This window comes from Amycolatopsis sp. NPDC051102, assembly GCF_040682815.1.
In the GTDB taxonomy this organism is placed as follows: domain Bacteria; phylum Actinomycetota; class Actinomycetes; order Mycobacteriales; family Pseudonocardiaceae; genus Amycolatopsis.
In genome coordinates this window covers 170,892-278,329 of record NZ_JBFBBT010000010.1, presented here as the reverse complement: position 1 = coordinate 278,329, position 107,438 = coordinate 170,892, and the positions used below count along the sequence as shown (strand labels likewise).

General features: G+C 72.6%; 122 protein-coding genes (2 of these 122 cut by a window edge). 52 read left to right on the top strand and 70 right to left on the bottom strand.

Going from position 1 to position 107,438, the window contains the following annotated elements:
• From AB0M93_RS27550 to AB0M93_RS27540, 3 genes are all read right to left on the bottom strand, one after another.
• Nucleotides 1-149, bottom strand: partial view of a TIGR03086 family metal-binding protein gene (locus AB0M93_RS27550; RefSeq protein WP_364277856.1) — the beginning only. Its footprint begins 433 nt before the window's first position; the window shows 149 of its 582 coding nt (coding positions 1-149); it begins with the start codon at nt 147-149; its stop codon lies off the left edge, out of view.
• Between the two features lie 160 nt (nt 150-309).
• Nucleotides 310-765: a group II truncated hemoglobin gene (locus tag AB0M93_RS27545; RefSeq protein WP_364277853.1), complete on the bottom strand. Its 456-nt coding sequence runs from the start codon at nt 763-765 to the stop codon at nt 310-312.
• 40 nt (nt 766-805) lie between these two features.
• Entirely contained in the window at nt 806-1,747 is a 942-nt protein-coding gene (locus AB0M93_RS27540; protein WP_364277850.1) for an NAD(P)/FAD-dependent oxidoreductase, read from the bottom strand.
• Between the two features lie 77 nt (nt 1,748-1,824).
• Here AB0M93_RS27540 and AB0M93_RS27535 point away from each other — a divergent pair, with 77 nt between their 5' ends.
• Entirely contained in the window at nt 1,825-2,412 is a 588-nt protein-coding gene (locus tag AB0M93_RS27535; protein ID WP_364277847.1) for an XRE family transcriptional regulator, read from the top strand.
• On the opposite strand, the gene AB0M93_RS27530 is transcribed toward AB0M93_RS27535, so the two are convergent.
• Nucleotides 2,409-2,897 carry an N-acetyltransferase family protein gene (locus AB0M93_RS27530; protein ID WP_364277844.1) on the bottom strand — a complete coding sequence of 163 codons (489 nt, stop codon included), beginning with the start codon at nt 2,895-2,897 and terminating at the stop codon, nt 2,409-2,411. The two genes, AB0M93_RS27535 and AB0M93_RS27530, sit on opposite strands and share 4 nt — an antisense overlap.
• 18 nt (nt 2,898-2,915) lie before the next feature.
• Here AB0M93_RS27530 and AB0M93_RS27525 point away from each other — a divergent pair, with 18 nt between their 5' ends.
• Nucleotides 2,916-3,482: an XRE family transcriptional regulator gene (locus AB0M93_RS27525; protein WP_364277841.1), complete on the top strand. Its 567-nt coding sequence runs from the start codon at nt 2,916-2,918 to the stop codon at nt 3,480-3,482.
• Between the two features lie 166 nt (nt 3,483-3,648).
• A complete protein-coding gene (locus AB0M93_RS27520) occupies nt 3,649-5,139 on the top strand; it encodes a glycoside hydrolase family 28 protein (protein WP_364278032.1) in 1,491 nt (496 codons plus the stop codon).
• A gap of 54 nt (nt 5,140-5,193) precedes the next feature.
• On the opposite strand, the gene AB0M93_RS27515 is transcribed toward AB0M93_RS27520, so the two are convergent.
• Nucleotides 5,194-5,409, bottom strand: coding sequence for a hypothetical protein (locus AB0M93_RS27515; protein WP_364277838.1), 216 nt, complete (start codon nt 5,407-5,409; stop codon nt 5,194-5,196).
• Between the two features lie 149 nt (nt 5,410-5,558).
• On the opposite strand from AB0M93_RS27515, the gene AB0M93_RS27510 reads away from it, so the two are divergent.
• The 4 genes from AB0M93_RS27510 (at nt 5,559) to AB0M93_RS27495 (ending at nt 9,172) form a co-directional block, all read left to right on the top strand.
• Entirely contained in the window at nt 5,559-6,701 is a 1,143-nt protein-coding gene (locus AB0M93_RS27510; protein WP_364277835.1) for an MFS transporter, read from the top strand.
• Between the two features lie 72 nt (nt 6,702-6,773).
• The gene (locus AB0M93_RS27505) at nt 6,774-7,673 is read left to right on the top strand and encodes an acetaldehyde dehydrogenase (acetylating) (protein WP_364277832.1); all 900 of its coding nucleotides are present in this window, start codon (nt 6,774-6,776) and stop codon (nt 7,671-7,673) included.
• On the top strand, nt 7,670-8,731 hold the full coding sequence (gene dmpG / locus AB0M93_RS27500) for a 4-hydroxy-2-oxovalerate aldolase (RefSeq protein WP_364277829.1): 1,062 nt from the start codon (nt 7,670-7,672) through the stop codon (nt 8,729-8,731). Before AB0M93_RS27505 ends, dmpG begins: the two co-directional genes overlap by 4 nt.
• A gap of 189 nt (nt 8,732-8,920) precedes the next feature.
• Nucleotides 8,921-9,172, top strand: a complete 252-nt coding sequence (locus tag AB0M93_RS27495) for a hypothetical protein (RefSeq protein WP_364277826.1) — start codon at nt 8,921-8,923, stop codon at nt 9,170-9,172.
• Between the two features lie 31 nt (nt 9,173-9,203).
• Here AB0M93_RS27495 and AB0M93_RS27490 read toward each other — a convergent pair whose 3' ends face one another.
• Nucleotides 9,204-10,721 (bottom strand): FAD-dependent oxidoreductase, encoded by a 1,518-nt coding sequence (locus tag AB0M93_RS27490; protein ID WP_364277823.1) that lies wholly within the window; start codon nt 10,719-10,721, stop codon nt 9,204-9,206.
• Between the two features lie 65 nt (nt 10,722-10,786).
• Between AB0M93_RS27490 and AB0M93_RS27485 the strand changes: the two genes are divergently transcribed.
• The gene (locus tag AB0M93_RS27485; RefSeq protein WP_364277820.1) at nt 10,787-11,410 is read left to right on the top strand and encodes a TetR family transcriptional regulator; all 624 of its coding nucleotides are present in this window, start codon (nt 10,787-10,789) and stop codon (nt 11,408-11,410) included.
• A 204-nt stretch (nt 11,411-11,614) separates the two neighbouring features.
• Complete coding sequence (locus tag AB0M93_RS27480; protein ID WP_364277817.1) at nt 11,615-13,369, top strand: hypothetical protein; 1,755 nt, start codon at nt 11,615-11,617, stop codon at nt 13,367-13,369.
• Nucleotides 13,370-13,433: 64 nt separating this feature from the next.
• Here the strand turns inward: AB0M93_RS27480 and AB0M93_RS27475 are convergent, their stop codons facing one another.
• The 4 genes from AB0M93_RS27475 to AB0M93_RS27460 all read right to left on the bottom strand — a co-directional run bounded on the left by AB0M93_RS27475 (nt 13,434) and on the right by AB0M93_RS27460 (nt 18,003).
• Entirely contained in the window at nt 13,434-13,814 is a 381-nt protein-coding gene (locus AB0M93_RS27475; protein WP_364277814.1) for a hypothetical protein, read from the bottom strand.
• 93 nt (nt 13,815-13,907) lie between these two features.
• A complete protein-coding gene (locus AB0M93_RS27470) occupies nt 13,908-16,004 on the bottom strand; it encodes a hypothetical protein (RefSeq protein ID WP_364277811.1) in 2,097 nt (698 codons plus the stop codon).
• 17 nt (nt 16,005-16,021) lie between these two features.
• The gene (locus AB0M93_RS27465) at nt 16,022-16,894 is read right to left on the bottom strand and encodes a hypothetical protein (protein WP_364277808.1); all 873 of its coding nucleotides are present in this window, start codon (nt 16,892-16,894) and stop codon (nt 16,022-16,024) included.
• Nucleotides 16,895-17,118: 224 nt separating this feature from the next.
• Nucleotides 17,119-18,003 (bottom strand): LysR family transcriptional regulator ArgP, encoded by an 885-nt coding sequence (locus tag AB0M93_RS27460; protein WP_364277806.1) that lies wholly within the window; start codon nt 18,001-18,003, stop codon nt 17,119-17,121.
• A gap of 67 nt (nt 18,004-18,070) precedes the next feature.
• Between AB0M93_RS27460 and AB0M93_RS27455 the strand changes: the two genes are divergently transcribed.
• On the top strand, nt 18,071-18,673 hold the full coding sequence (locus AB0M93_RS27455) for a LysE family transporter (RefSeq protein WP_364277803.1): 603 nt from the start codon (nt 18,071-18,073) through the stop codon (nt 18,671-18,673).
• A 2-nt stretch (nt 18,674-18,675) separates the two neighbouring features.
• Here AB0M93_RS27455 and AB0M93_RS27450 read toward each other — a convergent pair whose 3' ends face one another.
• The 7 genes from AB0M93_RS27450 to AB0M93_RS27420 are packed head-to-tail and all read right to left on the bottom strand — an operon-like array spanning nt 18,676 to nt 22,615.
• On the bottom strand, nt 18,676-19,155 hold the full coding sequence (locus AB0M93_RS27450) for a methylated-DNA--[protein]-cysteine S-methyltransferase (protein ID WP_364277801.1): 480 nt from the start codon (nt 19,153-19,155) through the stop codon (nt 18,676-18,678).
• Nucleotides 19,152-19,532: a hypothetical protein gene (locus tag AB0M93_RS27445; RefSeq protein ID WP_364277798.1), complete on the bottom strand. Its 381-nt coding sequence runs from the start codon at nt 19,530-19,532 to the stop codon at nt 19,152-19,154. Before AB0M93_RS27445 ends, AB0M93_RS27450 begins: the two co-directional genes overlap by 4 nt.
• Nucleotides 19,529-20,242: a 2OG-Fe(II) oxygenase gene (locus AB0M93_RS27440; RefSeq protein ID WP_364277795.1), complete on the bottom strand. Its 714-nt coding sequence runs from the start codon at nt 20,240-20,242 to the stop codon at nt 19,529-19,531. Before AB0M93_RS27440 ends, AB0M93_RS27445 begins: the two co-directional genes overlap by 4 nt.
• Entirely contained in the window at nt 20,239-20,838 is a 600-nt protein-coding gene (locus tag AB0M93_RS27435; protein ID WP_364277793.1) for a methylated-DNA--[protein]-cysteine S-methyltransferase, read from the bottom strand. The genes AB0M93_RS27440 and AB0M93_RS27435 overlap by 4 nt, the downstream gene beginning before the upstream one ends.
• Nucleotides 20,835-21,311, bottom strand: coding sequence for a sigma-70 family RNA polymerase sigma factor (locus tag AB0M93_RS27430; RefSeq protein WP_364277791.1), 477 nt, complete (start codon nt 21,309-21,311; stop codon nt 20,835-20,837). The genes AB0M93_RS27435 and AB0M93_RS27430 overlap by 4 nt, the downstream gene beginning before the upstream one ends.
• 35 nt (nt 21,312-21,346) lie before the next feature.
• Nucleotides 21,347-22,105, bottom strand: coding sequence for a putative protein N(5)-glutamine methyltransferase (locus AB0M93_RS27425; protein WP_364277789.1), 759 nt, complete (start codon nt 22,103-22,105; stop codon nt 21,347-21,349).
• 12 nt (nt 22,106-22,117) lie between these two features.
• Complete coding sequence (locus AB0M93_RS27420; RefSeq protein WP_364277787.1) at nt 22,118-22,615, bottom strand: L,D-transpeptidase; 498 nt, start codon at nt 22,613-22,615, stop codon at nt 22,118-22,120.
• Nucleotides 22,616-22,751: 136 nt separating this feature from the next.
• Here AB0M93_RS27420 and AB0M93_RS27415 point away from each other — a divergent pair, with 136 nt between their 5' ends.
• The 4 genes from AB0M93_RS27415 to AB0M93_RS27400 are packed head-to-tail and all read left to right on the top strand — an operon-like array spanning nt 22,752 to nt 24,952.
• The gene (locus tag AB0M93_RS27415; RefSeq protein WP_364277785.1) at nt 22,752-23,465 is read left to right on the top strand and encodes a transglycosylase SLT domain-containing protein; all 714 of its coding nucleotides are present in this window, start codon (nt 22,752-22,754) and stop codon (nt 23,463-23,465) included.
• A 1-nt stretch (nt 23,466) separates the two neighbouring features.
• Nucleotides 23,467-24,459 (top strand): CHAP domain-containing protein, encoded by a 993-nt coding sequence (locus AB0M93_RS27410; protein WP_364277783.1) that lies wholly within the window; start codon nt 23,467-23,469, stop codon nt 24,457-24,459.
• Nucleotides 24,456-24,722 (top strand): YbaB/EbfC family DNA-binding protein, encoded by a 267-nt coding sequence (locus tag AB0M93_RS27405; protein WP_364277781.1) that lies wholly within the window; start codon nt 24,456-24,458, stop codon nt 24,720-24,722. Before AB0M93_RS27410 ends, AB0M93_RS27405 begins: the two co-directional genes overlap by 4 nt.
• Entirely contained in the window at nt 24,719-24,952 is a 234-nt protein-coding gene (locus AB0M93_RS27400; protein WP_364277779.1) for a hypothetical protein, read from the top strand. The genes AB0M93_RS27405 and AB0M93_RS27400 overlap by 4 nt, the downstream gene beginning before the upstream one ends.
• A 6-nt stretch (nt 24,953-24,958) precedes the next feature.
• On the opposite strand, the gene AB0M93_RS27395 is transcribed toward AB0M93_RS27400, so the two are convergent.
• Nucleotides 24,959-25,726 (bottom strand): ESX secretion-associated protein EspG, encoded by a 768-nt coding sequence (locus AB0M93_RS27395; protein ID WP_364277777.1) that lies wholly within the window; start codon nt 25,724-25,726, stop codon nt 24,959-24,961.
• A 48-nt stretch (nt 25,727-25,774) separates the two neighbouring features.
• Here AB0M93_RS27395 and AB0M93_RS27390 point away from each other — a divergent pair, with 48 nt between their 5' ends.
• The gene (locus AB0M93_RS27390; RefSeq protein WP_364277774.1) at nt 25,775-26,569 is read left to right on the top strand and encodes a helix-turn-helix transcriptional regulator; all 795 of its coding nucleotides are present in this window, start codon (nt 25,775-25,777) and stop codon (nt 26,567-26,569) included.
• Here AB0M93_RS27390 and AB0M93_RS27385 read toward each other — a convergent pair.
• From AB0M93_RS27385 to AB0M93_RS27365, 5 genes are read right to left on the bottom strand one after another with little or no spacing between them, the layout of a single operon-like run.
• Nucleotides 26,481-27,077: a hypothetical protein gene (locus tag AB0M93_RS27385; RefSeq protein WP_364277771.1), complete on the bottom strand. Its 597-nt coding sequence runs from the start codon at nt 27,075-27,077 to the stop codon at nt 26,481-26,483. The two genes, AB0M93_RS27390 and AB0M93_RS27385, sit on opposite strands and share 89 nt — an antisense overlap.
• Nucleotides 27,074-27,766 (bottom strand): hypothetical protein, encoded by a 693-nt coding sequence (locus tag AB0M93_RS27380; protein WP_364277769.1) that lies wholly within the window; start codon nt 27,764-27,766, stop codon nt 27,074-27,076. The genes AB0M93_RS27385 and AB0M93_RS27380 overlap by 4 nt, the downstream gene beginning before the upstream one ends.
• Nucleotides 27,759-28,043 (bottom strand): hypothetical protein, encoded by a 285-nt coding sequence (locus AB0M93_RS27375; protein ID WP_364277766.1) that lies wholly within the window; start codon nt 28,041-28,043, stop codon nt 27,759-27,761. Before AB0M93_RS27375 ends, AB0M93_RS27380 begins: the two co-directional genes overlap by 8 nt.
• Complete coding sequence (locus tag AB0M93_RS27370) at nt 28,040-29,218, bottom strand: PPE domain-containing protein (RefSeq protein WP_364277763.1); 1,179 nt, start codon at nt 29,216-29,218, stop codon at nt 28,040-28,042. Before AB0M93_RS27370 ends, AB0M93_RS27375 begins: the two co-directional genes overlap by 4 nt.
• Nucleotides 29,211-29,678, bottom strand: a complete 468-nt coding sequence (locus AB0M93_RS27365; protein ID WP_364277760.1) for a hypothetical protein — start codon at nt 29,676-29,678, stop codon at nt 29,211-29,213. Before AB0M93_RS27365 ends, AB0M93_RS27370 begins: the two co-directional genes overlap by 8 nt.
• A gap of 125 nt (nt 29,679-29,803) precedes the next feature.
• On the opposite strand from AB0M93_RS27365, the gene AB0M93_RS27360 reads away from it, so the two are divergent.
• A complete protein-coding gene (locus AB0M93_RS27360; protein ID WP_364277758.1) occupies nt 29,804-30,289 on the top strand; it encodes a copper resistance CopC family protein in 486 nt (161 codons plus the stop codon).
• Between the two features lie 32 nt (nt 30,290-30,321).
• Nucleotides 30,322-31,092, top strand: a complete 771-nt coding sequence (locus AB0M93_RS27355) for a DinB family protein (RefSeq protein WP_364277755.1) — start codon at nt 30,322-30,324, stop codon at nt 31,090-31,092.
• Here the strand turns inward: AB0M93_RS27355 and AB0M93_RS27350 are convergent.
• Nucleotides 31,073-32,443, bottom strand: a complete 1,371-nt coding sequence (locus tag AB0M93_RS27350; protein WP_364277752.1) for an APC family permease — start codon at nt 32,441-32,443, stop codon at nt 31,073-31,075. The genes AB0M93_RS27355 and AB0M93_RS27350 overlap by 20 nt on opposite strands.
• Nucleotides 32,444-32,613: 170 nt before the next feature.
• Here AB0M93_RS27350 and AB0M93_RS27345 point away from each other — a divergent pair, with 170 nt between their 5' ends.
• From AB0M93_RS27345 to AB0M93_RS27325, 5 genes are all read left to right on the top strand, one after another.
• Complete coding sequence (locus tag AB0M93_RS27345) at nt 32,614-33,114, top strand: Lrp/AsnC family transcriptional regulator (RefSeq protein WP_364277749.1); 501 nt, start codon at nt 32,614-32,616, stop codon at nt 33,112-33,114.
• Nucleotides 33,115-33,226: 112 nt separating this feature from the next.
• Nucleotides 33,227-34,618 carry an aspartate aminotransferase family protein gene (locus tag AB0M93_RS27340; RefSeq protein WP_364277746.1) on the top strand — a complete coding sequence of 464 codons (1,392 nt, stop codon included), beginning with the start codon at nt 33,227-33,229 and terminating at the stop codon, nt 34,616-34,618.
• 294 nt (nt 34,619-34,912) lie between these two features.
• The gene (locus AB0M93_RS27335) at nt 34,913-36,115 is read left to right on the top strand and encodes a cytochrome P450 (RefSeq protein ID WP_364277743.1); all 1,203 of its coding nucleotides are present in this window, start codon (nt 34,913-34,915) and stop codon (nt 36,113-36,115) included.
• Between the two features lie 31 nt (nt 36,116-36,146).
• Nucleotides 36,147-36,536, top strand: coding sequence for a hypothetical protein (locus AB0M93_RS27330; protein WP_364277740.1), 390 nt, complete (start codon nt 36,147-36,149; stop codon nt 36,534-36,536).
• Nucleotides 36,537-36,540: 4 nt separating this feature from the next.
• Entirely contained in the window at nt 36,541-37,185 is a 645-nt protein-coding gene (locus AB0M93_RS27325; RefSeq protein WP_364277738.1) for a response regulator transcription factor, read from the top strand.
• 39 nt (nt 37,186-37,224) lie between these two features.
• On the opposite strand, the gene AB0M93_RS27320 is transcribed toward AB0M93_RS27325, so the two are convergent.
• The 5 genes from AB0M93_RS27320 to AB0M93_RS27300 all read right to left on the bottom strand — a co-directional run bounded on the left by AB0M93_RS27320 (nt 37,225) and on the right by AB0M93_RS27300 (nt 43,562).
• Complete coding sequence (locus tag AB0M93_RS27320; protein ID WP_364277735.1) at nt 37,225-38,385, bottom strand: S8 family serine peptidase; 1,161 nt, start codon at nt 38,383-38,385, stop codon at nt 37,225-37,227.
• 5 nt (nt 38,386-38,390) lie between these two features.
• On the bottom strand, nt 38,391-40,520 hold the full coding sequence (locus tag AB0M93_RS27315) for a hypothetical protein (RefSeq protein ID WP_364277732.1): 2,130 nt from the start codon (nt 40,518-40,520) through the stop codon (nt 38,391-38,393).
• A gap of 112 nt (nt 40,521-40,632) precedes the next feature.
• Nucleotides 40,633-42,003 carry a protein kinase gene (locus AB0M93_RS27310; RefSeq protein ID WP_364277729.1) on the bottom strand — a complete coding sequence of 457 codons (1,371 nt, stop codon included), beginning with the start codon at nt 42,001-42,003 and terminating at the stop codon, nt 40,633-40,635.
• Between the two features lie 97 nt (nt 42,004-42,100).
• Nucleotides 42,101-42,562: an HNH endonuclease gene (locus AB0M93_RS27305; protein WP_364277726.1), complete on the bottom strand. Its 462-nt coding sequence runs from the start codon at nt 42,560-42,562 to the stop codon at nt 42,101-42,103.
• A gap of 61 nt (nt 42,563-42,623) precedes the next feature.
• Nucleotides 42,624-43,562, bottom strand: a complete 939-nt coding sequence (locus AB0M93_RS27300; protein WP_364277723.1) for a ferulic acid esterase — start codon at nt 43,560-43,562, stop codon at nt 42,624-42,626.
• Between the two features lie 154 nt (nt 43,563-43,716).
• On the opposite strand from AB0M93_RS27300, the gene htpG reads away from it, so the two are divergent.
• On the top strand, nt 43,717-45,612 hold the full coding sequence (gene htpG, locus AB0M93_RS27295; protein ID WP_364277720.1) for a molecular chaperone HtpG: 1,896 nt from the start codon (nt 43,717-43,719) through the stop codon (nt 45,610-45,612).
• 64 nt (nt 45,613-45,676) lie between these two features.
• Here htpG and AB0M93_RS27290 read toward each other — a convergent pair whose 3' ends face one another.
• The 6 genes from AB0M93_RS27290 to AB0M93_RS27265 form a co-directional block, all read right to left on the bottom strand.
• Complete coding sequence (locus AB0M93_RS27290; protein WP_364277717.1) at nt 45,677-47,116, bottom strand: glycoside hydrolase family 76 protein; 1,440 nt, start codon at nt 47,114-47,116, stop codon at nt 45,677-45,679.
• 94 nt (nt 47,117-47,210) lie between these two features.
• Entirely contained in the window at nt 47,211-47,831 is a 621-nt protein-coding gene (locus AB0M93_RS27285; protein ID WP_364277714.1) for a cupredoxin family copper-binding protein, read from the bottom strand.
• Complete coding sequence (locus tag AB0M93_RS27280; protein WP_364277711.1) at nt 47,828-48,277, bottom strand: hypothetical protein; 450 nt, start codon at nt 48,275-48,277, stop codon at nt 47,828-47,830. Before AB0M93_RS27280 ends, AB0M93_RS27285 begins: the two co-directional genes overlap by 4 nt.
• Nucleotides 48,278-48,334: 57 nt before the next feature.
• On the bottom strand, nt 48,335-49,306 hold the full coding sequence (locus AB0M93_RS27275; RefSeq protein WP_364277708.1) for a cupredoxin family copper-binding protein: 972 nt from the start codon (nt 49,304-49,306) through the stop codon (nt 48,335-48,337).
• A gap of 24 nt (nt 49,307-49,330) precedes the next feature.
• Complete coding sequence (locus tag AB0M93_RS27270) at nt 49,331-50,239, bottom strand: CopD family protein (RefSeq protein ID WP_364277705.1); 909 nt, start codon at nt 50,237-50,239, stop codon at nt 49,331-49,333.
• Nucleotides 50,240-50,242: 3 nt separating this feature from the next.
• The gene (locus AB0M93_RS27265) at nt 50,243-50,848 is read right to left on the bottom strand and encodes a hypothetical protein (protein WP_364277702.1); all 606 of its coding nucleotides are present in this window, start codon (nt 50,846-50,848) and stop codon (nt 50,243-50,245) included.
• Between the two features lie 390 nt (nt 50,849-51,238).
• Between AB0M93_RS27265 and AB0M93_RS27260 the strand changes: the two genes are divergently transcribed.
• The 4 genes from AB0M93_RS27260 (at nt 51,239) to AB0M93_RS27245 (ending at nt 53,342) form a co-directional block, all read left to right on the top strand.
• Nucleotides 51,239-51,775 (top strand): copper resistance CopC family protein, encoded by a 537-nt coding sequence (locus AB0M93_RS27260; protein ID WP_364277699.1) that lies wholly within the window; start codon nt 51,239-51,241, stop codon nt 51,773-51,775.
• A 29-nt stretch (nt 51,776-51,804) separates the two neighbouring features.
• Nucleotides 51,805-52,143, top strand: coding sequence for a hypothetical protein (locus AB0M93_RS27255; RefSeq protein WP_364277697.1), 339 nt, complete (start codon nt 51,805-51,807; stop codon nt 52,141-52,143).
• A gap of 19 nt (nt 52,144-52,162) precedes the next feature.
• Nucleotides 52,163-52,798 carry a phosphoribosyltransferase family protein gene (locus AB0M93_RS27250; protein ID WP_364277694.1) on the top strand — a complete coding sequence of 212 codons (636 nt, stop codon included), beginning with the start codon at nt 52,163-52,165 and terminating at the stop codon, nt 52,796-52,798.
• Nucleotides 52,799-52,919: 121 nt separating this feature from the next.
• Nucleotides 52,920-53,342, top strand: a complete 423-nt coding sequence (locus tag AB0M93_RS27245) for a DUF6292 family protein (protein WP_364277692.1) — start codon at nt 52,920-52,922, stop codon at nt 53,340-53,342.
• 2 nt (nt 53,343-53,344) lie between these two features.
• Here the strand turns inward: AB0M93_RS27245 and AB0M93_RS27240 are convergent, their stop codons facing one another.
• The 5 genes from AB0M93_RS27240 to AB0M93_RS27220 all read right to left on the bottom strand — a co-directional run bounded on the left by AB0M93_RS27240 (nt 53,345) and on the right by AB0M93_RS27220 (nt 55,751).
• The gene (locus AB0M93_RS27240; RefSeq protein ID WP_364277689.1) at nt 53,345-53,707 is read right to left on the bottom strand and encodes a VOC family protein; all 363 of its coding nucleotides are present in this window, start codon (nt 53,705-53,707) and stop codon (nt 53,345-53,347) included.
• Nucleotides 53,704-54,123 carry a hypothetical protein gene (locus AB0M93_RS27235; protein ID WP_364277686.1) on the bottom strand — a complete coding sequence of 140 codons (420 nt, stop codon included), beginning with the start codon at nt 54,121-54,123 and terminating at the stop codon, nt 53,704-53,706. The genes AB0M93_RS27240 and AB0M93_RS27235 overlap by 4 nt, the downstream gene beginning before the upstream one ends.
• Nucleotides 54,120-54,287 (bottom strand): hypothetical protein, encoded by a 168-nt coding sequence (locus AB0M93_RS27230; RefSeq protein WP_364277683.1) that lies wholly within the window; start codon nt 54,285-54,287, stop codon nt 54,120-54,122. Before AB0M93_RS27230 ends, AB0M93_RS27235 begins: the two co-directional genes overlap by 4 nt.
• Nucleotides 54,288-54,316: 29 nt before the next feature.
• Nucleotides 54,317-54,772 carry a DUF4383 domain-containing protein gene (locus AB0M93_RS27225; protein ID WP_364277680.1) on the bottom strand — a complete coding sequence of 152 codons (456 nt, stop codon included), beginning with the start codon at nt 54,770-54,772 and terminating at the stop codon, nt 54,317-54,319.
• A gap of 154 nt (nt 54,773-54,926) precedes the next feature.
• Nucleotides 54,927-55,751, bottom strand: a complete 825-nt coding sequence (locus AB0M93_RS27220; protein ID WP_364277677.1) for an SDR family oxidoreductase — start codon at nt 55,749-55,751, stop codon at nt 54,927-54,929.
• 143 nt (nt 55,752-55,894) lie between these two features.
• On the opposite strand from AB0M93_RS27220, the gene AB0M93_RS27215 reads away from it, so the two are divergent.
• The gene (locus AB0M93_RS27215; RefSeq protein ID WP_364277674.1) at nt 55,895-56,083 is read left to right on the top strand and encodes a DUF2795 domain-containing protein; all 189 of its coding nucleotides are present in this window, start codon (nt 55,895-55,897) and stop codon (nt 56,081-56,083) included.
• Between the two features lie 34 nt (nt 56,084-56,117).
• On the opposite strand, the gene AB0M93_RS27210 is transcribed toward AB0M93_RS27215, so the two are convergent.
• Nucleotides 56,118-57,167: a glycosyltransferase family 9 protein gene (locus AB0M93_RS27210; protein WP_364277672.1), complete on the bottom strand. Its 1,050-nt coding sequence runs from the start codon at nt 57,165-57,167 to the stop codon at nt 56,118-56,120.
• Nucleotides 57,164-58,642: an HAD-IIIA family hydrolase gene (locus tag AB0M93_RS27205; protein WP_364277669.1), complete on the bottom strand. Its 1,479-nt coding sequence runs from the start codon at nt 58,640-58,642 to the stop codon at nt 57,164-57,166. Before AB0M93_RS27205 ends, AB0M93_RS27210 begins: the two co-directional genes overlap by 4 nt.
• 90 nt (nt 58,643-58,732) lie before the next feature.
• Between AB0M93_RS27205 and AB0M93_RS27200 the strand changes: the two genes are divergently transcribed.
• Nucleotides 58,733-60,082 carry an aldehyde dehydrogenase family protein gene (locus AB0M93_RS27200; RefSeq protein ID WP_364277666.1) on the top strand — a complete coding sequence of 450 codons (1,350 nt, stop codon included), beginning with the start codon at nt 58,733-58,735 and terminating at the stop codon, nt 60,080-60,082.
• Complete coding sequence (locus tag AB0M93_RS27195; protein ID WP_364277663.1) at nt 60,079-61,287, top strand: FUSC family protein; 1,209 nt, start codon at nt 60,079-60,081, stop codon at nt 61,285-61,287. Before AB0M93_RS27200 ends, AB0M93_RS27195 begins: the two co-directional genes overlap by 4 nt.
• Before the next feature lie 9 nt (nt 61,288-61,296).
• Here the strand turns inward: AB0M93_RS27195 and AB0M93_RS27190 are convergent, their stop codons facing one another.
• The 9 genes from AB0M93_RS27190 to AB0M93_RS27150 all read right to left on the bottom strand — a co-directional run bounded on the left by AB0M93_RS27190 (nt 61,297) and on the right by AB0M93_RS27150 (nt 69,776).
• Complete coding sequence (locus AB0M93_RS27190; protein WP_364277660.1) at nt 61,297-61,476, bottom strand: hypothetical protein; 180 nt, start codon at nt 61,474-61,476, stop codon at nt 61,297-61,299.
• Nucleotides 61,477-61,543: 67 nt separating this feature from the next.
• Nucleotides 61,544-62,149: an NAD(P)H-dependent oxidoreductase gene (locus AB0M93_RS27185; protein ID WP_364277657.1), complete on the bottom strand. Its 606-nt coding sequence runs from the start codon at nt 62,147-62,149 to the stop codon at nt 61,544-61,546.
• Nucleotides 62,146-63,456 carry a UDP-glucose/GDP-mannose dehydrogenase family protein gene (locus AB0M93_RS27180; RefSeq protein ID WP_364277654.1) on the bottom strand — a complete coding sequence of 437 codons (1,311 nt, stop codon included), beginning with the start codon at nt 63,454-63,456 and terminating at the stop codon, nt 62,146-62,148. Before AB0M93_RS27180 ends, AB0M93_RS27185 begins: the two co-directional genes overlap by 4 nt.
• A complete protein-coding gene (locus tag AB0M93_RS27175) occupies nt 63,449-64,399 on the bottom strand; it encodes a glycosyltransferase family 9 protein (RefSeq protein ID WP_364277651.1) in 951 nt (316 codons plus the stop codon). Before AB0M93_RS27175 ends, AB0M93_RS27180 begins: the two co-directional genes overlap by 8 nt.
• Nucleotides 64,390-65,076 carry an SDR family oxidoreductase gene (locus AB0M93_RS27170; RefSeq protein WP_364277648.1) on the bottom strand — a complete coding sequence of 229 codons (687 nt, stop codon included), beginning with the start codon at nt 65,074-65,076 and terminating at the stop codon, nt 64,390-64,392. Before AB0M93_RS27170 ends, AB0M93_RS27175 begins: the two co-directional genes overlap by 10 nt.
• Before the next feature lie 24 nt (nt 65,077-65,100).
• Entirely contained in the window at nt 65,101-66,468 is a 1,368-nt protein-coding gene (locus AB0M93_RS27165; RefSeq protein WP_364277646.1) for a PfkB family carbohydrate kinase, read from the bottom strand.
• On the bottom strand, nt 66,465-67,025 hold the full coding sequence (locus tag AB0M93_RS27160; protein ID WP_364277643.1) for an SIS domain-containing protein: 561 nt from the start codon (nt 67,023-67,025) through the stop codon (nt 66,465-66,467). Before AB0M93_RS27160 ends, AB0M93_RS27165 begins: the two co-directional genes overlap by 4 nt.
• On the bottom strand, nt 67,025-68,698 hold the full coding sequence (locus AB0M93_RS27155) for a carbamoyltransferase C-terminal domain-containing protein (RefSeq protein WP_364277640.1): 1,674 nt from the start codon (nt 68,696-68,698) through the stop codon (nt 67,025-67,027). The genes AB0M93_RS27160 and AB0M93_RS27155 overlap by 1 nt, the downstream gene beginning before the upstream one ends.
• A gap of 112 nt (nt 68,699-68,810) precedes the next feature.
• Complete coding sequence (locus tag AB0M93_RS27150) at nt 68,811-69,776, bottom strand: UDP-glucuronic acid decarboxylase family protein (protein WP_364277637.1); 966 nt, start codon at nt 69,774-69,776, stop codon at nt 68,811-68,813.
• Nucleotides 69,777-69,849: 73 nt separating this feature from the next.
• On the opposite strand from AB0M93_RS27150, the gene AB0M93_RS27145 reads away from it, so the two are divergent.
• Genes AB0M93_RS27145 through AB0M93_RS27135 form a run of 3 tightly spaced genes read left to right on the top strand, consistent with a single transcriptional unit; the run spans nt 69,850 to nt 72,439 of the window.
• The gene (locus AB0M93_RS27145) at nt 69,850-70,707 is read left to right on the top strand and encodes a polysaccharide pyruvyl transferase family protein (protein WP_364277634.1); all 858 of its coding nucleotides are present in this window, start codon (nt 69,850-69,852) and stop codon (nt 70,705-70,707) included.
• Nucleotides 70,704-71,570 carry a glycosyltransferase gene (locus AB0M93_RS27140; RefSeq protein WP_364277631.1) on the top strand — a complete coding sequence of 289 codons (867 nt, stop codon included), beginning with the start codon at nt 70,704-70,706 and terminating at the stop codon, nt 71,568-71,570. Before AB0M93_RS27145 ends, AB0M93_RS27140 begins: the two co-directional genes overlap by 4 nt.
• On the top strand, nt 71,549-72,439 hold the full coding sequence (locus AB0M93_RS27135) for a glycosyltransferase (RefSeq protein WP_364277628.1): 891 nt from the start codon (nt 71,549-71,551) through the stop codon (nt 72,437-72,439). The genes AB0M93_RS27140 and AB0M93_RS27135 overlap by 22 nt, the downstream gene beginning before the upstream one ends.
• 53 nt (nt 72,440-72,492) lie before the next feature.
• Here AB0M93_RS27135 and AB0M93_RS27130 read toward each other — a convergent pair whose 3' ends face one another.
• Nucleotides 72,493-73,701 carry a glycosyltransferase family 1 protein gene (locus AB0M93_RS27130; protein ID WP_364277626.1) on the bottom strand — a complete coding sequence of 403 codons (1,209 nt, stop codon included), beginning with the start codon at nt 73,699-73,701 and terminating at the stop codon, nt 72,493-72,495.
• A 22-nt stretch (nt 73,702-73,723) separates the two neighbouring features.
• On the bottom strand, nt 73,724-74,665 hold the full coding sequence (locus AB0M93_RS27125) for a glycosyltransferase (RefSeq protein ID WP_364277623.1): 942 nt from the start codon (nt 74,663-74,665) through the stop codon (nt 73,724-73,726).
• A 94-nt stretch (nt 74,666-74,759) separates the two neighbouring features.
• Here AB0M93_RS27125 and AB0M93_RS27120 point away from each other — a divergent pair, with 94 nt between their 5' ends.
• The 6 genes from AB0M93_RS27120 to AB0M93_RS27095 all read left to right on the top strand — a co-directional run bounded on the left by AB0M93_RS27120 (nt 74,760) and on the right by AB0M93_RS27095 (nt 82,432).
• Entirely contained in the window at nt 74,760-75,374 is a 615-nt protein-coding gene (locus tag AB0M93_RS27120) for a DUF47 family protein (protein WP_364277620.1), read from the top strand.
• A complete protein-coding gene (locus tag AB0M93_RS27115) occupies nt 75,375-76,370 on the top strand; it encodes an inorganic phosphate transporter (protein WP_364277617.1) in 996 nt (331 codons plus the stop codon).
• 65 nt (nt 76,371-76,435) lie between these two features.
• Nucleotides 76,436-77,626: a zinc-dependent alcohol dehydrogenase gene (locus AB0M93_RS27110; protein WP_364277614.1), complete on the top strand. Its 1,191-nt coding sequence runs from the start codon at nt 76,436-76,438 to the stop codon at nt 77,624-77,626.
• A gap of 20 nt (nt 77,627-77,646) precedes the next feature.
• Complete coding sequence (locus tag AB0M93_RS27105; RefSeq protein WP_364277611.1) at nt 77,647-79,671, top strand: CocE/NonD family hydrolase; 2,025 nt, start codon at nt 77,647-77,649, stop codon at nt 79,669-79,671.
• Between the two features lie 77 nt (nt 79,672-79,748).
• Nucleotides 79,749-80,822, top strand: a complete 1,074-nt coding sequence (locus tag AB0M93_RS27100) for an NAD-dependent epimerase/dehydratase family protein (RefSeq protein WP_364277608.1) — start codon at nt 79,749-79,751, stop codon at nt 80,820-80,822.
• Nucleotides 80,823-80,839: 17 nt separating this feature from the next.
• Nucleotides 80,840-82,432 (top strand): NAD(P)/FAD-dependent oxidoreductase, encoded by a 1,593-nt coding sequence (locus AB0M93_RS27095; protein ID WP_364277605.1) that lies wholly within the window; start codon nt 80,840-80,842, stop codon nt 82,430-82,432.
• Between the two features lie 105 nt (nt 82,433-82,537).
• Here AB0M93_RS27095 and AB0M93_RS27090 read toward each other — a convergent pair whose 3' ends face one another.
• The gene (locus AB0M93_RS27090) at nt 82,538-82,918 is read right to left on the bottom strand and encodes a VOC family protein (RefSeq protein WP_364277603.1); all 381 of its coding nucleotides are present in this window, start codon (nt 82,916-82,918) and stop codon (nt 82,538-82,540) included.
• 4 nt (nt 82,919-82,922) lie between these two features.
• Nucleotides 82,923-83,903 (bottom strand): YihY/virulence factor BrkB family protein, encoded by a 981-nt coding sequence (locus tag AB0M93_RS27085; RefSeq protein WP_364277600.1) that lies wholly within the window; start codon nt 83,901-83,903, stop codon nt 82,923-82,925.
• 82 nt (nt 83,904-83,985) lie between these two features.
• Here AB0M93_RS27085 and AB0M93_RS27080 point away from each other — a divergent pair, with 82 nt between their 5' ends.
• Nucleotides 83,986-84,453: an SRPBCC family protein gene (locus AB0M93_RS27080; RefSeq protein WP_364277598.1), complete on the top strand. Its 468-nt coding sequence runs from the start codon at nt 83,986-83,988 to the stop codon at nt 84,451-84,453.
• 212 nt (nt 84,454-84,665) lie between these two features.
• Here AB0M93_RS27080 and AB0M93_RS27075 read toward each other — a convergent pair whose 3' ends face one another.
• Together AB0M93_RS27075 and AB0M93_RS27070 are read right to left on the bottom strand one after the other, a co-directional pair.
• A complete protein-coding gene (locus tag AB0M93_RS27075) occupies nt 84,666-85,001 on the bottom strand; it encodes a hypothetical protein (protein ID WP_364277595.1) in 336 nt (111 codons plus the stop codon).
• 90 nt (nt 85,002-85,091) lie between these two features.
• Complete coding sequence (locus AB0M93_RS27070) at nt 85,092-86,105, bottom strand: DNA topoisomerase IB (protein WP_364277593.1); 1,014 nt, start codon at nt 86,103-86,105, stop codon at nt 85,092-85,094.
• A gap of 93 nt (nt 86,106-86,198) precedes the next feature.
• Here AB0M93_RS27070 and AB0M93_RS27065 point away from each other — a divergent pair, with 93 nt between their 5' ends.
• Both AB0M93_RS27065 and AB0M93_RS27060 read left to right on the top strand, forming a co-directional pair.
• Nucleotides 86,199-86,993 carry an SDR family NAD(P)-dependent oxidoreductase gene (locus AB0M93_RS27065; protein ID WP_364277590.1) on the top strand — a complete coding sequence of 265 codons (795 nt, stop codon included), beginning with the start codon at nt 86,199-86,201 and terminating at the stop codon, nt 86,991-86,993.
• Entirely contained in the window at nt 86,990-87,514 is a 525-nt protein-coding gene (locus tag AB0M93_RS27060; protein ID WP_364277587.1) for a DUF1360 domain-containing protein, read from the top strand. Before AB0M93_RS27065 ends, AB0M93_RS27060 begins: the two co-directional genes overlap by 4 nt.
• 36 nt (nt 87,515-87,550) lie before the next feature.
• Here AB0M93_RS27060 and AB0M93_RS27055 read toward each other — a convergent pair whose 3' ends face one another.
• Nucleotides 87,551-89,053, bottom strand: a complete 1,503-nt coding sequence (locus tag AB0M93_RS27055) for an FAD-dependent oxidoreductase (RefSeq protein WP_364277584.1) — start codon at nt 89,051-89,053, stop codon at nt 87,551-87,553.
• Nucleotides 89,054-89,137: 84 nt separating this feature from the next.
• On the opposite strand from AB0M93_RS27055, the gene AB0M93_RS27050 reads away from it, so the two are divergent.
• Nucleotides 89,138-90,412, top strand: coding sequence for an ATP-grasp domain-containing protein (locus AB0M93_RS27050; RefSeq protein WP_364277581.1), 1,275 nt, complete (start codon nt 89,138-89,140; stop codon nt 90,410-90,412).
• 57 nt (nt 90,413-90,469) lie between these two features.
• Here AB0M93_RS27050 and AB0M93_RS27045 read toward each other — a convergent pair whose 3' ends face one another.
• Nucleotides 90,470-90,634, bottom strand: coding sequence for a hypothetical protein (locus AB0M93_RS27045; RefSeq protein ID WP_014467084.1), 165 nt, complete (start codon nt 90,632-90,634; stop codon nt 90,470-90,472).
• Between the two features lie 154 nt (nt 90,635-90,788).
• Here AB0M93_RS27045 and AB0M93_RS27040 point away from each other — a divergent pair, with 154 nt between their 5' ends.
• Nucleotides 90,789-91,508, top strand: a complete 720-nt coding sequence (locus AB0M93_RS27040; RefSeq protein ID WP_364277579.1) for a methyltransferase — start codon at nt 90,789-90,791, stop codon at nt 91,506-91,508.
• A complete protein-coding gene (locus AB0M93_RS27035; RefSeq protein WP_364277576.1) occupies nt 91,495-91,707 on the top strand; it encodes a CDGSH iron-sulfur domain-containing protein in 213 nt (70 codons plus the stop codon). Before AB0M93_RS27040 ends, AB0M93_RS27035 begins: the two co-directional genes overlap by 14 nt.
• Before the next feature lie 40 nt (nt 91,708-91,747).
• On the opposite strand, the gene AB0M93_RS27030 is transcribed toward AB0M93_RS27035, so the two are convergent.
• Nucleotides 91,748-92,752, bottom strand: a complete 1,005-nt coding sequence (locus AB0M93_RS27030) for an iron-containing redox enzyme family protein (protein WP_364277573.1) — start codon at nt 92,750-92,752, stop codon at nt 91,748-91,750.
• 9 nt (nt 92,753-92,761) lie between these two features.
• Nucleotides 92,762-93,895, bottom strand: a complete 1,134-nt coding sequence (locus AB0M93_RS27025; RefSeq protein ID WP_364277570.1) for a glutamate--cysteine ligase — start codon at nt 93,893-93,895, stop codon at nt 92,762-92,764.
• A gap of 112 nt (nt 93,896-94,007) precedes the next feature.
• On the opposite strand from AB0M93_RS27025, the gene AB0M93_RS27020 reads away from it, so the two are divergent.
• A complete protein-coding gene (locus AB0M93_RS27020) occupies nt 94,008-94,400 on the top strand; it encodes an STAS domain-containing protein (RefSeq protein ID WP_364277568.1) in 393 nt (130 codons plus the stop codon).
• Here AB0M93_RS27020 and AB0M93_RS27015 read toward each other — a convergent pair.
• Nucleotides 94,397-95,491, bottom strand: a complete 1,095-nt coding sequence (locus AB0M93_RS27015; RefSeq protein WP_364277565.1) for a glutamate--cysteine ligase — start codon at nt 95,489-95,491, stop codon at nt 94,397-94,399. The genes AB0M93_RS27020 and AB0M93_RS27015 overlap by 4 nt on opposite strands.
• A gap of 96 nt (nt 95,492-95,587) precedes the next feature.
• Between AB0M93_RS27015 and AB0M93_RS27010 the strand changes: the two genes are divergently transcribed.
• Nucleotides 95,588-95,956, top strand: coding sequence for a hypothetical protein (locus AB0M93_RS27010; RefSeq protein ID WP_364277562.1), 369 nt, complete (start codon nt 95,588-95,590; stop codon nt 95,954-95,956).
• A gap of 8 nt (nt 95,957-95,964) precedes the next feature.
• Entirely contained in the window at nt 95,965-96,444 is a 480-nt protein-coding gene (locus AB0M93_RS27005; protein ID WP_364277559.1) for a hemerythrin domain-containing protein, read from the top strand.
• 49 nt (nt 96,445-96,493) lie between these two features.
• Here AB0M93_RS27005 and AB0M93_RS27000 read toward each other — a convergent pair whose 3' ends face one another.
• Nucleotides 96,494-97,954 (bottom strand): ornithine decarboxylase, encoded by a 1,461-nt coding sequence (locus tag AB0M93_RS27000; RefSeq protein ID WP_364277556.1) that lies wholly within the window; start codon nt 97,952-97,954, stop codon nt 96,494-96,496.
• Between the two features lie 45 nt (nt 97,955-97,999).
• Between AB0M93_RS27000 and AB0M93_RS26995 the strand changes: the two genes are divergently transcribed.
• Nucleotides 98,000-99,220: an amidohydrolase gene (locus AB0M93_RS26995; protein WP_364277554.1), complete on the top strand. Its 1,221-nt coding sequence runs from the start codon at nt 98,000-98,002 to the stop codon at nt 99,218-99,220.
• Nucleotides 99,221-99,289: 69 nt separating this feature from the next.
• Here the strand turns inward: AB0M93_RS26995 and AB0M93_RS26990 are convergent, their stop codons facing one another.
• The 6 genes from AB0M93_RS26990 to AB0M93_RS26965 form a co-directional block, all read right to left on the bottom strand.
• Nucleotides 99,290-100,186, bottom strand: a complete 897-nt coding sequence (locus AB0M93_RS26990) for a TauD/TfdA family dioxygenase (protein WP_364277551.1) — start codon at nt 100,184-100,186, stop codon at nt 99,290-99,292.
• Nucleotides 100,183-101,496, bottom strand: coding sequence for an LLM class flavin-dependent oxidoreductase (locus AB0M93_RS26985; protein ID WP_364277550.1), 1,314 nt, complete (start codon nt 101,494-101,496; stop codon nt 100,183-100,185). The genes AB0M93_RS26990 and AB0M93_RS26985 overlap by 4 nt, the downstream gene beginning before the upstream one ends.
• Complete coding sequence (locus tag AB0M93_RS26980; RefSeq protein WP_364277547.1) at nt 101,493-102,335, bottom strand: ABC transporter permease; 843 nt, start codon at nt 102,333-102,335, stop codon at nt 101,493-101,495. The genes AB0M93_RS26985 and AB0M93_RS26980 overlap by 4 nt, the downstream gene beginning before the upstream one ends.
• Nucleotides 102,332-103,105 carry an ABC transporter ATP-binding protein gene (locus AB0M93_RS26975; RefSeq protein ID WP_364277544.1) on the bottom strand — a complete coding sequence of 258 codons (774 nt, stop codon included), beginning with the start codon at nt 103,103-103,105 and terminating at the stop codon, nt 102,332-102,334. Before AB0M93_RS26975 ends, AB0M93_RS26980 begins: the two co-directional genes overlap by 4 nt.
• The gene (locus tag AB0M93_RS26970; protein ID WP_364277541.1) at nt 103,102-104,121 is read right to left on the bottom strand and encodes an ABC transporter substrate-binding protein; all 1,020 of its coding nucleotides are present in this window, start codon (nt 104,119-104,121) and stop codon (nt 103,102-103,104) included. The genes AB0M93_RS26975 and AB0M93_RS26970 overlap by 4 nt, the downstream gene beginning before the upstream one ends.
• A gap of 101 nt (nt 104,122-104,222) precedes the next feature.
• Complete coding sequence (locus AB0M93_RS26965; protein ID WP_364278029.1) at nt 104,223-105,440, bottom strand: ROK family transcriptional regulator; 1,218 nt, start codon at nt 105,438-105,440, stop codon at nt 104,223-104,225.
• 89 nt (nt 105,441-105,529) lie between these two features.
• Here AB0M93_RS26965 and AB0M93_RS26960 point away from each other — a divergent pair, with 89 nt between their 5' ends.
• On the top strand, nt 105,530-105,865 hold the full coding sequence (locus AB0M93_RS26960; protein ID WP_364277538.1) for a metalloregulator ArsR/SmtB family transcription factor: 336 nt from the start codon (nt 105,530-105,532) through the stop codon (nt 105,863-105,865).
• An 84-nt stretch (nt 105,866-105,949) separates the two neighbouring features.
• Complete coding sequence (locus AB0M93_RS26955) at nt 105,950-106,102, top strand: hypothetical protein (RefSeq protein ID WP_364277536.1); 153 nt, start codon at nt 105,950-105,952, stop codon at nt 106,100-106,102.
• On the opposite strand, the gene AB0M93_RS26950 is transcribed toward AB0M93_RS26955, so the two are convergent.
• Nucleotides 106,071-107,039: a WYL domain-containing protein gene (locus AB0M93_RS26950; RefSeq protein WP_364277534.1), complete on the bottom strand. Its 969-nt coding sequence runs from the start codon at nt 107,037-107,039 to the stop codon at nt 106,071-106,073. The genes AB0M93_RS26955 and AB0M93_RS26950 overlap by 32 nt on opposite strands.
• A 62-nt stretch (nt 107,040-107,101) precedes the next feature.
• On the opposite strand from AB0M93_RS26950, the gene AB0M93_RS26945 reads away from it, so the two are divergent.
• On the top strand, nt 107,102-107,438 hold the start of the coding sequence (locus AB0M93_RS26945) for an epoxide hydrolase family protein (protein ID WP_364277531.1). It continues 791 nt past the right edge of the window; the window shows 337 of its 1,128 coding nt (coding positions 1-337); the start codon lies at nt 107,102-107,104; its stop codon lies beyond the right edge, outside the window.

The following is a 107,438-nucleotide window of genomic DNA, read 5'->3' as shown; positions in this document are numbered from 1 at the left end:
TAGTTGAGGTTGCCGCGGGTCATGTGGTTGACCAGGGCCCGGACGTCCCATTCGGCACACGGCGTCGGCGCGCCCCAGCCGTCCGGCGGCACCGCGCGGAGGTGGAGTTCGAAACCCCGGGAGGCGAGGAGGTAGCGGTCGAGGAGCACGCCGGCCAGTCTGGCCCCGGCCGCCGTGGTGCTGCTCGCGGCTTTCGGACGTCGTGGGCGAACCGGCCCGGGCGGGTGGGGGGAACCCGTCCGGACCGGCTCTGGCGACGGACCTCCACAGCCGGTCGTCGCCTGCAAGACGCGGGGACCGCCCCGGTCGTTACAGCGGCTGCAACCCGTTCCAGGACCAGCGCGGCACGGCCAGCCCGGCGGGCACCTCGTCCGGCGGCCCCGGGTAGGTCAGCACTTCGGCCACCGCCCACTCCATGTAGGCCCGCAGCGCCGCGCGGAACTCCGGGTCGGCCGGCAGGCCCGCGTCGTCGGCGGCTTGGACGAAGCAAGCGACGAACCGGCGGCCGAGGTCGCTCATGTCGCCGTTGCCGGCGTGCATCCGCAGCATCGCCGAATGATCGCTGCACTCCGCGGAGAACCGCGGCGGGCCGCCCATGACCTCGGCCCAGTACCAGGCGAGCCGCTCGACGTGCTGCGGGTTCTGATCGCGCTTCGAGAACGGGTGGTTCAGCTCCGGATCGGCCAGGCAGCGCTCGTGGTGGGCGGCGGCCAGCGCGCGGAACGCGGGGTCGCCACCGGCGAATTCGTAGAGCGTCGGGCGCATCCGCCGAGCGTGGCACGCGGGAGCTCCGGACGCCAGGAATTCAGCGCGCCCCGGCGGCCGCGCGTTCCGCGGCGGGGGAGAAGCCGCCGAGCGCGCCGACCGCCTGCCGGACGTCCTCGGCGACGAGGTCGTGGTTCAGCGCGCCGGCGGCGGCCGCGCCCTGCGCCGCGGCGATGATCACCGTCGCCCGCGCGTCCACGACGTTCCCCGCCGCCCACACGCCCGGCACGCTCGTCTTCCCGGACGGGTCCACTTCGCCCTCGACGTAGCCGAGGCCGCGCAGCAAGTCGTCGTGCGGAACGATCCGGGTGCGGAGGAACAGCGCCGTCCGCGGCACGAACCGGGCCCCGAGCTCGACGCCGGTGAGGCGGCCGTCCTCGCGCCGGACGCCGGTCACAGGTCCGTCGACGACGCGGATCCCGCGCGCGTCGAGCCGTTCCCGGTCCTCTTCGGACAGTGGCGTCGTGTGCGGGAAGTACGCGGTGTCCGGCGACCACTGGCGGACCAGCAGGGCGTGTTCGACGCTCTCGGCGTGGGTGCCGAGGACGCCGAGGGGCTGGTCGCGCACTTCGTAGCCGTGGCAGTAGGGGCAGGTCACGACGTCGGTGCCCCAGCTTTCTCGCAGACCGGGGAGGTCCGGCAGCTCGTCGTGGGCGCCGGTGGCGACCAGGACGCGCCGGGCGGTCAGCACGCGGCCGCTCGCCAGCTCGGCCGTGAAGCCGGGGTCGAGCCGGGTCACGTGGTCTTCGAGGAGTTCCACGCCGTAGCCGCGGAGTTCGCCGCGGCCGAGTTCCAGGAGTTCGGACGGCGGGAGGCCGTCGCGGGAAAGGAAGCCGTGCATGTGGGACGCGGGTGCGTTGCGCGGGGCCCGGGCGTCGACCACCGCGACGCGCCGCCGCGCCCGGCCGAGCATCAGGGCGGCGCTGAGTCCCGCGGCGCCACCACCCACCACCAGTACGTCGAAGCTGTTGTCATCAGTCATGCCGCCACCATGGCCCCGGCTTCGCGAATCCGACAACTAAAGTTGCCGTTTCCGGGACAAGCGGGTTTCCTGGGGGCATGACGGACGCGATCACCCAGGCACTGGCCGAGGTCGGCCCCCGGCTCAAGCGGGTCCGCACGCAGCGGCGGGTCACGCTCGCCGACCTGTCGGCGGCGACGGGCATTTCGAAGAGCACGCTGTCCCGGCTGGAGTCCGGCCAGCGCAAGCCGAGCCTGGAGCTGCTGCTGCCGATCGCCCAAGCCCACCAGGTGCCCCTGGACGAGCTGGTCGGCGCGCCGGAGGTCGGCGACCCGCGGGTCCGGCTGACCGCGCGCCGCATCCCGCGCCACAACGGCGCGACGATGACGGTGCTGCCGCTGACCCGGCAGCCGGGCGCGCCGCAGGCGTTCAAGATGGTCCTCGAACCGGAGACGGGCGAACCCGACCCGCAGGTCCACGAGGGGTACGAGTGGCTGTACGTCCTGTCGGGCCGGCTGCGGCTGATCCTGGCCGACCGGGACATGACGCTGGGCCCGGGCGAGGCGGCGGAGTTCGACACGCGGCTCCCGCACTGGTTCGGCGCGGTCGACGGCCGCCCGGCCGAGATCCTCAGCCTGTTCGGCAAGCAGGGGGAGCGGCTGCACCTGCGGGCGAAGTCCCGTTAGGCCAGTTCGCGCTGCATCAGCAGGGTGTCGAGCCAGCGGTCGTGCTTGAAGCCGACGCGGCGCAGCACGCCCGCCTCGGTGAAGCCGGCCGCGCGGTGCAGGTTCCGCGACGCCGGGTTGCCGGAGTCGACGATGACGGCGATGGCCTGCCGGGCCCCGGCGGCTCCGCACCGCTTCAGCAGTTCGTCGAGCAGCCGGCGTCCGTGACCGCGGCCGGCGGCCCCGGCGGCGAGGTAGATCGTCGTTTCCACCGAATACCGGTAGGCCGGTTTCGGCCGCCACGGCGTCGCCAGGGCGTAGCCGAGGATCTCGCCTTCGCCGGCGAGGACGAGGAAGGGCCACGTGCTCTCGCGGATTCTGGCGCGCCACTGCTCCGCGGTCGGCGGTGTGGTTTCGAACGTGACGACGGAGCCGGTGACGTACGGCGCGAAGACGGCAGCGATGCCTTCGGCGTCGGCCTCGGTCGCTTCCGCTATAGTGGACATAGCAGGTATTATAGAGGAATGATCGATTCCGTCTCGCTCGGCCGCCGCCTGCACGACCTGCGCGCCGACCGTGGTCTCGCGCTGACGGCGCTGGCCCGGCAGGCGGGCGTCAGCGTGAGCATGCTGTCGGCCATCGAGCGTGGCGAAAAGACGCCGACAGTCGTGGTGCTGTCCCGGATCGCCGACGGCCTCGGGCTGTCCCTTTCCCGGCTGCTGGCCGACCTGGAGACCGACCGCGTGATCGTCCGCCGCGCGGCGGAGCAGGACCACGTCGCCGAACCCGGCGGCTGGCACCGCACGGTCCTGACGCCGGTCGTCCCCGGCGTCAACTTCGAGTGGATCCGCACGACCCTGCCGCCCGGGTGCGACGCGGGCCGGTTCCCGGCGTACGCCCCGGGTTCCCACGAATTCGTCGCCGTCGAGTCGGGGGAACTGTGCCTGGGGGTCGGCGACGCCGAGTACGTCCTGGGGTCGGGCGATTCGGTGTACTTTCCCGCCGACGTCGGGCATTCCTACGCCAACCGCACCGGAAAGCCGTGCGTGTACCACGTTGCGGCGTTGATCATGCGTCCGCGCGTGCCTTGACTCATCCGATCTTTTGCTCTTAGCTGGACGACGCATCCCGATCCGCCGTCGGAAGCACCGAGAAGTGCTTTTGCCGTGGCGAGTTGAGGGAGTTTTCGTGGGAAGAGCGTTGAGCCGCCGCCGTGTCGTCGCGTGGGGAGCCGCAGGCGCTGCCGGTGCCCTGCCATTGGTCGGACCTCAGGCCGCCGCCGAGGAACTGTCGGGTGCGCCGGGCCGCTTCTTCGACGTCACGAAGTGCGGCGCGAAGGGCGACGGGCGCACCATCGACACCGCCGCGATCAACCGCGCGATCGACGCGGCCGCGGTGCGCGGCGGCACCGTGTACTTCCCGGCCGGGACGTACGCGAGCTATTCGATCCACCTCAAGAGCAACATCGCGCTGTACCTCGGCGCGAACGCGACGATCCTGGCCGCCGCCCCGGCCGGCGGCCAGGGGTACGACCCCGCCGAACCGGGCGCGGGCAACCCGTACCAGGACTTCGGGCACAGCCACTGGCACAACAGCCTGATCTGGGGTGAGAACCTGGAGAACGTCACCATCGAAGGGCCCGGCAAGATCGACGGCCAGGGCCTGGTGGCCGGCGGCAGCGCGGAATCCGCGCCGCTCAACGGGAACAAGGCGATCGCGCTCAAGCTGTGCCGCAACGTAGCGATCCGCGACATCACCATCGTCAACGGCGGCCACTTCGGCATCCTGCCCACCGGCGTCGACAACTTCCGCATCGACGGGCTGGTGATCGACACCAACCGCGACGGCATCAACATCGACTGCTGCAAGAACGTCCGGATCGCCAACACGACGGTGAACTCGCCGAACGACGACGCCATCGTGCTCAAGAGCACCTACGCGCTGAACCAGGTGCGCGACACCGAAAACGTCACCATCGACAACTGCTTCGTCAGCGGCTACGACCTCGGCACACTCGTCGGCGGCACGTACAAGACGTCGTCGTCGTACGGCCGCACCGGCCGCGTCAAGTTCGGCACCGAATCCAACGGCGGGTTCCGCAACATCGCCATCTCGAACGTGGTCTTCGAGCACTGCCGCGGCCTGGCCCTGGAGACGGTCGACGGCGGTTGGTTGGAGGACGTCACGATCAGCAACCTCACGATGCGCAACGTCCAGATGCCGCTGTTCCTCCGGCTGGGCGCGCGGATGCGCGGCCCGGCGGGCATCCCGGTCGGGTTCCTCCGGCGGGTCAGCATCAGCGACGTCACGACGGTCGACGCGGACCCGCGGTACCCGTCGTGCCTGGCCGGCATCCCGGGCCACCCCATCGAGGACGTCAAGCTGAGCAACATCCGCCACCACCTGGCCGGCGGCCTGACCCCGGGTGACGCGGTGCAGGACCCGCCGGAGCTGGAAACCGCTTACCCTGAGCCGTCGATGTTCGGCACGCTGCCCGCGTACGGCTTCTTCGTCCGCCACGCCCGCGGGATCAGCTGGGACAACGTGGACGTGCGGTTCGGCAAGCCCGACACGCGCCCGGCGTTCGTGCTGCGGGACGTGGCCGACGCCGACGTCCACCACGGCCGTGCGGACCAGGTGGCGGGCACGCCGACGTTCGTGCTCGACGGCGTGGACGACTTCCGGGTGAGCGACGGCCGCCCGGTGCCGGAAGCCCGGGTCGAGCACGCGGATCACCGGGAGCTGTAGGGATTTCCGGCCGGGCCCCGCCGCCGCCGCGGGACCCGGCCGGTCCGCTCCGGCTCAGCGGCCGCGCAGTTTCGGGCGGGCCAGGCCGACCACGGAAAGCGCCATCAGGCCCACCGCCGCCACCGCGGCGATCACCGCCAGGACCGGCGCCCGGCCGTCGGTGCCGGTCAGGGTGAGGATGCTGGAGACGAGCAGGACCGCCCCCACGCCCAGGTACAACCAGCACAGCGCAGCCGTGGTCGGGATGAAGTGCCAACGCCGCTCGGCCATCGAAACCTCCTCGATCGGGTTGCTTTTCCGGAACTGCCCCGATCCGGAGTCGATCAAACCGGCGGGAATCCGACGTGACCCCGCGAGGCCGGCGAAGCTGTCGCAAACCTGCCAGCCCGCACGGTCGGCCGCCGGTTCACTGGGGCACCATGAACGCACCTTCGTCCCGGTGGCCCGCCGTCTTCGCGGTCACTGCCGGGATTTTCCTCATCGTCACCACCGAAATCCTGCCGATCGGGCTGCTGACGCCGATCGCGGCCGCGTTCGGCGTGCCGGCCGGGACCGCCGGCTGGACCATGACCGTGCCGGGCTTCGTCGCCGCCGTCGCCGCACCGGTGGTCACCGTCGCGGCCGGCCGGATCGACCGGCGGCGGATGCTGGCCGGCCTGCTGGTCCTGCTCGGGGTCGCCGGGGTGCTGGCCGCCGCCGCACCGGTGTTCTGGGTGCTGCTGGCCGCCCGCTTCCTCGTCGGCGTCGTCATCGGCGGGTTCTGGTCGTTCGGCAGCGGGCTGGCGCCCCGGCTGGTGGGCACGGCGGCCGCCGCCCGGGCGACCTCGGTGATCTTTTCCGCCGTGCCCCTCGGTTCGGTGCTGGGCGTCCCGCTCGGCACGCTCGTCGGCCAGCTGGCGGGCTGGCGGACCGCGTTCCTCCTGCTGGGCCTGCTGAGTTTCGGGACCGCCGCCGTGCTCGTGCTCCTCACCCCGGCCCTGCCCGCCACGGTGCGCATCCGGCCCAGTGTCCTGAGTGGACTGCTGCGCCGCTCGGGAGTCCGCAGTGGACTGCTGGTGACGTTCCTTGTTGTGCTCGCCCACTTCGGCACCTACACCTACGTCACGCCGCTGCTGCGGGACGTCGTCCGGCCGGAGGTGCTCAGTGCCTACCTGCTGGCGTACGGCGTCGCCGGGATCGCGGGCACTTTCCTGGCCGCGCGGCACCGGGCTGCCTTCGCCGTCGCGGCGGTGCTGATCGCGGTGTCGGTCTTCGCGCTGCCGCACACCGGGCCGCTCGGCGCGCTCGTAACGCTTCTGGTGTGGGGCGTGGCCTACGGCGCGGTGCCGGTCTGCTCCCAGGCATGGTTCGCCCGCGAAGCGCCCGACGCTCCCGAAGCGGCCACGGTCCTGTTCACCGCGTCGTTCCAGGCCACGCTTTCGGCCGGTGCGCTGGCCGGCGGGTTCGTGGTGGACGCCGTGTCGGTCCCGGCCGTCATGACGTGCGGGGGAGTGGCCGCTCTGCTGGCCGCGGCGGTGATCCAGGGCGCGCGCCGCACGCGGGAGACCGCCGGGAGCCGGTGATGGCCGCTCGACGTTCCGCTGGCCGGAACACAAGGCTGTTCCGGGCGGCCGGCGCGGTGCGACCGTCGGGGCATGGCTCCCGTGATGGCGGCGATCGTCGGCCCCGGCAACATCGGCACCGATTTGCTGGCGAAGCTGCGACGCAGTGACGCGCTCGAAGTCGGTTACGTGGTCGGCGTGGTCGAGTCGGACGGCCTCGAACGCGCCCGGGCGCAGGGGATCGCGGCGTCCGCCGAGGGCGTCGACTGGCTCCTGCGCCAGGATCCCCTGCCGGCGCTGGTGTTCGAAGCGACGTCGGCGAAGGCGCACGCCGCGAACGCCCCGCGGTACGAGGAAGCCGGGATCCAGGCGATCGACCTGACCCCGGCGCACCTCGGCCCGATGGTGTGCCCGCCGGTGAACCTCGGCGCGCACCTCGACGCCCCGAACGTCTCGATGATCACCTGCGGCGGGCAGGCCACGATCCCCATGGTGCACGCGGTTTCCCGGGTGACGCCGGTGCCGTACGCGGAGATCGTCGCGTCGGTGGCTTCGCGGGGCGCCGGCCCGGGGACGCGGGCGAACATCGACGAGTTCACGCGCACGACGTCGCAGGCGGTGGCCGAGATCGGGGGTGCCGGGCGCGGCAAGGCGATCATCATCCTCAACCCCGTCGAGCCGCCGATGATCATGCGGGACACGGTGTTCTGCGCGATCGGGCTCGATGCCGACCGCGACGCCGTCACCGCGTCGATCCACGACATGGTGGCGGAGGTCCGCAAGTACGTGCCGGGCTACCGGTTGCGGGCGGATCCGCAGTTCGACGACGCGCGCGAGGAGTGGGACGGCCACGCGCGGGTCGGCATCTTCCTCGAGGTCCGCGGCAACGGCGACTACCTGCCCGAGTACGCCGGAAACCTGGACATCATGACCGCCGCGGCCGCCCGGGTCGGCGAGCTGATGGCCCGCGCGAAGCAGGAGGTGCCGGCATGAGCGAGCCGGCGAACGCGTCATCGGTCACCGCGCGCCCGGAGCTGCGCCACGACGTCCGGATCGTCGACACGACGCTGCGCGACGGCAGCCACGCGATGGCCCACCGCTTCACCGAGCAGCAGGTGCGGGATACCGTCCGCGCGCTCGACCGCGCGGGCGTCGAAGTCATCGAAGTGACCCACGGCGACGGCCTCGGCGGATCGTCGTTCACCTACGGCTTTTCCGCCGTCGACGAGCTCCGGCTGATCGCGGCGGCGCGCGAAGAGGCGAAGCAGGCGAAGATCGCGGTGCTGCTCGTGCCGGGGATCGGCACGGCGGAGGACCTGCAGCGCGCGTTCGACGCGGGCGCGGAGATGGTCCGCGTGGCGACGCACTGCACCGAAGCCGACGTCTCGCCGCAGCACTTCGGCCTGGCGCGCGAACTCGGGATGGAAACGGCCGGGTTCCTGATGATGGCGCACCGGACGCCGCCGGAGGACCTGGCGAAGCAGGCCCGGATCATGGTGGATGCGGGCTGCCAGGCGGCGTACGTGACGGACTCGGCGGGGGCGCTCCTGATGCACGAGGCCCGCGCCCGCTTCGAAGCACTGGTCGCGGAGGTCGGCGACACGGCGTGGGTCGGCTACCACGGGCACCAGAACCTGTCGCTCGGCGTCGCGAACTCGGTCCTGGCGTACGAGGCGGGTGTCCGGTACATCGACGGGTCGCTGTGCGCACTCGGGGCGGGCGCGGGCAATTCGCCGACGGAGGTCCTGGCGGCGGTGTTCGACCGGCTGGGGGTCGACACGGGTCTCGACGTCGGCGCGCTGCTCGACGCGGCCGAGGAGGTCGTCCGCCCGTACCTGCACCGGTGGCCGAAGATGGACCGCAACGCGATCGTCCAGGGCTGGGCCGGGGTGTACTCGAGTTTCCTGCTGCACGCGGAGCGGGCGGCCGAGCGCTACGGCGTCCCGGCGCAGGCGATCCTGCGCCGCTGCGGCGAACTCGCGCTGGTCGGCGGCCAGGAGGACATGATCATCGACGTCGCGGTGCAGCTGGCGGCGGAGAAATCGGGCTAGCTTGGTGAGGTGGGGAGATTCCGTGGTGGGGTCGCGGTAGTCGTGGCGGGTTTTTGCCTCGCCGCTTGCTCGGCAACGGTGGCCGCACGGCTGTAGGGCGCGCCGGCCTCGCCCGCGAAGGTCACTGCCGCGTGTCCGTTCCTCGGCACGGCCGAGCTGCAGGAGCTCCTGCAGACCAGTGAAGACCTCATGTCCACGGAGCAGCCGCCCGATCGGACGTTCGTCGAGAACACCGAGTTCCAGTGCCGGTACGAGGGGAAGTACGTGCACCCCTGGCTGCTCGACCTGTGGATCATCGCCGCCACGGGCTCCTACCGGCCGGCGAAGTCGCTGGAGAACTACAAAAAGGAGGGCCAGAACCGGCTCGCGATCGCGTACGTGGTCAAGCACCGCAGCGACGTCTACGCCCGCTTGGCGACGACGCTGGCCGCACGGCTGTAGGGCGCGCCGGGAGCCCGGCGCGCCCACCGCGTCACGCGGGTTCGCCGAACCACCGGCGCAACGCCGCCCCGAGACCGTCCGCCGAACCGTCGTCGCGGGCCCAGGCGATGTGCCCGTCCGGACGGACCAGCACGCCCGTCGGGGCCGCGTCGCCCACGCACTTCGCCGTCAGCACCTTCACGCGTCCGGCCCACCCCGCCGCCGTCTCGGGCAGCACGGGGTTTTCGGCCAAGTCGAGCAGGAGGGCCTGGCCGTCGTGGAGGTACTCGCCGAGCCGGGTGCCGTCGGCGAAGGCGAAGTCCGGAGCCGCGCGGCCGGTGAGGTCGTGCTCGCCCTCGATCGGGTACCGGTGCAGGACGCCGGAGAGCTTCTTCGCCAGGTATGTCGCGCCGTCGCCGGTGTGCAGCAGGTCGTCGACGACCCGGCGCAGCGCCTTCGTCCGCACGTCGCTGCGCATGAGCGCGACCTGCGCCCGGGTCCACTCGAGCACCCACTCGCCGATGGGGTGCCGTTCGGTCGTGTAGCTGTCGAGCAGGCCCTCGGGCGCCCAGCCGCGGATCGTCGCGGCGAGCTTCCAGCCCAGGTTGACGGCGTCGCCGATGCCGAGGTTGAGGCCCTGGCCGCCGAAGGGGGAGTGGACGTGCGCCGCGTCGCCGGCCAGGAACACGCGGCCCAGCCGGTAGGTGCTCGCCTGGCGGGCATTGTCGGTGAAGCGCGTCGCGCTGTGGACCTTCGTCACCCGGACGTCCGCGCCCGAGACGCGCCGGAAGCTGTCTTCGAGCTCCTGCGCGGTGATCGGCGCGTCCCGGTCCGCGGGCGGCCCGTCGAACTCGACGGTGAGGAACCGGCCGGGCGTCGGCCCGTGGACGTAGAGGCCGCCGTCGCCGTGCTGCCAGCCGCCGGGCAGCACTTCCGTGCCGGTCAGGTCGGCCATCGCCTGCCGCCCGGTGACGGCGGGATCGGTGCCGGGGAACTCGAAGCCCGCCAGCTTCCGGACCCGGCTCCGCCCACCGTCGGCGCCGACGAGCCAACCGGCGCGCACGGATCCGCCGTCCCCGAGGTGCACGGTGACGCCGCTGTCGTCGGCGTCGAACCCGGTCAGCTCGACCCCGCGCCGGATTTCGACCCCCAGTTCGGCGGCGCGTCCGGCCAGGATCGCCTCGACGGCCTGCTGCTGGATGACGACCACCCCGGCCGCGGGCCCGGCCTCCCGGAAGTCGGGATCGCCGAAGTCGACCCCGTCGGAGGCGACCATGATCCCGGCGAAGTGCCCCACCGGGATCATGCCCTTCGGCCCGCCCCCGCCCCGGGATTCGAGGAACTTCTTGATCTGCGCGTGGTTCTGCTGGACGACTTCGTCCATGGCGGGCAGCAGCCCCCGCCGGTAGAAGGCTTCGGCCGTGGTCAGGTTGACCGACCCGGCCTTGATCGTCTGGTCCGGCTCGGGCAGCCGTTCGACGACGAGCACGTCCACGCCCGCCAGCCGCAGTTCACAGGCCAGCATCAAGCCGACCGGTCCGCCCCCGGAGATCACCACATCCCTGTTCATGCCTCCGATGATGCCGCGAAACTTTTACCGAGTCAAACTTTGAGCTCGGTCTATACTCTCGGCTCATGGCGGATCACGGACTGCGCGAGCGGAAGAAGCAGGCAACCCGCCTGCTGATCTCGAACGTGGCAACAGGCCTCTTCATCGAGCGCGGCTTCGAGGAGGTGACGGTGGCGGAGATCGCGGAGGCGGCGGGCGTCTCCAAGATGACGGTGTTCAACTACTTCCCCCGCAAGGAGGACCTGTTCCTGGACCGTCACGCGGACCGCCTGGAGGAGCTGACGACGGTGATCCGCACCCGGCCGGCGGGGGTCTCGGCGTGCGAGGCGTTGCGCCGCCACCAGCACGGGTTGCTGTCCTCGGGCCACCCGTTGTCAGGAGCGATCGCCGGCGGCCCGGGGTTCTGGTGGGTGCTGACGTCGAGCCCGGCGTTGACGGCACGGTGGTACGAGCAGGAACGCGAGATCGCGGCGGCGTTCGCGGAGGTGCTGACGGAGGAGACGGGGGAGGCGTTCCGCTCCCGGATGGTGGCGGGTTTGCTGACAACGGCGATCACGACGATCTTCGCGCACGCAATGGGCCGCATCGTGGCGGGAGACGAGGCCGAGGTGGTCCGGCGCGAGCAGGCGGCGGTGATCGACGAGGCGTTCGACCTGGTGGAGCGCGGAGTGGGCGATTTTCCCGGCTGAGGAGAACTGACAGGCTGGATCGCGAACGAGAAGTCGAACTGGCGGCAATTCTCAGTGCAAGTTGCGGTCGGCTGAGCGTGCACTGGGCGACAACGAACCGGCTTTATAATCACACTGTGCACGAGTCAGTAGGTGGTTCGGTTCGGGCTGGGACGCTCGAGAGCGTATCGAGCGTCGTCGGCGTGGGCGGGTAGGGCTTCGAACATGGTCCTGCTGCCGGACGAGTCGCATGCATCTTGGTTTCTCGATGTCCACGGCAACAAAGGCGTGCTCATCGGTGACCACAACACGGTCAACTTCGTGGAGGTGCAGGGTCCTGGCCTCGCCGTCATGACCGGGCCTGTGGCTGAAAACGAGGCGTGGTTGTCGACGCTCGAGGCTCTGGTCGGCGCCGAAGCGGACATCGAGTCGGCGAAGGTCGCCTTCGAGACGACGCGAGGCGTTTTCGGCGCGCGCTTCACCGCAGCGGTCGAAGCGTTGATCAAACCGTTGGTCAAGCCCGAAGTGTTCATCGACATCCCGCCGGTGCCTGAAAGCTTGACCAGGGGCGAGCTGGAGACGTTGGTGCGTTCGGCGGAGGTCGTGTTCTCCCGACCACGGCCATCGAAGAGTGAGTTGCTGTCCCACCTGGATGCGGTCAAGCGACGGCAGGACAATCGTCCGGAGTGGGTTCCCAGACTGCATCCGGACGGATCCGCGGCGGCGCCGACGCTGGCCGTGCGCTCGTCGGAGGAATTCTGGGCACTGCGAGCCGCGGTCGTGACGAGCTTCCCAGAGTTCGACGAGGTCGCCGTCGAGGTTTTCGAGAGCTACGAGGGACGCCCCGAGCACAAGATGATGCCGGGTGGAGTCGGGGAGCTGGAACTGGTCCTGCACGCTTTGCTGGGTGTGGGCGGCGGCGAAGCGCCGAGCGGCGACGTGCTGATCGACGACATGGCGAATGCGGCGTTGGTCCCGGACGACGTCTGCTGGTGGCCGCGCGACCCTCAGCGACGTCGACGCGCATCGCAAGACCCTGGGGTGGCCGCGGAAATGCTCGCGACAGTACCGACGGTCGGTGGAGTCGTGGTCGAGGACAACTCAGCACTCGGGGTCGAACTCGTTGCCAAGGCGTTGGCGGGCGCGGGCGATTGGCGGTACAGCAGGCGCTGGCGGCTCGATGGGTGGGATCCCGGCGACTTGGGCCCGTTCTTGGCGACCGCGCAAGCAGCCGTGGCCGGCTGGGCGAAGGCTGAGCAAAGTGGCCTGCTGGTGTACGTCTACGGTGGCGGGTTCAACGGCGTAGACGGTCTGAGCGGTACGCCGTTACCGCTTCACAGCTATCTGCTGTGCATTACGCGGTCGTCGGCCTCCGATGACACGATCGGCGCTGTGCACCGGCTCGGGTTCGCCTGTCCTGGCGACCACTGGTGCCGCCGCGGAGGCTGCGGAGAACCGGCGTCGACGGAGCTCGACGGGGACCTGCTGTCTGTGGTCGCAGCCGGTCAGTCCGCTGATCTCGCGATCGGTGATTCCGGCCCGCTTTGGGATGATTATCGGCGTCTTTACGGCACTGGCAGCGAATTTGCCGATGGACCCGAGACGGTGCTGGACTGCGCGGAGATGCTCTTGTCCCACACGGGCTGGAAGGAGTTGGAGCGCTCGGAATGGGAAGGCGGCCTGGAGGAGCTGCTCGTGCGCCGGGGGCGGACTTGCCTGCTCGTGGAGTACGATCCGGTCACGCGCCAGGTGCGACTGCGTGATGGCAAGCAACCCTTCGAGATGCTTGTCGAAATGGCTGAAGACTACGAGATTCCTCCTCCGGATGACGAAGACGTGGAACCTTGGCCCGGCAAGCCTCGTCAAGTCAGCCTTATCGGTCTGCATCCTCATGCCGACGGCCGCCTTCACGGTCCGGAGTCGGCTGAGCTCGCGAGGAAACAACTCTCGATATTCCTGTGGGAGGCAGTCGGCGCTTGAATGTACCGGTCGCGCTTCGTCGGTGCTGGTCGAAGATTCGGTTTACTGGACGAAAGTCGGCGGATCAGTCGTCGATCTTTATTGTCATGGTATTGCCGTCACCTATTTGTACGCCCTTGTTGTGGTGCGCATTGACAACATATTTTCCGACCTCCGAGTCCGACGACTCGGCGAGCCTCAGCAGCCTCCGGGCTGCGTCGGCCAGCTCAACGTCTCGCTCGGCATCGGCTGCGCTCAGCGCGGCGATCAGCTCGGCACGGTGTTCCTGTGGCGAGTCCAGAGCTGCGACAGGTTCCTTCCAGCCCGGTCTGCGGCTCAATGTCCTGGTGGTCAACACCTTGAGGTTGGCGTAAGCGTCCTTGACCGCGACGCTCGCGGTATCCTTCGCGCCGGCCACGGCGCCCGCGGTCAGTGCGGTCACGACCAGTTCCACGACTTCGATCAACGCTCCACCCCTCCGATTGCCCCAAGTGTGCCACTGTATCCGACCGTACCCGAAACCATGACTTGAGCATGGCCGGACCGTTCGGACTCTTGCTCAAGTCTTTCTTTTCGAGATCGTGAGGAATCCATTTCGGTCGTTCTCCTTCACGACGCGATCAGGGGGGAGGCTCGAAGGTGCGCCTTTGACGTTGGCCTGACGAATATCCTTCGCAAAGAAGTAGATTGTCTGAGGAATTCCCCCTCGCAATGTCACCTCGGCACTGTGGAGGTAGTACCTGACGCCCTTGGAGTTTGTGTGCACATATGCTGCCGGCCGATCGAAAACTTGCTGCCGTAGCACATTCTTCAGTGTGGGATTTCGCTCAGCGACGGCAGATATCGTGGCGAACATACGCAGTTTACCATCGGTGGATGACGGCACGTTCTGTTTCGGAAGCGACTCGAGCATGTCGAGATAGCTCGGACGCGAAAGGCATTCCGCAAGAAAGTCTTCGCCAAGGCGGTCCGGGTGCATCGGCGTGAGCAAGTGGCCTGGCAATCGCGGCGGATACAACAAGGTGTGGAGGTCAAGTATCTCGTCGGCCGAAGCATCGCTTCCCGCAATATTGTGATCGCGAAGCACCTCCAGGGCATCGCTGCGATTGTCGACAGGGCCGATGAGTGTGGCGATGACCGCGACGCGTTCCAGGCGATCGAAGGTGGAAGCCGAGTTGGCGATATTTCGATGTGTGCCGATGATCTTCAGCCAGTACCGACGCTCACGCTGCAGAAGAAACGCGGACACCCGTGACGCTCGTGGAGTTGCAGTCCCTTCATGGTCAGCGCAAACCGCCGCCAGTGCGATCATGTGCAGCTCGATCGGAGACCGGGCGGCGAATTCATCGTCGCTTTGAACGAGCTGTTTTTCTGGAATCCCCATCGCGATCTGAAAGGCGGTCACCGCCTCGGCAAACGCAAGCCGACCATCAATAAATCCGTTAGCTAATTCACTCAGTTCAATGGGGTCTTCGATGCGATCGACAAATGGATCAATGGTGGCCTCAACTGGTCGCCACATGCCCGTTGCGTTACGCGAGATCAGTAGCAGGCGAACGCGGTTGCGGCCGGTTGCCTCCAGGTCGGCCGCGAGTTGTTCGATCGCGGCCGGCTCCCATCGCTCGACATAGTCCACCAGGACCAAGAGTGGTTGCGATGAATCATTGCTCAGGCTGGGCAACCGTGAACCGTCGTATCGGATGGCGTGCAGCACTTCCCAGCCACTTTCGGTTGCGGATTCGGCGCAATGTCTGGCTGCTCGTGTCTTGCCTTGGCCGCCTTCGCCGTGCAACAAGAGGGCGGAAATGCGGATTTCGGGTCCGTCTCTCCATGAAGTCAACTTTTTATCAAAAGCTCGCTCCCGGTAGGGTACGACGGCGCGGTTGACATCAAGCAGATCGCCCGGTCCGCGGACTGGGCGTGACTTCGAAACGAGTACCGGTGGATCGAGGCGGTAGTGCGCGCTTCCGTAAGAGGCTGCTTCTCTGTGGGATGTGTTTCGAGCCAGCCATAGTTCGTCGATCGAATACGGATCCGCGTCGTAGTCCAGATGTCCGACAACCTGACCTGCCGTCATGGTGCGAAGTCGCTGGATCAGGGCGCGATTCGGCAGTAGGTGCGGTCCTGCGCCTGAGAGCCCGTCGCGGAGGACGGTGTTCAAAGCTGTGGTGAATTGCATGCGAAAAGCGGGCTGATCGGCGGTCGAAGCAAACAACACTGCTACACGCGTTCGGCCGCCTCCCGGCCCGCCCGTGATTCGATGCACGTCCGGTAACCCGCCGGATGCGTGGCAGGTATCGACGACGGCGATCACTCCCGCTACGCCAGGCTCGCCGGCCGCCTCGGCAATCAACCTGCTGACATCGACGCCGCTTGCTGGGCTTGCGATCCGTGTGTCGCCGGCCATGTAGTACAGGTGACTGTCCTGGTCGGTGGTGAAACCGTGGCCGAGGAATGCGAGCACCAGCACGGCATGTCGCTCACCCGCGGTCCGGATTGCCGCGCTCACCGCGCATTCGATCTCCGCCTTCGTAGTGGGCATCGTCTCGACCGGTATGCAACCACCGATCTCCGCGTCTGCCAGTAGTTCGCGCAGGTCGCCGGCGACGCGCTCGAGCACGCTGAGGTGACCCGCGGCATGATTCTGCGCGGCCACGATCAAACTGAGCCTGCTCAACGCAACGCATCCGCGATCTGGGCGGCGACGAGCGGCTGGGCAAGGTACTTCGTCGCCGTATGGGTCCACAGGCCCACCGAGTCGATCTGCCTGCTCACGGGGATGACCCCGTTCGTGTTCGGCAAGAAGCGGCGTTCGAGCCGGGGGCGTGCAACGACGATGTCGTCGCAGTCCCAGAAGTTCTGCCAGCGGTCCACGCACTCAGGCGTTCTCGGTGGACGTGGCGTGAGGCGATGCCAGACAACAGCACTCATCGCGAGCGGCGAGCCGAGTGTGACCAGAAGCGGAATGGGACCGGAGTGTTCGTGCAGGGCCTCATAAGCAACGACCGAGCCGAGCGAGTGGGCGACGACAACGGCCGGCCCGGCCGTCAGCGCGTCGTGCACTCGTGCTCGGATGCGCGCGTCGACCTCGCCGGCGCGGCCCAGATAGATGGCGACCTGTGCCAAGTGCCCCAGGACACTGCGACCGCTTGCCCATTGCCCGGCCGACCGCAGCCCTGGCATGGCGAGCACAGTCGTCAACACGTTGGCCAGCCTCCGGACCACTTCCCCTGGCCCCTGGTCCGCGGTGGCCGTCAGCTGCATACGCGCGTCCGCCAGTACCCGCTCGGACGAAGTTGAGGCATTCTCCTCGAGTTCAGCGACCAGTTCGGCAACAAGCTCCTGCAGCAGCTCCGTCTCGATAGCCGGATCGCCCTGCGCGCCGTCGACGTGAAACTCTTTGCTGTAGTCGACGAAGGTCACCTGGATCGAGGTCAGATCCGTATTGCGGGTCAGCGCCGCTGACCACGAGGCCGCTTCGGCCTCCGCATCCCGGATCCCGCCGATGCCGTGGACGAAGACGAGTCGTCGTGGCACTTCGGTCATCTGTCGTCCGCTCGTCTGTCCGGCCGGCCATCGCGCCAGTAGCCAAGTATACCCAAACCGGCGCCTCGCCCGGCCCACCTGGCAATCCCGTGGTGACGGTCTGCTGGCCGCGACTACCGTCCGTTGCCATGGGTGCAAACCGGCAGCGGTGATCGGTCGGCGAGGAAACGGACTTCCCCTTGCTATCTTCAGGCTCGTCAGGCCCTTGTCAAAAGTGGTGCCGGTCAACGCAACGCCACCTTCGCGCCGCGGGCGACGGCCCCGGCGACCGCGGCCAAGGCTGGGCTGTCCAGTTTCCACTGCTGCCAGTGCAGCGGTACGTCCAACGGCCGTTCCGGGGCCAGGTCCACCAACGCGTCCCCACGTGACGCCGCCTGGAGTTCGGGGACCATGCCCCAGCCCAGGCCGGCGGTGACCGCGTCCACGAAGGACTCCGATGCCGGTATGTGGTGGCGGACCGGGGTGAATGTTCGGCGGCGGGTGAGTGCCCTCAAGAAGCGGTCCTGGAGGTTGTCCTTGCGGTCGAACGCGATCTGCGGGGCCGTGGGGAGGGCGGATGACAACGGAGCGTCGGACAGCCAGCGGGTGATGAACGCCGGGGAGGCCATCGGCCGGTAGCGCATCCGGCCGAGGCGATGCGACGTGCAGCCCTGGACTGGCTGGGGCGCCGCGGTCACCGCGGCCATCACCAAGCCCTCCCGGAGGAGGGTTGCCGTGTGGTCCTGGTCCTCGCGCTGGAGGTCGAAGCAGATGTTCACGGCCTCGGGGACGCCGGCCAGGGCGGGGAGGAACCACGTCGCCAGGGAGTCCGCGTTCACCGCGATCGTCATCGTGCGGACGGACGCGCCCAGGCCCAGCTCGGAAAGGGCGTCCTGCTCCAGCTGCGCCAGTGACCGGGCGAACCGGACCAGGACCTGGCCGGAGGCCGTCAGCCGGATCGGCTTGGTGCGCAGGAGGAGGACTCGGCCGGTGCGTTGCTCCAGGGACTTGATGCGCTGACTGACCGCCGACGGTGTCACGTGCAGCGCCGCCGCTGCGGCGTCGAAACTCTGCTCGTCCACCACCGCGAGCAGTGTTCTGACCTGGTCCAGCGGGAGATCCGACATCACGAGCGCTAATGTTACGTAAGAATCTTTAGCTGGAGTAACCCCGCCGGGCGCTCATACCGTGAGAAGCGTGATCACGCTCCTCCTCGCCGGGTTCGGTACCGGCCTGTCGCTCATCGTTGCCATCGGCTCGCAGAACGCCTTTCTCCTGCAGCAGGGCCTGCGCGGGGGCAGTGTCGCGCCGCTCGTCGTCATCTGTGCCGTCTCCGATCTCGTGCTCATCGGGCTCGGCGTCAGCGGGATCGGGGCCGTGCTGAAGCAGTGGCCCACGGCCGTCGGCGTCATCGCGGTCGGGGGTGGGGTCTTCCTGGTCGGGTACGGCTTCCTCGCCGCGCGGCGGGCGTTCCGGCCGTCCGTCATGACCGTCGGTGCCGAACGGACGCCGCTGCGGAAGGCCGTTCTCGCCTGCGTGGCCTTCACCTGGCTCAATCCACACGTCTACCTCGACACCGTCCTGCTGCTCGGCTCGGTCGCCGTCGCCCACGGCGATGGTCGGTGGCTGTTCGGGCTCGGCGCCGGGGTCGCCAGCGCTGTCTGGTTCAGCGCCCTCGGGTTCGGCGCGAAGCGGCTCGCCGGGGTGTTCGCCAAGCCCGTCGCCTGGCGGGTGCTGGACGTCGTGATCGCCGTGACGATGACCGGGCTGGGCGCGACGATGCTGCTCAGCCCGGCGTGAGTTCACCAAAGCGTCGACTCCGGTGGGCGTTCGAGCTCCAGCAGGAACTCCTTGCGCTTCAGCCCACCCGCGTAGCCGGTCAGCTTGCCGTTCTTGCCGACCACGCGGTGGCACGCCACCAGGATGCTCAGCGGGTTGCGGCCCACCGCCGCCCCGACCTCGTGCGGCAGGCCGCCGACCGCCCGCGCGAGATCGCCGTACGTTGCCGTGGCTCCATAAGGGATCCGGGCGATCTCCGCCCACACCGCGCGGTCGAAGCCGGGGCCGGTCGCCTGCGTCGGGACGTCGAACGCCGTGCGCCGGCCGGCGAAATACTCCTCCAGCTGGCGGACGGCCTCGGGGAACGCGGTGTCGTCGCGCTCGCCGAACGCCGTGCGGTCCGGGCGGGTCCAGTGGTTCGGGAAGTACACGCCGGTCACCGCGGTTCCGGTGCCGACCAGGGTGAGGGGGCCGAGCGGGGAATCCGCCACGCGGTGTTTCACCGGGTCTCCCAGGTTGTGCCGTCCGCCCGGGTGCCACGCAGACCGGGGAGGGGAAAGCCGTCCAGCGCCGAGGTCACCAGCGTCCGCTCGGGACGCCACGACGTCGAAAGCTGCAGCCGCCGTGCCATGCCGGTCCAGCCCGCCGGGGTGGCGCTGACCACCCAGACGTCCGGCTCCGGCGCCGCGAACCGCTGCGCCTGACGCAGCCACGACGCCGCCGTCTCGGGCCAGGTCACCGTGGCCAGGACCAGGCCGCCCCACGCCGCCGCGATCCGTTCGCCGTCCGCCCGTGACGCCGGGTCCGCCGCGGTGCCGAGCACGATGTGCCGGGCGCGGCCGATCAGCCCCACGAGCGCCTCGAGTTCGGCGGAAGTCATGTCGCGTCGTGGAAGACGAGGCCGAGGGTGTGCCGCCGGCCGGAACGGACCACCGACACGCCGTGGCGCACCGGGGCCGCCGACCAGCCGCGGGCCGAGCGGACCGGCCGGTCGCGGGTGGTGAACACCAGGCCGTGGCCCTGCGGGATGAGCGTGGCGGTACCGCGTGACTGCGCACGCGGCCGCTGCTCCACCAGCAGGAACTCGCCGCCCGTGTGGTCGGTGCCCGGGTCGTTGAGGTTGATCACGACCTGCAGCGGGAACACCTTGTCGCCGTAGAGGTCCCGGTGCAGCGCGTTCCAGCCGCCCGGCTCGTAGCGCAGCAGGATCGGCGTGGGCCGCCGCTGGCCCGCCGCGTGGCAGACCGCCAGCCATTCGTCCAATGTGGACGGCCACTCGGCGGGACGCCCCAGCCGCGCGGCCCAGTCCTGGGCGATCGGCAGCAGCCGCGGGTAGAGCGACTGCCGCAGCCGCTGCACCGGTTCCGGGAACGGCGACGCGAAGTAGTGGTAGTCCCCGTTGTCCCCGAAGCGGTGACGGCGCAGGTTCACCGTCGCCCGGAAGCGCGACGGCTCGTCCCAGAGCGCCACCAGCCGTGCGCACTCGGCCGGGGTGAGCAGCTGGGGCAGGAGCGCGCAGCCGTAGTCGTCGACCTCCGCGGCCACCGCGTCCCAGTCCGCCGCGGCGACGCGCTGCTCGAACGTGGTCACGCCGCCGCCTCCATGGTCAGCAGGGTCCGCTTGGCTTCCTCGCCGCCCGCGTACTGGCCGTACGATCCGTCGGACCGGACGACCCGGTGGCACGGCACCACCAGCGGCAGCGGGTTGAGCGCGCACGCCGTGCCGACCGCGCGGACCGCCTTCGGGCTGCCCGCGGCCGCCGCCACCTGGGCGTAGCTCTCCGTGTGGCCGTAGTCGATCTCCGGCAGGTGCTCCAGCACCGACAGGCGGAACCCGCGGGCCAGCCGGAAGTCCAGCGGGACGTCGAAGGCGCGGCGCCCGCCGGTGAAGTACTCGTCGAGCTGGCGGGTCACGGCGTCGAGGCGGCTCGGCGCGCGCAGGATGCGCGGGCTGATCTCCGCGGCCAGCGCGGCCAGCACCGCATCGTGGTCCTGGCGGTCGAAGGCCACTTTGACCAGGCCCCGCTCGGTGGCCGCCAGCAGCAGCGACCCGACCGGGGTGTCGAGCGTCCGGTAGGCGATGTCCAGCAGGCCCCGGCGTTCGGCGTCCGCGACCAGGCGCTCGTGCCGGATGGTGCCGTCCAGCACGACGTCGAACTGCGGAAAAGAAGCGAAGATGTCGGTCATGAGTGCGCTCCTTCCAAGGGGTAGGCGGCCCGCAGGGCCTTGACGCCGTCGGCGGCCGCGCGGCGTGCGGCGTCGGCGGTCCCCCCGGTGATCTCCGCGATTTCGCGGTACGGCAGGCCGGCCAGGTAGTGGTAGGCGACGGCGAGCCGTTGCTTGTCCGGCAGTCTCGCCAGCGCGTCCCACAGGTCGCCGGTGAACGTCTCCGCGCGCCCCGGCCGGTCCGGGATCTCGCCGACCGGCAGCGGGCGGCGGGCCTGGGCGCGCGTGACGTCGATGGCTTTGCGGTGCGCGATCGTGACCAGCCACGCCTGGACGTTCGCGTCCGCCGGCAGCTCCGGGTACGCCTTCAACGCCGACAGGAACGTTTCCGACCAGGCGTCTTCGGCGTCGGCCGGACCGAGCACGGCCCGGCACACCCGGAGGACCATCGGCCCGTGCTCGGTCACGATCTGCTCGAACGGTTTCACGATCACACCCTGTAGACGTCCGGGCGCGCCGGAACGTGAGATCAGCTTTGCGCGGTGCCGGTGACCACGGTCGCGCCCAGGTCGCCGGACTCGTGGACGTCCGGCTTCAGCCCGGCCGCGGCGAAGATGCCCGTCAGCACCGGCGCCTGGCGTTCGCTCGATTCCACCAGCACGGTCCCGCCCGGCGCCAGCCAGCGCGGCGCGCCCTCGGCGACCCGGCGGGCGAGGTCGAGCCCGTCCGCGCCGCCGTCGAGCGCCACCAGCGGCTCGTGCAGGCGCGCCTCCGGCGGCATCGTCGCGACGGCGTCCGTAGGGACGTAGGGCACGTTGGCCAGCAGCACGTCGACGCGGCCGCGCAGCGAGGCGGGCAACGCGTCGTAAAGATCGCCCTGGTACACCAGCGGCAGGTTCAGCCGCGCGCAGTCGACCGCGGCCGGTTCGACGTCGGCGGCGTGCAGCTCACGTGGCGGGAGCGCGGCGGCGAACGCGGCGCCCAGCGCGCCGGACCCGCAGCACAGGTCGAGCACCACCGGGTCCGGCGGTGCGAGCGAGACGGCGACGTCGACGAGGAATCCGGTGCGGCGACGCGGCACGAACACCCCGGGCCGGACGGCGATCCGCAGCCCGTGGAACTCCGCCCAGCCGAGCAGGTGCTCCAGCGGCAGCCCGGCGACGCGGCGTTGCACCAGCGACTCGAGCTCCGCGGACGTCGTGGCGGCCTCGACGAGCAGCGCGGCTTCGTCCTCGGCGAACACACAGCCGGCGGCGCGCAGCCGGGAAATGACCGTCGAAGTGTCCACCGGGGACGAAGCCTACAAGACCTGCACCGCGTCGCCGACGTTCAGCCCGGCGAAGAACGCCGCCGAGTCGGCGTCGGTGAGGTGGACGCAGCCGTGCGACGGCGCGTCCAGCGGACCGGCGTGGAAGGCGATCCCGCCGGCGGCGAAGAACACCGAGTTCGGCATGTCGGTGCCGTAGACGCTGCTGCGGTGCTCGCGGTCCTTCCACACGACGTGGAACGACCCGGCGGGCGTCGCCTGGTCGGGCGGCCCGAAGCCGGCCTGGACCGGGCCGCGGACCACCTGGCCGTCCCGCACCAGCCACGCCAGCCGCTGCGCCAGGCTCACGCAGGCCCCGGTCGTGACGGCGCACGGTGGTGCGGGCGGCGGTGTGCTGGTCGTGACGGGGACCGGCGTGACCGTGCGGGGCGCCGGTTCCGCGAGCGGAGCGGGTGTCGTCGTACGAGGAGCCGCGCAGGCCGTCGTGACCAGCGTCAACCCCAGCAGGGCCAGCGCCCCGGTTCTGCGCATCCGTGTCCCCTTCTCGCAGGTTCACCCGGGAGCAGTACGGGTGAGCGGGCCCGAAGGTTGAGCCGGGTGTGCACGCGGGTTGTCCCTGCGTGCAGCGCGGCTGTCGGAGGGGTACCCAACCGGTCAAGGTCGAACCATGACCAAGCTGAGCGCCGGGGAGATCGCCCGGCACGCCTACGCGGCCGGCTTCCGCGGCCAGGGCCTCACCACCGCGGTCGCGGTCGCGCTGGCCGAGTCCGGCGGCCGGACGACCGCGCACAACGCGACCCCGCCGGACGACTCGTACGGCCTCTGGCAGATCAACATGCTGGGCGCGCTCGGCCCCGAGCGGCGTCACCAATACCACCTCAAGTCCGACGACCAGCTGTTCGACCCGGACACCAACGCCCGCGTCGCGAACCGCATCTCGGGCGACGGCCACGACTTCACGCCCTGGTCGACGTACACGAACGGTGCCTACAAGCACCACCTGGCCGCCGCGCGCGAGGCCGCGCGGAACGTCACCGCGCACCACGGCAAGCCGCACGCGCGAGGAGGTGGCGAACCGCTGCGCGTGGACGACACCGTGCTGCACGGCTACGTGCGGCGGGCCCGGCACGTCGCCGACGCCCTGGACGGCGCGACCGGGCAGCTGCGGGACGTCCGGGACATCGCCGAGGACAGCTTCGGCCGGATCGGCCGGGAATCGGGGTTCGCCGCCGCGCTGGCCGGCTTCGGGCTGGCGCTGCAGCGGCAGGTCAAGGGTGTCGGCGCGCACGCCGACGGGCTGGCGTCGGCCGCCCAGAAGGCCGCGAAGTCCTATCGCGACCACGAGACGGCCACCGCCGCCGCCCTGAACGGCCGGAGCTGACGTGGACACCGCCGCCCTCGCGCGCTCCTTCGCCGAAGACCTGATCGCCCACCGGAACAAACTCGCCGGGAAGGCCGAGGACGCCGTCCGCGCCGAATTCGCCCTGCACCAGGTCGCGGCCGCGGTCGACGACCAGCACGACGCCTACCACAAGGAAAGCACCACCGTCCTCGAGCACTGGCACGGCCGCGGCGCCGACGGTTTCCGCCACAACAGCGCGAAGCTGACGAAGGAGCTGCGGATCACGGGCGCGGCCGGGGCGGCGGCCGAGAAGATCGTCGCGCACGTGGCATCCACAGTGGACAGTGGACACACCGCCGTGCAGCGGCTGGTCGACGAATACACCGCGAAGGCCAAGCAAGTTCTCGACGCCGGTGTCGCCACGGGGACGCAGGCGGCGTTGATGCGGGCCGTCGGGCACGTCGCCGACCTGGTGCCGCACTACACGCGCCAGTCGGCGTCGACCCTGCGGCACGTCCACGCCGAACTCGAAGCGTCGGCGAAGAAGCTGGACGCGCTGCGGAAGGACCTGACCCACGACAGCGCCGGTGACAAGCCGGCGCACCCGGCGAAGAACCGGGGCCAGGAGGTCGTGCACGCCGCGCGCAAAGAGCTCGGCACCCGCGAGAACCCGCCGGGCAGCAACCGCAACCCGTACGGCCCGACCGCCGCGTGGTGTTCGTCCTTCGCCACCGCGATGTGGCGCAAGGCCGGGGTGGAGATTCCCGTCCTGCCGTTCAGCGGCGACGTCTTCCACTGGGGACAGCGCAACGGGCACGCGTACGGGAAGCACTCGCTGCACGAGGCCCGGCCGGGGGACGTGCTGATCTTCGGCACCGGCCCGCAGAGCACGGCGACGAGCACGCACATCGGCATCGTCGAGAAGGTCGACGGGAACCAGGTCACGATGATCGAGGGCAACTCCGGGGACGCCGTCCGCCGGAACACGCACACGCTCTCGGCGTCGACGTTCTACGGAGGGGTGCACCCGTGATCACCGGAAAAGCCGCCGACCGGACGGTCGCGGTCGAGGTCGCGCCCGGCGGGGCGCTGCAGGAGCTGACCCTGGAGGCCGCGGCGCTGCGGCTGGCCCCGGACGAGCTCGCCCGCCGGATCCTGCTGCTCACGGCGGCGGCCTCGGCCCGCGCGACCGCGTCGCTGTGGCACACCCTGGACGGCGAGGTGCCCGGGCTCGGCCTCCCGGCACCGGACGAGGTTGCGGAAGAGACGACACCGGAAAGCTGGCGGGTGCAATGACGGGCTACGGCACCCGGCTCGCGGCGATCCGCGCTTCGGCGGCGGCTGACGGCGTCTCGGTCGTGGTCGACCTGCACGGCGCCCTCGTGGACCTGCACCTCGACCGGCGGGCGCTGACCCGGCCGCCGCACGAGCTGGCGGACCTGATCCGGACGCTGGCCGCGGACGCCGGGGCCGACGCCCTGGGCCAGGGCCGGGAGGTGCTGGGTGACCTGCTGCCGGCGACCTGACCCGGGTCAGCGGGCGGCGTCGACGAGCCGGGCGAGGCGGCCGGCCAGCCCGTCCACCGGGGTGACGGTCACCCACGGCTCGCCGCCGGCGTCCTCCGGCGTCACCGCGTACCGGCCCGCCGCGGTGTCGAACCAGGCCAGCACCGGGGTGCGGCCCGCCGGGCCGGTCGCCGCCAGCTGACCCGCCGTGTGCCGCTCCGCCGTCACCAGCGTCGCGAGCGGACGGACCGCCCGGCCGGTGATCCCCGCCGCGGCCAGTGCCTGCTCGAACGCGTCGTAACCGTTGCGCGCGTAGGCGTCCATCGCCGCCGAGTACGCCGCCCGCGGAAGCCGCAGCGGGTCGCCGGGGCCCGGCGGCTGGTCGCCGAGCATCCGGGCCACCGACGGCACGAGGTCCGCCGGACGCAGCGGTTCGAGGACGAGGTCGCGTTCGTCGAGGACGGCGAGCACCCCCGCCGTGTCCCGCACCGCGGCCAGCAGGCGCCACGGCGCTTCCCCCAGCACCAGCGCGTCGACGCTCAGCGCCGGTGAACCGAGCAGGCCGATCAGGTCCGCCAGTGCCGGGTCGACGTCGTCGCCGTCGGTCAGCCCGGCCTCGGCGAGCCCCGCGAACACGCGCACGCCCAGCTCGTCGCGTTCGGCGTGGGTGCGGCCGTGCGCCGGCACGTCCAGCGGGTAGGGCGGTGGCCCGCCCGGTCCCAGGTCCTCCCAGAGGAGATCGAATTCCTGATGCGACAGGATCACTCCCGTCGCCGTCGCGGTGCGGCGCGCCATGGTCCCCCTTCACGTCGTGGGTGGCCGGCGTCGGGCACGATGGTGCCGATGGCCGAGCCGAATCCGGTGGAGGTACCCGCGAGCGGGTACCTCGTCGTCCGCGCCTCGGGCGCCGCGGCGGCGCGCGCGGCGATCCTCGGCGGTGTGGCGAGCGATCCCGAGGGCATCCAGCTCGTGCTGCGGTGCCCGGTACCGCGCGCGGTCGCCGAATCCGGCGCGAAGCTGACGTTCGCCGACGCGACGCTGCACCTGCTGCCGTCGGACCGCGGGGTCGTCATGCTGACCGTCGCGGCGGCGAAGCTGTCGATCTCGTTCGCCGAGCTGCGGCCGCTGATGTTCCGCCCGGTCGAAGTCGAGGCGCCGCTGCGAGCCCTGTTCGCCGGGGCGGTGGCGCACGTGCTGGCGGCCGGGCCGCGGCTCGACCCGCACGGACTGGCCCACCACCTGCTGGGCCTGGCCGAGCTGGTGCTGCGCAGTGCCCTGCGCAGTGAGCTCGACCGGGTGGACGCGCTCGCGGCCCGGCGGCGCGAAGCGCTGGAGTACATGCGGGCCCACCTGGCCGACCAGTCGCTCACCGCGGACCGCATCGCCGAAGCGCTGTACATCTCGCGCCGGCGGCTGTACCAGCTGTTCGACGACGGGCAGGGCGTCTCGGAACGGCTCAAGGGGCTGCGGATCGAGCGCGCGAAGGCGCTGCTGGCGGACCCGGCCAAGGCGGGCCGGGGCATCGCGGAGATCGCGCGCGACTGCGGGTTCACCAGCGCCCCGCACTTCTCGCGGACGTTCCGCCGGGCGACCGGCCGGACTCCGCGCGAATTCCGGGAGCGGGCGCTGCGGGGGTGAGGTCGACGCCGGCGACGAGCGTCCCGGCCAGCCCGGCGACCTCGAGCCAGCCCCGGCCGCCGGGGGAGTGCAGGGTGAACACCGCCGCGCGCGGGCGGTCCGGATCGAGCACGACCGCCTGCAGCTGCGCGCCGGACAGGCCGATCCGCTCGACGATCACCACCGGGTAGCCACGCCGGGTCTGCGCGTGGCTCACCTCGCGCAGGCCGGGCGTCGTGTCGGCGACGAAGTGCCGGAGGTCCGCGGCGTCGACGGCCGGGCCGGCGAGCGGGACCACCCCGGCGATGAGCAGCGCCGGGTCGGCGTCGCGGTGCTCGACCAGGGCCAGCAGGCCCGCGTGCTGCTCGTGGGCGATTTCCGCGGACTGCACGGCGGCCGCTTCGAGCCCGACGTCGCGGGCGGCGTCGGGCCCGCGCAGGCGGGCCATGTGGGCGTGCAGCTCCGCCGTGGTGCGCTCGACGGAGGCCAGGCTGACCGGGGTGATCCCCGGGACGGCGGGCAGTTTCACCGGCCACCCAGCGCCGCGGTGAACGCGCCCACGGCGCCCGGCGGCGGCGTCACCGGCGCGCCGGGGGTGCGCGCGACGGTCACGCCCAGCTCGCGCCCGGCGGCCGAGAACGCCTCCAAGGCGGTGGTGAGCTGCCGGAAGCCGGGCGCGCTGGGCAGCGGCGCGTCGTCACCGAGGGCCCGCAGCCGCCCGGCGACGCGCGCGGCTTCGGCGGAGTGGGCGCGTTCGAGGTCGCGGGCTTCGCGGCGGACGCGGTCGAGCTCGTCCCGCCGGGCAGCGAGCCGGGCGCGGGCCGCGGCGGCTTCGGGTGCGGCGGCCGGAGAGAACTGCGCTGTCGTTTCGGCCTGTTCGACGGCGTCTTCGGCATCGAGGACGGCCCGTTGGGCTCGTCCGGCCCGGCGGTCGAGCTCTTCGGCCTGACGGCGGTGGGCGAGCAGGGTGCCGGCCCAGTCTTCGAGGACGGCGGCGGCCGAGCGAAGGGCCTCCGGCAGGGCGGCGACGCCGGCCGCGGACTGCCGGGCGCGCGCGGCAAGCGCTTGCGCGGACGGCCCGGCCCACCCGGGAACGTCGCCGGGCACCGGGATATCACCCAACCGTTCCGCGGCCGCGGAGCACCGGCGTGCCGCTTCGGCGACGGCGTCGGGGCTGCCCGGGGCGGGATCGAAGCCGAGGCCGCGGAAGTCAGCCATCGGCACGCCTGAGTTCCGCCACGGCGTTCGCGTCGCCGGTCCGGTAGACCTCCGCCGCCGCCCGGACGCCGTCCGCCGTCGCGCCGAAGTCCTCCTGCACGACCCGGATCCGGTCCGCCCACTCGCCCGTGACCGCCCGGAACGCGTCCGCCACCAGCGGTCCGAGGTCGCCCGAGCCACCGGTTTCGTCCGCGGCCGTGCCGTACTCCTGCGCGGTGTCCTCCAGTCGGCGCGCCAACGCCGCCAAGGCCGCCGGGTCGGCGTGGAAGCCGGTCATTCGCCGAACACCGGCGGGTACGCGGGCGGCAGGTCGTCCATCAGGTCGTAGCCCGAGGCGTACTTGTCGTGGTGTTCGGTGTCCTCCTCGCGGCGGCCGCCCTGGCCCGGCGGGTACATGCCGTACCCGCCCGCCGTGCCGCGGCCGTTCCCCGCGCCGGGCCCGAAGCCCGAACCGGCCGGGCCGAACCGGCCTGAACCGGCCCGCCCGCCCTCGCCGGGTGCCCCCGTTCCGCCGGCCCCCGGGACGCCGGAACCCGGTACCCCGGTCCATCCCGTCCCGTACCCCGACGGCCCGGTGCCGCCCGCCGTGCCGATCACGCCGTCGGGACCGGCCGTCAGCCCGATCGGCAGACCGGCCGGCAGCCCGGCCGCGGTCACCGTGCCGGGCACCACCGAAGCCGTCGACGTCGAGTCGCCGGGCACCCGGTGGGAAGGCGGATCGAAAGCGGGATCGAGACCGGGGTCGAAACCCGGATCCGGAGCCGACGGCACGACCGCGACGCCCGTCTCCGACGCGCTCACCGCCGGCGCGGTGTCGAACACCGGCGGCAGCCGGTGGCGGACGTCATGGCTCGCGCTCTCGTACTGTTCCATCACCCGGACGGCTTCGGCCTTCGCGTCGTCCGCCTGCTTCTTGGTCGGCAGCTTGTCGTCGAGCAGGTCGTCCAGCATGTAGGTGCCCTCGGGCCCGTCGAGCCGCTTGACCGCGTAGCCCTCCCGGAACCACCGCTCGGCCCAGTAGTGCACCGGTTCCGGCATCTTCCGCCGGGCCTCGCCGATCGCCGCGGTGTAGGTGTCGAGGCCGTCGCCGATCTGCCGCGCGTTCTCGCTCGCCGTGCTCGCCCAGGTGGTCAGCTGCCGCACCGAGTCGGCTGCTCGCGCCGCGGACGGGCCGCGCCACGACAGCAGCAGCTGCTGCACCAGCGCGTGGACGCTGCCGGTCGCCGCGTCGACGCCCTTGGCGAGTTCGGCCCACCGGTGGGCCTGCTCGCCCAGCTTCGGCGGCTCGGCCGACTGCACCATGTCCCACAGCTCGCGGTGGTCGTAGCTGTCCCAGTGGATCCGGCCGAACGCGGCTTCACGGGCGTTGGCCGCCTTTTCCCGGCGGACGCGCCGCGTCTTCGCCTGCTCCCGCGCGGTCGGACGGTGGTGCGTGGAGTGGAACTCAGGCACGGTCCTCACCCGCCCGCAGCGCCGCGGCCGCCTCGTCGTCGTTCCTCGCGTGCGTCGCGGCGACGGTCTCCAGGGCCTGCCGCAGCGAAGCGAGTTCGGCCAGGTACGACGTCAGGGCGGCCTGCACCCCACCGGCGTCCGCGCCGCCGCGCAGCCCGAACGAACGGCGCATCCAGTGCGACACCGGCCCCTTGCCGTCGGCGAGCGGGGTGCCCAGCTCGCGGGCGTCCGCGAGGTGGCCGGAAAGCTCCTGGTAGCGCTCGTCGAGGGCCCTCTTGGCCGTTTCGACGTCGGCGTAGTCCAGCGCGAGGACGTCGGTGTCGGCGATCAGCGCAGCCGAACCGGCTCCCTGCGGCTTCGCCACGTCCGACGCTCCTTCGCGCGGCTCGTCGGGTACTTCGTGCCGGCGCTCCGCCTTCAGCTGCTGCCGTGCGTCGGACTCGTCGCGCACTGTCGCCATGGACGTCCTTCCCTCGCCACCCAGGCGTCCATCCTGGCCAATGCGCGGCGCGAAGAGAAGTGACCCCGCCGCGGCTGCACGGGTGGACACGAAGACTGCACGGGCGGATAGGGCAGGATGTCCGGATGATCCCGCGTCGTGCGTCCGGAGCCGTTCTCGCCGCCGTCATCGGGCTGCTCGTGCTCGCCGGGCCCGCGTCGGCGCACACCGAGCTCGAGTCCAGCTCACCCGCGGAGGGCGCGTCGCTCACGACCGCGCCGACGCAGGTCCGGCTGACGTTCGGCGAGCCGGTGACGCTGCCGCCGGACCCGGTGAAGGTCACCGGCCGCGACGGCACCGCCTGGCAGATCGGCGCCCCGGCGGTCGAGGGCGGGGTCGTGACGGTCCCGGTGACGCCGTCCGGCGGCGCCCAGGCCTACACGCTGACCTGGCAGGTCGTCGCGAAGGACGGCGACAACGTCACCGGCACCCTGCACTTCACCGTCACCGGGGCGTCCGCCACGACGCCCGACTCCGTCGGCATCCCGAGCTGGATCTGGGCGATCGTCGCGATCGCCGGCCTGCTCGCGGTGATCGTCGTCGGCGTGCGGCAGCTCAGGGGCCGCCGCTAGAGCCCGCGGGGCGAGTCCGCGAGACTGCTCGGATGGCTGACGACTACGCCCGGACCGACCGGTTCCGCGGGGCCCGTATCCACCTGTGCGACCTCGCGGGCCTCGAGATCCGCGATTGCGAGGTGACCGGCCTGAAGATCGTCGACTGCTACGGCAGCGACGTCCGCCTCGGTGGCTTGTTCGAACGCCTCGTCGTCAACGACGTCGACGTGACCGCTTACGTCGAGGCCGAACTCGATCGCCGGCATCCGGTGCGGGTGCTGGCGCGGGAGGCGGCTTCTCCCGGGGACTACCGGGCTGCCTGGGACGCCGTCGAGAAGCAGTGGGCCGCGACGTTCGACCGGGCGAGGTCGCTGCCGGAGGCCGAACTCCACGAGCAGGTCGACGGCGAGTGGTCGTTCGTCGAGACCCAGCGGCACCTGCTGTTCGCCGGCGACGCCTGGCTCGGCAACGCGGTGCTCGAGGAGGAAACGCCCTACCACCCGTGGGGCTTTCCCGCCGGCGGGATGCCGCCGGCCGAGTCCGCGAAGCTCGGCCTCACCCTCGAAGCCACCCCGACGCTCGACGAGGTGCTCGCGCCGCGGCTCGCCCGCATGGCCGCGATGCGGCGTGTCGTCGACGGGCTCACCGCGGCCGGGCTCGACCGGGTGTGCGGGCGCAAACCGGCCGGCCCGTACCCCGACCAGGAGTACGTCGTGCGCCGCTGCCTCAAGGTGGTGCTGAAGGAAGAAGCCGAGCACCACCGGTACGCCGTGCGTGACCTCGCGGTGCTCGAAGCACGCTCTAGTCCTGCGGAACCGTGACGACCCAGCGCCCGGAACGCCGCCGCAGGTAGCCCCACCAGTACAGCGCCGACACCACCAGCACGCCGGCGGTGATCCCGAGGTCCAGCGCGCTTTGCTCGACCAGCACGTAGGCCAGCACGGCGACGGCGAGCACCGGCACGAGCGGCCACGCCGGCATCCGCCACACCTCCGGCCCGCGGTGCGCCGCCCGGCGCGCCCGGAGCGTGGCGGCCGCGACGCTCAGGTACAGCGCGACGACGGCGACCCCGGTGACGCCGCTGAGCGTGTCGACCGGCACGAAGCACAGGACGGCCTCGGACAGCCCGGTCACCAGCGTCGCCACCCACGGCGAGCCGAACCGCGCGCTCACCACGCTCATCGCGCGGTTCACCGGCGCCGGCCACGCCTGGTCGCGCGCCGAAGCGAAGAGCACCCGCGAGTTCTGGATGACCATGACGATCACGGCGTTGACGATCGCGGCCGCGATGCAGAGGCTGATCGCCACCCCGACGGCGCTGTTGCTCCAGCCGGTGACCAGCGCGGACAGGTCGACGCCGGCGAGCGCGGCGGCGTCGGGCACGGCCAGGGTGATGGCCACGACCGGCACGAGGATCACCACGGCGCTGATCCCGAGCGTCCAGAACACCGTCCGCGCGACGGTCCGGCGCGGCTCGCGCATCTCCTCGGCGAGGTAGACGGCGGTGCTGAACCCCTGCACCACGAACAACGCGACGGCGAGCCCGGCGACCACGGCGATCAGCCCGATCCCGCTCGTGCCGAGGCTCGGCTTCAGCAGCACGGCCGGGCTCTGCGTGGTGTGCGTGAAGCCCAGCAGGGACACCACGAAGATCGCGACGATCTCGATCACCAGGAAGATCCCGGTGATCCAGGCGTTGGACCGCAGGTTCAGCAGGCCCATCACGGTCGAGGCGAGCATGACGAGCGCGCCCGCGATCGACGGGCTGACGTCGACGACGGCGGCGAGGTAGTCCGCGACGCCGATGGCGATGATCGGCGGCACGACGAGGATGACGACGAACGACAGCATGAACGTCAGCCACCCGGCGAACCGGTTCGCGACCGTCGTGACCATCGCGTACTCGCCGCCGGCGCTCGGCACCAGCGTGCCGAGTTCGGAGTAGCAGAAGGCGATCCCGACGCAGAGCAGCACCGCGAGCGCGATGGCGAGCGCGGTACCGGTGCCGAGGTCGGCGAACAGCGGGGGCACGAGGACGAACAGCGACGACGCCGGCGTCACGCAGCTGAGCGTGAGGAGCGTGCCGCCGCCGACGCCGATGGACCGGGTGAGCGTGCGGGGCTTGGCCGTGGCGGCGGCCGCGACGTCGGGCGGGGCGGGAGTGCGGGGCATGGGCGTTCCCTCCGGCCGGGAGCAGGGTGCGACGGATGGAACAGCACCGATTCGGCCTTGTCAACGGCCTGAAGACGACTAAATCCGTTGTCTGGGCGGGCTCGGGTATTCGGATTTAGTTACGTACTGTTACGGCGTGCCGCGGTTGCCCGGCGTCGCCGGTGTCGGGGATGATCCCGGGCGTGAGCAGCCAGGACGCCACCGGCCGACCCGCCCCGCCGGTGCTCGACGACATTTCGCGGCAGATCATCGCGCAGCTGCAGGAGGACGGGCGGCGCGCGTACGCGACCATCGGCAAGGCAGTCGGCCTGTCGGAGGCGGCGGTCCGGCAGCGGGTGCAGCGGCTGTCGGACTCCGGTGTCATCCAGATCGTCGCCGTCTCGGATCCGTTGCAGGTCGGGCTGTTCCGGCAGGCGATGATCGCGATCACCGTCGACGGGCCGCTGGAGCCGGTTGGCGACGCACTGGCCGAAATGGACGAAATCGCCTACGTGATCCTCTGCGCCGGGCGCTACGACCTGCTGTGCGAGGCCGTCTGCGCGGACGACGAGGCACTGCTGCAGCTGATCTCGACGCGGATCCGCGCGCTGTCGGGCGTCCGGCACGCGGAAGTGATGGTCTACCTCAAGCTGCGGAAGCAGACCTATCAGTGGGGCACGCGCGGAACGTGACGACTGAATCCGAATGCGACGGTCGATTGTTGACCATGAATTAGTCGTCCAAGTTCGGCTGGACGACTGAATCGCTTGCGCCGCGGGCTCGATGCGTGCGATAAACCGAGGCATGACCACTACCGCCGACCGCGCCTCCGCCGACGCCTCGAGCCTCGCCCAGGCGGCCCGCAGCAACCTCTGGATGCACTTCACCCGCCACTCGGCCTACGACGAAACCGACGTCCCGGTGATCGTGCGCGGCGAAGGCCCGTACATCTGGGACGCCCGCGGGAAGCGCTACCTGGACGGCCTCGCCGGGCTGTTCGCGGTCCAGGTCGGCCACGGCCGCGAGGAACTCGCCGAAGCCGCCGCGCGGCAGACGAAGCAGCTCGCGTACTTCCCGCTGTGGGGCCACGCGCACCCGACGGCGATCGAGCTGGCTTCGCGGCTGGCCGCGGCGGCGCCGGGCGAGCTGAACCGCGTGTTCTTCACCGTCAGCGGCGGCGAGTCCGTCGAGACGGCGTGGAAGCTCGCGAAGCAGTACTTCAAGCTCGTCGGGAAGCCGGGCAAGCACAAGGTGATCAGCCGCGCGCTGGCCTACCACGGGACGTCGCAGGGAGCGCTGTCGATCACCGGCATCCCCGGCGCGAAGGCGGACTTCGAGCCGCTGGTGCCGAGCAGCTTGCGCGTGCCGAACACGAACTTCTACCGCGCGACCGAGCACGCCGACGACTACGAGGCGTACGGCCGCTGGGCCGCCGACCGGATCGAGCAGGCGATCGAGTTCGAAGGCGCGGACACGGTGGCGGCGGTGTTCCTCGAGCCGGTGCAGAACACCGGCGGCTGTTTCGTGCCGCCGCCGGGCTATTTCGCGCGGGTGCGGGAGATCTGCGACAAGCACGACGTCCTGCTGGTGTCGGACGAGGTGATCTGCGCGTTCGGCCGCCTCGGTCACGACTTCGCGGCCAAGCGCTACGGCTACCAGCCGGACATCATCACGACGGCGAAGGGCCTGACGTCGGGCTACGCACCGCTGGGCGCGGTGCTGGCTTCCGAGCGGTTGATGGAGCCGTTCACCCGCGGCGAAACGACGTTCATGCACGGCTCGACCTACGGCGGGCACCCGGTGTCGTGCGCGGTGGCGCTGGCGAACCTGGACCTGATGGAGCGCGAGGACCTCTACGGCCACGTCCTCCGCCGCGAGACCGCCTTCCGGTCCACTTTGGACAAGCTGACGGACCTGCCGATCGTCGGGGACGTCCGCGGCGCGGGGTTCTTCTACGGCATCGAGCTGGTGAAGGACAAGGCGACCAAGGAGACGTTCACCGCGGCGGAGTCCGAGCGCGTGCTGCGGGGGTTCCTGTCGGAAGCGCTGTTCGAGGCGGGCCTGTACTGCCGGGCGGACGACCGGGCCGAGCCGGTCGTGCAGCTGTCGCCGCCGCTGGTCTGCGACCAGCGGGAGTTCGACGAGATGGAGCAGATCCTGCGGGACACGCTGACGCGGGCCTGGCAGCTGCTTTAGCCGGGCGCTCGGCCGGCGGTGATCGCGGTTGGGTCTGCGGTCCGGGCGGTCGGCCGGCGCCGAGCCGCGTTGCCGCAGTGGGGCGGGTCGGTTCGCGGGCGCCGGGGCGCGCCTCGAAGGCCGTTGTTGGCCCGTGGCCGACCCGGTGATGGCCCGATCGGGCGGGGAAGCCGGTTTCCGTGTCCGGGGGGCGGGTTCCTGAGTACCGTGGATTGCGGGGGACCGGGGGGAACGGCCGGTGACCGGGCCGCCTGTGATTCGTGCCGGCCGTGCCGTGCCTCCGGGAGGGACCCGATGACCGCCACCGTTCCGCGTCTGCCGTTCGATCGGCCGAACGTCCTGGAAATCGCGCCGCTCTTCGAGGTGCTTCGCCGGCAGGGGCCGGTTGTTCCGGTCACCACTCCCACCGGTGATCCCGCCTGGCTCGTCACCGGGTTCGAAGAGGTGCGGGCCGTCTTCACCGATCCGCGGTTCGGGCGGTCGCACCCCGCGCCGGAGGAGGCGTCCGCGCTTTCGGATGCCGCCATCCTCAGCCGGCCGCAGGGTGACCACGAAACCGAACACACCGAGCACGCGCGGATGCGGCGGATGCTCGTGCCCGCCTTCTCCGCCAACCGGATCCGGCGGCTCGCCGGGCACGTGCAGGAACTCGCCGACGGCTGCTTCGCCGCCATGGAACGCGCCCGGCGCGACGGCGGGGCCGTCGACCTGCACGAACACCTCTCCTTCCCGCTGCCCGTGCTGGTGATCTGCGAACTGCTCGGCGTTCCGTACGAGGACCGCGACACGTTCCGGGTGCTCTCCGAGCGGATGGGCCGGATGGACATCGGCAGTGGCGCGGAAGCCGCGCTCGACGAGTTCGCCGCCTACATGAGCCGGCTGGCCGACAGCAAGCGGCGCGATCCCGGGCCGGACGTCGTCTCGGACATGGTGCGCGCGCAGGCCGAGGATCCCTCCTTCAAGGACGACGATCTCGCGCGGCTCGCTGCCGGTCTGTTGTTCGCCGGCCACGAAACCACCTCCAACCGGATCGATCTCGGCGTCCTCTACCTGCTCACCGACCTCGCCCGGCGGGACGCGCTGGCCGCCGATCCCGACGGTCTCGTGCACGGCGTCGTCGAAGAGATCCTGCGGCTGTCCGCGCCGAGCCCGCTCGGGTTGCTGCGGTACGCCCACGACGACGTCGAGCTCGGCGGGGTGAAGATCGCGCGCGGCGACGCGCTCGTCCTGTCGATCGCCGCGGCCAACCGGGACGAGAGCGTGTTCCCCGAGCCCGGGGCGTTCGACCCCGCCCGCAAGCCGAATTCGCACGTCTCGTTCGCCTACGGTGGCTGGTTCTGCATCGGCGCCAGCCTGGCCCGCACCGAACTGCGCGTCGTCTTCGGCTCGCTGTTCCGCCGGTTCCCGGGGCTGCGCCTGGCCGTCGACGTCGATGAACTCCGGATCCGGACCAACCGTGTCACCGGGGGAGTGGACCGCGTGCCGGTCCTCTGGTAGACCAACGGCGGCCGCATGTGGAGGAAAAGACGTGACCCTGTGGGACAAGCTCGGGATGGACGACAAGCTCGTCAAGGTGCTCACGGAGATCCCGCCGGGTCCCGACGCCACCGAGTTCGGCCGGGCCTACGTCACCATCCACCAGCTGGCCGTCGAGCTGGACCAGCGGTTCCCCGAGGTCCGCGCGCAGCTGGACGTGCCGCTGGGCGGCGGCGCGACCCGGCACGCGGGCCTCGTCGAGCTGCTCGGCAAGGAACTGGTCGACAAGATCCGGCGCTACGGCGACGTCTACCCGATCGAAGCCGCGCAGCTGTCGTCGGTGCGCTTCCGCGAGCTGCGGCTGCGCGGCCCGGGCGGGCGTGACCTGGTCGGCGCGTCGAAGACCGACCTGCCGCTGATCCGCCTGCGGGCCAAGGACTGACCGGGTGCTCGCACCGCCGGTCCGGGTCCTGGTGGCCGAGCGCGACCCGGCGGTGCGTGCCCGCTTGGGCCGGATCCTCGACGACGCGGACGGCATCGAGGTCGTCGGTTCGGCCCCCGACGCGACGGCGGCCCGCGTCACCCTCCGGCGCCGGCTGCCGGACGTGCTGCTGCTGGACCTGCGGCTGACCTGGCCGGACGCGCTGCCCCGGCGCCCGGCGGTCGTCGCGCTGGCCACCTTCGACTCGGACGCGGCCATCCTGCGCGCGCTGCGCGACGGCGCGGCGGGCTTCCTGCTGCGTTCGGCCCGCCGCAACGACCTCGTCAAGGTGGTCCGCCTGGCGGCCGACGGCCACCTCGTGCTGTCCCCGGACGCCTCCCGCCGCCTGGTGTCGGCCGCCACGCGCCTGTCCGGTCCGCGCGACGACCGGCTCGCGCAGGTGGACCGGCTCTCGGCCCGCGAGACCGACGTCCTCGCGGCGGTGGGCGCGGCGCTGACGAACGCCGAGATCGCGGACCGGCTCGGACTGCCGGAGCCGGTCGTGCGGGACTGCGTGGCGCGGGTGGTGCGGAAGCTGGGCTGCGCCCACCGGACGGGCGCGGGCCTGCTCGCCTACGAGCGCGGGCTCTGCCGCCCCGGCCTGGGCTGACGTGAACGGCTCCCGGCCGGAGCCGTTCACGTCAGGCCCTCAGAAGCCGCTCAGGCCGTTCGGCACCCCGACGCCCGTGGGAGCGTCGTAGCCCGGGCCCGCGACGCACAGGTAGTCGCCGCCGCACTTCTTACCGGCGCCCACGGGGTCGTTGTTGCCCGTGGTGACGTCCACGAACCGGGCCGCGTTGGCGTACACGTCGGCCGGCTGGGCCGTGCCCGCCCGGCCCGAACGGCCGTACAGGCCCGCCACGAACGGGGCCGAGGCACTCGTGCCGTTCACCGGCAGCCAGCCGCCGACGTCGGTGTTGTACACCGCCAGGCTGTCCGCGACCGCCGACACGTCGGCGACCGTCCGCTTGCCGCAGTGGGTGTCGTGCTGCCACTTCGGTTTGGCGATGTAGGCCGAGCAGCCGCTGCCGCCGTACTGCCACGCCTGCTCCGCCCACCCGCGCGGCGAATCCGGGTCGCGCGCCAGCGACGTCCCGCCGACCGCGACCGTCGAAGCCAGCACCGCCGGATAGCTCGCCGCCGTGAAGCCGGCGTCGCCCGAGGACGCCACCACCGTCACGCCCGGGTGCTGGTAGTGGCTCGCGTACGCCAGCGGGGCGCCGCCTTCCCGGGCGCCGTAGCTGTTCGACACCACCTTCGCGCCCAGCCGCACCGCGGTGTCCTCCGTCGCCGCCAGGTCGGCGAACTCCGGCGAATCGCCTTCCACGACGAGGATCCGGCAGGACGGGCACGCCGCCGACACCATCGACACGTCCAAAGTGGACTCAAGGCCCCAGCCGAAACTGGCCGGCGGCAGCGGCGCCGCCGCGCCCTGCTGGTTCACCTTGCGGAAGCAGCCGTTCGCCGTGGTGCACGGCGGCAAGCCGTACTGCGCCCGGTAGGTGCCCAGGTCGGCCTCCAGGTTCGGCGCGTCGAAGGCGATCGAGATGCCGACGACGGTGTCCGGTCCGGCCTGCTCCGGCAGCCGGTACGCCGACGCGAGGTCGCCGGCGCCCCAGCCGGCCGGCCCGTCGGCGAACGCCCGCACCGCGCGCGGCGGGTAGGTGGTGAGGCACCGCGCCTGGCCGGGGGCCGGTTCGGGGCAGGCCGGGCGGGCGACCGGTGCGGCGGCCGCCGCGGGGGTGGCCAGGCCGGCCGCCGCGACCACCGCGGCCAGCGCTGCGATCCATCGTCTGTTCACAGTGGACATTCCCCTCAGGACGTGTAGACGTGGTAGGCGGCCGTGACGCTCTCGGCGATCGTCGCCCCGGCGGCGTCGGACGCGGTGACCCGCAGCGAGACGTCCGTACCGCGGAACGCCTCCGTGGTCACCGGGAAGTCCGCGTGGAAGACGCCGTCGCCGCGCGCGGTGACGGTCGCGTCCTGCCAGGTCGTGCCGTCGGTGGAGTACTGCACGGTCGCGCCGGCGATCGGCGAAGCGGCACTCTGCTGCAGGTGCCCGACGGTGAGGTCCAGGCTCTGCGGGCCGCTCGCGGTGGACCCGTCCGGCCGGAGCCCGCCGACGGCGTACTGCAGGGTCAGCAGCGGCTCGACCGCACACGCGCGGTCCGGCCCGTCGTCGCCGCGGGCGCAGTACCACGCCGGCGGCAGCTGCGCGCCCTCGACGTGCTGGGACTTCCACGTCCACTCGGTGTGGCTCGCCGTGCTCTGCCGGTACATCGGCCCGGTGCGCCCGGCGTCGACCGTGAGCCCGAGCGTCGCCGGACCCGGCGTGGCTTCCTGCTGGAACGCGGCTTCGAAGCCGCCGCCTGTCGGCGTGCCCTCGGCGAGGGTGGTGCCGTCCTGCGTGAGCCGGTAGTGCCCGGTGATGGTGTCCCGCGGCTCGCCGTAGTAGCCGAAACCCGTGTGGCCCGGCTGGTTGTCGCTGAACGGCGTGATCGAGAACCGCAGCAGGTCGCCGGCGCGGGTCGCGGCCGGCAGGGTGTAGATCGCGGAGCCGCCCGGCAGCGCCACCGCACCCGCGGGGTGCAGCGGGAAGCGGTTCCAGCCTTCGGTGACCGACGAGCCGCCCTGGTAGCTGTGGAACGCCTCGTACTGGCCGCCCGCCCAGCCGGGGAACGGGCCGGGCAGCACGTACTTCGACATCCCGCCGAACCACACCAGGTCGGGTGCCGCGGAGACGTACTCGGTCTGCTTCCGCGGCAGGTCGATCAGGTGCGACGGCCGGCCGCCGCCGTCCTCGAAGGTGAACATGCCGCTGCGCTGCCGCCGGCCCACCGAGCTGTACTCGCTGTAGTAGGTGGCGTCCACCGTGGCGACGTCCTTCGCCGTGATCACGTACCGCTGCTGCGGAATCGTGCCGACGGTGGCCTTCTGCAGCACGTATTCGTACGGCGTGCCGGGCCCGGGCGGGGACACGAGCCTGCTGTACGGGTACGTCTGCAGCGCCCCGGTGCGCACCGGGGCGGCGGTCGGCGACACCGAGACCGGCACGCCCGGGCCGCCGTCGAAGTCGACGACCAGGGCCGGCCCGGTCTTGGCGGCCCGGCGGAAGAGGAACCCGGTGTCGTCGAGCAGCGCCGGGCGCGGGGTCACCCAGGTCAGCCTGCTGGACGCGCGTTTCGCGTCGACCCGGACGGTCGCGTCCGCCTTCACCGCGAGCTCCGGCTGCGCGCTGAACCGCAGCTCGGTCGGGTTGCCGTCGGCGTCGGCCGTCCAGAACACGCCGAGGGCGCTGTAGTTGCCGTCCGGCACGCTGAACTTGGCCGTGCCGCCGGAGAAGTAGTTGAAGTTCTCGTCCGGGGCGAGGGTGTTGCCGTCGTCGGTGTTGTAGAGGAACGCGATACCGGTGTCGGCGGGCTTGCCCGCGATGTCGGTGGCGTCGACGGACACCGTGCGCATCACCGACCGCGGTCGGACGGCCTGCCGCTTCGGCGCGCCGGCCGCCGCGTAGCGCGTCCCGTTCGCGAAGAGCCCCTGCCCGCCGAAGCGGCCCCGGGCGTTGTCCTCCTTGAACTGCTGGGCCAGCGCGGCGCCGAAGGTCGCGGTGCCGGCCGGGTTCGCGGCGCCCGCCAGCAACGCCTTGACGTCGAACAGGCTCAGGTCGAGCCCGCGCCCGAGGTAGGGGAGCGCGGTGCCGGGGACTTCGTAGTCCCGGCCGCCGAGCCGCAGGTGGACCAGCGCCCGCGCCATGCCCTTGGCCGCGGCCGGCTGGATTTCGAACGTGTCGCGGCCGTCCGGGGCGGTCCGGACGGTGACCCGGTCGCCGGTGATCAGGGTGGCGGTCGCCGACGACCCGGCCGCGACCGCCGGCGGCGGGGCGAGCCCGGTCAGCCCGGCCGAACCGGCGAGCAGCACCGCGAGCACCGAAAGATTTCTTCGCACTGGCACCTCCGTCTGATGGTTGATCACCACTTCCGACGGGTCAGCCGCGCGGACCGTTGAGGCCGGTTCTCGATCTCCCGGGAATTACGCTGATCGGAGCAACTACGGACAGTCAGAGCGTCCGGCAGGAGACGGCCGGGCGGGCGTCGCCGGTTCCGTTCTGCGTCAGGGCGATGAAACCGAACGTCGTGGTCGCGTTCGCGTCGAGTTTCGCGTTCCACGCGGCGTTTTCCACCGTCACTGTGGAACCGTCGACGGTGAAGGTGCCGTTCCACAGGCCGGTGATGCGGTGCCCGGCGGGCAGCGTCCAGCGGACGCGCCAGCCCGGCAGGCCGGCGCCGCGGTCGTTCCGGACCGTCACCTCCACCTGGTAGCCGCCGGGCCAGGAGTTCGTCACCTCGTAGCGGGCGGCGCAGCCCAGGTCGGCCGGGGTCGTGGCGGCCGGGGCCGGTGACGTCGAGGACACGGCCGAGGACGGGGCGGCCGACGGGACCGGCGCGGCCGCGGGTGCGCTGTCCGGGACGATCACCGTGCCGATCACCACGCCCAGCGCCAGCAGCACCGCGCCCGCGGCGCCGGCCAGGACGAGCCGGCGCCGGGGACGGTGGACGCGCAGCAGCCGGGTCCCGGCCCGCGGCCGGGGGCGGGGCGGGGGCAGCGGGCGGCCGCCGGTGACCGCTTCGAACAGCTCCTGGACCTCCGCCATCGCCGGGCGCGCTGCGGGATCCCGCTGCAGCATCCGGGTGAGCACCTCGGCGAGCGGGCCGCTGTGGCGCGGCGGGACGACGTCCTCCTTGGCGATGCGCAGGAGCAGCGCGATCGCGTTGTCGTCGTTGCCGAACGGCGGAGCGCCCTCGAGCGTCCGGTAGAGCGTCGCGCCCAGGGAAAAGACGTCGGCCGGGTACTCGGCTTCGTGGCCGCCGGCCACTTCGGGCGCCAGGTAGGCGGGCGTGCCCGCGATGAAGCCGCCGCCGGTCACCGTGCCTTCGCCGGTCGCCCGGGAGATGCCGAAATCCGCGATCTTGACCACGCCGGACTCGCCGAGGAGGACGTTGGCGGGGGTGACGTCGCGGTGCACGACGCCCTCGGCGTGCGCGGCGGCGAGCGCCGACGCGACCTGCACGCCGATGCGCGCCACCTCGTCGGCGGGCAGCGTCTCGCGGTCGCGCAGGATCTCCGCCAGGCTGCGCGAGGGCAGGTACTCCATGACCAGGTACGGCCCGCCGGGCGCCTCGACGACGTCGTGCACCGTGATCGCGTGCGGGTGCCGCAGGCGCGCGGTCAGCCGCGCCTCACGCAGCGCACGCTCGGCGGCCTGCGCACCGGCGGCCGGCCCGATGGCCGCGTCGTAGTCCAGCTGCTTCACCGCGACGACCCGGTCGAGCCGCTCGTCGCGGGCGCGCCAGACGACGCCCATCGACCCCTGGCCGATGCGTTCGGCCAGCCGGTAGCGCCCGGCGACCAGCTCTCCTGCGTCGGTCACGACGACCTCCCGGCTTCCCCCGGAACACACGGATGCGGACGACGTTCGGTTCGAGCCTAACGGCCTGCCCGCCGGTGCGCCGACGGGCAGGCCGCGCTCACGCGCCCGGCCGGTGCAGCTGGTCCCACGCCGGGACGTACGGGGTGAACCGCAGCTTCATCCCCGCTTCGGCCGGCAGCTTGTCGGCCTTGCGGGCGTTGCAGCTGCGGGCCGTGCCACCGCAGGCGGCGACCGTGTTCAGCCACGACGTCCGCGCGCCGCCCCGGCTCAGCGGCGTCACGTGGTCGATCGTCGTGGCCTTCGCGCCGCAGTACGCGCAGCGGTGGCCGTCGCGGGTCAGCACGCCGCGGCGGGACCAGCGCGGCGGCTGCGTATATCGCCACTTCATGACGACGTACCGCAGCAACCGCACGATCTTCGGGCGCGGGAACAGCCCGTACGCGAGACCGTCTTCGGCCTCGTGGATTTCGGCGACGTGCCGCACGAGCATGCGGATCGCGTGCGGCACCGAAACGGTCTGCAGCGGTTCGTAACCGGCGTTCAGGACGAGTACCTTCACAACACACCTCTTTCTCCCGGCGAAATCGTCGCCGAGAGGAAAGCGGTGCGTCAATCGTGTTTCACCACAGTGGATGCGCGCGGAAGAACCGCCAGATGACCGGGGTCGCGTCGATCACCGTGGGCGTCGCGGAATCGTTGTTCGGCCGGGTGCTGGGCCAGACGTGCCCGGCCCCTTCGACGCGGTAGTGCTCGAGCGCGCCGCGGCGGTCGCAGCCGAGCCACTTCTGCGCCACGACCCCGGGAACCGGCGTCCACGTCACCGGAGTGGTGCGGCAACCGTCCCTTGTGGACCAGGCGGTCAGCCAGTCCGGGATCGGCGGCAGGCCCTTCGCCGGGTTGCCGGCGTAGGGGATGGTCGTGTCGGCGGTGCCGTGGAAGTCCAGCACCGGCACCGGGCGGCGCGGCCGGCAGGCGCCGCCCTGCGGGTAGAACGCTCCGGACACCGGCGCGAACGCCGCGATCCGGCCGCCCAGCCGGCACGCCAGCACGCCGACGAACCCGCCGCCGTTGGACTTGCCGGCGGCGTAGATCCGCGCGGGGTCGACGCACAGCGTGCGCTGCAGCGAGTCCAGCAGGTCGCTGGTGAACAGCACGTCGTCGGCGGCGGCCGAATAGGGCGCGCCGGTCCAGGCGGACTCGCCGTCGGTGCCGATCAGGCCCTGCGGGTAGACCGCGATCGCGTTCAGCGCCGAGAAGCCGGACAGCTCCTCCTGGTACTGCGACGTCCGCTTGTGCCCGTGGAACGACAGGACCAGGGGGTAGGGCCGGTGCGGGTCGTAGCGGGCGGGCAGGTGGACGGTGTATTCGCGGTCGAGCCCGCCCGAGGTGACGTGGCGGGTGGTCGTCACCCCGGCCGGGAACCCGGCGGGGCGCCCGCAGCCGGTGGTGCGGACGGGGTGGCCGGCGACGCCGGCCGCGGTGGCGGGCCCGGCGAAGGCGGTGGTCAGGGCACAGGCCGCGGCGAACACGGCCGTCCACCGGGCGAAGCGTGCGGGCACTCGATCCTCCTTGATCGGCAGCGGAGCGTGGCCAGCATCACACCGGGAGCGCTCGTGTCCGAGATTGCGTTCATAAAGTGCGCGGTCGGAACCGCCGGCCGCGCTCGGTAGGATCGACCCGGCCTCGGCATTTGACATGCGGAAAGGAACGGAAGTGACTGCCCCGATCGAGACGCTGGAGTTCCAGTCGGAAGCGCGTCAGCTGCTCCAGCTGATGATCCATTCGATCTATTCGAACAAGGACACCTTCCTGCGGGAACTGGTGTCCAACGCCTCCGACGCCCTCGACAAGCTGCGGCTGGAGTCGTACCGCGACAAGGACCTCGAGGCGGACACGGCCGACCTGCACATCGAGCTCGAGACCGATCCGGAGGCGCGGACCCTGACGGTCCGGGACAACGGCATCGGGATGACCCGCGACGAGGTCGTCGCCCTGATCGGGACGATCGCCAAGTCCGGTACCGCGGACTTCCTGACCAAGCTCAAGGAGGCGAAGGACGCGGCGGCGTCGCAGGACCTGATCGGGCAGTTCGGCGTCGGGTTCTACGCGAGCTTCATGGTCGCGGACAAGGTCACCCTCGTGACGCGCCGGGCGGGCACGACCGAAGGCGTCCGCTGGGAGTCGACCGGCGAAGGCACGTACACGATCCAGCCGGTCGAAGACGCGGCCCAGGGCACCGCGGTCACCCTGCACCTCAAGCCCGAGGACACCGAGGACCACCTCTACGACTACACGTCCGCGGCGAAGATCCGCGAGATCGTGAAGAAGTACTCCGACTTCATCACCTGGCCGATCCGGATGCGGGGCGACGGCGAGGACGCGGAGGCCGAGACCGTCAACTCGATGAAGGCGCTGTGGGCGCGGTCGTCGAGCGAGGTCACCGAGGACGAGTACCACGAGTTCTACAAGCACGTCAGCCACGACTGGCAGGACCCGCTGGAGACGATCCGGCTGCAGGCCGAGGGGACGTTCGAGTACCAGGCGCTGCTGTTCCTGCCGTCACACGCGCCGATGGACCTGTTCCTGCGCGAGCGCAAGCGGGGCGTGCAGCTCTACGTCAAGCGCGTCTTCATCATGGACGACTGCGAGTCGCTGGTTCCCGAGTACCTGCGGTTCGTCAAGGGCGTCGTCGACGCGCAGGACCTCTCGCTCAACGTGTCGCGGGAGATCCTGCAGCAGGACCGGCAGATCCAGCTGATCCGCCGTCGCCTGGTGAAGAAGGTGCTCTCGACGGTCAAGACGATGATGACCGCCGACGCCGAGAAGTACGCGACGTTCTGGCGCGAGTTCGGCCGGGCGGTCAAGGAGGGCCTGCTCGACGACTTCGAGAACCGCGAAGCCATCCTCGAGATCTCGTCGTTCGCCTCGACGCACGACGCCGAGAAGCCGACGTCGCTGCGCGAGTACGTCGAGCGGATGAAGGACGGCCAGCAGCACATCTACTACATGACCGGCGAGTCGCGCTCGGCGATCGAGAACTCGCCGCACATGGAGGCGTTCCGCGCCAAGGGCTTCGAGGTGCTGGTGCTGACCGACCCGATCGACGAGATGTGGGTCGACGCGGTGCCGGGCTTCGACGGCAAGCAGTTCCAGTCGATCGCCAAGGGCCAGGTGGACCTGGAGTCGGAGGAGGACAAGAAGGCCACCGAGGTCGCCCGCGAACAGCAGAACAAGGACTTCGAGGGCCTGCTGACGTGGATGGGGACGGCCCTGGGCGACACCGTCAAGGAGGTCCGGCTGTCGTCGCGGCTGACGACATCGCCCGCCTGCATCGTCGGCGACACCCACGACCTGACCCCGACGCTGGAGAAGATGTACCGGGCGATGGGGCAGGAGCTGCCGCCGATCAAGCGCATCCTGGAGCTCAACCCGGAGCACGCGCTGGTGACGGGCCTGCGCGAGGCACACACCGCGCGGCCGGACGACGAGGGTCTCGCCGAGACGGCCGAGCTGCTGTACGGCATGGCGCTGCTGGCCGAGGGCGGCGAGCTCGCCGACCCGTCGCGGTTCATCAAGCTGCTGGCCGGCCGGCTGGAGAAGACGCTCTGAGCTCGTGAGTGGTAAGGCGAGTTCTAACTCGCCTTACCACTCACGACAGCCCGGCCACCCGCGGTCAGGGGGCCGCGTTCATCAGGTCCAGGGCGCTCTGCTGCCGGGCCGCGTCGGCCTGGTCGAACGGGCCGGCCCACAGCAGGCCGTACGCGTCCGCGCTGTTCCGGTCGTTCGCGTAGGCCGAGTTCGCCTGACGCTGCAGGTAGGCCGTGTACGGGTGGTCCGAGAGGGCCGCGTTGAGCACCGCCAGGTCGCGGGCGTACACGCCCTTGAACGTCGGGCCGTCCGCCCCGCCGCCGCCCGCGCTCTCGCCCGGGTCGCGGAGGATGCCACCGGGGTTCAGCGATCCGTTCGACGTCGACGCGTTCGCCATCGCACGGGCCTTCGTCAGCAGGCTCGCGTCGCCGGTGGCGCGGGAGAGCTCGGTCAGGGCCGTCAACGGCACGCCCTGGTTGTACGACCACACCGCCTGGCCGTTGTTCGCGCACGTCGACGTGGTCAGGCCGTCGTTGACCAGGTTCGAGCCGTTGATCATCCCGCTGCCGGCGAACCAGTTCCAGCCCGCCCGAGCCCGTGACAGGTACGCCGTGTCACCCGGGATCCGGTTGTGCAGCGCCGCGTTCAGCTGGATGTACAGCGAGTTCGGAATGGCGTTCTTGTAGGTCCGGCTCGTGCTCCACCAGACCCCGCCGCCGCAGACGCCGTCCCAGTACGCGTACATGTGGTCCGCGTCCGCTCGGGCGGTGTTCAGGTACTTGCTGTCGCCCGTCAGGTCGTAGGCGTCCACCCACGCCAGGCCCCACCAGCCGGTGTCGTCGAGGTAGTCGTTGCGGAACTGGCCGCCCTGAGCCGCGAGGTTCTTCGTGTACGCCGTGTCGATCGCGTAGCGGTAGCTGCCCATGCCGCTGATCCGGGCGTTGTCGACGATCGCGGTCAGCGCGTTGGCCGAATTCCACCACCCGGTCGTGTCGAACAGGCCGGTGCCGAGGTTGTAGCGCTCCATCAGCGCCGTGGCGGCCGCGGTGCGGCGGTCCCAGGCGTTCCACGTCGGGCGGGCCCAGCCGGTGCAGGCGATGCTGCCCGAGCCCGCGGGCTGCCCGCACGCGCGCAGCAGGCCGACGCCGCGGTTCGCCCAGTCGTCGGCGTTGTACATCAGCGTCCGCCACCCGGTCCCGCCCGACGGCGTCGCCGTGTCACCGAGCTTGCTGCCGGATGCCCACGTGCGCCCGGCGTCGAACGAGCGGTCCAGCCAGACGTGGTCGCCGGCCGCGCCGCCGGTGATCGCCGCCCACCCCATGGCGTCGCCGTCGTCGAGGTGCAGGGCGATCCGCCGGCCGCCGACGCCGGCCGAAGCGCCTTCGCGGTCGCCGGGCGACGACGCGGGATCCCGCGCGTCGCAGTACTTGTTGCAGATCGTCGCCAGCGGCGCGGCGGCCGGTGCCGGCGTCGGTGTCGGAGCGGCCGCCATGACGAAGGTCAGCAGGGGCACAAGGAAGTTCATCGGTCACCTTCCGCGCTGAAGGACGATGCTTCCATTGTGAACGGCTGATATTATTGGTCCAGTCCTTTGCTGGGACAGGTTTCCGGACAGGAATTCACGGCTGCCGCGAACCGAGCAGCAGCAGGCACAGCACCGCGATGCCGGTGACGAGCCCGGCGACCAGCAGCATCGGGTTCAGCGACGGCGAGGTCGTCGCGGCCGCCTGCTGGACCGGCTGCGGGTTCGGAGCAGCGGCCGGAGCCGCCGTAGCCGCCGCCGCGGACGTGGTGGCCGCAGAGGTGGCGGACGGCACCGCGACGGCGGGGGCGGCCCCGGTCGTGGCGCGCGGCGGCGGCGTGGTCCGGGGCACCGTGGCCGCCGGCTTGGGCGCGGCCGTCGTGGGCGCGGGCAGCACCGTCACGGTGGCCCGCATGTCGGGGTGCACCGAGCAGTAGTAGGAGTAGGTGCCAGGTTCCCGGAACGTGTAGCTCCAGCTTTGGCCGGCCGACAGCCGCGGGCTGCGCAGCGCGACCGGCGCGCTCGTCGTGACGACGTCGTGCGGAGCCTCGTCGTGCTGCATCCACGTGACCGTGTCGCCGGCCCGCACGGTCAGCGCGGCGGGGGAGTAGGCGTAGTCCTGCATCATGACCTGCTGCGTCGCCGCGGCGGCCGGGCCGGCGAACGGCAGGTCCAGGAACAGCAGCAGGCCGGCGACGATGAGAGCGGCGCGCCTCATCGGACGAACTCGATCGCGATCTCCACGCGCAGCCGCCGCCGGGCGAGCAGCCGCACGAGTGCCCCGGCGCGCCGCGGTTTCCGGCGGGCCGGCGGGACGATCCCGGCGGCCCAGACGACGACACTGTGGTCGTCCCGGTGCCGGACGTCCCCGCGCAGGCGCACGTCACGGCCGGCCACGCGGCCCTCGGCGACGAAGGGGTCCTCGGCCACCTCGTCGGCGGTGAAGGTGATTTCCCCGCCGCGGAACGCGCGGTGCAGGAACGGGATCGGCGTCCGCAGGGAGCCGGGGTCGAGGGTGACCGTGAGCGCCGAGCCGGGCGTCCAGTGCCCGCCGGTCGCGGTCAGCCGGGCGCGGATCAGCGGCGGGCGCGGGGAAAGCTCGATGACGCAGCGGTCGCGGCGCAGGGTGTAGCGGGTCGCCGGCAGGACGGCGGTGTCGGACATGGGGGAGGGCCTCCGGGGAGAGAGCGGGTGGCCGGGAAGCCCCGGCCACCCGCGGGGTCAGCAGCTCGCCTGGTTCAGCAACGGCGTGAGCACGGTTTCGAGCCACACCGTGTGCGTCTTGATGTACTGGTCGAGGTTCAGCAGGTCGGTCACCTGCTGGCCCAGCGACGTCTCCAGGTGCGCACTCTTGATGTGCGCGAGGATCGGCGCCAGCGTGTCGGTGACGACCTTGTCCGCCGACCCGTCGAACGCCGGGGCGAGCACGGTTTCCAGCCACACCGTGTGGGTCTTGAGGTACTGGTCCAGGTTGAGGATGTCCTGCACCTGCTGACCCGGTGAGGTCTCCAGATGCGCGCTCTTGACGTGGTCGAGGATCGGCTGCAGGACCGCCTTCGGCACGCAGGAGCCGCCGGCCGGGGTGGACGGCATCGGCATCGAGTGGCTCGGTGCCGAGGTGGGGGCGGACGTCGGGGCCGAGGTCGGCGGGGCGCTGGTCGGCGCCGCGCCGGTCACGGTGACGGTCGCCTTCATGTCCGGGTGGATCGAGCAGTAGTAGGAGTACTTGCCGGCCTGGGTGAAGGTGTGGCTGAACGTCTGGCCGGTCTGCAGGGTCGGCGAGGTGAACTTCTCCGGCCCGTCGGTGACCACGATGTTGTGCGGCGCGGTGTCGTGGTTGGTCCACGTCACGGTGTCACCGACGTTGATCGTCAGGTCGGCCGGCGAGAACTTGTAGCCCATGGCTTCGACGGCCTTCGCCGAAGGCGCCGCGGCCGCAGGAGCCGCGCCACCGGCCTGTTCCTGCGCGAGTCCCTGGTAGAGCGGGACGGCGAGGGGACCCTGCTGGGCCAGGGCGGCGAGGTCGACGTTCGCGGCCTGGCTCGGTGCGGCCTGCTCGGTCTGCCCGCCGCGCAGCGTGGCGAGGCTGAACAGCGCCGTCGCCAGGGCGAGGACCGCCACGGCGACCGGCCAGGTCCGCCGTCGCCGCACCACCTCCGGCTGCTCGGGGGCGGTGGGGGTGGGGTTGTCCATCGAGGGACTCCTTTCGCGGGGAGATCAGCGGCCGGGACTGGCCGTGACGAGGAAGCTCGCCGCCAGCAGGACCACGAGCACGAGCGTGGTCTCGGCGGCGACGGAGTGGACGAACGGGCGGACGGTGCCGGCGTCCCCGCGCAGGACGACGGCGAAGTCGAGGCGGCGCCCGACCCAGCTGCGGCTGGCCTGGGCGGCGAGCAGGACGACGGCGAGCACGGCCAGCTTGACCAGCAGCGTCCGCCCGTAGGCCGTGCCGAACACGCAGCCGACGCTGCCGACGGTCTGCCACGCGAGCACCACGCCCGCGGCGACCACGACAGCGACCGACGTCATCGCCAGTTTCGAGTAGCGCGGGATCACCGTGGCGAGCTCTTCGGGGTCACGCCGGGCGAGGACGCCGAACAGCAGCACGGCCAGGCCGCCGATCCAGGCCGAAGCGCCCGCGAGGTGCGCGAAGTCCGCGATTTGCGTCAGCCACGGCCGGGTGCTCTCCACCGCGTGCCCGGTGAGCCCGGTCGTGCGGAGCAGCCCGGCCAGCACCGCCCCGGCCCCGGCGCGCCAGGGCAACGCCGTGGCGGCGGCGCGGCCGCGTTGCAGCAGCCAGGCCAGCACGACCCCGCCGAGCAGCCACAGCAGTGCCCTGGCGAACCAGATCCGGCCGAACTGGCTGTCCAGTGCCGGGCCGAGCAGGTCCCAGTCCAGGAAGTCGCCGGGCGGCCGCTGCGCGGCCCACGCGGCCTGCAGGCCCAGCCCGGCGAGCGTGCCGAGCAGGCCGAGGGTCCAGCCGGTCACCACCACCGACCGGGCCCCGCGGTGGCCGGCCCCCGCAGGCCACAGCACGGCCAGGAACAGCAGGCCGCCGGCGAACAGCGTCAAGCCGGCGTAGTCGACGGCGCGTGCGAGCACGTACCACGCCTTGACGGGGTCCACGGCTCACCGTCCATTCGGGACGGCCGGGGCCGCGAACCCGGCCGCGTCCGCGGGAACCAGGCTGCCGTCGGCCGTGCGGCAGTAGCCGAGGACGAGGGCGCCGAGCCCGTCCGGCCCGGTCACCCCCAGGCCGGTGGTCAGGCTCCCGAGCAGCGGCAGCCCGCCGACGGTGTCCAGAACCTGTTGCGGCACACCGGGCCGGCACTCGGGCACGCCGGGTCCGGGTGGCGCCGGAGCCGGCGGAGTCGTCGACGTCGGCGGGGGCGGGAGCGGGAGGGTGGGTTCCGGGGAAGGCGGCTCCGGGGGCGGCTGCACGCCGACGTCGCCCGGCATCGGTGGCATGGCGGTCGCCGGCTGGTCGCCCACCGGGAGCGCGGGCAGCGGAACCGGTGGCACGCCCGACGGTGGCAGGCCGGAGGGGAGTGGTTGCCCGCCCGGGGTTTCCGGGGCGGCCGGGTGCCCGCCGTCCGCGACCACCGGCGGGGTGGCCGCGTCGGCGGCGCCGCCCGGGCGCAGCCCGATGCCGGAGGCGTAGCCGACGACGACCACGACCGCGCCGGCCAGGCTCGCGGCGATGACGTGGTCACGGCGCAGGGCGGGTCCTCGCACGGTTTCGTCCTCCAAAGAACGGGAAAGCGCTTCGCGGAAAAGGCGGTGCCGGAATTCCGGTGCGGCAGGAAAGGTGGGGATGTGGGAGCAATAAACCAGCCGCCACGTTTCGCGGGGTGATCCTCACGTGAAGGCCAGGTAAAGTCGAGCGGCCCGAGAACGGCTCGGCACGGTGAGATGCTGGGCCGAAAGCCGGTTTCGCTGGGCTGTTCGGGTGGCCGGCGGCACCGACGAGCGGCGTAGTCGTCCGGTTTGCCCGGTTGTGGACCGGCGCTCGGATGTGCTGGTGAGAATTGCTTAACACAGCCGTTTCACGGCCTTCGGCCGCGGCCCCGGATGTGCTCGCTACGGTTCGGCCGTCGCTCGAATTCGGAGAGAAGGCGAGAAAACATGACTTCCCGCAGGTCCTTCCCCGTCCGGATCGCCGCCGCGCTGGCGGCCGCCGGGGCGGCGGCCGTGCTCGCCGCCCCCGGGGCGGCCGCCCACAGCGTCCTGGTGTCCAGTTCGCCGGCCGCGGACGCGTCGCTCGAGGTGGCTCCGGCCGAGGTCGTGCTCGAGTTCGACGAGCCGGTGGAGAACCGGTTCACCGAACTCGCCGTCCTCGGGCCCGACGGCGGTTCGCACTGGGAGGCCGGCCCGGCGTCCATTGTGGACGCCCGGGTGTCCGCCCCGCTGCGGCCGCTCGGCCCGGCCGGCGGCTACACCATCCGCTACCGGGTCACCTCGGCCGACGGCCACCCGGTTTCCGGCAGCATCCCGTTCCGGCTCGCCGTGGCGGGCCCGGGGGTGGCGGTGCCGGCCGCGGCGGTGGCCGCGCAGCCGGCGGATGACGGCTCGGTGCCGCTGTGGCCGTGGATCACCGGCGGTGCCGTGCTGCTCGGCACCGGGTTCGCGGTGGCCCGCCGGCTGAGCCGCGTGGACGCTTGAGCGCGCGCCCGCGCGGGTAACCCGGACCCATGACGAATCTCGACGACACCACGACCGCCAAGCTCGACGAATTCGTGCTCGCCCGGCTCGCGGAGGACGAAGAGCGCGTCCGGGCGGGTGAACTGCCGCTGATCGACGAAGCCGAGCGGCGCGGGCGGCTGCGGATCATGTACGCCGACGACGAGGACGGGCTGCTGCTGGCCGGCGGGCCGGTCGAGGCGATGGAGGACCGGCACCCGGTGCCGTTCGCCGAGAAGGCGGAGTTCCTGCGCCGGGAGATCCGCGACGCCCACGACGACGCGTCCGTCAAGCTGGTCGCGTCCGTGTACGAGGCCCACCCCGACTGGCGCGAGGAGTGGCGTCCGTGAGCGTGCACCCGCCGCGGTGATGGCCGCGCGGGTCTTCGCCGACCGGGCCGACGGCGGCCGCTGCCTCGCCGAAGAGCTGCGGGGTCGCGCCTGGACCGACCCGCTCGTGCTCGGGCTGGCCCGCGGCGGGGTGCCGGTCGCCGCCGTCGTCGCCCGGCGGCTCGGCGCCGCCCTGGACGTCGCGGTGGCGCGCAAGATCGGCGCCCCGCGCCGCCGCGAGTACGGCGTCGGCGCGGTGACCGCGGAGGGCCCGGCGATCTACGACGAAGCCGCCCTGCGCGCCCTCGAGCTGACCGCCGCGCGGATGGCGCGAATCGAAGCCCGCGAGCGGGCGGAGGCGCGCCGGCGGCTCGGGCGTTACCGCGCCGGCCGGGCCCCCGTCGTCGTCGCCGGCCGTGACGTCATCCTCGTCGACGACGGCTTGGCCACCGGAGTGACGGCGACAGCGGCGCTGCGTGACGTCCGGGCTGTCCGGCCGCGCACGCTGGTCTTCGCCACGCCGGTCGCCGCCCCGGCCGCCGCCGAGCGAGTGCGTCGCGAAGCCGACGACGTCGTCTGCGTGGCCGAACCGCCGGGTTTTCGCGCGGTGGGCCAGTGGTACGCCGATTTCCACCAGACGAGTGACGAAGACGTGCTGGACCTGCTCTTCCGGTGACCGTGGGTCCTCCACAGAGGACGGTCGGTGCGATGCTGCGCCACCCGGGTCGGCCCGGGTTGACCGGGTGGGTGACGGGGTATCACCCGACGGGGGCACCGACCGGAGAAGTGGGTGCGGGATGATCGAACGGGACGGGCTCGGCGCGGCGGCGCGCGGGCTGCGGCAGTACCTGCTGGCCGTGGCGGCCAAGCTGGATGCGCCCGCCTGGTTCTGCGAGATCGACGTCCCCGCCGGCGCGTACGTCGCGCTGGAGCAGCGGCTCGCGCGGTTCCCCGGACACGAAACGGCGTTGCTGTGGGACGAACGCGACGGCTGGGCCGCGGCGGTCGAGTCGGCGAGCGGCGACGAAGTCATCGTGCTGGCCTACCTCGGCCAGGACGTGCTGCCCCCGCCCGAAGCCGTCGAGGCGTTCGTGAAGGCGCTCTACCGCGAGGGGTACCCGGGCCGCCCCGACCCCCCGGACTTCCGCAGACCCGGCGCCGCGGACGGCTTCGACGAGCGCTTGGCCAGCTACGCCGGCGACCCCGTCGGCCGGCCCTGAAGTCACCGCGGCGGGAGCACGCAGAATTCGTTGCCCTCCGGGTCGGCGAGCACGATCCACGGGTCGTCGGCCGGGTCCTCGAGGACTTTCGCGCCGAGCATCACCAGGCGTTCCACCTCGGCCCGCTGGTCCTGCTCCACCGGGGCCAGGTCCAGGTGCAGCCGGTTCTTGCCGGCCTTGTCCTCCGGTACCGGCTGGAACAGCAGCGCCGGGCCGTCCTCGAAGTCGACTTGCCGATACGTCGTGCCATGGGAGTCCGTCCACGTCCGGGTCTTGCCGCCGCCGATCGCCGCCGCCCAGAACTCGGCCAGCAGGTCAGGCTGACGGCAGTCGACCGCCACCGCCAGCATGCGCGCCGCCGTCATGACCCCGCCACGATCCGGTTGATCGCCTCGGCGACGAGCTCCGGTTCGGACACCGTCACGGTCAGCCCCGGGTGGTGGATCCGGCCCCACGGGTCGATGCCCGTCACCGGCTCGCGGAACCGCAGGCACACGCCGCCGCGGGTGGTCGTGCCGAACGTCAGGCCGCGGTCGGCCAGCGACAGGCGGACGCCGAGGCCGCGCAGGATGCTGTACGGGCCGGTCGCTTCCGCGCCGGCGAGGTTGCTCAGCGGAGTTTCGACCAGCCAAGGCCCGAACCGGACGCGCAGGCCGCCGGCGTCCAGTTCCAGGCCGCTGCCCGGGCCGAGCAGGCGCTGCAGCCACGGGAACGGCACGGCGAAGTCCGCGTGAAGCCGGTGGTGCACCACGACTGTGCGCCGCTCCACGCCCGCGGTCATGCGCCGCCGCCCAGCGGCGGGACTTCGGCCTCGTCGTCGGCCGGGAGTTCGGGGTCGCGCCACTGTTCGGCGTGGGACGGGCCGTTGCCCTGCAGGGTCCCGCGCAGTTCGGCCTTCTGCGCGTCGTCCTCCCGCGGGGAATGCTGGTCGCTTTCGCGGTGCATGGAACCTCCTTCACCCGTGTTCTTCCCGGCTACCCGGTGGCCGGCCGCCGAAACGATCGAGCCCGGTTGACCGCGCGCGCGGCGACGATGCCGAGCACCAGCCCGGCGATCGCGGTCAGGCCGTGCAGCCAGTTGTCCGCCCAGTTCAGGTTGATCGGGTCTTCCGGGTTGACGAGCGCGGTCGCCAGGATCCCGTAGGCGGTCATCCCGGTGAAGCCGACGAACAGCACCCAGCAGTAGATGATCGCGCCGGTGCGGCGGGTCGCGGCGAGCAACCCGAGCACGCCGACGGCCGTGTGGACCAGGTTGAGCAGCGGGGTCACGCTGAAGATCCACACGGCGCGGCTGGTTTCGTGCCCGACCGCGGCGGTTTCCGGCGTCAGGAACCCGGCGATCCCCAGCACGAGGTAGCTCAGCCCGAGCACGGCGACGACGGGGCGCAGCCAGCTCGCCGCGGTCCGGGGACGGGTCTCGGCGGACGTCATGGGTGCCTCCTTCTCCCTCGCCGCGCGGTTACCCGCGGTATCGGGGGAGAAACGGAGGAGTGGAAAGGGCCGGACGGCGGGCTGGGGGAGCCGCCGTCCGGCCCGTGGCCGGGACCCGCGCCGGTCCCTGCAGCCGGGACGCGGGCCCCTGGTCTCAGGGGGAACGCCAGTCGTGCCCGCGGTAGGCGGTGCCGTGCTGGGCGCCCATCAGCAGCAGGCCGCCGTCGACGACGAGCGACGTGCCGGTGATGTACCCGGCCGCCGGCGTCGCCAGGAACGCGACCGCGGCCGCCACTTCGGCGGCGTGGCCGGGACGGCCCAGGGGGATGCCGGGCCGGTCCTGCTCGCGCGGGTCGGCGTCGGCCTGGCCGGTCATCGGGGTGGAGATCTCGCCGGGCGCCACCGAGTTCACGGTGATGCCGTGCTCGGCCAGCTCCAGCGCGAGCACCTGGGTCAACGCGCCGGCCCCGGCCTTCGCGGCGCAGTACGGCGCGGCGCCGACGCGGGGCACGTGCTCGTGGACGCTGGTGATGGTGATGATCCGCCCGCCACGGCCGGCGTCGATCATGTGCCGGGCCGCACGCTGCGAAAGCAGGAAGACTCCGTCGAGGTCGACATCGAGGACCTGGCGCCACTTTTCGAAGCTGAGGTCGGTGACGCGCTCGCTGCTGCCGGTACCGGAGCAGTTGACCAGAACGTCGAGGCCGCCGAGGTCGTCGGCGAACGCATCGATGACATCGGCCGCGCCGGGCAGCTCGGTGAGGTCGAGCCGCCGCACATGCGCGGCGACCCCGTGCGACCGGACCTCGGCGGCGGTTTCCTCGGCGCCATCGGCATCGGAGTGGTAGGTGACGCCGACGTCCAGGCCACCGCCGGCGAGGGCGACGGCGACCGCGCGGCCGATACCGGAGTCGGCGCCGGTGACGACGGCGCGTCGCGGCGAAGCGGCTTCGGCGGGCAGAGGCGCAGGGAGCGACACGGGCAGCTCCTTTCGTCCCCTGTCGGCTACCACGGCCCCCGGGGACTAAACGCGAACGGCTGCGGGCAGCCGGTGCCGTCTTGAGCGTGTGTGCGTGGCCGGGCGGGGTAATCGCGCGGTTCCCGAACGGAAGGAGCGCTCCCGTGAGCAAGCCGAACCCGATCGAACTCCAGAAGTACCTCTCCGGCGTCGACTACCCGGCCAAGCGGGACGACCTGGTGCAGGCGGCCGAAAGGAACGGCGCCGACCCGGACACCCTCGACGTCGTGCGCGGGTTGCCCGACCGGACCTACGAAGGGCCGAGCGGTGTGAGCAAGGAGATCGGCGGCTGACCGTGCCGTGGCCCGGGCGGTGGCCGCCCGGGCCTCAGTGCGGCGAAGTCAGCGCAGCGTCCTCCGGGACCACCGCGCCCGGCTGGGCGAGGGCGGTCACCGCGCGGCAGACGTCGGCGGGGTCGATCGTGTCGAGGCACGGGTGGCCGGGGACCGGGCAGACCCGGGCGCGGCTGGCGCGGCAGGGGGCCTGCTGGTCGCCGAGCACGATCGTGGGGACGCCGTAGGGTGCCCAGCGCTCGGCCGGCACCACCGGGGCGAACAGCGACACCACCGGGGTGCCCGCCGCGGCCGCGAGGTGCGCCGGGCCCGTGTTGGGCGCCACCACCACCTGTGCGCCGGACAGCACCGCCGCCAGCTCCGCCAGTGACGTCCGGCCGCCGAGGTTCACCGCCGACGTCCCGGCGACCTCCTGGGTCAGCGTTCGCTCCGCCGGCGAGCCCGTCACGAGGACCCGGTGCCCGTCGGCGGCCAGGGCACGCACGGTCTCGCGGGTCCACGCCGCCGTCGGCTGGCGGGCGGGCACCGACGCCGCCGGGTGCACCACGACGTACGCCCCGCCGCCGGTCAGCCGGGTGATCTCCGGCAGCGGCCGCCGCAGCGCCAAGGCGCCGTGGTCGTCCGGCGGCAGCGAAAACCCGGCCGCTTCGGCGAGCGACAGCATCCGGACCGGCTCCGGCGGATCGCCGTCGACGCGGTGGCGCAGGTCGAGCAGGCTGCCCGGGTAGTCCTCGGAGATCGCGCCGATCCACGGCACCCCGGCCTGCCGCAGCAGCAGCGCCAGCGGCAGCGGGGACTGGTGGAACGACGTCAGGATCAGCGCCCGGTCGAACGACTGCGCCCGCATCCGCGCCACGAACGCGCCGGTGTCCGTCGCGGTCACCGGCGGCGGCTCGGGGTCGATCCACGGCGCCGTCCAGGTGAGCACGTCGTCGACGCCCGGCAGCAGTTCGCCGGCGGCGCGGCCGTGCGGGCCGGCGAGCAGCGTCACGTGCGACGCGGACGCGGCCACCGCCCGGATGCAGGGCCCGGCGAGCAGGACGTCCCCGAGGTTGTCCTGGCGGGCGACGAGCACGCGGGTCATCCGGCGACCCCGGCGACGCGCAGCGCCTCCGACAGGTCACGCGCGACGGCGGCGTGCCGCCGGGCGCGGGCGATCTCCGGCTCGAGCGTCCGGGCGGTCGGCACCAGCACCGCGCGGGCCCCGGCCGCGAGCGCGGCGTCGACGTCGGCGCCGGTGTCGCCGATGACCACGCAGGACGCGGGGTCGACGCCGAGTTCCCCGGCGGCCCGCAACACCATGCCGGGCGCGGGTTTGCGGCACGCGCAGCCGTCGCCGTCGTCGTGGACGCAGACCTGCCAGGTGCCGAACGGGCCGAAGAGCTCCTTGACGCGGGCGTTCACCGCGGCGAGCTGGTCCGGGGTGATCAGTCCTTTCGCGACACCGGACTGGTTGCTCACCACCCCGACCGGGATCCCGCGCTCGCGCAGCCCGCGGACGAGCTCGACCGCGCCGGGCACCGGGCGGACGCCGTCCGGGTCGTTGAGGTAGGGGACGTCGACGATCAGCGTGTCGTCCCGGTCGAACAGCACCGCCACCGGGGGCCGGGGCCGCCGGGCCGCGATCTCCCCGCGCAGCCGGTGATAGCACGCGGCGGGCGGGATCAGCGCGCTGGTGACGACCATGCGCGCCACTTCGCCCGGGGTCCGCGGGCCCGGCAGGATCCGGCGGCCGGCGAACTCCGCCGTCAGCCCCGCCCACACCCCGGCCGCGAGCAGCGCCTTGCCGCGCTGCCGCAGCAACGGCAGCGTCAACGCGGCCAGACCGGCCACTGTGGACAGTGCGTGCAGGCCGAGCCTGCCGTGCCCGGCGCCGGTCCGCTGGCGCCAGAGCACGCCGTGCTTGGCCCGCATCAGCGCGTTGTCGGCGTTGCCGCGCTGGGCTTTCAGGCTGTAGAAGAACCCGGCCCGCCGAGCCGGGTGCGTGGTCAGCCGTTCACCCTGGTCGATGCGGTGCCCGGCTTCGGCGACCCGCAGCGCGAGGTCGGAGTCTTCGCGGAACGCGCGCGGGAACCGCTCGTCGAAGCCGCCGGCCTCGACGAGCGCGGCGCGGCGGTAGGCCATGTCCGCGGTGATCCACCGCGCGTGCTCGAGCCCGGCGGTGCTGCGTTCGTCGTCGGCCGGCCGCCGGTCCGCGGGCAGCGGCACCGTGATGCGGCCCTGGGAGGCGGCGACGTCCGGGGGCAGCGAAACGAGGTCGTCGGCGAGCTGCCGCGGCCAGTCGGGCGCGAGGACGACGTCGTCGTCGACGAAGGCGATCCACTCGCTCTTCGCGGTGCGCCAGCCGAGGTTGCGGGCCGCTGCCGGCCCGCGCCCGCCCGAGCGGAGCACGCGGACGCCGTCGGGGACGGCCAGTTCGCCGCCGGCGGGGCGGTCGTCGACGACGAGGATTTCCGCCGGCCGCGGGCCGTGCCCGCCGAGCAGGGTGTCGAGCAGTGGCCGAAGCGTCTCCCGGCCCGTCGTGGGGATCACCACGGTGTAGTCGAGCGATGCAGTCACCGGAGGCGGATACCCCCGGCGCAGGTGATCAAACGGCGTGTCGAAGCCCCCGGACCCGGGTAACCGCCGGGCGACGAGAAGGAGGTGCGGATGACCGCGGGGACGATCGAAATCCGGAATCCGGCCGACGGCAGCGTGGTGGGCAGTGTGCCGGCCGCGGGCGAAGACGAGATCGCCGCCGCGCTCGCGCTGGCGAACCGGACGAAGGCGCCGTGGGCGCGGACACCGGCCGCCGAGCGCGGCGCGTTGCTGCACACCGCCGCCGAACGGCTGCGCGCCCACGCCGACGAACTGGCGAAGGCGAACGAAGCGGAAACCGGGCGCCCTCGGGACGAAGCGCGCGAAGGCGTGCTCGCCGGCGCGGGCACCTTGGACCAGTATGCCGAGCTCGGCCCGGTCCACCGCGGCCGCAGCCTGCTCGGCGACGCGGGCGCGACGGACCTGATGGTGCCCGAGCCGCGGGGCGTCGTCGTGGCGCTCACGCCGTGGAACGACCCGGTCGCGGTCGCCTGCGGGCTGCTCGGCGCGGCCCTGGTCACCGGAAACACGGTGGTGCACAAGCCGAGCGAGCGCGCGCCGCACACGGGACAGCTGCTCGGCGAGGTCCTCGGCGGCGTCTTCCCGGGCGGCGTGCTGCAGACCCTCCACGGCGACGGCGGGGTCGGCGCGATCCTGGCGATGCGCGACGACGTCGACGTGCTGGCCCACGTCGGCAGCACGGCGACCGGCCGGTCGATCGCCGCGAGCGCGGCGGCGACGGGCGCGAAGACGTTGCTGGAGAACGGCGGCAACGACCCGCTGGTGATCGACGAGGACGTCGACCCGGCGTGGGCGGCCGGGCAGGCGGCGCTGGGCGCGTTCGCCAACTCCGGGCAGATCTGCGTCGCGGTCGAGCGGATCTACGTGTGCTCGGCGGTCGCGGAGCCGTTCCTGGCGGCGCTGGTCAAGGAGGCCGAGGCGCGGACGCTGGCGCCGCTGGTCGACCGGCGCCACCGCGACCACGTGCACTCGCACGTGTCGGACGCGGTTTCGCGCGGGGCCCGGCTGCTCACGGGCGGCACGGTCCCGGACGGCCCGGGAGCCCACTACCCGGCGACCGTGCTCACGGAGTGCACCCCGGACCTGCGGGTGATGACCGAGGAGACGTTCGGCCCGGTGGCGCCGGTGCAGGTGGTCCCGGACTTCGACGCGGGCCTGGAAGCGGCGGCGAAGGGCGAGTACGGCCTGGCGGCGACGGTGCTGACGGCCTCGATGGCGAACGCCCAGCGCGCGTGGCGGGACCTGCCGGCGGGCACGGTCAAGGTGAACAACGTGTTCGGCGGTGCGCCGGGCGGGGCGGCCCACCCGCGCGGCCGCAGTGGCAACGGGTACGGCTACGGGCCGGAGCTGCTGGACGAGATGACCCAGACGAAGCTCGTGCACATCGCCCCGCCCGCATGACCGGACTGGACAGACGCAGCGAGGTGGCGGCGGACGGGCCGGGGGAGGGGCATCGGCGCGGCCGCCGCCCGCTCGGCCGGCTCGTCCGCGCCCTCCGCCCGGAAAACCCCGGCTCCCCCGCGGAAGCCGAACAGCACGACCGCACCCCGTTCGGCTGGTTCGCCCGTGCCGTCCGCGTGCCCGGGCGGGAACGGCGGGTGCTCGTCCAGAGCGCCAAAGCAACCCTGGCCGCGACCGGGGCATGGCTGCTCGCCACCCTCGTCCTGCGGCTGCCGCAGCCGTTCCTCGCCCCCTACGCCGCCGTCTTCCTCGTCGAAGCCACCGTCTACCGCTCGCTGCGCGGCTGGCTTCAGCAGGTCGGCTCGGTGGCCACCGGGGTCCTGCTGGCCGCCGTGGCCGCTCAGCTCATCCCGTGGCAGGCCGTCGCCCTGGCCGCCGTCGTCTTCGTCGGCCTGCTCGCCGGCAGCTGGCGGCGGTTCGGCAGCGCCGGGGTCTGGGTCGGCGTCACCGGCATGCTGCTCATCTCCTACGGCACCGCCCGGGAACCCGTCCTGCTCGGCGACCGCCTGCTCGAAACCGCGCTGGGCGCGGCCATCGGCGTCGCCGTCAACACGTTGATCTTCCCGCCGCTCTACGGGGAACGGCTGGCGGCCGCGGCCGGGCGGCTCGCCGCCGCGCTGGCCGGGCTGCTGGAGTCGCTCTCCGACCTCGTCCGGCGCGACGACCCGTCCGAAGACCTCGACGACCTGTTGTCCCAGGCGCAGGACGCGCGCAGCCAGGTGCTGGCCGCCGAAGAAGCCGTCGGGCTGACGCGGGAAGGCCGGCGGCTGAACCTCCGGCGGGGCCGGCCGACCGCCGGGGTGCACCACGAACGCCCGCTGCGGACGCTGCTCGGGCTGTGGCCCGCCGTCTCCCAGCTGATCGCCGCCGTGCGCGCCACGGCCGACGGGCGGGAACACCCCTTCGAGTACCCCTGGCCCGACGCGCGGGAAGCCGTGGCCGACCTGATGCACCACCTGGCCGGCGCCGTCCAGGCGGTCGCGCTGGTGGGGGAGCCGGTCGAGCTGGACGAGTGCCGCGCGCTGCTCGACAAGCTGGAGAAGCGGCTGCTGACGGCCGAAGAGGACGGCGTCCCCGCCCGCCTCGGTCTCGGCTCCCTGACCCTGCCCGCGCGGCTGCTGCTGGACCAGCTGGAGCAACGCTGAACCGGGCGGCTACTGGATCGCGACGGCTTCGGCCTCCGAGCGGTGCCGCCGGCAGGCGGTGCACACCATCGTCTGACCCAGCAGGGTGCCGTCGCCGGACACCAGGCGGGCGACATGCAGCGCGGGCAGGCCGCACTCCTCACACGGGATCGGCTTGCTGTCGCGGCTGATCAGGACTCGGTTCGGCATGCCGGTCAATTACCCAGTGGCCTGTGCCACACTCGTCCGGCGCAGTGACGTCACTCGAACGGAGTAGTCACTCCGCGGGATACTGACGCTCGCGCAGCAGGTCGGCCAGGTGGACGGCGTTGCGGACCAGGGTCGCGTTCGTCGAGGCCACGGCCTTGGGCGTCTCGTCGAGGTCCTGGTAGTCGCCGCCCTGCATGGCTTCGCCGTTCCAGTAAGTGGCGCCCTGGGCGGGGACGGTGAACCCGGTGTCGTTCAGCGCCTGGAACAGGTCGGCGATGATCTTGTGGGCGCCGTCCTCGTTGCCGACGACCGCGGCCACCGCCACCTTGCCGAACATCGCCGGCCGGCCCTGGTCGTCGGTTTCGGACAGTTCGGCGTCGAGGCGCTCCAGGACCCGCTGCGCCACGCTCGACATGTGGCCCACCCAGGTCGGGGTGGCGATCAGCAGGATGTCCGCGGCGGCGATCTTCCGCCGGATGCCCGGCCACGCGTCGCCTTCGCCCATGTCGGCCTCGACGCCCGGCCGGACGTCGTGGTCGACGACGCGGACCAGCTCACCGGTCGCGCCGCGCTCGGCGAACAGGTCGAGCAGCTGACGCGCGATGAGGTCGCTGCTCGACTTCGCCGGCGACGGCTTGAGCGTGCAGGTCAGCGCGAGGACGCGCAGGGTCATGAGCTCCTCCTGGGATGGGTGCCGACGCCGATGTGGCTGAATCCCGCCTCGGCGAGGGCGTCGGGGTCGAGCAGGTTGCGCGTGTCGACGACGACCGCCCGGTCCGCCGACGCGGCCAGCCGGGCCCAGTCGAGGTCCCGGAACTCCGGCCACTCGGTGAGCACGACGAGCGCGGCGGCGTCCTTGGCCACCAGGTACGGGTCGTCGACGACCTGGACCGCGCCGGTGCCGGGTACGCACGTGACGGCCGGGTCGTGCGCGGTGAGTTCCGCGCCCGCGCGGGCGAGTTCCGCCGCCACCGCCAGCGCCGGCGAGTCGCGCAGGTCGCCGGTGCCCGCCTTGAAAGCCAGGCCCAGCAGGCCGATCCGGGCGCCGGCGAGCGACCCCGCCGCCGAGCCGGTGACCGCCTGCCGCACGGCGCGCACGACCCGCGCGCGCTGCCGGGCGTTGACGCGGACCGCGTCGCGCAGGATGCCGAAGTCGACGCCCGCCGACTCGGCGGCGTGCAGCAGCGCCGAGGTGTCCTTCGGCAGGCACGAACCACCCCAGCCGGGGCCCGGCGCGAGGAACTCCGGGCCGATCCGCGCGTCGAGGCCCATGGTGCGCGAGACCTCGCGGACGTCCGCGCCGAACCGCTCGCACAGTTCGGCGAGGACGTTCACGTAGGACAGTTTCACCGCGAGGAACGCGTTGCTGGCGTACTTGGCGAGTTCGGCGCTGGCCGAGTCGGTCGCCACGACGGGCGCGCCGGTCGGCTCGTACAGCCGCGCGACCCGCTGCGCCGCCGGCGAATCCGCCGGGTCGGTGCCGACCACCACCCGGTCCGGGTGCAGGAAGTCTTCGACGGCGTGGCCTTCGCGGAGGAACTCCGGGTTGGCCACCACCGGCAGGTCGTCGCGGCCCAGCAGGTGCGGCAGCCGGGCCGCGGTGCCGACCGGCACCGTCGACTTGGTCACGAGCACGCAGCCGGGCCGCAGCAGCCGGCCCAGCTGCGGCACGACGTGTTCGAGGACGCCGAGGTCGGGGCGCCCGTCCTCGGCCGGCGGCGTGGGCAGGCACAGGAAGACGAGGTCGGCGCCGTAGAGCTCCGCCTGTGCGGTGGTGAAAGTCAGCGTCCGGTCGCCGAGGCCCTGCGCGACGAGGTCGGCCAAGGCGGGCTCGGCGATGGACACCACGCCCCGGTTCAGTTCGTCCACTTTGGACTCGTCGGCGTCCACGCAGGTGACGCGGTGCCCGAGCCGGGCGAAGCAGGCGGCACTGGTGAGGCCGACGTAGCCCGCGCCGACGATCCCGATGTGCTCAGCCATGCGCCACCTGCATTTCCAGTGCCGAACGCGTCGCGGCCAGCACCCGCTCTTCGCCGAGCAGCAGCAGCCCGCCGTCGGGCTCTTCGCCGTGCGGATCGCCCACGTTGCCGGCCCAGAGCACGACGTGCTGCCGCGCCGACGGCGGCGGGCCCCACAGCCGGGGCGGGGTCGGGCCGAACAGCAGCACCGACGGCGTGCCGAACGCCGTGGCGAGGTGCCCGACGCCGGTGTCGCCGCAGACGACCAAAGCCGCCCCGGCCACCAGCGCGGCCAGTTCCGCCAGGCCGGTGCGCCCGGCCAGCACGGCGTCCTCGCCGAGCCCGGCCGCCTCGGCGATCGAAAGCGCCAGGTCACGCTCGGCGGCGCTGCCGGTGAGCACCACCCGGTGCCCGTCGGCGGCGAGGTCCCGGACGACGGTCGCGAACCGCTCCGGCGGCCAGCGCCGGGCCGGGAACGCCGCACCGGGGTGCACCACGACGGCGTCCGGGGCCGGGCTCGGACCGGGCGGGACGGGCAGCGCGAGCGCCGACCGGTCCGCCTCCAGGTGGCGGTATTCGACGAGGCGGCACCAGCGGTCGACCTCGTGCACGTCGTCGCGCCAGTCGAGGCCCGCGACGTCGGGGAAGTCGGGGTGGCGGTGGGTGAGCAGCTCGGCGGGGTCGGTGGCGAGCAGGTCGTGGATGCTCTCCGGGCCGCTGCCGTGCAGGTTCACCGCGAGCCGCGGCGGCGGGCCCGGCCAGGCGAGCTCGCCCAGCCCGGGCGTCGGCAGCAGCTCGTCGACCGCGTCGATCAGCTCCACCAGGTCGCGCAGCTGCTCCGGCGCGGCCAGCACCAGCCGGTCGCCGGGGTGGGCCGCGCGCAGGGCGCGCAACGCGGGGACCGCGGTCAGCAGGTCCCCGACGCCGAGCGCGCGCAGCACGAGGACCGCGCCACTCACGGCCACGACCCCTCCTCCGAGGCGCACACGACCATTTCGCGCACTTCGGCGCCCGGCGGCTGCTGCAGGGCGAACACCACCGTGCTCGCGACGTGTTCGGGCTGGTTGAGCTTCGCGTCCGGCGGCGGCTTGTACTGGTCGGTGCGGTCGTCGAAGAAGTGCGTCCACATCCCGCCGGGGACGAGCAGCGTGACGCCGACGCGCCCGGCCAGCTCGGCGGCGAGCGCGCGGGTGAAGCCGACGACGCCGAACTTCGAGGCGCAGTAGGCGGTCGCGTCGCTCACCGCCTTGATGCCGAGGGTGGAGGCGACGGTGACGACCGTGCCGTGCGAACGTTCCAGGTAGGGGAGCGCGGCGCGGATCACCGCGGCCGTGCCGAACAGGTTCACCTTGACGACCCGCTCCCAGTCCTCTGTGGACACTTCGCCGAGCGGCCCGCAGGCGTCGGTGCCGGCGGCGGTGAAGACGCCGTCCAGGCCGCCCGCGCGCTCGGCGATCTCGCGCACCGCGGCCTCGGTCGCGGCGGTGTCGGTCAGGTCGGCTTCGACGTATTCGGCCGGATCCTCGGGGCGGACGCGGTCGAGGACGTAGGGGGTGCCGCCGGCCTTGCGGACGGCGTCGACGGTGGCGGCGCCGAGGCCGGACGCGCCACCGGTGATCAGGACGTTGCCGAGGGGTCGCATCGCTCTCCTTCGCGGGCGAGGGGGTCAGGCACTGGCCGCCGCGGCGACCAGCCGGGACGTCGAGTAGCCGGGCACGGTCGGGACGAGCACGACTTCGCCGCCGTGCCGTTCGACGACCGCGCGTTCGGGCAGGTCGGCTTCCGCGTAGTCGCCGCCCTTCACCCACGCGTGCGGGCGCAGCCGCTCGAGGACGGCGGCGGGGGAGTCCTCGTCGAACACGGCGACCGCGTCCACGAAGGACAACGCGCTGAGGAGCCGGGCGCGGTCGCGGTCCCGCACCAGCGGCCGGCCGGGTCCCTTGAGGGCCCGCACCGACGCGTCGGAATTGAGGCAGACGACGAGTGCGTCGCCGAGGGCGCGGGCCTGCCGCAGCAGGCTGACGTGCCCGGGGTGCAGCAGGTCGAAGCAGCCGCCGGTGGCGATCAGCCGGCCGCCGTTCTCGCGGACCCGTCGGGCGAGGCCGAAAGCGTCGGTCGCCGGCTGGGGATCGGGGACCGGGCCGTCGTTCGTGGACAGCGCGGTGGCGCCGCCGGCCGCGACGAACCGGGCGGCCGACTCGACGGCCGTCGCGACGGCTTCGGTGATGTCCGCGCCGTCGAGCAGGGCCGCGGTGGCCGCGGCGGCGAACCGGTCGCCCGCGCCGCAGGTGTCGGGCGCGGTGTGGCCCGGGGTCCGCGCCGCGGCGGGGACCGGGACGTTCGTTTCGCCGAGGCCGTCGGCGAGCACGGCTCCGTGGGCCCCGACCGTGACCGCGACCGCGTCGGCGTGCCAGTGCCCGCGCAGCAGCTTGGCGAGCTCGGCCGGTTCCTCGTGCCCGGCCAGCACCGCGCGCGCCTCCGCGAGGTTCGGCGTGACCAGGCACGTGCCGGGCACCGGCTGCGCGCCGCGGGGGTGCGGGTCCCAGACCACCGGGATCCGCTCGGCCAGCTCCCGCAGGAGCCGCCGGACGTCGGCGTTGCGCGTCAGGCCGCGGCCGTAGTCGGCCACGAGGATCGCGCCGGCCCCTTCCAGGACCTCGTGCACCCGGGCGGGCAGCGGGTCGGCGGTCGCCGTGCCGTCGCCGGAGTCCAGGCGCAGCAACGACTGCCCGCCCGCGCGGACCCGGGTCTTGCACACCGTCGTGCCGCGCAGCGGCAGCGGCAGCACGGTGACGTCCGGTTCCAGCAGCCCGGCGAGCGCGTGGCCGCCTTCGTCGTCGCCGAGCGGCGTGACCAGGACGACCTCGGCCGCGGACCGCGCGGCGAGCAGGGCGGCCAGGCCGGCGCCGCCGGGGCGGCGGCGCCGGGCCGTCAGGTCGACCACCGGCACCGGCGCCTCCGGGCACAGCCGTTCGGCGGTGCCTTCGGCGTCGACGTCCAGGAGCGTGTCGCCCAGGACGACCAGCGGTTTCACGCGGTCACCCCGAGCGCGTCGTCGAGCGCCGCGCAGAGGCCGTGCACCAGCGCCAGGTGCATTTCCTGCACGGTCGCGACGGTGGGCGCTTCGACCGTCACGGCGTCGTCGCACAGCGCGGCGAGGGGGTTCGGGGCGGGCCCGGTCAGCGCCCACGTCGTCACGCCGAGTTCGTGCGCGGCCTTCGCCGCGGCGACGACGTTCTGGCTGGTGCCGCTGGTGGACAGGCAGACCAGCACGTCACCCTCCCGCCCGTGCGCGCGCACCTGGCGGGCGAAGACCTCGTGGTCGCCGTAGTCGTTGACGATGGCCGTGGTCGCGGACGTGTCCGCGTGCAACGCGATGGCCGAGAGCGGCTGCCGTTCGTGGCGGAACCGGCCGACGAGCTCGCCGGTGAGGTGCTGGGCCTCGGCGGCGCTGCCCCCGTTGCCGCAGGCGAGCAGCCGGCCGCCGGCTTCGAACACGCCGGCGAGGTGCCGTCCCCACGTGGTTATCCTCCTGGCGGATTCGCGGGTCCGGCCGGCGGCCTCGGCCAGCGCGGCGAGATGGTCCTCCATCACGGCACCTCCGTTTCCTCCGGCGACGCCGCGCCGGGTCGGGTGGATCGGGGACGCCGGAGCACGAACGGCCCCAGCGCGAGCAGGTCGATCGGGGCGGAACCGAAGCATTCGAGGGCGTCCCGGGGTGAGTCGACCATCGGGCGGCCCGCGGTGTTGAGGCTGGTGTTGATCACGACCGGCAGGCCCGTCCGGCGTTCGAAGGCGGCCAGCATCCGGGCCAGCACCGGGTTTTCGCGCTCCTCGACCGTCTGCACGCGAGCCGTGCCGTCGACGTGCGTGACGGCCGGGATGCGGTCGCGCCAGGCTTCGGCGACGTCGTGCACGAACAGCATGTACGGGCTGGGCAGCGGGCCCCGGGTGAAGATCTCGGCCGCGCGCTCGGCCCGGACCATCGGCGCCACCGGGCGGAACTGCTCCCGGCCCTTGACGTCGTTGAGCCGTTCCAGGTTCGCCTTGCGGCCCGGGTGGGCCAGCAGCGACCGGTGGCCCAGCGCGCGCGGCCCGAATTCGGCGCGGCCCTGGAACCAGGCGATCACCTGGTCGTTCGCCAGTGCTTCGGCGACGGTTTCGGCGAGGTCGTCCGGTCGTTCGTAGGGCAGCTTCGCCTTGATCAGGATTTCTTCGAGCTCGTCGTCGGTCCAGCCGCGGCCGAGACCGGCGTCGCCCATGGACGTGCGGGGCTCCCCGGATTCGGCGGCCAGCTGCAGCGCCGCGCCGAGCGCGGTGCCCGCGTCCCCCGCGGCGGGCTGCACCCAGATCCGGTCGAACGGGCCCTCGGCGTGCAGCCGGGTGTTGGCCACGCAGTTGAGCGCGATCCCGCCCGCCATCGCCAGGTCGCGCTGGCCGGTGGCCTCGTGCAGCCAGTCCGCCAGTTCCAGCAGGATGTCTTCGAGGACTTTCTGGACACTGGCGGCCAGATCGGCGTGCCGCGGGGTGAGCTCTTCGCCGGGTGCGCGGCGCGGGGCGAGCGACGCCAGGTCGACGCCGGAAGCGTGGAAGCCGCCGTCGCCGGTCACGTGGACGTGCTCGCAGAGTTCGTCGAGGAACTCCGGCTTGCCGTAGGAGGCGAGAGCCATGACCTTGTACTCGTCGCTGGACCGCGCGAATCCGCAGTGCTCGGTGAGGTCTTCGTAGAGCAGGCCGAGCGAGTCCGGCAGCTTCTGCGCCGCCAGCTCCTTGAACCGCCCGTCGCGGTACTCACCGGCCAGATAGGACGTGCTCTCGCCACGACCGTCGGCGACGAGCACGGCGCAGTCGCCGAACGGCGCGGCGAGCGCGGCCGACGCGGCGTGCGCGACGTGGTGCCGGACGAACTTGACGATGCCCGGGTCGAGGCCCGGCAACGCCGACTTCAGGAACAGGGGCGCCCGTTTGGCGAACTCCGTCCGGAGTTCCTCGCCGCTGGGGTCGTGGCCGGCCAGGCCGGGTTCCACGAGCGCCGGGTCGTAGGAGTACCCGACGGCGTCGAGGTCCTTCGCGGACAGCCCCGCCTGGGCCAGGCACCAGGCGGCGGCCTGGGCGGGCTGTTCCCACGTGGAGAACGGCACCGCCTGCTTGCCGTGTTTGCGGCGGCTGAACCGCTCTTCCTCCGCCGCGGCGACGATCTCCCCGTCCACCACCAGCGCGGCGGCCGGGTCGTGGAAGACGGCATTGATCCCGAGTATGCGCATCGACCTGCCTCTGGCGTTTCGGTGCGGACTCGCAGGGCCCGCTCTCGCCTATAGCGCTACCCGGCGAAGTCGTTGATAAACGATGACGCGCAAAAGCCCTGGGCGTCGCTACTCAGCGCGACGGCGCGCGGCGGAACCACGCCGCAGTGCGACGGAGACCGTCGTCGGCGTCGACCTTCGGTTCCCACCCCAGGACGTCGCGGGCGAGGCCGATGTCGGGGCAGCGGCGTTGCGGGTCGTCGACGACGGCGTCGATGTACTCGATCGGTGAATCGGACCCGGTGATGTCCTTGATCCGTTCCGCCACCTGGCGGACGGTCAGCTCGTCCGGATTGCCGATGTTGACCGGCCCCGGGTGGCCGGAACGGGCGAGGCTCAGGAGGCCGCGCACGGTGTCCTCGACGTAGCAGATGGACCGCGTCTGCTCGCCGGTGCCGGTGACCGTGAGGGGCTCGCCGTTGAGCGCCTGGTCGAGGAACGCCGGGATCATCCGGCCGTCGTGGGCGCGCATGCCGGGGCCGTAGGTGTTGAAGATCCGCGCGATACCGGTGTCGACGCCGTATTCGCGGCGGTAGGCCGACGTCAGCGCCTCGGCGTAGCGCTTGGCTTCGTCGTAGACGCTGCGAGGCCCGATCGGGTTCACGTTGCCCCAGTACCGTTCTTGCTGCGGGTGTTCCAGCGGGTCGCCGTAGACCTCGCTGGTCGAGGCGAGCACGAACCGGGCGCCGTCGCGCCGGGCCAGGTCGAGCGCGTTCTCGGTGCCGTGCGAGCCGGCGCGCAGCGTCTCGATCGGCAGCGCCAGGTAGTCGCGGGGCGAGGCGGCGGACGCCAGGTGGAACACGACGTCGGCCCGGCAGTTCAGCGGCATCGGCTGCGTGACGTCGTGGCGCACGAACCGGAACCGTTCGTGGCGGCGCAGTCTCTCGAGGGTGTCGGCCGAGGACGTCGCGAGGTTGTCCACGGCGATCACTTCGATGTCCTCTTCGAGCAGCAGCTCGCACAGGTGCGCGCCGACGAAGCCGGCACCCCCGGTCACCACCGCACGCTCGAACCGCCTGGTCACTCCCGGATCCGTCATGCCCTGGCGGCTACCCGGCCCCGGTGGGCGCAAACCCGTGTAAGGAGGTGGGGAGCGGGTAAACGCTCCGACCATGCGAGTTCTGCTCACGGGTTGGGCCAGTTTTCTGCACGGAGAAGCCACGGCGGGTGACGTCCTGAGCCTCGGCGCGGCCGGGGCCGCGCTGACCGAGGCCGGGATCGACCACGACGTCGCGTGGAGCCCCGGCTTCCGCCCCGGCACCCGGCACCTGCCGGACGCGCCCGCCGGGGACTACACGCACGTGGTGTTCGCCTGCGGTCCGCTGCACGGGCCGCAGGTGCGGTGGCTGCACGAGCGGTACGCGGCCTGCCGCCGGATCGCCGTCGGCGTGTCCGTGCCCGATCCCGCCGATCCGGCGGTGACCGGGTTCCACCGGGTGCTGGCGCGCGACGGCGGCGGGACGGCGGAACCGGACCTGTCCCTGGCCGGGACGGTGGCAGCCACCCCGGTGCTCGGCGTCGTCCTGGCGCCGCACCAGCCGGAGTACGGCGGCGCGGGCCGGCACGACGAGGTCCACGCGGGCCTGACCGGCTGGCTCGCCGGCCTGGACTGCGCCCGCGTGCCGCTGGACACCCGGCTGGCGCACGAGGACTGGCAGCGGTGCGCCACTCCCGACCAGTTCGTCTCCGCTCTGTCCAAAATGGACGTCGTGGTGACCACCCGGCTGCACGGGCTGGTGCTCGGGCTGAAGGCCGGCGTGCCGGTGGTGGCCGTCGACCCGGTCGCCGGCGGCGGGAAGGTGACCGCGCAGGGCGCGGCACTGGGCTGGCCGGTCGTCGCGGCCGAAGACGCCGGCGACACCGGTGTGCTCGACGCGCGGCTGAAGTGGTGCCTGTCGGCCGAAGCCGTGCCGGACCCACCGGTTCCCGGCCTGGCCGAGCTGGTCGGCGAGCTGGTGGGGGCGCGGTGACCGCGCGCACGACCGTCGTCATCGCCACCCGCAACCGCGCCGCCGAACTGGCCCGCACCCTGCGTCAGCTGTCCTCTTTGGACCCGCAGCCGCCGGTCGTGGTGCTGGACAACGCTTCCGAGGACGAGACGGCCGCGGTCGCCGGGCGGCACGCGAACGTGCGCGTGATCCGCCTGCCGCACAACCTCGGCGCCGCCGCCCGCACCCTCGGCGTCGTCGTCGCCGAAACGCCGTACGTCGCCTTCAGCGACGACGACTCGTGGTGGGCGCCGGACGCGCTGGCCGCGGCCGAGCGCATCTTCGACGAGCACCCGCGGACCGGCCTGCTCGCCGCGCGCACCCTGGTCGGTCCGGAGTGCCGGGACGACCCGGTGACGCCCGAAATGGAGCGCAGCCCGCTCGGCCACCCCGACGGCGCCCCCGGGCCGCTGGTGCTCGGCTTCCTGGCCTGCTCCGCGATCGTGCGGCGCACGGCGTACCTGCAGGTCGGCGGCTTCAGCCCGCTGCTCCACTTCGGCGCGGAAGAGCAGCTCCTGGCCTACGACCTGGCCGCGCGCGGCTGGGAGGTCTGCTACGTCGGGAGCCTGTGCGCTCACCACCACCCGTCCCGGTCGCGGCCGCCGTCGTCGTGGCGCCGCCGGGCCGAACTGCGCAACCGCCTCCTGATCGCCGTGCTGCGCCGCCCGCCGCGCGTCTGCCGGCGGGAAGTGGCCCGGACGCTGGTGCGGGCCCCCGGCGCCGTCCTCGGGGCGGTCCCGCGCCTGCCGCGCGCGCTGAGCTCGCGGCGCGTCCTGCCCGCCCACGTCGAACACCAGGCCCGGACTCTGGAAAGGACCGCCGAATGGCGCGAATCTCGGTCGTGATCATCACCTGCAACCGGCGGGCGCAGCTGCGCGAGACATTGGCGCACATGACGTCCCTGCCGGAACGCCCGCCGATCTACGTCGCCGACAACGGCTCCGCGGACGGCTCGGCCGACATGGTCGCCCGGGAGTTCCCCGAGGTCCGCCTGTTCGCGCTGGCGGAGAACCTCGGTGCGGTGGCCCGCAACGTCGCCGTCGAAGAGGTGACGACACCGTACGTGGCCTTCTGCGACGACGACACGACGTGGCAGCCGGGCGCGCTCACCCGGGCCGCGGACCTGCTCGACGAGTTCCCGGCGCTCGGCTCGGTGACCGGCCGCTGCCTGGTCGAACCCGGCCTGGCCGAGGACCCGATCACGCCGGAGCTGCGCGAGTCGCCGGTGCCCGGGCCGGACTGGCTGCCGGGCCCGGCGCTGCTCGGCATCATGGCGGGCTTGACGGCGGTGCGGGTCAGCGCGTTCCGCGAGGTCGGCGGCTTCTCGACCCGGATGTGGCTCGGGGGAGAGGAGGAGCTGTTCGCTCTGGACCTCGCCGCCCGCGGCTGGTGGATGTGCTGGGCGGAGGACATGGTGATCCACCACGCGCCGTCGAAGCTGCGCGACCCGCGCCACCGCCGCCGCCTCGGCATCCGCAACACGCTGTGGACGCTGCTCCTGCGCCGCCCCTGGCCGGCGGTCCTGCGCCGCGGCCGTGACGTCCTGCGCACGGCCCCGCGCGACGCCGCCACCGCAGCAGCGCTCCTGGACGTCGTCCGCGGCCTGCCGTGGGTCCTGGCGGACCGCCGGGTGGTCCCGCCCCACGTCGAACACGGCCTCCGCCTCCTGGAGGCCCCCCAACGGGCCTCGAAGGCCCGCCGTTACGTGGGCTGAAACGGTCGTGAGTGGTAAGGCGGGTTCTAACCCGCCTTACCACTCACGAGGGTTCAGCGGGCTTCGGCGGTGACCGCGGTTTCCGGGACCAGCTTGTGGTAGGCGCGCAGCGTGTCCGCGGCGACGCGGTCCCACGAGTAGCGGGCCACCGCGCGGTCGTGGCCCGCGGTGCCGTAGGCGTGGCAGAGGGCCGGGTCGTCGATCAGCCGGCGGACGCGGTTGGCGAGTTCCTTCGGCTGGTGCGGCCGGACCAGCAGGCCCGTGACGCCGTCGACGACGGTGTCGGTCAGGCCGCCGACCGCGGCCGCGACCACCGGGACACCGCAGGCCATCGCCTCCAGCGGCACGATCCCGAACGGCTCGTACCACGGCGTGCACACCACGGCGTCGGCCGAGCGCAGCAGGGACGGCATGTCCTCCCGCGACACCTGGCCGGGCCAGCGCACGCGGTCGCCGACGCCGAGCTTCTCGGCCAGCTGCCGCAGCCGCTGGGCCTCGGGGTCCTGGGAGAGCTTGCCGCGTTCCGGGCCGCCGGCGATGACGAGCTCGGTGTCCGGCAGCTGGGCGAGCGCGGTGATCGCGATGTCGAAACCCTTGCGCGGCACCAGCCGGCCGACCGCGACCAGCCGGTGGGCCAGTCCCCGGCGGGCGACCGGCCCGTCGGGGGAGAACCGGCCGAGGTCGACGCCGCAGGGGACGATCGAGATCCGGGACCGCGGCACGCCGAGGCGGGAGAGCTCGAAGACCTCGTCGGAGCAGGTCGCGATCACGCGCCCGGCCTGGCGGCCGATGATCCGCTCCAGCCGGATCCGGTCGGCCGGGCTGGTGTCCTGGCCGCCCTGGTAGCGCTTCTTGACCACGCCGAGGGCGTGGAACGTCTGCGCCACCGGGGTGCCGGTCGCGCTGGCGGCGAGGGACGTCGCCAGCCCCGACATCCAGAAGTGCGCGTGCGCCAGGTCGGGACGGTCGAGCGCCCACCGGTCCCGCAGGAAGCTGCCGAACTCGCCCATGTAGGGCAGGAGGTGGTCCTTCGGCTCCTTGCGCGGCGGCCCCGCGGGCACGTGCACGACGCGGAACCCCTGGGGGGCCTGGACTTCGGGTGGCTCGTCGCGGCTTTCCCGGCGCGTGTAGACGGTGACCTCGTGGCCGGCGCGCGTCAGCGCGGCCGACAGCTCGGCGACGTGCACGTTCTGGCCGCCGGCGTCGGCTTCGCCGAGGACGGCGAGGGGGTTGGCGTGCTCGGACACCATCGCGATCTTCATCGGTGAGGCGTTCCCTTCGGGGTCAACGGGCCGTCTCGGCGAGGAGGTGGTCCCAAGCGGTCAGGAAGGCGTCCAGCCCGTAGTGCTTCAGGGCGTGTTCGCGGGCGTTCTTGCCGGCGAGAGCGGCGAAGTCGGGTTCGTGCAGCAGCTCGCGGAACCCGCTCGCCAGCACCGAGACGTCGGTGGAGAGCACGCCCGCGTCGGCCGGTACCGCGTCGACTGCCTCGGTGCTGGCGAAGACGACGACCGGCATCGCCAGGTGCATCGCCTCCAGAAGGGACAGACCCAGCGACGTCCACCGGGCGGTGTGCAGGTAGACGCGGCGCCGGGCGATTTCGTCGTGCAGCTTCGGTGCCGGGACGTCGCCCAGGCCGCGCAGGGGCGCGGCGAGCTCCTCGGTCCCCATCCCGAACACGTCGACGGGGGCGGCCTCGGCGAGCGTGCCGAGCAGGTCGGCGCCGGTGACGCGCTGCCGCCGCACCGGCTCGTTGATCATCGACACGCCGGCGGCGAGCTCACCGGTGTAGCGCGGTCCCGGATCGGGGATGCCGTGCGGCACGACGGTCGTGGGCGCGCGGCCGCAGCCCCACATCGCCCGGTTGAAGTGGGTCACGTGCGCGACGGTGATGTCCGAGCGGCCGGCGAGGGGGTGTTCGCTCGACGCGGCGTACGGCCGGGGCGCGTTGTGTTCGACGTAGACGGCCGGCACGCCCAGGCGCGCGGCGAGGTCGAGCTCCTCCGGCCGCTGCAGCACCACGACGTCCGGCTCGGCCTCGGCCAGCCGGTCGAGCGGGACCTCGGTCACCGACGGCCAGTTCCGCCCGGCCTTGCCCAGGCCCCAGGGCGCACCGTCGGGTGACACCGGCAGGAAGTAGTCGTGCCGGCCGCGGACGAACGCATCGGTCCATGAACCGTGCACGTGCCAGAGCAGTACTCTCAGGCGCCGGGATCCGGGATCGGTCATGACTCCTGATTTCCCGGAGATCGGCCGTTAAACGTGGGGCCGGACGGGGTACCCGGCCCCCGACGGCCGTGCGGTGAGGAAGGGACGTCCATTCATGCGCTTCACCCCACGGGGCACCCGGTTCTTCGACCTGCTCGCCGACGCGGCGAAGAACCTGGTCACCGCGACCGCGCTGCTGAGAGACCTCGTGGCCGCCGACCCGGCCGAACGGGACCCGATCGCGAAGCGCCTGCACGAGGTCGAGCACCAGGGTGACGAGCTGACCCACACGATCATGGTGGAGCTCAACAGCTCGTTCGTGACGCCGTTCGACCGCGAGGACATCCAGGCGCTCGCCGCCAAGATCGACGACGTGCTGGACTTCATGGACACCGCGGCGGACCTGGCCGTGCTCTACCGGATCGGGGCGTTCCCGCCCGGGATCGACGTCCTGGTCCGGGTGCTCTGCCGGTCCGCCGAGCTGACCGCCACGGCGATGCCCGGCCTGGCCAAGGTGGGGGACCTCGAGCCGTTCTGGATCGAGATCAACGAGCTGGAGAACGAGGCCGACCGCGTCTACCGGCGGATACTGGCCCACCTGTTCGAGCCGGGCGGCGACGCCCTCGAGGTGCTCAAGACCAAGGAGGTCGTCGAGCAGTTCGAGCTGGCCGCCGACGCCTTCGAGCACGTGGCCGACGTGGTGCAGACCATCGCGGTCAAGGAGTCCTGAGTGACGGGGACCGCCGCCCTGGTCACCGTGATCGTGCTGACGCTGGTCTTCGACTACACCAACGGGTTCCACGACGCGGCGAACGCCATCGCCAGCGCGGTGTCGACCCGGGCGCTGACCCTGCGCGCCGCCCTCGTGCTGGCGGCGGTGATGAACCTGGCCGGCGCGCTGCTGTCCACCGGGATCGCGGCGACGGTGGCCAAGGGGATCATCGACGTCCCGGCCGGCCCGGACGCGCTCACCGTGGTCTTCGCCGCGTTGCTCGGCGCGATCACCTGGAACCTGATCACCTGGTACTTCGGGCTGCCGTCGTCGTCTTCGCACTCGCTGATCGGCGGGATGGTCGGCGCGGCGCTGGCCGCCGCGAGCACCGTGCACTGGGCCGGCATCGCGGAAAAGGTGCTGATCCCGATGGTGGCGTCGCCGCTGCTCGGGCTGGCCCTCGGGTACGTCGCGATGGTCGCCGCGCTGTGGCTGCTGCGCCGGGCGAACCCGCACCGCAGCGGCCGCGTGTTCCGCCGGTTCCAGATCCTCTCGGCGTCGGCGCTCGCGCTCGGCCACGGCCTGCAGGACGCCCAGAAGGGCATGGGCGTGATCGTGCTGGCACTGGTGGCGGCGGGCGAGCAGGCGACGTTCTCGGTGCCGTTGTGGGTGACATTGGCCTGCGCCGGAGCCTTGTCGCTGGGCACCTATTCGGGTGGTCTGCGGATCATGCGGACGCTCGGCCGCCGGGTGTTCCCGCTGGACCCGCCGCACGGCTTCGTCGCGGAGTCCGTGGCGTCGTCGGTGTTGTACGTGACGGCGTTCGCGGTGAAGGCCCCGATCTCGACGACGCACGTGATCACCGCGGCGATCATGGGTGTCGGCGCGACCCGGCGGCTTTCCGCGGTGCGGTGGGGGATCGCGCGGGACATCGTGCTGGGCTGGGTGCTGACCTTCCCGGCCGCCGCGGCGGTGGCCGCGGCCGTGTACCTGGTGGCCGATCTGCTGACCTGAGTTTGTCGGCTGCCACCCGCGGGAAGCCGGTGCGGAGACCACCCGCCCGCGGAAAAGGGAGAGCCATGAAGGCAGTGACCTGGCACGGCAAACGCGACGTCCGCGTCGAAGAGGTGCCGGACCCGAAGATCGAGGAGGCCACGGACGCGGTCGTGCGGATCACCTCGACCGGGATCTGCGGCTCCGACCTGCACCTGTACGAGGTGCTGGGCGCGTTCATGACCGAGGGCGACATCCTCGGCCACGAGCCGATGGGCGTGGTCGAGGAGGTCGGGCCGGAGGTGACGAACCTCAAGCCCGGCGACCGGGTCGTGGTCCCGTTCAACATCTCCTGCGGCCACTGCTGGATGTGTGAGCGCGGCCTGCAGTCGCAGTGCGAAACGACGCAGGTCAGGGAGCACGGCAAGGGTGCCTCGCTGCTCGGCTACACCAAGCTGTACGGCCAGGTCCCCGGCGGCCAGGCCGAGTACCTGCGCGTGCCGCAGGCGCACTACGGGCCGATCAAGGTCCCGGACGGCCCGCCGGACGAGCGGTTCGTCTACCTCTCCGACGTCGTCCCGACCGCCTGGCAGGCCGTCGAGTACGCGAACGTCCCGAAGGACGGCACGGTCGTGGTCTTCGGCCTCGGCCCGATCGGGCAGATGTCCTGCCGGATCGCGCGCCACCGCGGGGCCGGTCAGGTCATCGGCGTCGACCTGGTGCCCGAGCGACTCGCCCGCGCCCGCGAGCACGGCGCCACCGCGCTGGACACGCGTGACCACAAGGAAATCGGCGACGCGATCCGCCAGCTGACCCACGGCCGCGGCGCGGACTCGGTGATCGACGCGGTCGGCATGGAGGCGCACGGCGCCCCGGTCGGCAAGCTGGCGCACACCCTCGTCGGCCTGCTGCCGCAGCCGCTCGGCGAGAAGATCACCGAGAAGGCCGGGATCGACCGGCTCAGCGTGCTCTACGCCGCCATCGACAGCGTCCGCCGCGGCGGCACGATCTCGCTGTCCGGCGTCTACGGCGGGATGGTCGACCCGATGCCGATGATGGAACTGTTCGACAAGCAGGTGCAGCTGCGGATGGGCCAGGCCAACGTCCGGCACTGGCTGGACGACATCATGCCGGTGCTCACCGGCGACGGCGACCCGCTGGGCGTCGAGGGTTTCGCCACCCACAAGCTGCCGCTGGAAGAAGCGCCCCGCGCGTACGACATCTTCCAGAAGAAGCTCGACGGCGCCCAGAAGATCCTGCTGCAGCCGAACGCGTAACCCCTGGGAGGAAGTTGCTCTTGCGAGCCGTCACCTCGCTGCCGCACGAAATCACCGTGGAGGACCACGTCCGGATCCCGGTGTCCGACGGGACAGTGCTGTCCGCCCGCATCTGGCGGCCGGTCTCGTCGGACACCGAGCCGGTGCCGGCGATCCTGGAATACATCCCCTACCGCAAGCGCGACCTGACCGCGCCCCGCGACTCCGTCCACCACCCCTACCTCGCCGGGCACGGGTACGCCTGCGTGCGCGTGGACATCCGCGGCACCGGCGAGTCCGAGGGCGTCCTGGCGGACGAGTACCTCGAACGCGAGCAGCTCGACGCCGAGGACGTCCTCGAGTGGATCGCCGCGCAGCCGTGGTGCACCGGCGACACCGGGATGATGGGGATCTCCTGGGGCGCGTTCGCCGCGCTGCAGGTCGCGGCGCGGAAACCGCCGAGCCTGCGCGCGATCGTGATCTCGTCGTTCACCGACGACCGGTTCGCCGACGACATGCACTACATGGGCGGCTGCCTGCTCTCGGACAACGTCGCCGAGTCGGGCACGATGTTCTCCTACGCCACGCTGCCACCGGACCCGGCCGTCGTCGGCGAGCGGTGGCGCGAGATGTGGCGGGAGCGGCTGGAGGACTGCAGCCTCTGGATCGGCAACTGGCTCGGCCACCAGCGCCGCGACGGCTACTGGCGGCACGCCTCGGTTTCGGAGAACTACAGCGATGTCCAGGTCCCGGTGCTCGCCTCGAGCGGCTGGGCGGACGGCTACTCCAACGCCGTGACGCGGCTGCTGGCCCACCTCGACGTGCCGCGGCGCGGGCTGATCGGCCCGTGGTCGCACAAGTACCCGCACCTCGGCGAACCGGGCCCGGCGATCGGGTACCTGCAGGAGGTCGTCAAGTGGTGGGACCACTGGCTGCGCGGTGAGGACAACGGCGCCATGGACGGGCCGATGCTGTGCACGTGGATGCAGGAGAGCGTGCCGCCGTCGACGTCCTACGAGGACCGGCCCGGCCGCTGGGTGGGCGAGGCGACCTGGCCGTCGCCGCACGTCGAGGCCACCGTCCTGCCGCTGGCCCGGCACCGCCTCGGCCGGCCGGGGGAGAGTTCGGGCGACGAAGCCCTGACGCTGTCGTCGCCGTTGTCGGTCGGGCAGTTCGCCGGCAAGTGGGCGTCCTACAGCGCCCCGCCCGACCTGCCCTACGACCAGCGCGAGGAGGACGGCGGGTCGCTCGTGTTCGACACCGGCGTGCTCACCGAGCGCTGCGAGATCCTCGGGGCGCCGAAGGTGCGGCTGGAGGTCTCGGCCGACCAGCCGGTCGCGATGGTCGCGGTGCGCCTCTCCGACGTCGCGCCGGACGGGCGGGCCACCCGCGTCACCTACGGGCTGCTCAACCTGACCCACCGCGACGGGCACGACGAGCCGGCGCCGATACAGCCCGGTGAGCGGTGCACCGTCGAGGTCGAGATGAACGCCGTCGCCCAGGCTTTCCCGGCCGGGCACCGGATCCGGCTTTCGGTGTCCACTTCGTACTGGCCGCTGGCCTGGCCGCCGCCGAAACCCGTGCTGCTGACTGTCCACACCGGACAGAGCGGGCTGGAGCTGCCGGTGCGCCCGGTCGCCGAACCGGACGAGCTGCCGCCCCGGCCGTTCGGCGAACCCGAAGGGGCGCCGCCGATCCCGGTCACCCGGGTGACGCCGGGGGAGCAGCGCTGGACCGTCTCGCGCGACCTCGTCGGCTACGAGTCCGCGCTGGAGATCGTTAAGGACGAGGGCACCCGGCGTTTCGACGACCTCGACCTGGAGGTCACCCGCGACGTCCGTGAGCGCTACCGCTGGGTCGCCGACGACTTCTGCTCGCCGGTCGCGGAAACCGAGTGGGTCGTGACGTTCGCCCGGGGCGAGTGGCAGGCGCGCAGCGAAACCCGGACCCGGGTGGCCTGCACGGAGACCGAGTTCGTCGTCGACGCCCGGCTCGACGCCTACGAGGGCGCCCGGCGGATCGTCTCCCGCAACTGGCACGAGCGGATCCCGCGCGACCTCGTCTGAGTCTGCGAGGGTTCCGGGTGGCGGAGCCCCGGTTGTCACTGACGTTTCGCAGCCCCTACAGGGGGTACGCCTTCCGGGTGCGGATCGTGATCACCGGGGCCACCGGCAACGTCGGGACGGCGCTGCTGGCCGCCCTCGACCCCGTCCACGACGTCGTCGGCCTGGCGCGCCGGCTGCCCGACACCACGGCCGAGCCGTACCGCCGGGCCGGCTGGCGCGCCGCCGACGTCGGCGTCCCGGGCGCCGAGGAGGAGCTCGCCGCGCTGTTCGTCGGCGCGGACGCCGTCGTGCACCTCGCGTGGGCGATCTCGCCGCTGCGTGGCGACCCGCCGATGTGGCGCACCAACGATCACGGGACTCGGCACGTCCTCGCCGCGGCGGCGGCCGCCGGGGTGCCGCACGTGGTCGTCGCGTCGTCCGTGGCCGCTTACGGGCCGGCGCCTCGCTGGGCGAAGGTGACCGAGGACTGGCCTTGTGACGGCATCGCGGCCAGCGCCTACAGCCGCGGCAAGGCCGCGCTGGAAACCCTGCTGGACCGGTTCGAAGAGCAGTACCCGGAGGTCGGGGTGGCCCGGATCCGGCCGTGCGCGATCGTGCACCGGCGCGCGGCCGGGCAGTTCGCGCGCTGGCTGCTCGACCCGGCGGTGCCCGCCGGGCTCGTCGGCGCCCGCCGGCTGCCGGTTCCGCTGTGGACGGATCTGCGCGCCCAGGCGGTGCACACCTCCGACGTCGCCGCCGCGATCCGGCTCATCCTCGACCGGCGCTTCACCGGCCCGGTCAACCTGGCCGCGCCGGAAGTGCTCGACGCCGACGCGCTGGCCGGCGTCCTCGGCGGGACGCGCGTGCCGGTGCCGAAGCCGGTGGTGCAGGTCGCGGCCCGGGCGGCGTGGCTCGGCGGCGCGCTGCCGGCCCACCCGGGCTGGCTCGAACTCGCCGATCGCGCGGCGCTCGCCGACACGACGCTGGCGGAGACCGCGCTGGGCTGGCAACCTCGGTATGACGCTGCGGCCGCGCTCGGCGACCTGGTCGCCGGGCTCCGGTCGGGCGCCGGGGCGGCGAGCGCGCCGCTGGCTCCGCCGCGCCGCGACGGGGTCATGGGCCGGCTCCGCTCGCTCACCCGGGTCGGGCCGAGCCACCAGTCGCAAGCCTGACCAACCGGGAGGCCGGAGTGAGTACGGAAGCCGTCGACGCGGTGGTGATCGGCGCGGGGCACAACGGCCTGGTGGCGGCGAACCTCCTGGCCGACGCGGGCTGGTCGGTGCTGGTGCTGGAGGCGACGGACCACCCCGGTGGCGCGGTCCGGACCGCCGAGGTCACCGAGCCGGGTTTCCGCAACGACCTGTTCAGCGCGTTCTACCCGATGAGCGCGGTGTCGCCGGCGATCCGCGGCCTGCGGCTCGAAGAACACGGCCTGCGCTGGCGGCACGCGCCCGACGTGCTCGCGCACGTCCTGCCCGACGACCGGTGTGTGCTGCTGTCCCGGGACGTCGACCGCACGGCGGCGTCGGTCGAGCAGTTCGGCGACGGCGACGGCGACGCGTGGCGGCGGCTGTTCGAGCAGTGGCGGGACATCCGCGAGCCGCTGCTGAACGCCCTGTTCACGCCGTTCCCGCCGGTCCGCCCGGCGCTGAAGCTGCTGCGCCACACCGGAACCGGCGACGCCCTGCGGCTGGCGCGGATGCTGACGCTGCCCGCGCGCCGGTTCGCCGACGAGCTGTTCACCGGCGAAGGCGCGAAGCTGCTGCTGGCCGGGAATTCCGCGCACAGCGACCTTTCCGTGGACAACGCCGGCAGCGCGGTGTTCGGCTGGCTGCTCGCGATGATCGGGCAGGACGAAGGGTTCCCGGTGCCCGAAGGTGGCGCGGGCGAGCTGATCGCGGCGCTGGTCCGCCGGCTCGAATCGCGCGGCGGCCGGATCCACTGTGGACGCCCGGTGCGGGAGATCCTCGTCGGGGACGGCCGGGCGCTGGGGGTGCGGGACGCCGCCGGCGACCCGGTGCGGGCGCGCAAGGCCGTGCTGGCCGACGTCCCCGCGCCGGTGCTGTACCGCGAACTGGTGGGGGAGGAGTGGCTGCCGTCCCGGCTCATCGAGGACCTCGGCAAGTTCGAGTGGGACAGCGCGACGGTGAAGGTGGACTGGGCGCTGTCCGGCCCGATCCCGTGGACGGCGGAAGGCGCCCGCGGCGCGGGCACGGTCCACCTCGGGACGGACCTCGACGGGCTCTCGGCGTTCGGCGGCGAACTCGCCCGCGGCCGGACCCCGCGCCGCCCGTTCCTGCTGCTCGGCCAGATGACGACCAGCGACCCGGCGCGCTCGCCCGCGGGAACGGAGGCGGCGTGGGCGTACACGCACGTGCCGCGCGGCACGGTGGAGAACCGGGCGGCCCTGGACCGGCGGATCAAGCGGATCGAGGAGACGGTCGAGGCGAACGCGCCGGGGTTCACCGGCCTGATCAAGGCCCGCTACGCGCAGGGCCCGGCCGAACTGGAGGGCCACGACCCCGGCCTGGTCGGCGGCGCGATCAACGCGGGCACGACGGCGATCCACCAGCAGCTGTTCTTCCGCCCGGTCCCGGGCACGGGCCGCCCGGACACCCCGGTGGACCGCCTGTACCTGGCGGGCGCCTCGGCCCACCCGGGCGGAGCGGTCCACGGCGGCCCGGGCTCGAACGCGGCCCGCGCGGCCCTGGCCAGGAACGGCAGGTTGGGCGCCGGTTACGCGGCGGCGATCCGGGCGGCCCACCGGGCCATCTACGGCTGATCGGAGGATCAGCCGGGGCCGCCTGTGCTTTCGTGGGCGCCGCCGCCGATCGGGGTCACTGGACGTCGACCCAGCCCGGCAGCGGCGTACACGGGTGGCCGGGTGTCAAGCCGGGCCGATGTCCTTGCGCAGCAGGCAGAACTCGTTGCCCTCCGGATCCTGCAGCACCACCCACGACTCTTCGCCGGTCTGGCCGACGTCCGCCGGGCGGGCGCCGAGGGCCGTCAGGCGGGCCAGCTCCGTCTCCTGGTCGCTGCCCGCCGGGTTCACGTCGATGTGCAACGGCAGCTTCCCGCGGCGCGGGTCTTCGCTCTGGGCCAGCACCAGCGTCGGCGGCCCCTCGCCGAGGGCGGCTCCCGGTACGCCCAGCTCGAGGCCGTCCGGCTCGTGGCCGATCACCTCGTAGCCCAGGACCGCGCACCAGAACTCCGCCAGGCGGTCCGGGTCGCGGCAGTCGAGCACCAGCCCGGTGATGCGGCAGGCCATCCGCTCACTCCCGTTCCGACTTCGCCACCGCCGCGGCTTCGTCCTGGTCCATCGCCTTCGTGTCCCGCGGCGGCAGGAACGGTTCTTCCTGGTTGTCCTCGCGGCCGGCTTCGATCGAGCGGCCGCGGGCCAGTTCGGCGTCCAGCTCGGCCCCCAGCAGGATCGCGAGATTGGAGATCCACAACCATACAAGGAACACGATGACCCCGGCCAGGGAACCGTAGGTCTTGTTGTAGGAGCCGAAGTTCGCGACGTACAGCGCGAACCCCGCGGACGCGAGCACCCACAGCACCACGGCCAGCAGCCCGCCCGGCGTCAGCCACCGGAACGACGGCTGCCGGACGTTCGGCCCCACCCAGTACAGCAGCGCGAACGCCACGCTCACCAGCACCGCGATCACCGGCCACTTGGCGATCTCCCACACGAGGATGCCGGTCGAGCCGAGCCCGATCAGGTCCCCGATCCGCCGCGCGATCGACCCGGTCGCGACCACCCCCACCGCGCACAGCGCCAGCAGCACCACGATGCCGATGGTCAGGGCGACCCGCAGCGGGATCACCTTCCAGATCGGCCGGCCTTCCGGCATGCCGTAGATCGCGTTCGACGCCCGCATGAACGCGCCGATGTAGCCGGACGCCGTCCACAGCGCGCCGAGCAGGCCGATGATGGCCAGGGGACCGGCCAGGCTGCGCGAGCCGGTCAGTTCCTTGATCGCGCCGACGAGGATGTCCTTGCCCTGGCCGGGGACGACCTGGTTGATGTTGTCGATCACCGTCTGGATCTCGTTCGGGCCCAGCAGGCCCAGGATCGCGGTGAGCACGATGATGCCCGGAAAGAGTGACAGCACCCCGTAGTAGGTGAGGGCGGCGGCCCAGTCGGTCAGGTTGTCGCGGTTGAACTGCTTGAACGTCCGTTTGAGCACGGCACCCCAGGATCGCTTCGACAGCTCGCCGGGGCCTTCGGGTTCTTCTCGTCTGTCCGTCATCGCGACCTCCGTTCGGTACGAGCGGGCATACCCCGCCGGGGAGTGGGTATGCCTGGTTCGTCACCGGAAGCAGGAGGAAGCCGTGCCGGAAGTCAGCCGCGTGATCGACGTACCGCCCGAAGCCGTGTTCGCCGTGCTGGCGGACGGCTGGCTGTACGCGGGCTGGGTGGTGGGGAGCTCACACATCCGCGACGTCGAAGGCGACTGGCCGGCGGTGGGCTCGCGGATCCACCACAGCGTGGGCCCGTGGCCCCTGCACATCCAGGACGTGACGGTGGTCCGGGCGGTCGAGCCGGGCCTGTCCCTGTCGCTGGAGGCCCACGGCTGGCCCCTGGGCGCGGCGGCGGTCGGCTTGACGCTGGTCCCGCACGGCGACGGTCAGACGCTGGTCCGCATGACGGAGCACATCATCCGCGGCCCGGGAAAGGTGCTCCCGGAGGCGCTGCAGGCGCTGATCGCGAAGCCGCGCAACACCGAATCCCTGGCCCGCCTGGCGGACCTGGCGACGGGCAAGCACGTCCGCGCGGAGAACGGCCACCCCCGCCCTTAGCCGGGGTGGCCGGGGCCGGCCCGGCCTTGACCGGCTGGGCGTGCCTCGGTACCGCCGGCCGGGCTTGGCCTGCCTCGGCACCCGCGGCGGGTGTTCCGGACTTGCCTGCTCGGCTCTGCCCCAGCCGGAAACCCTGCTCGGCTCCGGCTCCCGGCCGAAACCCCCTTCTCGGCTCTGCCCTGGCGGAACCCCTCAGCCGGAAACCGCCGAACTCACCGGTCCTCGGCGACGCACCGCCGCCACTGCACCCGGTCCCCAGCACGGTCGGCGTGCCAGACCGGCGTCGCCTCGGACTCCCACACGGGCACCAGCCGGTCCGTCGCGATCCGGCCCCGATCGACCCGGCCGAACAACTCCACCCCGTCGGCCCGCCGCGCCGCCGGGATCCACGCCGGGAACCTCGTGCGCGGCAGCTTCCGTTCGATCCACTCGCGGGCCGACCCCTCGCTCCCGTGGTCGGACTCGACGATGCTCGACACCGGGCCGTCGCCGCCGACCGAGAGGCCGATCGACGCGCGCCAGCGCACCGGGGAAGGTTCGGATGTCATCGTGTCCAGGCTCCCCGACGAGCGGGGTCGGCGGCCAGTACACGTTAGGATGGATCGACGCTCACTCACCGTGCCTCCTCGCGGGGAAAGTCATGACGCGTTGAGCAACCGGGCGCACGCCCGCTCCAGGACCGCCCGTGCCTCGTCGCCGTCCAGCCGCGCCGCGCGCTTCAAGGCCGGGGCGATCGTGCGCTCGGCGCGGTAGGCCTCCACCAGGCGGGGGTCCACATAGGACGAACGGCAGACCGCCGGGGTGTTGCCGAGTGCCGTGGAGACCTCCTTCATCACCTGGGACTCCGCGCGCTTGCGGGCGGTCTCCGACGTCGGCGGGTCCGCCGCGGCGAACGCGGCCGCCGCCAGCACCGTGGCGTTCCACGTGCGCATGTCCTTGGCCGTGCAGTCCTCGCCCGCCAGCTCCTTGAACCGCTCGTTGATGTCGGCCGCGTGCACCTCGTGCCACGTGCCGCCCTCGCGGTAGACGAGCAGGCGGTCGCTGCCCGACCGGCTGCGCAGCAGCGACTTCACCACCGAGGCCAGCTCGGTGTCGCAGATGGCCACCTCGCGGTCCAGGCCGCCCTTGGCGACGTAGCAGAACCGGCACTCGTCGCCGCGGACCGCGGCGTGCGAGCGCAGCAGCGTCGCGACGCCGTGGGTGCCGTTCTCCTCCGCGTACTCCTCACCGCCGGTGCGGAAGATGCCCCGGTCGAGCATTCGCAACGCCGCCGCGAGCACCCGCTTGCGCGTCAAGCCGGACCCGGCGAGGTCCTCCGCCACCGAAGCGCGCCACTGCGGCAGCCGGCGGGCCATCTGCAGCACGCGGTCGTGCTTCTCCTCGTCCCGGTCGCGCCGCCACTGCTCGTGGTAGAGGTACTGGCGCCGCCCCGCGTCGTCGGTGCCGACCGCCTGGACGTGCCCGTTCGGGTAGGGGCAGATCCACACGTTCCGCCAGGCCGGCGGGATGACGAGGTCCTTGATCCGGGTCAGGACCTCCTCGTCGGTCACCGGTGAGCCGTCGGGCAGGGCATAGGAGAACCCGCGGCCGCGGCGGATGCGCTTGATGCCCGGGCCGCGCAGGTCACTGCGCCGGAGTCTGGTGCGTCCCACCGCGGCGAAATACCCGCCCGGCGTACCGGGAAACCATGATTGCCGTCCGCCGCGGCGGGTAGCCGGGGCACGAAACCACCGGAAGGAGCACGGATGACCACCGCAACCAGGCCGTTGGCCGTCGTCACCGGCGCGTCCAGCGGCATCGGGCTCGAGCTGGCGAAGCAGTTCGCCCGGCACGACTTCGACGTCGTGCTGGCCGCCGAGGACGCCGAGCTGGCCGCGGCCGCGGACGAGGTCCGCGCGTGCGGCGCCCGGGTCGAGGCGGTCCGCACCGACCTCGCCGAGCCGGACGGCGTCGAAGAACTGGTCCGCCGGCTCGCGGATCGCCCGGTGGAGGCGCTGGCGGTCAACGCGGGCGTCGGCGTCAACGGCGAGTTCGCCGGCGACACGCAGCTGGCGGACCAGCTGACCGTCGTCGACCTCAACGTGCGCTCGGCCGTCCACCTGACCAAACGGGTGCTGCCCGGCATGGTCGGCCGCGGTCGCGGGCGGGTGCTGTTCACCTCGTCGATCGCCGGCACCTCGCCCGCGCCCTACCAGGCCGTCTACGCCGCCTCGAAGGCGTTCCTGACGTCGTTCTCCGAGGGCCTGCGCGCCGAGGTGAAGGACAAGGGCGTCACCGTCACCGCGATGCTGCCCGGCCCGGTCGACACCGAATTCTTCGAACGCGCCGACATGACCGACACCAAGATCGCCGCCGGTCCCAAGGACACCCCGGCCGAGATCGCCGAAGCCGGCTACGAAGCCTTGATGGCGGGCAAGGACAAGGTCGTGCCCGGCGCGGCGAAGAACAAGCTCCAGGCGGCCGCCTCCCGGGTCCTCCCGGACGCGGCCAAGGCGAAGCAGCAGGGCAAGATGATGAAGCCCGGATCGGCGGACGCATGAGCGTGCTCGAGGACGTCGCGGAGAAGGCGAAACGCGTCCAGCGCCGTTACGCCGGTGACGAGGACCGGCCGCTCGGCGGGTACGTCGCCGCGATGGGCGCCTACAGCGCCCTGGTGGGCGGGCTGACGCTGCTCGGCCGCGCCGTCGGTGCCCGGCTGCCGGACCGGTTCGGTGTGGGCGACACGCTCCTGCTGGGCGCGGCGACGTTCAAGGCGAGCCGCCTGCTGGCCAAGGACGCGGTGACCAGCCCGCTGCGGGCGCCGTTCACCCGCTACGAAGAGCCGGCCGGCGACGACGAGCTGAACGAATCCGTGCCGGCGAAGGGCCACGTCGCGCACGCGGTGGGGGAGCTCGTGTCGTGCCCGTTCTGCCTGAACGTGTGGGTCGGCACCGGCCTGGCCGCGGGGCTGGTGATCGCACCGCGGCCGGCCCGGCTGGCGGCCACGGTCCTCACGGCCGTGGGCGTGGCCGACGCCCTGCACCTGCTCTACGACGCGGGCAAGAAGCTCGCGTCCGGTTAGCCCGAGGGGCCGGCGGGGGGACGTCCCCCCGCCGGCTCATTCCGGCCCGCGGCGCAGCGGCCGGACCGCGGGGCCCTGCACGACCTCGCCGTCCACGCCGAACCGCGAGCCGTGGCACGGGCAGTCCCAGGTCTTCTCGGCATCGTTGAAGGAAACCAGGCACCCCAGGTGCGTGCAGTGGGCGCCGACCGTGTGCAGCTTCCCGGCTTCGTCGCGGTGGGCGGCGACGAGCTCGCCGCCGACGCGCACGACCTCGGCCTCGCCGGGCTGCAGGTCGTCGAGCTTCTCCGACCGCCACAGCGCGGCGACGTGGTCGCCGACCAGGTACTTCGCCACGGTCAGGTTGTCCTGGGCGACCTCGAGCACCGAACGGGCGTCGAAGCGGTTGGGGTCGAACAGGTCCGCGGCCGGGTGCGGCTCGCCGAGGATCCGCGCCGCCAGGACGTGCCCCGCGGCCGTGCCGCCGGTCATGCCCCACTGGCCGAACCCGGTGGCCACCCACAGGTTCTTCGTCCCCGGCAGGTAGCGGCCGATGTAGGGCAGCAGATCGGGGGTGGACATGTCGTGGGCGGACCAGCGGTGGGTCACCCGGTGCAGGCCCGCGTGCGCGTCCGCCCAGTCCGCGAGCCTGCCGTACCGGCGTTCGACGTTGACGTGCGCGCCCACGCGGTAGTGCTCGCCGCCGGCGATCACCATCGGCGTGCCCTGTTCGGTGTACCCGCGCACGGAGTGGTGGGTGTCGGCGTCGAGGAACATGCCCGCCGGCGCGGAGTTCCCGGCGGCCGGGCCCGCGACGACGAGGTCGCGCACCGGGTCGAGCCGGGCGAAGTACAGGCCGCGGTCGAGCACCGGGTAGTGGGTGGCGACGACGATTTCGCCCGCCAGGACGTCGCCGCGCGAAGTGCGGACGGTCTGCCCGTTGACGGCGGTAGCCCGGGCGTGCTCGACGACGATCCCGCCGAGCCGTTCGAGCTCGGCGGCCAGGCCGAGCAGCCACCGGCGGGGGTGGAAGTGCGCCTGCCCGGTCGTCCGCACGGCCCCGAGCGCGGGCACGTCGAGCGCGACGTCTTCGGTGAACGACGCCGGCAGCCCGGCCGCGGCGGCCGCGTCCGCCTCGCGCTTGAGGGAATCGACGGTGGCTTCGCGGGTCGTGTAGACGTAGCTGTCGGCGCGGGTGAAGCCGCAGTCGATGCCGAGTTCCGCCGCGGTGGTGGCGATCCACTCGCACGCCGCGGCCTGCGTTCCGGCGTACGCCTTCGCCGCGCCCTCGCCGTGGCGGGACGTCAGGTCCGCGTACTTCGCCCCGTGCTGGGCGCTCACCTTCGCGGTGGTGTGGCCGGACACACCGGCCGCGACCCGCTCGGCTTCCAGCACGACGACCGAACGGCCGCCGCGGGCCAGCAGCAGCGCCGTGGTGAGCCCGGCGATGCCCGCGCCGAGCACCGCGACGTCGGCGGACTCGGGCACCGGCACGCCGGTGCGATCCGGGGCGGGGGCGGTCTCGATCCACAGGGAAAGCGGTTCGGGCAGGGCGGTCATGCCTGCGGATGCCCGCCGGCGGCCGGGTCAAACCGGCCATCCGGCCCCGTTTGGCCTGTTCGAAGGCCCGGGTAGCCCATTGGCATGAGTACGAACATCTTCGTGATCGGCCTGGACGAGGAGAACCGGCGGGTCCTGGAACGCCTGCCGTGGGCCGGGACCTACTCGTTCCACGGCCTGCTGACTCCCGAAGAGCTGCAGCACGGCGAGATCGACTTCGAAGCGTTGCTGAAGTCGGCCCAGCACGAGCTCGACGCGTTCGACGGTGACGTCGACGCGATCGTCAGCTACTGGGACTTCCCGGCCGCGACGCTGGTCCCCATCCTGTGCGCCCGCTACGGCCTGCCCAGCGTGTCGCTGGAGGCGGTACTCAAGTGCGAGCACAAGTACTGGAGCCGGCTGGAGCAGAGAAAGGTGATCGACGAGCTGCCCGCCTTCGGCATCGTCGACCTCGACGGCGCGCGCCCCGCCCCGCCCGAGGGCGTCGGCTACCCGATGTGGCTCAAGCCGGTCAAGTCGTTCTCCTCCGAGCTCGCCTTCAAGGCCCGGAACGACACCGAATTCGCCGGCGCGGTGGCCGAGATCCGGGCCGGCGTCGGCCGCGTGGGGGAGCCGTTCGGGTACGTGCTCGAACAGGTTCCGCTGCCGCCGGAGATCGCCGAAGTCGGCGGCGCCGCGTGCCTGGCCGAAGCGGCGCTGCACGGCGTCCAGGCCGCCATCGAAGGGTACGTCCACCAGGGCGAGGTCACCGTCTACGGCGCCCTCGACTCGATCAACTACCCGGACGGCTCGTCCTTCCTGCGCCACCAGTACCCCTCGCAGCTGGGGGAGGAGCCCGTCCGGCGGATGCGGGACGTCGCCGAGCGGGTGATGAAGCAGATCGGCTTCGACAACGGCACGTTCAGCATCGAGTTCTTCTGCGACCCCGAGTCCGGCCAGGTGTGCCTGCTGGAGATCAACCCGCGGCACTCGCAGTCGCACGCCGAGCTGTTCGAGTTCGTCGACGGCGTCGCCAACCACGAGATCATGGTGCGGCTCGGCCTGGGTCAGGACCCCGGGCGCCGGCCCAGCAAGGGGACCTACCAGATCGCCGGCAAGTGGTACCTGCGCCGCTTCGAAAACGGTGCCGTGACGCGCGTGCCGACCCGCGAAGAGATCGAAGCCGTGCAGGAGCGCATCGACGGCACGCAGATCGAGATCATCCCGCAGGTGGGGCAGCGGCTTTCCGACCTGCCGGAGCAGGACAGCTACAGCTTCGAGCTGGCTCACCTGTTCGTGGCCGGGCACACCGAGCACGAAATGGTGCAGAAGTACCAGGCGTGCGTGGACGCCCTGCCCTTCGAATTCGACGAGGCATGATAAAGCGGGGGTCGCGTTCGGACAGTCCGAACGCGACCCCCGCCGCTCGTTTCCGGGTCAGCCCGACTGCGGGTCGCTGTCGTCGTGCTCGTCCCCGCTCGACGTGCCCTGCTCGCCGCGGAGGGTTTCGCGCTGCGCCTCCGGCGTGTCACCGTGCGGGTCGTCGCCACGGGGGCCTTCGGCGGGATCGGTCGGGTGCTGCGTGCGCTCTTCGGACGTCATTCCTGCCTCCTTCACGGTTCTTTCGGCACTGGATACCCGGCCACGGACGGCTCAACCGCGGCGTTTGCCGCGGTGATCGCCGGGTAAGCCCCGAACCGACGCGGTTGTCTCACCGGCGATCGCGCCGGGACCGCGGCGAGTGGAGGAGACCCAGATGACCACATCGGCGGAACCCGTCCGCCCGGGCCCCTTGGCCGCCCGGCCCGTCGTCCACCCGCCGGTGCCGGCCGCCCCGCGGATGCTGCGGCTGCCCGGCGTCTACCGGCCGCAGGAGGACACCGCCCTGCTCGCCGCCGCGATCGCCGAGCTCACCATCCCGGCCGGCGCGCGGGCTCTCGACCTGTGCACCGGCACCGGCGCGCAGGCCATCACCCTGGCCCGCCGCGGCGCGGGAACCGTGTTCGCCGTGGACCTTTCGCGCCGGGCACTGGCTTCGGCGCGGCTCAACGCGCTCGTCCGCCAGCTCGCCGTGCGCCCGTGCCGGGGCGGCTTGAGCCGGGCGCTGCGCGAAGGCCCGTTCGACGTCGTCGTCGCGAACCCGCCGTACGTGCCGTCCCCGGCGCCGGCCGTCCGGTCCACCCGGGGCTGGGACGCGGGCCCGGACGGCCGCGCGGTGCTCGACCCGCTGTGCGCCGCCGCGGGCAAGCTCCTGCGTCCCGGGGGGACGATGTTGCTCGTCCAGTCCGCGATGTCCGATGTGGACAAGTCGCGGGAACTGCTGGCCGCGCAGGGACTCCGGACCTCCGTCGCCCGCCGCGCCCGGATCCCGTTCGGACCGGTCCTTTCCGGACGGACGGCGTTCCTCGAGGCGGCCGGGCTGATCGAGCCGGGGCAGCGGGTGGAAGAGCTGGTGGTGCTCCGTGCCGACCGCTGAGCGCGGCCCCCGCCGGGTGACCGTCGTCCCGGGCGGGCCGGTCCTCGTGGAGGGGCCGGTGGAGCTGTGCACGCCGGAGGGCGAGACCGTGCGCTCGGACCGGTTCGTCGTGGCGGTGTGCGCGTGCCGGCGCAGCAAGCGGTTCCCCTTCTGCGACACCAGCCACCGCAAACGGGTGCGCACGCAGACGGACGACTGAGGGTGATGGCCTTCCGGCGGACCGGGAGGCCATCACCACGTCAGCCCAGCGGCAGGCGCAGCGACGACTCCCCGGCCTTCCAGCGGCTCAGCACCTGCTCGCCGAAGCGGCCTTCGAGGAATCCGGTCGCCTGGATGCCGAACACGACGTCGGCGGCCAGCGCCGGCTCCTGCTCCAGCAGGTCGCCGAGCACGTCGTGCCGCATCACCTGTTCGTGGACCGCGTCGGCCTCGATGTGCTCGGTGAAGAAGAACCGGCAGGCCTCGGGCGCGCCCAGCCGCTGCAGGGCCTGGTCCATCCGCTGCGCCGACGGTGCCGTCGTGATCTCCGCCGCCGCGAAGTGGCCGCACAGCGCGCCCCGCAGGGACCGGTGCAGGCCGAACAGCGACATCATGTTGACCACCGCCAGCATCGCGGCGGGGACGTGGTCGATGAGCTCGAGGTAGCCGTCCGGCAGGTCCGCCGCGCGCAGCAGGTCCGCGTAGAGCCGCGCGTGCATCAACTCCGCGCGGCCGCCGCCGAACTCGTCGAACTCCACGGCCACCAGCGCGGCCTTGGCGCGGCCGCGCAGCCGCGGGATCACCCACGCGTGCGGGTCGGCTTCCTTGTGGTGGTAGACCGAGCGGTGGGTGAAGTACTCCCGCATCTGCGCCCAGTCGCCCTGGTCGCGCAGGAAGTGCGAGAGGCCTTCGACGTCGATCGGCTCGACGAGCAGGTTGTCGAGTTCGCCCGCGACGTCGTCGCCGCCCGCCACGTTGTCCCGGAGCGCGGTGAGGAACCGCGCCTCGAGCGCGCCGCGCAGCCGCAGCACCTCCGGGTCCCACTCCCAGTCGGCCGACACCCCGGGCAGGCCCTGGTAGTGCAGTTCGTAGCACAGGTGCAGGGCGAGCTGGAGGTCGTCGCCGAGCGGGTCGGCGTCCGCGAGCCCGTCGAAGTCCAGGTCCGCCCGCGGCTGCTCGCGCAGGAGCGTTTCCAGCACGGTTTCCGAGAGCGGACCCCGGGTCGCGGGCAGGGTGGCCGCCCCGGGGGTGGTGGAGGTCGTCATGACCCGGGGCTACCCCGTCAGCAGCGTTCCATGCCCGGCCGGCACGGTGGCCGCGGTGAGCCACCGCACCGCCGCCGCCGTCCCGTCGGCGGCCGCCGCGCGCTGCTGCACGGAACCGGTGCCTTCGGTGCGCACCGCGTCGACGAGTTCCTCCACTTCGGCCAGGTCGCCGCTTTCCGCCAGCGGCGTCCGGACGTGCTCCAGGAGGTCTTCGACGAGGGTCCACGCGGGACGCCGCGTCTCCTCGGCCACGTCGACGAGCTCCCCGGCGAGGCCGTGACGCGCCGCGGTCCACACGGCCGCCGCGGCCACCTGCGGCGACAGCGGCGCGGCCTCCCGGCCCGCGGCCAGGTCGGTCAGCGCCCGCCGCACCAGGGCCCGGCTCAGCAGCGCCTGCAGCACGGCGTGGTCGACGGTCAGCGCGGTGTCGGCGACCCGGAACTCGACCGTCGGGAACCGGCCGGACGGGCGGGCCAGCCAGAACGTCTGGTCCGGGTCGACGAGCGCACCGCACTCCACCAGCGTCTCCACGGCCCGGCGGTATTCGGCGTGCCCTCGCAGGTGAGGTGCGACGCCGGAGCCGGGGAAGCGGGACTGCAGGACCATCCGCCAGCTGTGGTAGCCGGTGTCGCGGCCCTGGTCGAACGGCGCGTTGACCGACAGGGCGAGCAGCGTGGGCAGCCAGCGGCCCACGTGGTTGACGACGGCGACGGCGGTGTCGGGGTCGGGCACCCCGACGTGGACGTGGCACCCGCAGGCTTCGTAGTCGGCGACGACCGCGCCGTAGACGGCGTCGATCTCGGCGTAGCGGCCGGTGCTCGCGGGCGGCGGCCCGGCAGGCCCGGGCCCGACCGGGGTGCCGGTGGCCAGCAGCGCGCAGTCTTCGGCCGCCGCGGCCCCGGCCAGCACGCGGCGGGCGGCGGTCAGCTGGTGGCGCAGCTCGCCGGCGGTGGTGCAGACGCCGCTGGCGGCTTCGAGCTGGGTGAGCCGCAGTTCGCGGTGGATCTTCACCCCGTCGGGTAACGGGCCGTGGTGGCGGTACCGGGCCAGCACCGGTTCCGCGCACGGGGAAGCGTGCCCGGTGCGGGGGTTCACGAGGAGGAACTCCTCTTCGACACCCATCGTGGGCGGGCCGTCGGACATGGGCGGGCTCCTTCCGGACGGGCGTTCGCCGCGGATACCCGCTGCGGCGACGGAAATGCACCCGGACTCGGCGCTTGTTTCGCCACGCGCTCACTGCGGGTACTTCGCACAGATGACGACTCACGAGCGGTCGCGGGCGGCCGCGGTGGATTCCCCGCCTGTCCACCGCCTGCCCGCACCCCGCGCCCCGTCCGACGGCGACCTCGGCAGCCGGCTCCGCTGGAAGAGCGCCGACGCGGTCGTCGTGGAGGTCACCGGCGAAGTCGACCTGTGCACGGTCGCCGGCCTCGCGACTGTCCTCGACGAACACATCCGCGCCCGCCCCGGCGTCCTGCGCGTCGACCTCGGGCAGGTCCGGTTCCTCGGCGCCGCGGGCATCCGCGTGCTGCTGCGGGCCGGGCGGCACGCCGAAGCCGCGGGCGTCCACCTCGTCGTCGACCCGGGCGGCTCACGGGCCGCGGTCCGCGCCCTCGAACTGCTCGACCGGGTCCAGCAGGGGCGCTAGGTCCCGGCGAGCAGATCGACGACGTCCTCGCCGCGGTTGCGCTCGGCGAACCGGCGCCGCTGCCGGTCGGCGCCGCCGCCTTCGGCCGCCAGCCTGGCCGTCGACTCCCGCGCGAAGTCGAGGTCGCCGGCCGCCGCCAGCGCGGGCGCCGTCAGCTCGACCAGATCGTCGAGCACGACCTTCGTGGGCTCCAGGTCACCGCTCTTCGGGTGCGGGCAGCAGCCGGTGACGCCTTCCCGCGACGCCCGCCAGAGCTGGGCGCGCAGCACCTCGTTCGGCAGGTGCGGCAGGGGAGCGTCGCCCGCCAGCGCGGTGGCGACCAGCCCGCGGGCCAGCACGCCCAGCAGGACCGCGTCTTCCGGGGTGGCGGCGACGTCGGCGATGCGGAATTCCAGCGTCGGCTGCTTGTCCGAGAGCCGGACGTCCCAGTAGATCATCCCGCGGTCGAGGATCGAACCGGCGCGCAGCCACCCGTCGACGATGCTTTCGTACTCGTCCAGCGACGCGAACCGCGGCGGCGGGCCGGCCGAGGGCCACCGGCTCCACTGCTGGTAGCGCCAGCTGCAGTAGCCGGTGTCGTAGCCGTCGGAGACCGCCGAGTTCGCGGTCACCGTGAGCAGCGCGGGCAGCCACGGCCGGACCCGGTTGAGCACGTCGACGCCGGTTTCCTTGTCGGGGATCGCGACGTGCACGTGGCACCCGCACGTCAGCGAAGTCCGCGCGGTGGCGCCGAAGTGCTCGGCCATCCGCTCGTAGCGCGGGTTCGGCGTGATGACGGGCGGGTTCTCTTCGAACAGCAGTGGCGCCGCGGCGGGCAGCAGCCGGTATCCGCGCCGCCGCGCGGCCTGGGCCAGGTCGCCGCGCAGCCCGCGCAGCTGGCGCAGGGCCTCGGCGTGGGTGCGGCACACGTCCGTGGCCGCCTCGGCTTGGTGCCGGGTCAGTTCGTGCTGCAGTTCGCCTTGGTCGTCGCCAGCTGCTTCGGCGGCGTCGACGACGTCGTCGCCGGCCTGGGACAGGTGGCCACGGCGGTCGACGACGAAGAACTCCTCTTCGATGCCGAACGTCAGCACGTCGCCCGTCGGTTCGTTCACCGGTGTGCTCCTGGAGGTCGGGGGCCCGCTGAATACCCGGACGGGGGATCCGGCAAACGGCGTTTTCCGGGGCGGCGAACGGGTATCCCGCCGCTCATGAACCCGAGTGCCGCCTCCTCGCCCTCGCTGCTGGCCGCCGACGCGGGTGCCACCGTGCGCCGGCTGTCCCGCTGCGTCGGCGAAGGCGAGCTCGACTCCCCGGCCGAGATGTACCGGGTGCTCGGTGCCCTGCGGCTGCTGGCCGACGACCTCACCCAGCTGCTGCCCGCCCTGCAGGGGCGGCTGGAGGACGGCCTGCTGGCCGGCCGGGTCGTCCGGCCCGGCGGCGGGGAAGCGGTCGCCGCGACCTGGGATTCGGTGGGGGAGGTGGGCCGGGCACTGGCGCACGCCAGGACCGTGGCCCTGCTCATGACGAAGGAACTGGAGAACTCCCAGGTCGCCCTGCGGGACCTGGCCACACCGTGAGGACACCGATGTCGACCGACGCGATCGTGCTGCTCAAGAACGACCACAAGACCGTGGAGAAGCTGTTCAAGGAGTTCGAAAAGGCGGGGGAGGACGCCTACGACGAGAAGCGCCGGATCACCGACTCGATCATCGAGGAGCTGACCGTCCACGCCTACATCGAGGAAGAGATCTTCTACCCGGCCGCGCGGCAGGCCGTGCCGGAGACGAAGGACCACGTCCTGGAAAGCGTGGAGGAGCACCACGTCGTGGTGTGGATGCTGTCGGAGCTGCTCGGCATGGACCCGAAGGAGGAGACCTTCGACGCGAAGGTCACGGTCCTCACCGAGAACGTCCGCCACCACGTCGAAGAGGAAGAGGACGAGTGGTTCCCCGAGGTCCGCTCGGCGATGGGCCGCAAGCAGCTGCAGGAACTGGGGCAGCGGATGATCGACGCCCGCCCGAAGGCGCCGAAGAACCCGCTGGAACTCAAGAGCGCCAAGGCCTGACCGGCTTCCAGGAAACGCCCGGCGGGCTCCGGCCCGCCGGGCGTTTTCGTCACCGCTTCGCGACGACGCGGATCGACTTGAGTTCGGCATCGGCGGGGTCGGGCAGCATCATGCCCGCGCCGAGCCCGCTGCGCAGGTAGTCGACGACCGGCTGGGTGATCACCTCGCCGGGCAGCACCCCGGGCGCCCCGGGCGGGTAGGGCGTGATCATCTCCGCCGCGACCCGGCCCGGCGCCTCGGCCACCGGCACCTGCTCGGCCGGGCCGAAGAAGGCGTCGCGCGGCAGCATCGCCGTCTCCAGCTCGAGCTCCCGCGGCGACGGCAGGTCCACCTTCGGCGGCTTCTCGAACGAGGGCGCGGCCTTCACCAGCGCGTCGACGGCGTCGACCAGCGTGCCGGCGGTCCGCTCGTCGTCGGAGTGGTTGAACTGGGCGACGATCCGGCGGTGGTCGGCCAGGCCGACGGTGACCCGCTGGTGCTCGCGCAGCCAGTCGGCGGCCTGGTAGCCGCTGATGCCGAGCGCGTCGAGGTCGAGCACGACCTTCAGCGGGTCGACCGCGTGAGCCAGGTCCGGGCCGAGGAACTCGTCGTGCATCACCGCCACGCCGAGCTCGGCCAGCCGGCCGCGCACCGACTTCACGAGCGTCAGCGCGCCGTCGATCAGTTCCCGGCCGTGTTCGGCCATCTGCCGCCGCCAGCCGTCGAGGGCCGCGTAGACCAGCGAGCTCGCACTGGTCGTGCCGAGCAGGTCTTCCCGCGCCTTCAGCACGTCCGGGTCGACGCGGTCGCCCTGGAGGTGGAAGACCGAGCTCTGCTCGACCGCGGCGCCCATCTTGTGCACGCTGGTGACGCACACGTCGGCGCCGGCGTCCATTCCCCACGGCGGCAGGCCGTCGTGGAAGGGCAGGTGCGCGCCCCACGCCTCGTCGACGATCAGCGGAAGGTCCCGCTCGTGGCACCAGTCGGCGATCGCGCGGAGGTCGCCGCCGGTGCCGTAGTCGGTCGGCGTCACCACCAAGGCGCCCTTGACGTCGGGATTGCTCTCGTACGCTTCCGCGAACTCCCGCACGCCCGGTGGGTGGCTCAGGTGCCGCCCGGCGTCCCAGTGCGGGCGCACCCACACCGGCTGGACCCCGCTGACGATCAGCCCCGAGATCACCGACTTGTGGACGTGCCGGGGCACGAGCAGCTTTTCGTGCGGGCCGGCGACGGCGAGCATCGCGCTCTTCACCGACAGGGAACTGCCGCACGTCGAGAAGAACGTGTGCTCGGCGCCGACCGCGTCGGCCATCAGCTCCTGCGCCTCGGCGAGCACGCCCTGGCGCATCAGCCGGTCGTCGAGGCCGTTGAGCGCGATGACGTCGGACTTGAACACGTCGGCGCCGACGATCTCCAGCACGCGCGGGTCGACCCCGCGGCCCTGCTTGTGGCCGGGCGCGTTGAACGGGACGTAGCCGGCGCTGTGGTATTCGCGCAGCGCCTCGAGCACGGGTGCCTTGCTGTGGTCCATGCGCCGGAGTAGCCGGAGGCGGCTCGCGCGAAACACCCCGGTGGCATGACCGTCCGTGGTTGGGGTATCCCGGAGGGCATGGAGTGGCACGAGGAGCTGCACGAGCGGGCCGACGAGCGGATCGAGCAGCTGGACGAGCGGCTGTGGGCCGTCGCGACCGCACTGCACGAGCAGCCGGAATTGTCCTATGAGGAGCACGCCGCCGCGGACCGGCTCACGCGCGAGCTGGCCGCGGACGGCTTCGAAGTGGAAACGGGGGTCGCCGGGCTCCCCACGGCGTTCGTCGCCCGCGCCGGTGAAGGGCGGCCGTGTGTGGCGCTGCTGCTGGAGTACGACGCCCTCCCCGGCCTCGGGCACGCGTGCGGGCACAACCTGATCGCCGCGGCCGGCCTCGGCGCCGCGCTGGCCGCCAAGGAGGTGCTGGGGGACACCGCGGGGTCACTGCTCGCCGTGGGCACACCGGCCGAGGAACGCGGCGGCGGCAAGGTCGCCATGGCCGAGGCGGGGGTCTTCGACGACGTCGACGCGGCCCTGATGGTCCACCCCGGCGTCCACTCGTGGTCGTGGGCGCCGCTGACCGCGCAGGTGGAGCTCAAGGTCACCTTCCACGGCCGCGCCGCCCACCCGACCGGCGACCCGGAGGCGGGCATCGACGCGCTCGCCGCGCTGATCCAGGCGTTCGGCGCGGTCGCGGCCCTGCGCCAGCGGTTGCCGGCGGCCTCGCACGTCCAGGGGATCATCACCCACGGCGGCGAGGCGACGAACATCGTCCCGGACCGCGCGGAGGGCCGCTTCGGCCTCCGCGCGCTGACGACGGACGCGCTGGACCGCCTGGTCGAAGACGTGACGACGTGCGCGGAGGGTGCGGCCCTGGCGACCGGCGCGAAGGCCGAGGTCGAACGCCTCGGCCGCGGCTACTCCCACTTCCGCGACAACCCGGTGCTGTCGGAGCGGTTCACCGAGCACCTGGCGGCGTGCGGGATCCACGCGACGCCGCCGGCGCCGGGGGTCTTCCTCGGGTCCTCGGACATCGGCGACGTCAGCGTCCGCGTCCCGGCGATCCACCCGTTCGTGGCCATCGCGGCGGAGGAGTACTCGGACCACACGCCGGAATTCGCCGCCGCGGCGGCGAGCCCGCGCGGCCGCGCGGCGATGCTGGCCTCGGCGGCGGCGCTGGCCCGCACGGCGATCGACCTGCGGACGCACCCGGCGCTGGTCAGCCGCGCGTGGGACTGCTTCCGGAACCGGGCGCGGACGGGGTGGTGACCGGGAGCCGCTCGACGGGGTCACTCCTTCCCGTCCGCACCCGGTCACCCGGGCGCGGACGGGCGCCGACTACGCGACGGAGGTGTAGTGCGACGCGTCACCTTCGAGCGACTCGCTCGTCCGCCCGTCGATGCCGGCCGGGATGTCGCCGGCGACCGTGACGCGGTTGAGCCGCCGCGGCAGGCCGTCGTAGTTGTCGATCGCGTAGTGCTGGGTGATCCGGTTGTCGAACAGCACGAGCTGGTCCGGCTCCCACGAGACCCGCACGATGTTCTCCGGCCGCGTGACGTAGGACTGCAGCAGCCGCAGCAGGTCCCGCGACTCGGTCACCGACAGCCCTTCGATCCGCTGGGCGAACCCGCCGATGAACAGGCCGCGCTCGCCGGTCACCGGGTGCACCCGCACCACCGGGTGCACGGTCCGGTACTTCCGCGACACGAACTGCGCCCGCCGCGCCTGCTCCTGCTCGTCCACCGTCTCCGGCGGCTGCACGTAGTCGTAGTCGTTGGTGTGCACCGCCCGCAGCGTGTCGGCGAAGGCCCGCAACGGTTCCGGCAGGTCCCGGTAGGCCGCGGCGGCGTTCGCGATCAGCGTCTCCCCGCCGTAGGGCGGCACCACCAGGCTGCGCAGCGTGCTGGCCTTCGGCGGGTTGAGCACGAAAGTGACGTCGGTGTGCCAGTGGTTGGCCCGGCCCCGCTCGCTGTCGACGGGCAGGATCGCCGGCGCGCCCTCGGCGGCGGGCACCGTCGGGTGGGCCTTGGTCAGCTCGCCGAAGTGCGCGGCGAACCGCTGCTGGCCCTCGTCGTCGAGGCGGACGTTCCGGAACACCAGCGCCTTGTGCTCGTGCAGGGCGTCGGTCAGGAACGCCACCTGGGCCGCGTCGAGGTCGCCGGCGGGGTCGAAGCCGACGATCTCGGCGCCGATCCTCCCGGTCAGCTTGCGGACGTCGGTGCCGATGGTGGTCATGCGGGCTCCTTCACTCGGTTGCGGTTGACGGGCCGCGCGAGGCCGTAGTGCTCGCGCAGGGTGGTGCCGGAGTACTCGGTGCGGAAGAGCCCGCGCCGCTGCAGTTCCGGGACGACGAGGTCGACGAAGTCGTCGAGCCCGCCGGGCAGGGTGGGCGGCATGACGTTGAAGCCGTCGGCGGCACCGCCGCGGAACCACGCCTCCAGCTCGTCGGCGACCTGGACCGGTGTCCCGGCGAAGACGCGGTGCCCGCGCCCGCCGGCCAGCCGTTCGAGGAGCTGCCGGATGGTGAGGTCCTCGCGCCGGGCCAGGCCGACGACCAGGTCGAACCGGCTCTGGCCGCCTTCGGTGAAGCTGCCGACGTCGGGCAGCGGGCCGTCGATCGGATAGGCGGAGACGTCGTGGTCGAGCATCTTCGACAGCTGCCGCAGCCCGTAGTCCGGCGTGATCAGCGCGTTCAGCTCGGCTTCGCGGGTGCGGGCCTCGGCTTCGGTGCGGCCGAGGATCGGCGAAATGCCCGGCAGGATCTTGATCTCGTCCGGCGCCCGGCCGTACTTCGCGAGCCGGCCCTTGACGTCGTCGTAGAACGCCTTGCCCTCGGCGAAGGTCTGCTGCGCGGTGAACACGGCTTCGGCGTGCCGGGCCGCGTACTCCTTGCCGGTTTCCGACGACCCGGCCTGCACGAGCAGCGGGTGTCCCTGCGGCGGCCGTTCGATGTTGAGCGGCCCGCGGACCTGGAAATGCGGCCCGTCGTGCTCGATCGCGCGGATCCGGTCGGTGTCGGCGTAGACGCCGCTCAGCCGGTCGACGACCGCGGCGTCGTCGTCCCAGCTGTCCCACAGCTTCTTGACGACCTCGACGAACTCCTCGGCCCGGTCGTACCGCGCGTCGTGCGACGGGCGCTTGGCCAGGTTGAAGTTGCGGGCCTCGTCGATGCCGGCCGAGGTGACGATGTTCCAGCCCGCGCGCCCGCCGGAGAGGTGGTCGAGCGAGGCGAACTTCCGGGCCAGGTGGTAGGGCTCGTTGTAGGTCGTCGACGCCGTCGCGATCAGTCCGATCTGGACTGTCGACGCGGCGAGCGCGGACAGCAGCGTCAGCGGCTCGAAGTGGCTGTGTGAGTTGTGCTTCACGTTGCCCCACAGGGCGACGCCGTCGGCGAGGAAGAGCGAGTCGAGCTTGCCGCGCTCGGCGGTCCGCGCGATGTCCGCGTAGTGCTGCAGCGTCCGCGCCCGGTGCGGGTCGGTCGAGGGGTGCCGCCACGCGGCTTCGTGGTGGCCGTTCGGCATCACGAACGCGTTGAGGTGCATCATGGGGTCTCCTTGGGACGCCAGGTGGAAAACCGCCGTTCGAGGACGACGAAACCGGAGTTGACGAGCACGCCCAGCAGCGAGACCGCGATGATCCCGGCGTACATCTGCTGGATCTGGAAGTTCACCTGGCTCGTGTTGATCAGGTAGCCGAGCCCGGCTTTCGCGCCGACCATCTCCGCGGCCACCAGCACCAGGATCGAGTAGGACGCCGCCATCCGGATGCCGGTGAACACCGTCGGCACCGCCGAGGGCAGGATCACCTTCCGGAACAGCCGCGGGCTCGACAACCCGAGCGAGCGGGCCGCCTTGACCAGCAGCGGATCGACGGTGTTGACGCCGGCGATCGTGTTGAGCAGCACCGGCCACACGCAGGCGTAGACCACGAGGCTGACCTTCGACAGCTCGCCGATGCCCAGCAGCAGCGTGAACACCGGCAGCAGCGCCAGCGCGGCGGTGTTGCGGGCGAGCTCCAGCAGTGGTTGCAGGAACCGCGCCACCGGCCGGTACCAGCCGATCAGCAGCCCCAGCGGCACGGCCACCGCGACGGCCACGGCGAACCCGGCGGCGGATCGCCCGACGCTGGCCAGCAGGTGGTCGGCGAGTTCACCGTCGAGGGCGAGGTCCCACAGCGCGTGCAGGTCCTCCGACAGCGGCGGCAGGAACGTCCGCGTGCTCTCGTCGAGCACGAACCGGGGGACCAGCTCCCAGAGCGCGACGAACAGGACGACCGCGGCGGACGCGTGCACCGCCCGGGTGAGCTTCTGCCTGAGCCGGCGTGGTTCCGGCGGCGGAGCCGTGCGTCCGATGTGGACGGACGGTGCTTCGAGGGTGGTCGTCATCGGGCCGCGCTCCGTTCGTGTTCGGCCGCCTTGCGGACCTCGTCGTGCAGCAGTTCCCAGAGCCGGTGGCGCTGCCGCCCGAACTCCGGCCCGGAGCGGACGTCGCCGGTGCGGTCGCCCAGGTCGACGTCGACGACGGCCTTGAGCCGCCCGGGTCGCGAGGTGAGCACCGCGACCCGCTGTCCCAAGTAGACGGCCTCGTCGATGCCGTGGGTGATGAACACGATCGTCTTGCCGGTGCGGCGCCAGATCCGCAGCAGCTCCTCCTGCAGCTGCTCGCGGGTCTGCGCGTCGAGCGCGGCGAACGGCTCGTCCATCAGGAGCACGGCCGGGTCGTAGGCCAGGCTGCGGGCGATCGCGACGCGCTGCTTCATCCCGCCGGACAGCTCGTGCGGGTAGCGGTCCTCGAAGCCGGACAACCCCACCAGGGCGAGGTATTCGCGCGCCCGTTCGGCGCGCTGCCGCTTCCCGAGCGGCCCGCCTTCGAGGCCGAACTCGACGTTGGCGCGGGCCGTGCGCCACGGGAACAGCGCGTACTGCTGGAAGACGACCCCGCGGTCGAGGCCGGGGCCGCGCACCGGCTCGCCGTCGATGAGGACCTCGCCCGACGTCGGCGTGGTCAGCCCGCCCAGCAGGTCGAGCAGCGTCGACTTGCCCGAGCCGCTCGGGCCGACCAGGGAGAGGAACGTGCCGTCGGCGATGTCGAGCGAGACGTCGTCGAGGGCGGTCAGGGCACCGAAGGTCTTGGTCACCGAGCGGATGCCGATCACTTGGTCACCGCCGGGGCGCCGTCGCGGTAGGGGTTGAACTCGTTGGTGTAGAGCTTCGAAGTGTCGATCCGGTCGTGCTTGAGGTAGCCCTCCTGCTTCAGCCACGGCTCCCACCGCGTGTAGTCCTGGTCGGAGATCAGGCCGCCGCGGGTGATGCCGACGCTCTTCCAGTACTTCAGCGTGTCGGTGCTTTCGTTGCGGCCGCGGGCTTCGATGATCTTCGTGAAGCGCGCGATCACCTCGTCGCGCGGGGTGGTGCGTTCCCACTCGATCGCCCGCGCCACGGCGGAGACGAAGATCTTGGCGGTCTCCGGGTACTTCTTGATGAAGTCGGTGCGCAGCACGTACGGGCCGCCGTTGTAGGGCCCGAACGCGGCGACGTCGGTGAACAGCGGGCGGATGCCGCCGGCAGCGAGGGCGTGGTCCTGCAGGATGCCCTGCAGCGCGGCGACGTCGAGCTGGCCGTTGCGCAGCGCCTGTTCGGCGTTCACCGGCGGGATCACCACCAGCTGCACCTGCTTGATCTCGTCGCCGGAGAGGCCCTGCCCCTTCAGCCAGGTGTCGAGCGCCGCTTCGAGGTTGGCGCCGGCGGTGTTGACGCCGACCTTCTTGCCGATCAGGTCGCGGGCGGTCCGGACCGGACTGTCCTCTTTGGTGTAGAAGCCGATGAACGACCTGTCGTCGGAGCCGTAGTAGTTGACGACCGCCTTGACCGGGGCCCCGGCTTCGACGAGCTTGACGACCGCGCCGGTGAAGGCGCCGCCGAAGTCGGTCTGGTCGGTGGCGGCCGACTGGATGTCCTGCGGGCCGCTGATCGTGTTGCCGACCCACTTCAGTTTGACCGGCCCGAAGTAGCCGAGGTCCTCGGCGAGTTCGGGCAGGGTGACGGCGTTCGCGCTGCCTTGGTAGCGCAGTTCCAGCTTCTCCGGTTGCCCGGGCGCACCGGTGGCCGTCGCCGAAGCGCAGCCGGCCAGCAGCATCACGGCGGCGGCGAACAGGGGCAGGGTTTTCTTCACGGTGGTTTCGTCCGTTCCGGGAGTCGGTGGGGATGCCGCAATTGTCGGCGGCGCCCGGACGGGCGGTCAATTTTGCGAGTTCGTGAAATAACTCCGCCGGTTCACGAAGCCCGCGGCAACCCGGTCAGCAGCGGACCGAGCGGGTCTTCGTAGAGCACGTCCAGGAGCACCGCGCCGCCCGCGGTCGCCAGCTCGGTACCTGGGAAGCTCGTGCCCACAACGGTTTCCGCCGGATCGGGGCAGCGCGTCCGGTCGCGGACCTCCTCCCGGATGGTGGGAAGGCAGCCGGGCACCGCGGCTATACTCCGGTCGACCACCACGAGCACGGCCGGATTGAGGACGTCGAGCAGAAGGGCGGCCGCCTGGCCGATCAGCCGGGCGCGGTCGTGGAGCATTGTCACGGCCTCGGAATCGCCGCCGGCGGCGAGCGCGAGCAATTCCGGAAAGTCCGGTCGCGCGATGACCCCGTTTTCCGCGGCTTTGCGCGCGAGTGTCCCTTCCGAAACGGCCGCTTCGAGACAGCCGGTGCGCCCGCACCGGCACGGCTCGCTGCTGCCGTCGACCCGCAGGTGCGCGACGGCGCCGGCGGCCGAGCGCGGCCCGTGGTGCACTCCCGGGCCGGTGGCGAACGCGGCGTCGACGACGTGACCGGTGAACAGCTGCACGATGCTGTCCCGCGCCCGCGGGTGCCCGAAGAGCCGTTCGGCGTGCACCAGCGCCCGCGCGTGCCCGTCGACCTCGACCGCCAGCCCGGTGCTGCCGGTCAGGAGGTCGCGGACCGGGACGTTCCGCCAGCCGAGCAGCGGGTGCTCGACGACGGTGCCGGACGCCCGGTCGACCCAGCCGCCGGTGGCGACGCCGAGGCCGAGCGGCTCGCGGTCCGGCGCGTGCCCGAGCAGCAGGTCGTCGAAGATCTCGGCGGCGCGGGCGAGCAGGTCTTCGGCGGCCAGCCCGTCGTGCGGTTCTTCGTGCTGCACCAGCACGTTCCCGCGCAAGTCGAGCAGCGCGACGGTGGCGTGGTGCACGGCCAGGTGCAGCGCGCCGGCGACGTGCCGTCCGGTGTCGAGGTCGACCGGCACGTGCGGCCGGCCGACGCCCCCGCGTGGTTCCGCTTCCGGGAGCTCGCGCAGGAGTCCCAGCCGGGCCAGTTCGGCGGTGTGCCCGGTGACCGCGGCCGCGGACAGCCCCGTCCGCCGCGCGATGGTGCTGCGCGCGATCGGCCCGTCGTCGAGGACCGCCCGCAGCACGGCGCTCGCGCTGGCGCTGCGCCGGGCGCCGCGCGCGTCCGTCCTCTGTGGACTCCCGGCCCGGCTGCTCATGGCCCGATCGTCGCAGACGAACCGGCGTGCGCCCAGCGTGCCCAGGATGCGGGCTTGACGCATACCCATATGGGAATATGATCGGCCGCGTGGCACGAGCAGCGACGACGGCGGACACCTTCAACGCGGTCGCCGAACCCCGGCGGCGGCAGATTCTCGACGTCCTCATGGACGGCGAGCGGTCGGTCGGCGACTTGGTGGACCTGCTCGGCCTGGCCCAGCCGCAGGTGTCGAAGCACCTGCGGGTGCTGCGCGAGGTGGGCGCGGTGGACGTGCGCGGCGGCGGCCGCCAGCGGCTCTACCGGCTCAACGGCGCCGCGCTCAAACCCATCCACGACTGGGTCAAGCGCTACGAACGGACGTGGTCGGAGCGGTTCGCCCTGATGGACGCCGTCCTCGAGGAACTCAAGGGACAGGAGCGGTGACGTGGAGATCACCACCCCGGCCGAGGACCGGATCCTCATCACGCGCGAGTTCGACGCGCCGAAACACCTGGTCGCTGGCGGTACGTGCTGAAGACGAACGGCGACCGCACGCGCCTGGAACTGCTGACCGAGACCGGCAGCAAGGAACTGCGGGACACGATCCTGCAGTCCGGTATGGAGGTCGGCGTGCGGGAACAGCTGGCGATCATCCAGGAGCTGGCCGACTCCCTGCGCTAGCGGCCCGCAGGAACCGCTCGCCGGTCTTGGCCAGCTCCGCGGCGAGCTCCGGCGCGTCGAGCACCTCGAAGTCCACTTCGAGCAGTCCGAGGTGCAGCGCGAGCATCGGGGCGTTGTCCGACCCGACCTCGGCGATGCAGCGGTCCGGGCCCTCGGGCGTCACGTCGACCGCGATCGGCAGCCGGGCCCGCACGTGCTCGACCGGGGCGTGCAGCCGCACCCGGGCGTGGAACCGCCACGTCGCCGCGCCCGCGCTGCGCTGGACGAACTGCACGACGTCGCCCTCCGGCGGCTCGCGCGGGGCGAAGCGCGGGCCGTTCGGCACTTTCGGCGTCATCCGGTCGACGCGGAAGGTGCGCCAGTCGTCGCGGGCGGTGTCCCAGGCGACGAGGTACCAGCGTCGTCCCCAGCTGACCAGCCGGTGCGGCTCCACGTCGCGGCGGCTCGGCGTGCGCTCGTGGCTCGTGTAGCCGAAGCGCAGCCGCTCACTCGCCCGGATCGCCGTCGCGATCGCGGTGAGCACTTCCGCGTCGACGGCCGGGCCGGCGCCGGGCACCGCGACCGTCGCGGTCTGCAGGGCCCGCACCCGGTGCCGCAGCCGGGACGGCAGCACCTGCTCCAGCTTGGCCAGCGCGCGCACCGACGTCTCGCCGATGCCGGCGACGCCCGTGGCCGTCCGCAACCCGACCGCGACGGCCACCGCTTCGTCGTCGTCCAGCAGCAGCGGCGGGAGCTGCGCGCCCGCGCCGAGGCGGTAGCCGCCCTGGACACCGGGAGCCGCTTCGACCGGGTAGCCGAGTTCCCGCAGCTTGCCGATGTCGCTGCGGACGGTGCGCGCGGTGACGCCGAGCCGCTCGGCCAGGTCGCCGCCGGTCCAGTCGCGCCGTGTTTCGAGCAGCGACAGGAGCCGCAGGAGACGGGCGGAGGTCTGCAACATCGCCCGAGCATCGCACGCATTGCGGAAGAAAGTCTTCCGCAATACCTCTTAGCGTGCTGCTCATGACGAACGAAATCCGCCCCTTCCGCATCGACATCCCGCAGGCCGAGCTGGCCGACCTGCACCGGCGCCTGGCCGCGGCCCGGTTCGCCGAGCCCGTGCCCGGCGACGAGCCGGACTGGTCCCGCGGCATCCCGGCGTCCACGGTCCAGGCGCTGGCCGAGTACTGGCGCGACGGCTTCGACTGGCGCGCCCAGGAGGCGGCGCTCAACGCGTTCCCGCAGTTCACGACGGTGATCGACGGCCAGACCGTGCACTTCCTGCACGTCCGGTCGCCGCGGGCCGACGCGCTGCCGCTGCTGCTCACCCACGGCTACCCGAGCTCGATCGCCGAGTTCC

Coding starts and splice junctions, on each gene's coding strand:
- AB0M93_RS26990 (WP_364277551.1), bottom strand. CDS start 100,186: ATGACCACCATCGGCACCGACGTCCGCAAGCTGACCGGGAGGATCGGC.
- AB0M93_RS26980 (WP_364277547.1), bottom strand. CDS start 102,335: ATGACGACCACCCTCGAAGCACCGTCCGTCCACATCGGACGCACGGCT.
- AB0M93_RS27185 (WP_364277657.1), bottom strand. CDS start 62,149: ATGACCCTGCGCGTCCTCGCGCTGACCTGCACGCTCAAGCCGTCGCCG.
- AB0M93_RS27130 (WP_364277626.1), bottom strand. CDS start 73,701: ATGAAGATCGCGATGGTGTCCGAGCACGCCAACCCCCTCGCCGTCCTC.
- AB0M93_RS27040 (WP_364277579.1), top strand. CDS start 90,789: ATGACCACATCGGCGGAACCCGTCCGCCCGGGCCCCTTGGCCGCCCGG.
- AB0M93_RS27010 (WP_364277562.1), top strand. CDS start 95,588: ATGAACCCGAGTGCCGCCTCCTCGCCCTCGCTGCTGGCCGCCGACGCG.
- AB0M93_RS27120 (WP_364277620.1), top strand. CDS start 74,760: ATGCGCTTCACCCCACGGGGCACCCGGTTCTTCGACCTGCTCGCCGAC.
- AB0M93_RS27535 (WP_364277847.1), top strand. CDS start 1,825: ATGACGGACGCGATCACCCAGGCACTGGCCGAGGTCGGCCCCCGGCTC.
- AB0M93_RS27075 (WP_364277595.1), bottom strand. CDS start 85,001: ATGACATCCGAACCTTCCCCGGTGCGCTGGCGCGCGTCGATCGGCCTC.
- AB0M93_RS27380 (WP_364277769.1), bottom strand. CDS start 27,766: ATGGCTGACTTCCGCGGCCTCGGCTTCGATCCCGCCCCGGGCAGCCCC.
- AB0M93_RS27210 (WP_364277672.1), bottom strand. CDS start 57,167: ATGACCCGCGTGCTCGTCGCCCGCCAGGACAACCTCGGGGACGTCCTG.
- AB0M93_RS27255 (WP_364277697.1), top strand. CDS start 51,805: ATGACGAATCTCGACGACACCACGACCGCCAAGCTCGACGAATTCGTG.
- AB0M93_RS27200 (WP_364277666.1), top strand. CDS start 58,733: ATGACCGCGGGGACGATCGAAATCCGGAATCCGGCCGACGGCAGCGTG.
- AB0M93_RS27360 (WP_364277758.1), top strand. CDS start 29,804: ATGATCCCGCGTCGTGCGTCCGGAGCCGTTCTCGCCGCCGTCATCGGG.
- AB0M93_RS27355 (WP_364277755.1), top strand. CDS start 30,322: ATGGCTGACGACTACGCCCGGACCGACCGGTTCCGCGGGGCCCGTATC.
- AB0M93_RS27365 (WP_364277760.1), bottom strand. CDS start 29,678: ATGGCGACAGTGCGCGACGAGTCCGACGCACGGCAGCAGCTGAAGGCG.
- AB0M93_RS27195 (WP_364277663.1), top strand. CDS start 60,079: ATGACCGGACTGGACAGACGCAGCGAGGTGGCGGCGGACGGGCCGGGG.
- AB0M93_RS27090 (WP_364277603.1), bottom strand. CDS start 82,918: ATGGCCTGCCGCATCACCGGGCTGGTGCTCGACTGCCGCGACCCGGAC.
- AB0M93_RS27240 (WP_364277689.1), bottom strand. CDS start 53,707: ATGACGGCGGCGCGCATGCTGGCGGTGGCGGTCGACTGCCGTCAGCCT.
- AB0M93_RS27025 (WP_364277570.1), bottom strand. CDS start 93,895: ATGTCCGACGGCCCGCCCACGATGGGTGTCGAAGAGGAGTTCCTCCTC.
- AB0M93_RS27465 (WP_364277808.1), bottom strand. CDS start 16,894: ATGACCGAAGTGCCACGACGACTCGTCTTCGTCCACGGCATCGGCGGG.
- AB0M93_RS27065 (WP_364277590.1), top strand. CDS start 86,199: ATGACCACCGCAACCAGGCCGTTGGCCGTCGTCACCGGCGCGTCCAGC.
- AB0M93_RS27510 (WP_364277835.1), top strand. CDS start 5,559: ATGAACGCACCTTCGTCCCGGTGGCCCGCCGTCTTCGCGGTCACTGCC.
- AB0M93_RS27545 (WP_364277853.1), bottom strand. CDS start 765: ATGCGCCCGACGCTCTACGAATTCGCCGGTGGCGACCCCGCGTTCCGC.
- AB0M93_RS27030 (WP_364277573.1), bottom strand. CDS start 92,752: ATGACGACCTCCACCACCCCCGGGGCGGCCACCCTGCCCGCGACCCGG.
- AB0M93_RS27260 (WP_364277699.1), top strand. CDS start 51,239: ATGACTTCCCGCAGGTCCTTCCCCGTCCGGATCGCCGCCGCGCTGGCG.
- AB0M93_RS27000 (WP_364277556.1), bottom strand. CDS start 97,954: ATGGACCACAGCAAGGCACCCGTGCTCGAGGCGCTGCGCGAATACCAC.
- AB0M93_RS27160 (WP_364277643.1), bottom strand. CDS start 67,025: ATGGAGGACCATCTCGCCGCGCTGGCCGAGGCCGCCGGCCGGACCCGC.
- AB0M93_RS27375 (WP_364277766.1), bottom strand. CDS start 28,043: ATGACCGGCTTCCACGCCGACCCGGCGGCCTTGGCGGCGTTGGCGCGC.
- AB0M93_RS27390 (WP_364277774.1), top strand. CDS start 25,775: ATGGCCGAGCCGAATCCGGTGGAGGTACCCGCGAGCGGGTACCTCGTC.
- AB0M93_RS27230 (WP_364277683.1), bottom strand. CDS start 54,287: ATGCACCGCGAAAGCGACCAGCATTCCCCGCGGGAGGACGACGCGCAG.
- AB0M93_RS27170 (WP_364277648.1), bottom strand. CDS start 65,076: ATGCGACCCCTCGGCAACGTCCTGATCACCGGTGGCGCGTCCGGCCTC.
- AB0M93_RS27150 (WP_364277637.1), bottom strand. CDS start 69,776: ATGACGGATCCGGGAGTGACCAGGCGGTTCGAGCGTGCGGTGGTGACC.
- AB0M93_RS27525 (WP_364277841.1), top strand. CDS start 2,916: ATGATCGATTCCGTCTCGCTCGGCCGCCGCCTGCACGACCTGCGCGCC.
- AB0M93_RS27505 (WP_364277832.1), top strand. CDS start 6,774: ATGGCTCCCGTGATGGCGGCGATCGTCGGCCCCGGCAACATCGGCACC.
- AB0M93_RS27145 (WP_364277634.1), top strand. CDS start 69,850: ATGCGAGTTCTGCTCACGGGTTGGGCCAGTTTTCTGCACGGAGAAGCC.
- AB0M93_RS26965 (WP_364278029.1), bottom strand. CDS start 105,440: ATGAGCAGCCGGGCCGGGAGTCCACAGAGGACGGACGCGCGCGGCGCC.
- AB0M93_RS27235 (WP_364277686.1), bottom strand. CDS start 54,123: ATGACCGCGGGCGTGGAGCGGCGCACAGTCGTGGTGCACCACCGGCTT.
- AB0M93_RS27490 (WP_364277823.1), bottom strand. CDS start 10,721: ATGAACAGGGATGTGGTGATCTCCGGGGGCGGACCGGTCGGCTTGATG.
- AB0M93_RS27400 (WP_364277779.1), top strand. CDS start 24,719: ATGACGGGCTACGGCACCCGGCTCGCGGCGATCCGCGCTTCGGCGGCG.
- AB0M93_RS27515 (WP_364277838.1), bottom strand. CDS start 5,409: ATGGCCGAGCGGCGTTGGCACTTCATCCCGACCACGGCTGCGCTGTGC.
- AB0M93_RS26985 (WP_364277550.1), bottom strand. CDS start 101,496: ATGATGCACCTCAACGCGTTCGTGATGCCGAACGGCCACCACGAAGCC.
- AB0M93_RS27435 (WP_364277793.1), bottom strand. CDS start 20,838: ATGACCGACATCTTCGCTTCTTTTCCGCAGTTCGACGTCGTGCTGGAC.
- AB0M93_RS27155 (WP_364277640.1), bottom strand. CDS start 68,698: ATGCGCATACTCGGGATCAATGCCGTCTTCCACGACCCGGCCGCCGCG.
- AB0M93_RS27395 (WP_364277777.1), bottom strand. CDS start 25,726: ATGGCGCGCCGCACCGCGACGGCGACGGGAGTGATCCTGTCGCATCAG.
- AB0M93_RS27445 (WP_364277798.1), bottom strand. CDS start 19,532: ATGACTTCCGCCGAACTCGAGGCGCTCGTGGGGCTGATCGGCCGCGCC.
- AB0M93_RS27275 (WP_364277708.1), bottom strand. CDS start 49,306: ATGGACAACCCCACCCCCACCGCCCCCGAGCAGCCGGAGGTGGTGCGG.
- AB0M93_RS27135 (WP_364277628.1), top strand. CDS start 71,549: ATGGCGCGAATCTCGGTCGTGATCATCACCTGCAACCGGCGGGCGCAG.
- AB0M93_RS27415 (WP_364277785.1), top strand. CDS start 22,752: ATGACCAAGCTGAGCGCCGGGGAGATCGCCCGGCACGCCTACGCGGCC.
- dmpG (WP_364277829.1), top strand. CDS start 7,670: ATGAGCGAGCCGGCGAACGCGTCATCGGTCACCGCGCGCCCGGAGCTG.
- AB0M93_RS27055 (WP_364277584.1), bottom strand. CDS start 89,053: ATGACCGCCCTGCCCGAACCGCTTTCCCTGTGGATCGAGACCGCCCCC.
- AB0M93_RS27225 (WP_364277680.1), bottom strand. CDS start 54,772: ATGACGTCCGCCGAGACCCGTCCCCGGACCGCGGCGAGCTGGCTGCGC.
- AB0M93_RS27320 (WP_364277735.1), bottom strand. CDS start 38,385: ATGTCCACTGTGAACAGACGATGGATCGCAGCGCTGGCCGCGGTGGTC.
- AB0M93_RS27420 (WP_364277787.1), bottom strand. CDS start 22,615: ATGCGCAGAACCGGGGCGCTGGCCCTGCTGGGGTTGACGCTGGTCACG.
- AB0M93_RS27020 (WP_364277568.1), top strand. CDS start 94,008: ATGACGACTCACGAGCGGTCGCGGGCGGCCGCGGTGGATTCCCCGCCT.
- AB0M93_RS27290 (WP_364277717.1), bottom strand. CDS start 47,116: ATGAACTTCCTTGTGCCCCTGCTGACCTTCGTCATGGCGGCCGCTCCG.
- AB0M93_RS27480 (WP_364277817.1), top strand. CDS start 11,615: ATGGTCCTGCTGCCGGACGAGTCGCATGCATCTTGGTTTCTCGATGTC.
- AB0M93_RS27085 (WP_364277600.1), bottom strand. CDS start 83,903: ATGACGGACAGACGAGAAGAACCCGAAGGCCCCGGCGAGCTGTCGAAG.
- AB0M93_RS27005 (WP_364277559.1), top strand. CDS start 95,965: ATGTCGACCGACGCGATCGTGCTGCTCAAGAACGACCACAAGACCGTG.
- AB0M93_RS27110 (WP_364277614.1), top strand. CDS start 76,436: ATGAAGGCAGTGACCTGGCACGGCAAACGCGACGTCCGCGTCGAAGAG.
- AB0M93_RS27530 (WP_364277844.1), bottom strand. CDS start 2,897: ATGTCCACTATAGCGGAAGCGACCGAGGCCGACGCCGAAGGCATCGCT.
- AB0M93_RS27485 (WP_364277820.1), top strand. CDS start 10,787: ATGGCGGATCACGGACTGCGCGAGCGGAAGAAGCAGGCAACCCGCCTG.
- AB0M93_RS27285 (WP_364277714.1), bottom strand. CDS start 47,831: ATGAGGCGCGCCGCTCTCATCGTCGCCGGCCTGCTGCTGTTCCTGGAC.
- AB0M93_RS27280 (WP_364277711.1), bottom strand. CDS start 48,277: ATGTCCGACACCGCCGTCCTGCCGGCGACCCGCTACACCCTGCGCCGC.
- AB0M93_RS27245 (WP_364277692.1), top strand. CDS start 52,920: ATGATCGAACGGGACGGGCTCGGCGCGGCGGCGCGCGGGCTGCGGCAG.
- AB0M93_RS26950 (WP_364277534.1), bottom strand. CDS start 107,039: ATGTTGCAGACCTCCGCCCGTCTCCTGCGGCTCCTGTCGCTGCTCGAA.
- AB0M93_RS27190 (WP_364277660.1), bottom strand. CDS start 61,476: ATGCCGAACCGAGTCCTGATCAGCCGCGACAGCAAGCCGATCCCGTGT.
- AB0M93_RS27345 (WP_364277749.1), top strand. CDS start 32,614: ATGATCCCGGGCGTGAGCAGCCAGGACGCCACCGGCCGACCCGCCCCG.
- AB0M93_RS27045 (WP_014467084.1), bottom strand. CDS start 90,634: ATGACGTCCGAAGAGCGCACGCAGCACCCGACCGATCCCGCCGAAGGC.
- AB0M93_RS27340 (WP_364277746.1), top strand. CDS start 33,227: ATGACCACTACCGCCGACCGCGCCTCCGCCGACGCCTCGAGCCTCGCC.
- AB0M93_RS26995 (WP_364277554.1), top strand. CDS start 98,000: ATGACCGTCCGTGGTTGGGGTATCCCGGAGGGCATGGAGTGGCACGAG.
- AB0M93_RS27250 (WP_364277694.1), top strand. CDS start 52,163: ATGGCCGCGCGGGTCTTCGCCGACCGGGCCGACGGCGGCCGCTGCCTC.
- AB0M93_RS27180 (WP_364277654.1), bottom strand. CDS start 63,456: ATGGCTGAGCACATCGGGATCGTCGGCGCGGGCTACGTCGGCCTCACC.
- AB0M93_RS27125 (WP_364277623.1), bottom strand. CDS start 74,665: ATGACCGATCCCGGATCCCGGCGCCTGAGAGTACTGCTCTGGCACGTG.
- AB0M93_RS27350 (WP_364277752.1), bottom strand. CDS start 32,443: ATGCCCCGCACTCCCGCCCCGCCCGACGTCGCGGCCGCCGCCACGGCC.
- AB0M93_RS27060 (WP_364277587.1), top strand. CDS start 86,990: ATGAGCGTGCTCGAGGACGTCGCGGAGAAGGCGAAACGCGTCCAGCGC.
- AB0M93_RS27050 (WP_364277581.1), top strand. CDS start 89,138: ATGAGTACGAACATCTTCGTGATCGGCCTGGACGAGGAGAACCGGCGG.
- AB0M93_RS27335 (WP_364277743.1), top strand. CDS start 34,913: ATGACCGCCACCGTTCCGCGTCTGCCGTTCGATCGGCCGAACGTCCTG.
- AB0M93_RS27495 (WP_364277826.1), top strand. CDS start 8,921: ATGTCCACGGAGCAGCCGCCCGATCGGACGTTCGTCGAGAACACCGAG.
- AB0M93_RS27540 (WP_364277850.1), bottom strand. CDS start 1,747: ATGACTGATGACAACAGCTTCGACGTACTGGTGGTGGGTGGTGGCGCC.